Consider the following 114628-nt stretch of genomic DNA (forward strand, 5'->3'; position numbering starts at 1 on the left):
GCTCTGGTTCCGTTGCCGATCGATGTCACCGCGCTCCGCGCGCGTACCGACACCATCCCCGCACTCCTCCGCGACCTCGTCCCCACCACCAGGCGCCGCACTGCCGTCACCAGAGCGGATGCGACGTCTCTGCGGCGGCGATTCGCGCAGGCCGACCAGGCCGAGCAGGAGGCCCTCCTCAGGACGCTCGTCATGGAGCGGGCCGCCGCGCTCCTCGGTCACAGCAGCGCGGACGCACTCGACGCGGAACGGGACTTCCTGGAGGCGGGGTTCGACTCGCTCGGCGCGATGGAACTCCGCAACGCTCTGATGAAGGACACCGGACTGCGGCTCCCCCCGATGGTGGTCTTCGACAGCAAGAGCCCGGCAGAGCTCGCCCGGCTGCTGCGTGCGGACCTCCTGGCTGCAGGGCCCCTCGCGGCCGGCGAAGCGGGAGCGCCCGCGGAGGCCGACGGGGTGGTGCGCGGGGGCGTATCCCGTGAGGCCGAAGCCCCTTCGGCCGGCAGGCCGCCCGAGACGCTCCGCGACCTGTTCCATTCCGCCGTCGTCTCCGGCCGCGCGGACAAGGGGTTCGCGCTCCTCCAGGCAGCAGCCGACGTCCGGCCGGGCTTCGGCTCCGTGGACGAGATCGACCGGCTGCCCGTCGCAGTGCGGCTCGCGGACGCCTCCGAGGGCCCGCACCTCATCTGCCTCAGCACACCCATGGCCACCGGCGGCGTCCACCAACACGCGCGTCTGGTCTCCCACTTCGGAGGCAGGCACAAGATCTCCGCACTGCCCGTCCCCGGATTCCTGGCGGGCGAGAGCCTTCCCACGTCGTCCGACGCCGCAGTCCAGGCCCTCGCCCGGAGCGTGCTGGACACGGCGGACGGGAAACCGTTCGTCCTGCTCGGCTACTCGTCCGGCGGCACCCTCGCCTACGCCACCGCCGGATACCTGGAACGGGAATGCGGGGTGCGCCCGGCGGGCGTCGTCCTGCTGGACACGTTCAAGGTCCACGACGGCGGGAGCGACGGCGTCCCCCTCGACGGCCTCGCACTCGGCATGTTCGACAAGGAAGCGGTGTTCGGCCGGTTCGACAGCAGTCGGCTCTCCGCGATGGGCCGCTGGGTCGAACTGGTCCCGCAACTACCGCTCGCCCCGGTCGAGGCCCCGGTGCTCTTCGTCCAGTGCACCCAGTCCTTCGTGCCGCAGGGGGACGACACGTCACCCGACCTGGTCAGTGGTCGCGCAGAGCCGTGGGAGGCCACCCACACCCTGCGGACCGTACGCGCCAACCACTTCACCCTCGTCGAGGACCGCGCCCAGGAAACCGCGCACGTCATCGACGAGTGGCTGGCGTCGAAGGCGGCAGCGTCCGACGCCGTAGTGACTGCGTGACTGCGTGACTGCGCGGCCGCGTGATCGCGTTACCCACCGCTCCATCCGCGAGCAGCATGCGCAACGAAACGAAACGAATCGGAACGAGACGCAATGAAACGAGGCGAAGCGACGTGACCGTGGCACCCAGCGCCAAGGGGACCCTGCCGTTCGGCGAGCATGAGACGTGGTACCGGGTGACGGGCGACCTTCGCTCCGACCGGCCCACGCTCGTCGTCGTGCACGGCGGCCCGGGATCCACCCACGACTATCTGCAGAACCTCTCCGACCTGGCCGACGACGGCTGGTCCGTCGTGCACTACGACCAGATCGGGAACGGCGGATCGACCCATCTGCCCGACCGGGGAGCAGACTTCTGGACGGTCGACCTGTTCGCCGCCGAACTCGACAACCTGCTCACAGGTCTCGGGATCGCCGACAACTACGTACTGTTCGGACAGTCCTGGGGCGGCATGCTCATCACACACCATGCCGCGGCACGTCCGGTCGGCCTGCGCGGTTTGGTCATCGCCAACTCGCCCGCCTCCTATCCCCTCTGGCTCCAGGAGGCCAAGATCCTGCGGGACCAGCTCCCACCCGGTGTCAACGACACACTGCTCCGGCACGAGGCAGCCGGAACCACCGAGACGGACGAGTACCACGCGGCCATGCGCACCTTCTACGAGCGTCACGTATGCCGCCTCGCACCCTGGCCCCGTGACTACCTGGCGTCGTTCTACGAGGTGTACAACGACCCCACCGTCTACTACGCGATGAACGGCCCCAGTGAGTTCCATGTGAACGGCACGCTGCGTGACTGGTCGGTCATCGACCTCTGTCCCGACGTCGACGTGCCCACCCTGCTGATCTCCGGACGTCACGACGAGGCCACACCCGCGACGGTGCAACCGTTCCAGGACCTCATTCCAGGTGCACGCTGGGAGATTTTCGAGGAGTCCAGCCACCTGCCACACCTCGAGGAACCGGAACACTTCCGCCAGGTCATGCGGACGTTCCTCGACGAGGTGGACCCGCCCGTGGGGCAGCCGGCCTCCTCCGCCCCGTCCCACCGGCCGTAGGTCGCACGGAGTGCTGACAAGATGGTGTGCCGCTGCAAAAAGGATCCAGGTGTCACCCGCGGGGCAATGACATCCGGGACGGTAGCGGTCAAGTAGTCGCACGGCGCGTCCGGAGTGGTTGCACGAGGTCCGGACGGCCTTTCGCGGCAGGGATGTCCCGGACACGGGTCCGGGATTCGTTGAGAGGGCGGTTCCCATGGTCATCGGTCGTGTGGTGCGTTTCGACAGCGCGAAGGGTTATGGGTTCATCGCTCCCGACCGCGGTGGCGAGGACGTCTTCCTGCATGTGAACGACCTTCGTATTCCCGAGGCAGCTCTCAGGCCCGGCCTGATGGTCGAGTTCGAGATCGAGGAGGGCGACCGGGGTCTGAAGGCGTCCTCGGTGCAGCTCGCCGCGGGCAACGGAAACGGGTCGGCGGCGGTTACGGCGTCGGTCTTCCCGGGACGTTCCGAGTCCCCGGGCAGGCAGCTGGACGGCGACGACGTGTTGTGCGACGTGCTCAACTCGGAAGAGTACGTGCGGGACGTCACCGAAGTACTTCTGGAATCGGCACCCGGACTCACCGCGGAGCACATTCTTCAGGTACGCCAGGGACTGCTGCAGTTCGCCAAGAACCACGGATGGGTCGAGGGCTGAACCGGGCAGCGCTGCCGCACGCCGCGGCCCGGGGCGACGGACCCGGGCCGTGCGGGCTTCCCGGCTGTGACGAACGGCACCGGACCCGGCCCTGCCCGGCCCGGCGTTAGCGCCGGTTAACCTGCCTCCCATGACCGTAACCCTCGAAGTAAGCGGCGGCGTCGGCACGATCCGGCTGGACCGTCCGCCGATGAACGCCCTGGACATCGCCACCCAGGACCGACTGCGCGAGCTCGCCGAAGAGGCGTCCCGGCGCGACGACGTGCGTGCCGTGGTGCTCTACGGCGGCGAGAAGCTGTTCGCGGCCGGCGCGGACATCAAAGAGATGCAGGCGATGGACCACCCGGCGATGGTCGTCCGGTCCAAGGCGCTGCAGGACTCCTTCACCACGGTGGCCCGGATCCCCAAGCCGGTCGTCGCGGCCATCACCGGCTACGCGCTCGGCGGCGGCTGCGAGCTGGCGCTCTGCGCGGACTTCCGGATCGCAGGCGACAACGCCAAGCTGGGGCAGCCGGAGATCATGCTCGGGCTCATCCCGGGCGCGGGCGGCACTCAGCGCCTCGCCCGGCTGGTGGGCCCCTCCAAGGCGAAGGACCTGATCTTCACCGGCCGCCATGTCAAGGCCGAGGAGGCTTTGACCATGGGGCTGGTGGACCGCGTGGTGCCCGCCGCCGAGGTGTACGAACAGGCGCACGCCTGGGCCGCCAAGCTGGCGAAGGGCCCCGCGCTCGCGCTGCGCGCAGCCAAGGAGGCCGTCGATTCCGGTCTCGAGACGGACATCGACACCGGACTCACGATCGAGCGGACCTGGTTCGCCGGCCTCTTCGCCACCGAGGACCGGGAGCGCGGAATGCGCAGTTTTGTGGAGGAGGGCCCGGGCAAGGCCAAGTTCCTCTGACCGAACGCCAGTTGGGAACGGCCGAGCGTGCGTTCATCCGTGTGGGCGGATTAGCTGAGCCTTAAGGCAGCCTTAAGGCTCAGCTTCCCGCCTGTCGTGGCAAACCCGTTCGGACGGGGTATCCGTGCAGGTCGGCGCGGGTGTCGGGTGGAGCATTCTGCCAGTGGCATATGCCTGGAGCCCGCCTCCGGATGTCTGATTCCGGGTCAGGGATTCCCTGGGAACGGCCACGGAACGTCTTCTGTGCAGCCATGATGGTGTCCATGGCGGGCCTGGAGGGTGTGGAGCAGCCGCGACAGCGCAGCAGCGCGACAGCGGCACGGAGAGTGCCGGCCGTCGATGACGAACAAGCGTTCAAGGCGCTGGAGTTGTTCGGAAATCCGACGGAGGACGAAGTCCGGCTGCCATCCCGTCCGGAGTCGGCCGCGACCGCTCGCAGGCTCACCTCCTGCGTGGTGCTGCGGCAGTGGGCGCTTTCCCCGCAGACCGCCGAGCACGCGGTCCTGCTCGTGTCCGAACTCGTCGGGAACGCCGTGCGGCACACCGGTGCCCGGGTTTTCGGGCTGAGGATGATGCGGCGTCGCGGCTGGATCAGGATCGAGGTGCGCGACCCCTCGCGCGGGCTGCCGTGCCTGATGCCCGTTCGGGAGATGGACATCAGCGGCCGTGGGCTCTTCCTGGTCGACAAGCTCTCCGACCGGTGGGGTGTGGACCTGCTGCCGCGCGGCAAGACCACCTGGTTCGAGATGCGGATCTCCGACCGCTGACCCGGCGGGGGTCGCTGTTCACGGATGGGCAGGGGCCCCGGGCGGGAGGCCGCGTGTGCAAGGAGCCTCCCGGGTGAGGGGGGAACCCTGGACGCGCGGAGCCCCCCGGTGCGGGAGTCTCCGGACACAGGGGCCTCCGGACGCAGGAACGTTCGCACGCGCGGGAGCCCCCGGGCGTGCGAAGCCTCCGGATGCACAGAAGCCCCCGGATCGGCCGTGGTGCGGCGCTTCGGGGGCTTCTGTGTGGGGGCCGTGAAATGGGGGGTGAGTTCACGGCCGCTTTTGACGACCTGGCCCGGGTCAATGGGGGTCGTGTCCTCCGACTATGACAGGCGGGCGACTTCATCGCCAAAGCCGCGATATCTACATATCGCGACAAACGTGAACATTCTTTCAGTGAATCAAAGGTGGGATGGGTCACTCGCCTGGAAAATGGTGAGCGTGCGTGACGTTTGGCAGGTGATTCATTGACCGCCTGAGGGGCGGGTGTGCGCATCCGTGTGACCTTCGCCAGCCACTGTGGGTCAATTGTTATTTTCCTGACATATCGCCCTTAATGTTCTGCGCATGAACGCCCCCGACAGACCGGTGCCCCGCCGCAGCGCCCTGCGCGCAGGAGCCGGGGCAGCCCTCACGGCAGCCCTCGCCGCCGGTTGCGCGGACCCGGACGCCACCGGTGCACCGGCGAAGCCCCTCACCCAACCGGCACCGAGGAAGCAGGGCGCCACTACGGGCGCGCACGCCCCCGCCCCCGCGCCGCACCGTATCGCCGGGCAGCCCGTGCAGATCGACCACGGCCCCCGCGACCGGGCGCGCGTCGCCCTCACCTTTCACGGCCAGGGCGACCCGGCCGTCGCCCGGACCGTCCTGGGAGAGGTCGAGCGTGCCGGGGCGAGGGTCACCGTCCTTGCCGTGGGCAGCTGGCTGGACGAGCACCCCGAGATGGCCCGCCGGATCCTCGACGGCGGCCACGACCTCGGCAACCACACCCAGCACCACGTCGACATCTCGTCGATGGACGAGACGCGGGCGTACGCGGAGATCACCGGCTGTGCCCAGCGGCTGCGCCGGCTCACGGGCTCCATCGGCACCTGGTTCCGTCCCTCGCGCACCCGGTACGCCACCCCGCTCGTCCAGCGGCTCGCCGTCCGGGCCGGATACCCGCACGTCCTCTCGTACGACGTCGACTCCCTCGACTTCACCTCGCCCGGTGCCGCGGCCGTCACACGCAAGGTGGCCGGGGAGATCCGCAACGGGGCGGTGGTGAGCATGCACTTCGGCTATGCGGACACGGTCGCCGCACTGCCCCTCCTCCTCACCGAACTCGACCGCCGCCAACTGCGTGCGGTGACGACCACGGAGCTGCTGACCTGATGTCTCCCTCCACCACACGCACCGCGGCCCTGCTCGGGGGCGTCCTGCTCGCCGTACTCACCGGGTGCGGCACCACTCCCGCGGACAGGGGCGCGTCGGACGCCCCCACCGAGGCCGCCGCCCCGCCCGGCCGGCCCAAGCGCGTCACCCCGCCCGCGCCGCCGGGCCTGCCCGGGATGCCGCCGGTGCTCGACGCCAGGAACGTGTACGCGGCCGACGCCCCGGGAAAACTGTCGCCGGCCGTCAAGGGCTTCCCGTCCCGGGTGTACGTGCCCAACACCAACTCGGACACCGTCTCGGTCATCGACCCCGCCACGTACAAGGTCATCGAGACGATCCCCGTCGGGCGTCAGCCGCAGCACGTCGTCCCGTCGTGGGACCTGAAGACGCTCTGGGTCAACAACGACGTCGGCGACAGCCTCACCGCCATCGACCCGGCGACGGGGAAGGAGGGGAAGACGGTCGACGTCTCCGACCCGTACAACCTCTACTTCACGCCGAACGGCACCTACGCCATCGTGATGGCCTCGATGGACCGCGAACTGGTCTTCCGTGACGCGCACACCATGAAGACGGCCAAGACGGTCCCGGTGAGCTGCGCGGGAGTCAACCACGCCGACTTCTCCGCGGACGGCCGGTACTTCATCGTCTCCTGCGAGTTCTCCGGCGAACTGCTCAAGGTCGACACGGCGAAGATGAAGGTGGTCGGCCAGCAGAAACTCCCCTTCAAGGGCGCCATGCCGCAGGACGTGAAGCTGTCACCCGACGGCAGCACCTTCTACATCGCGGACATGATGGCCAACGGCATGTGGGTGCTGGACGGAGAGAAGTTCACCGAGCCGAAGCTGCTGCCCACCGGCAAGGGCTGCCACGGGCTCTACGTCAGCCGGGACGCCAAGGAGATGTACATCTCCAACCGCGGTGAGGGCTCGGTCTCCGTGTTCGACTTCGCACAGAAGAAGCTGGCGAAGAAGTGGCACCTGCCGAACGGTGGCAGTCCGGACATGGGCGGGGTCTCGGCGGACGGCAAGGTCCTGTGGCTGTCCGGTCGTTACAACGCCGAGGTGTACGCGATCGACACCACCAGCGGCAAGCAGCTGGCCCGTATCCCGGTGGGCAGCGGCCCCCACGGGCTCGCCGTCTACCCGCAGCCGGGCCGCTACTCGCTCGGCCACACCGGAGTCTTCCGCTGAGCCGGTACTGGCTCGGCTTCCTCCGCTGAGCCGCTCACGTACCGGGCGGCTCATCAGCCGCTCACCGGCCGCTCACCGCGTGGGCGGCCGGTGACTCACTCCGCGATCAGCAGGGCTTCCGAGCCCACCGGCCGGTATCCCGCCGCCTGGAACGTCCGCACACTGCGGGCGTTCCCCGGCGACTGCTGGGCCCACACCACCGCGTCCGGCACCAGATGACGGGCCGCCCGGGCCAGCCGCTCGCCGAGCCGTCGCCCGCGCGCTTCCTCCGCCACCTCGACCGAGGTCTCCCAGCGCCCCGCCACACCGCGGCCGAGGATCACCACACCGCCCCCGGTTCCCCACACCCGCACCTCGTCGCGGAACATCATCGCCCGTGCCACCCGGGGGTGTCCGGGGTCGTGGATCTCCCGCAGCTCCAGCTCCGGTGCGCCCGGCAACGAGGGTGCGACCGTGAGCAGGTCGGTCGTGTTCATGTGCCGGCCCGTGCGGGCCAGCAGGGCGCTCAGGAAGCGCGGACTCATGGTCGCGGCGAGCGGGTCGCCAGGGGTGGCGGCCAGTGTGTCGTGCACCCACCGCGGGTCCTCGTCGGTGAAGACCACCGAGTGCGCGGTGAACGCCAGCACCCCGGCATCCCGCGTGCTCGGCTGCCTCACCACGGTCGTGGAACCGTCCGGCGGCGGGAACCGCCCCTGCGCCGCGGCCTCCAGGATCTGTGCCAGTGCCTCGCTCATCGTGCCTTGCGCTCCCCGCTCGGTTCACCGGCCAACGGACGGTGACCGGCCCGTCCATGATCGACGACCGGCCGCCGCGAGGGCCATCCGTCGTGCCCGTTAATCTGACCTCCGTCAGACAGTCATACGAAGGGGCGGAAAAGTGGCGGACATCGAGTCGGCGCGCAAGGCATTCGAGCGGTTCGACCTGAACAGCGACGGGCTGATCTCGGCTGTCGAGTACAAGAGCGTCATGGCTCAGCTGGGTGACCCCTACGTCACCGAGACGGTCGCACAGGCCGTGATCAACTCCCACGACGCGAACGGGGACGGGCTGCTCACGTTCGACGAGTTCTGGGCCGCGCAGAACAAGGGCTGACGGCCGGGTCCCCCGGCCGGCGGGCCGGGGGCCGCGGGACCGCGCTGGGAGGTGGCGCTGGGGGGACGGCGCCGGGGGACGGGCGCCCCGCACCGCTCAGGAGCCGGCAGGAGCTACGGGCTCCGCCGTGCGGAAGGCCTCGTCCGGGGTGGCCACCGGACAGAACAGATCGTGCAGCCGGCCCACCCGCAGCAGGCGCAGGATCCGAGGGCAGCCGCAGACGAGCCAGAACCGCCCGTCGCGGTCCAGCACGCGCCGACGGGCCCGGCACAGCAGTGTCAGTCCCGAGCAGTCGAGGAAACTCACCTCCGTCAGGTCGACCACCAGCTGGGGTGAGCCGTCCGACGTCGCCCCGTCCAGGGCCGGTGCGATGAGCGCGGCGGTCGCGAGGTCGATCTCGTCGCGCAGCGCCACCACCGTGCGGCCGCCCCTGCGGTACACCCGGCCGCACGGCTCGGGCAGCGGGGCCGGTACGGAGGGTGCCGTGGGGGCCGACGTCTCGGTCATTGATGCCTTTCCTCGCAGCGCCGGGCCCGCAGGACGTGCCAGGAGCCCGCATGACAGCCGGTGGGGGACGGTCGGTGAGGTGACAGTCGGTGAACCTAACCCAAGGGTCCGGCAAGTAGCGACGCAGAAACGTTCGAGCTTTCTCCAATGCCTTCTTCCGGGTGAACGTCTGCTGTCGCCATGGACAGGGGCGGGCGATTCATGTGGTTGTCAGTCAGGGAGCGGGTGGCGGTGGCTCCGTCAGGTGTCCCCCAGCTGACCGCCGCCGTGTGCGGAGGACCGCGCTCGCCGTAGCCGTAGCCGTGGCCGCCCGTCGGCGCGCCTGCGGCTGCGGGCCGCATGCTCCGTCGGTCCGCCCGTCCGTCCGTACATCGGCCTGTCCGGTCGCCCGGTCGCCCGTCCGTCCGCCCGGTCCGGCTCGCGCCGTGATCAAGCGACGGCCCGTCGGAGCGGCCGCGAGCTCTGCTGCCGTACCGGCCGACGGACGGCCCGTGCTCCCCGGCATTCGCCTCGCGGGTGCGCGGGCCGCCTTTGCGCGCCGGTCAGTTGTAGCCGAATCCCGCGGGGAGCGGGGACGGCCGGAACAGGCGTGCGGGGACGGCTCCGGCCAGGAGCCGGTAGCCCATGGGGTTGAGGTGGAGGTGGTCGCCGACGTCCACCGAGGCGCGGAGCACGCGGGGGTTTTCCGGGTCCCGGACGGTCCGGTCGAAGTCGATCACCCCGTCGAAGCGGCCGCTGGTGCGGATCCAGGTGTTGACCGTCTGCCGTGCCCCCTCGCGGAAGCCGTCCGGGTCGTCGTACCCGGTGTTGCCGCCGATGGGGGTCAGCGTCGCTCCGTACACACGGATCCTCAGCGCGTGCGCCCGGGTGATGATCTGGTCGTACGCGGCGATGACCTCGTCCGCCGTCTGCTTCTGGGCGGCGGGTGTGGCGGGTGCCGTCCCGATGTCGTTGACGCCCTCGAAGACGATCAGCCGGTCGACACCGCTCTGGGACAGCACGTCGCGGTCCAGCCGGGCCGGTCCGTTCGGGCCCAGGCCGTCGTTGAGCAGGCGGTTCCCGCCGGCCGCCTGATTGACGACCGAGGTCCGTACCGTGCCCCCGCCGGCCGCCAGCCGCTGCTGGAGTACGTCCGGCCAGCGGTCGTTCCCGTTGGTGGTGGACCCACGGCCGTCGGTCAGCGAGTCGCCGAGCACGGCCGTCGCCGAGGTGGTGCCGCCGGACCACGCCTCGACGCCGCTGAGGAAGTACCAGTGGTCGGTGGTGGCGGCACCGGGAAGATCCGGGTCCTGGACGTGGTCCCCGGACCGGAGGTACGAGGTCGTACGGGAACCGGGGTGCGAGGTGATGGCGGTGGACGCCTGCCCGGTGGCCAGGTAGACCGTCGCCGTCAGGGTGGAGCCGGGTGCGAGGGGGAAGTCCAGAGGATCGGAGACGGCCTGCGAGCCGACGGGGACGTTCACCGAGGCGCTGCCCCCGAAGGTCACCGGGCGCGTGGTCCCTTCCTGGACGGCGCCCGTACCGGTGCGGCCGTCGAGCGGCAGCGCCACGGACACCTTGGTGAGCGGCAGCACCGCCCCGCCGAACGCGTTGGAGAACCGCAGTCGGATGTGGTCGCCGCCCGCCGAGACGTGGACGGTCTGGCGCAGCGTGGTGTCCGTCAGGACGGAGCCGTCCTGGGTGAACGGCGCCGGCGGCATGTTGGACGGCTCCGTCAGCTGCGGCATCGCCGTCCAGGCGGCGACCCAGTGCGCGTTCCGCTCCTTGGGCCCGGGTGCGTGATCCGCCCCCGCCGTCTCGCCGGCCCCGAGCGCCGGCGAGACGGCGGCGAGGAGTGCCCCGGTGGCGATCAGGCTGATGAGCGAGGATCTTCGGTTCATGGATGTGTTCCCTCTGTGCGGTGGGGAAACGGGGTGAAACGCAAAGCGTCCATGTGCGCGGACGGCATCCCCATCCATGCGCCCGCCGGATCACGCGGCAGGCCAGTCCTTCCGATAATTGCGGTCAATCATTCGAAATGTTTCGACCGGTCGAGGTGGTGAGAGTGTGAGGCGGGATCCTTCACAAGAGCGACGAACCGGTCCATTACCAAGCATTCGATGCTCTTAGCTGACATGGCGCGACGAACAGGGGCCTTTTCTGTCCGAAATGAAGGGCAACGCAGCATGGTTCGACGAGGTAGTGCAACGATGCGGGCGAAGAAGAGGTCTCTCGCGGATTCGAAGGAGCAGTAACAGTGACAGGGTCACGCGTGGTCAGCATGGGCCACTACCAACCCCCGAAGGTCCTGACGAACGACGATCTGGCCCAGCGGATCGAGACCAGCGACGAATGGATCCGCAGCCGCGTGGGCATCGAGACGCGGCATGTGGCCGGGCCCGACGAGACCGTTGACTTCATGGCCGCACAGGCGGGCAAGAACGCGCTGGACCGCGGTGGCGTCGCCCCCGACGACATCGACCTGGTCCTCGTGGCGACCTGCACCGCCATCGACCGCTCTCCCAACACCGCCGCCCGCGTCGCCGCCCAGCTGGGTATCCTCGGCGCGGCCACGCTGGACATCAACGTCGCCTGCTCGGGCTTCTCCCATGCGCTGGCCACCGCCGACCACACCATCCAGGCCGGCTCCGCGACCCGGGCCCTGGTGATCGGCTCCGAGAAGCTGAGCGACTTCACCGACTGGGACGACCGCACCACCTGCGTGCTGATCGGCGACGGTGCCGGCGCGGCCGTGGTCGAGGCGGCACCCGAGGCCCAGATCAGCCCCGTCGTGTGGGGGGCGGTACCGGAACTCAGCAACGCGGTGCGCATCGAAGGCGTATCCGGCACGTTCCAGCAGGAGGGGCAGTCGGTCTACCGCTGGGCCACCACCCAGCTTCCGGCCATCGCCCGCAGCGTCTGCGACAAGGCCGGGGTGGCACCGGAGGAACTCGGCGCGGTGGTGCTTCACCAGGCGAACCTCCGGATCATCGAGTCGTTCGTGAAGCGGCTCGGGGCCGGCAACGCGTACATCGCCCGCGATGTCGTCGAGTCCGGCAACACCTCGGCAGCCAGCATCCCGCTGGCCTTGTCCAAGGCACTGGAGCGGGGTGACATCCCCTCCGGCGCGCCGGCCCTGCTGTTCGGGTTCGGCGGTGGTCTGGCGTACGCGGGCCAGGTCATCCGCTGCCCCTGAGAGGCGGAGCCGACGTGACGTGAGCCCCGGCGTTCACCGGCCGAAGGCCGTGAGGGGCGGCGCTTCGCCGGCCGGAGGCCGCCCCCGGCGGCCCCACCGACGACCGGCGGTGCTGCCGTACTCGGCGGCATGCCCACCGCGCCCAGGACGTCGGCCGGCAGGTTCGCGGGGGCCGACCCGACGGTCCGCCCGACGTCCGGACGTCACAGGAGATGTACGAGGTACAGCTCGTCGGCGGGGGCGCCACGGCGGAGGCGCTGGAGAACCCGAACCTGCTGACCGCCGGTGCCCCGGGTCCCGACCGCGGACGTGGCTCGCGGCAAGGAGCCCTCGCGACGCGGTGCACGATGCCGGGACGCCGGTGCTTGCGGCGGATCGGGGCCGGGGTTTCACGGCACCGGCCGCGAGGTCGTCGGGCCCTGGGCCGTGTCCGCGAGGTCTCACCCGGCCCGCGGGCGGACGACGGTACCTCGCGGACACTCCCTAGCGCCCGTCGAGCGGCAGTTGAGCCGACGCGCCTAGCTTCCCGGTGTGAAGCCGAACCGTAGAGACCCCCTGGAAACCGGCGAGCACCGCCCGGGCGGTGCCCGGTGAACATCGTCGTGCTGGGCGCCAGTGGCTTCCTGGGCACGCACATCTGCCGGGCGCTGACAGAAGCGGGCGACCGGGTCATCACCCTCCCCGCCGGCTTCGACCTGGTGACGGCCGGGCCCGAAAGGATCGCGGCGTTCGCCGCGGAAGCCGACGCGGTCGTCAACGCCGCGGGCCGGGCCTGGAAGGCCGACGAGCCCCAGATGCACACCGGCAACGTCGAACTCCCACTCCGCGTCATACGCGGGCTGGCCCTGTTGGACCGGCGGCCCACCCTCGTACAGCTGGGCAGCAGCCATGAGTACGGACCCGGAACAAGCGGCGCGGGCACCCACGAGAGCACCGATCCCGCACCGGTCACGCCGTACGGACGTACCAAGCTTCTCGGCGCGCGGGCCGTCCTCGACGCGGCCCGGGACGGCGCGCAGCCCGGGGTGGTGCTGCGCATCGCGAACGTCTGCGGTCCCGGAACGCCCCCCGGCAGCCTGCTGGGTTCGGTGGCGGGCCGACTGGTGCGGCTCGCCGGCGAACCGGGCCCGGCCGGTGCCCCCGCGGAGCTGCGGCTGCCACCGCTGCACGCCTGGCGTGACTTCGTGGACGTACGCGATGTCGCCGACGCAGTCCTGTGCACCGTCCGGGCCGATGCCGCCGAGGTGGCGGGCCAGGTGATCAACATCGGCAGTGGCGCGGCCGTCCACACCCGGGACCTGGTCACCCGGCTGATCGCGGTCAGCGGGCTGCCCGTCCGGGTCGTCGAGGAGGCCCCGGCCGGCGGACAGTCGCGCGTCGACACGGAATGGCAGCAACTGGATGTCTCGCGCGCCGCCAAGGTGCTCGGCTGGGAGCCACGCCGCTCCCTCGACCAATCGCTGCGGGATCTGCTCGCGGCCGCATGACCACCCATCAGCACGGCAGGAAGGAAGCGGAGATGAGCGACCACAGGGCGCTGATGCTGGACGAGGTCCGCAAGTACCACCAGGAGCGGGAGGAGGGCGTTTCGGGCTTCGTGCCCGGCGTCACCGAGATCTGGCCGTCCGGCGCGGTGCTGGACGAGGAGGACCGGGTGGCGCTCGTCGAGGCCGCTCTGGAGATGCGGATCGCGGCCGGTCGCAGCTCACGCAAGTTCGAGTCGGCCTTCGCGCGCAAGCTCAAGCGCCGCAAGGCCCATCTCACCAATTCGGGGTCGTCGGCCAACCTGCTCGCCGTCTCCGCGTTGACCTCGCACCTGCTGGAGGACCGGCGGCTGCGGCCGGGCGACGAGATCATCACCGTGGCGGCGGGGTTCCCCACCACAGTGAACCCGATCCTGCAGAACGGCCTGGTCCCGGTCTTCGTCGACGTGGAGCTCGGCACGTACAACACCACCGCCGAGCGAGTGGCGCAGGCGATCGGCCCCAGGACCCGGGCGATCATCATCGCGCACGCACTCGGCAACCCCTTCGAGGTGGCCGAGATCGCCGAACTCGCCGCCGAGCACGAGCTGTTCCTCATCGAGGACAACTGCGACGCGGTCGGCTCCATGTACGACGGCAAACTCACCGGGACCTTCGGTGACTTCTCGACCGTCAGCTTCTACCCGGCCCACCACCTGACGATGGGCGAGGGCGGCTGTGTCCTCACCTCGAACCTGGCGCTGGCCCGGATCGTGGAGTCGCTGCGCGACTGGGGCCGGGACTGCTGGTGCGAGCCGGGCGAGAACGACAAGTGCCTCAAGCGCTTCCAGTACCAGATGGGTACGTTGCCGATGGGCTACGACCACAAGTACATCTTCTCCCACGTCGGGTACAACCTGAAGGCCACCGACATCCAGGCCGCCCTGGGACTAAGCCAGTTGACCAAGCTGGACGGATTCGTGGCGGCCCGCAAGCGCAACTGGCAGCGGCTGCGCGACGGGCTGCAGGACGTGCCGCACCTGGTGCTGCCCGAGGCGACGCCCCGCAGCGACCCGAGCTGGTTCGGATTCGTGCTGACCGTCGCCCCCGACGCCCCCTTCACCCGGGCGACACTGGTCGACTTCCTGGAGAGCCGCAAGATCGGCACCCGGCGGCTCTTCGCCGGGAACCTCACTCGCCACCCGGCCTACATCAACCAGCCGTACCGGGCCGTCGGCGACCTCACCAACAGCGACATCATCACCGAGCAGACCTTCTGGATCGGGGTCTATCCCGGCCTCACCGACGAGATGCTCGACTACGTCATCGCCTCGGTGAAGGAGTTCGTGCAGGCACGGGGCTGAGAAACCGCGGCAGGGCCCTCGGCCCGGCCGCGCCCACGCGAGAACAGCGGTCCGGCGCCCTGCCGGACCGCTTCGCCGGGTTCCGGACCGGACGGGTATCCCGTTCCGCGGACATCCGGGAGCGCCGCGCGGAGCGGCCGGCTGCGCCGGCAGTCCAGGGGGCGGCACATCGGATCGGCAGAGGCGCCGGTCCGATGTGCCGCCTGCTTGCGCGGACAGGATCCGTCGGGGCAGGAGGGGCAGGAGGGGCAGGAGGGGCAGGGCTCGCTCGGGCACGGCGCATCCCGGTGCCGCGCTCCCGCCCGACCGCCCCACCCACGTACGTCCGGACGGCCCGAACGGGTCGGGCACGGGTACCGAACGGGTCGGACACGGGTTCCGGTGGGGTAGGACACGGTTCCGGTGAAGTCGGGCCGACGCCCAAGCGCCGCACACGCCGCACACGCCGCAGGCGACAGTGGGGCCGCTCCGGAACCCGGCCGTCCCAAGCCGACGGGGTCGCCGGCGCCTCAACGCGCAACGGCGCAAGGGCTCAACGCGCAACGGCCCAACGGCTCTGTGCGTCAACACCTCAACGGCCCAACGGCCCAATGCCGCAACACCGCAACACCGCAACACCGCAACACCTCAACGCTCAACGCCTCGGCCCCCTGCGATGGTGCCGGTCCACCAAAAGCGCAACGGGGCGACAGACGCGAACGACGCGTCGAGGACGTGGTGCGCCCTCAACGCGTCGTTCGGTTCCTCCTTCAGTCGGCCTGCGGATACCAGGCGACCGGGAGGCGGCGCGGGCCGCGGATCAACGCGGTGTCCTCACGCCAGGGCACCTCGGCTACGGGTACAGCCAGGTGCAGTCGGGGAAACTCGCGCAGCAGTGTCGCGAGTGCGACCCGGATCTCCGTCCGGGCCAGTTGGGCGCCCAGGCAGAAGTGCGGGCCGAAGCCGAAGGCCAGGTGCGGATTGTGCTTCCGGTCGAGATCGAGGACATCCGGATCGGTGAACACCTCGCCGTCGAAGTTGGCCGAGACCATCGCGGGAAAGACCGCTTCCCCCTTGCACACGGTCACGTCGCCCAACGACACGTCCTCGGTGGCGACCCGGGGCAGGGACTCGCTGCCACCCAGGGGAACGAACCGCAGCAGTTCCTCAACCGCGGTGTCGAACCGTTCCGGATGTGCGGCCAGGTCCTCCCAGAGTCCGTCGACGAGCAGGGTGTGGACGAAGTTGGAGATCGAGTTGGCCGTGGTCTCGTGTCCCGCGGCCAGGATGGTCATCCCGAGGGTGACCAGCTCCTCCTCGGTCAGCCGACCCTCGTCCTCGTCGCGCGCGGCGATGAGTTCGGAGAGCAGGTCGTCCTGGGGCTCGGCGCGGTGGCGGGCGACGTGTTCGGCGAGGTAGGACATCAGCGCGGTGGCGGCGTCCTGGATGTCCTGGGCTGCGACGCCGGTACCGCTGAACATCAGTTCCGAGAACCGCTGGAAGAAGTGGCGGTCCGCGGCCGGCACGCCCAGCATCTCGCAGATCACGGTGATCGGGAGCGGCATCGTGAACGACTCGACGAGATCCACCGGGGAGCCGGCCGCCCGCATGCCCGCGACGAGTTCGTCGACGAGCTCCTCGATGCGGGGCCGCCACAGCTCCACATTCCGGCGCGAGAACGCCCCCGAGACCAGCTTGCGTATCCGGGCGTGCTCCGGCTGGTCCAGCGAGAGGATGTCACCGCCCGGATTCAGCCATTCCTTCGTTCGGGGGATGTCCGCCTGCACGGTCGCGGCCCGGGAGAACCGGGGGTCGCCGAGCACCGTCTTGACGTCGGCCTGCCGGGTCACCAGCCAGCCTTCACCACCGTACGGAAGTTCCACCCGCTGCACCGGGCACTTCGCCCGCAGGCCGGCGAACTCCGGCGGGACGTCCAGCCGGTGGCTGTCGGGGAAGGGGAACTTCATCACCTGGTCCGGATCGGTCACAGGAGCTCCTCGGTCAGTGGGGGGCGGTCAGGCCGGTACGGGGTCGGGGGCCGGTTTGCGGCGCGCGGAGCCGAACCGGCGCATGACCGGCCGTTCCACCGCGAGGAACATGGCGACACCGACGAGCTGGGTGATCACGAAGAGCACGACCACGATGAGGAGTCCCGTCCCCACGCCGAACTGCTTCCCGTCGCCGACCACGTGCCGGGTCAGCGCGAGCAGGGGGAAGTGCACCAGGTAGGCGGCGTACGAGGCGTTCCCCAGCAGCACCATGAACTTGTTGTCCAGCCAGCTCGGCTTGTCGTCCAGGTCGCGCACGGCGATGGCGGGGACGAACAGGCACAGACCGATGGTGAGCAGGCCGCTGGCGCGGAACGTCTCGGGCAGCTGGAACATCAGCCAGCACAGGCCTGCCGTGAAGAGTGCCGGCAGCCAGATGCTCATCCGGGGCCAGTTGCCGGTCTGGACGATGCGTGCGAGGAAGACACCGAGCAGGAACTCGGGCATCCGCGAGAGCGGGAAGAAGTCGGTGTAGTAGATCTGGTCCCACGACAGGCTCTGGCCCGGCGCGAGCGGTCCGTCCAGGAAGAAGTGCGTGAGGGTCGGGATGGCGACGATCACCGCGGCGCACAGGGCGAACCAGTGCCACAGGCGCTTGTCGGCGATGCGCAGGATCGGGCGTATCAGCAGCGGCAGCGCAAGGTAGAACACGATCTCGACTGAGACCGACCAGTTCACGCCATAGACGCTGAACACGTACGGCATCCGGGGAATCCAGTCCTGGACCAGGAACAGATTGGCGACCGCGGGGCCGGCCTCGGTCTGCTCCCAGGAGCCGATCATCGCCATCGGGCCCACGGCGAACAGCATCAGCAGGGTGGCCGCCCAGACGATCATGTGTCCGGGGTAGATCTTGACCACGCGCCGCCGCCAGAACCGGCCGATCGTGCTGCGCCACGGCTCACCCCAGGTGAGCACGAAACCGCTGAGCACGAAGAAGGTGGCCAGGGCGCCCGTCCCGTAGGGGAGTTGGGTACCGGCCTTGTTGATCGACTGGTCGGCGAAGAAGTACCCCGCGCCGAGGGCGTGGGTGATGAACACGGCGACGAACAGGATGGCGCGGTAGCCGGTCAGAGAGGGCAGCTGGCGGATCGGTGGAGACGCACTGGTCATGTTCCAGCTCCTGGAATGGGTTGGGGAGTCGGCGCCCGACGCCGGATCGGCCCGAAAGCTATGGGCGCCCGCTAGGGGCAGACTCGAGATCCGGCTCAACTCCCGCTCGACTCCGGTACGCCGGCAGGACGGACGTGCTCCAGCGCGTAAGTGCTCCCACGCCGTACGCCCCGCCGGGTCACGTTGCCCGCCCGGAGGGGCGGTGCTACGGTTTTCTCCGAGCCCCGTATGGGCCTACGCATGGAGGTAGCGGCTACTCAGCCATTACAGAGATCGGCATGGTCCGTCTCTCGCAGCTTGTCAATCCCTCACCTGGGATTGCTGCGCCCATCTTCACTGCGTAGGCGTGCGGGGTATTTCTGTGTCGATTTCCGGTTGCGTGGCCCGCCTTCTGTCGTCAATCGACTTCGGGAAGGTAGTGCATGAGCAAGGAACAGGCCGAGACCTGGGAAGCGCAGTCCGAGAGCTGGGCGGGCTTCGATGTCAATGAGTTCCAGCGACAGGTCATCGCCGAGTTTCGGGCGAACAACGGAAAGATGAGCGGGATGTTCGAGGGCTGGACATTGGCCGTGCTGACCACCGTCGGAGCCAGGACCGGCCAGCGCCGGGAGAGCATCCTGGGGTACCTCGAATTCGACGGAAAGGGGATTGTCGTCGCATCGTCGAACGGCGCCGACAAACACCCCGCGTGGTACCACAACATCCGCAAGAACCCGATTGTGACGGTGGAGACCGGCACGGACACCTATCAGGCGATCGCCGCCATTCCGCCCGGCGAGGAGCGGGACAAGCTCTTCGACCGGGTGATCGCCGAGGCGCCGGGTTACGCCGACCACCAGGCCAAGACGACCAGGGAGATCCCCGTCGTCGTCCTGAACAGGATCGGTCCCAAGCCCGGCGAGGAGCGGGTCAAGGGCATGGGGGACTGGATCGTCGAGGTGCACGACTGGCTGCGGGGAGAGCTGGAGACGCTCCGTAAGCAGGCGGACCAGCTGATCGACGGCAGCGCGGACAGGATCGAGCGGACGCCGCCGGACCTCGCCCAGCAGATGCGCACCCACTGTCTCAGCTTCTGCGGAGCGCTGAGCAGGCACCACGGTGGCGAGGACGCAGCCATGTTCCCGATGCTGGCCAAGCAGTTCCCGGCGCTCGCTCCGGCGCTCGGGCAGCTCGGCGAGGAGCACAAGGTGGTGGCGCGGCTGCAGGGCGACATCAAGCAGCTCGTCGACGGCTTCGTCCCCGGCGAGTCCGACCCGGTGCGGCTCCGTGCGGATCTGGAGCGGCTGGCCAACCAGCTCGAGTCCCACTTCAGGTACGAGGAGGAGACGATCGTGACGGCGCTCAACGCCACGGCCCCTGCTCCGAACTTCGGCTGATCGGCCACCCGCACCCCCCGGGCCGGATCCTTCCCCGGCCCCGGGGGTGCCGCTGTGTGTGGGGAAGGGGTGTGCCGCGGCCCGGGAATCCGGCTTCCGGGGTTCTCGATAGCAGGCGTTGAGTTGTCCTCAAGCGGAGGTTGCCAACCTGAGCGGAGGAAGATACTCGGCGTTCTCCTCGGGGGACCGCAAAGGCTCGCAGCGTGAGTTCTTCCCAGAATCAAGGAAGGAACTTTAATATGTCCTGTCGCGTCGTGATTACGGGAATCGGGGTGCGAGCGCCAGGGGCATCCGGAACAAAAGAGTTCTGGGACCTGTTGAGCTCTGGCCGCACCGCGACTCGTCGGATCAGCTTTTTCGATCCCTCCCCCTACCGGTCCCAAGTGGCCGGCGAATGTGACTTCGATCCCGAACTCGAAGGCCTGACCGCCCGGGAGATCCGGCGCATGGACAGGGTCGCGCAGTTCGCCGCGGTGTGCACCGACGACGCCGTCGCGGACAGCGGGCTCGTGCTGGACTCACTCGATCCGCACCGGGTCGGTGTCAGCCTCGGCAGCGCTGTGGCGGCATCCACCAGCCTGGACCGCGAATACCAGATCCTGTCCGATGCGGGCAAGCGCTGGAACGTGGACTCCGGGTATCTGTCACCGCACATGTTCGACTACCTCACTCCCGGTGTGATGCCGGCCGAGGTGGCGTGGAGGGTCGGGGCCGAAGGCCCGGTGGCGATGGTCTCCAACGGCTGCACGTCAGGGCTCGACGCGGTCGGCAACGCGGTCCAGACGATCCGCGAGGGTGCGGCCGACGTCATGATCGCCGGAGCTGCGGACACCCCGGTCACCCCGATCGTCGTGGCCTGCTTCGACGCGATCAAGGCCACCACCACGTACAACGACGACCCCGAGCACGCCTCCCGGCCGTTCGACGCGACCCGCAACGGCTTCGTACTCGCCGAGGGCTGCGCCATGTTCGTCCTGGAGAGCTACGAGCGGGCCACCGCCCGCGGGGCGCACATCTACGCCGAGGTCAGCGGCTACGCCACGCGCAGCAACGCGTACCACATGACCGGTCTGAAGAGGGACGGCCGCGAGATGGCCGAGGCCATCGGCGCGGTGCTCGACCAGTCGCGGACGAACCCCGACGCACTCGACTACATCAACGCCCACGGCTCGGGCACCAAGCAGAACGACTGGCACGAGACCGCCGCGTTGAAGCGCAGTCTCGGCGAGCACGCGTACGGGACACCGGTCAGCTCGATCAAGTCGATGGTCGGGCACTCGCTGGGCGCGATCGGGTCGATCGAGATCGCGGCGAGCCTGCTCGCGATCGAGAACAACGTGGTGCCCCCCACCGCGAACCTGCACCAGGCCGACCCGGACTGCGACCTCGACTACGTGCCGGTGGTCGCCCGTGAGCAGCGGGTGGACACCGTACTGAGCGTGGGCAGCGGGTTCGGCGGATTCCAGAGCGCGATACTGCTGAAGCAGCCGGGAGGAGCGGAATGACCACGGCTGTAGTGACCGGCCTCGGTGTGGTGGCCCCCAACGGGCTCGGCATCGAGGAGTACTGGAAGTCCACGCTGGACGGCCGCAGCGGCATCGCGGCGATCACCCGGTTCGACGCTTCCGAGTACGGATCCGAACTGGCAGGCCAGGTGACGGACTTCGAAGCCGCCTGGCCGATACCCGCCAAGCTGCGTCCGCAGACCGACGTCTCCACCCGGTTCGCACTCGCGGCCGCCGAGTGGGCGCTGTCCGACGCGGCCGTGGACCCGTCCGCCCTGGTCGACTACGACATGGGTGTGGTGACGGCCAACGCCTTCGGCGGCTTCGAGTTCACGCACCGGGAGCTCAACAAGCTGTGGTCCAAGGGCGGGCAGCATGTGAGCGTCTACGAGTCGTTCGCCTGGTTCTACGCCGTCAACACCGGCCAGATCTCGATCAGGCACGGGTTGCGCGGTCCCAGCAAGGCCCTGGTGGCCGAGCAGGCGGGCGGACTGGACGCGATCGGGCACGCCCGGCGCACCCTCCGGGAGGGGACCGGACTGGTCGTCACCGGAGGGGTGGACTCGGCCCTCGACCCGTGGGGCTGGGCGTCCCAGCTGTCCGGCGGACGGGTGAGCCCCACCGCCTACCGGCCGTTCGACGTGCAGGCGAACGGCTACCTGCCGGGTGAGGGCGGCGCGATCCTCGTGGTCGAGGACGTCGACGCGGCCCGCCGGCGCGGAGTCGGCCGGATCTACGGAGAGATCGCGGGGTACGCGAGGACCTTCGACCCGGCCCCCGGCTCCCCGCGCCCGCCGGGGCTGCGCCGGGCCGTCGAGCTGGCCCTGGCCGACGCGGGACTCGCACCGGGCGATGTCGACGTGGTCTTCGCCGACGCAGCCGGCGTTCCCGAGCTGGACCGGCAGGAGGCCGAGGCGATCTCCGCGGTCTTCGGTCCGTCCGGTGTGCCGGTGACCGCGCCCAAGACGCTGACCGGCCGGCTCTACTCGGGAGGCGGGCCGCTCGACGTGGTCGCGGCGCTGCTGTCCGTCCGGGACGGCGTGATCCCCGCTACGGCCGGCGTCGTCGACATTCCCGACGGCCACCCGATCGACCTGGTGCGCGGGGAACCGCGCTACGGGACCGTGTCGAACGCTCTCGTGCTGGCCCGTGGCAAGTGGGGCTTCAACTCGGCGATCGTCGTACGTGCCTTCAACGGCTGACACCCCCCTACTTCTAAGGAATTCACCTATGAGCGACACCATCACCGCTGACGATCTCCGCCGCATCCTGGCCACGTGCGCCGGGGCGATGGACGGCGGGAGCCTCGACGGGGACGCCCTCGACAAGGCCTTTGACGACCTGGGCTACGACTCGCTGGCCCTGATGGAGACCGCGTCCGCGATCGGCCTCGAGTTCGGAATCGTGATTCCCGACGACGAGCTCTTCGACCTGGAGACTCCGCGTGCGCTGCTCGATATGGCCAACGGCCTCGTCCGCACGGCCGGCTGAGCGATGCGGAGGCACACGCGACACACACTGACATCCTCCGCGCCCGCCGATGTGCTCTACAGCCTGGCCGCCGACGTGAGCCGATGGCCCGCCGTGTTCGCGCCGACCGTGTACGCACACCACTTCGAGCGTGCCGAGCGGTCCGAGCGGTTCCAGCTGTGGGCCGAGGTGGGCGGCGAGGTGAAGACCTGGGTCTCCCGGCGGGAGCTCCACGCGCACCGGCGCCGCATCCGCTTCGATCAGGAGCGGAGCGCGGCGCCCATCGCGAGCATGGGCGGGGAGTGGATCTTCGATCCGCTGCCCGGCGGGGGGACCGAGATCGTGCTGCTGCACGACTTCACGGCCGTGGGCGACGACCCCGCGACGGTGGACTGGATCAATGCCGCGCTGGACCGCAACAGTCCGGTGGAGCTGGCCGCGCTCGCCCGGGTCGCCGAGTTCGGCCACCCCGTCGAGGACGTGGTGTTCTCCTTCACCGACACCGTGACCTCGCAGGGCTCGGCCGCCGACGTCTACGACTTCGTGTACCGCTCGGACCTGTGGCCGCAGCGGCTGCCCCATGTGGGCCGGGTGGCTCTCACGGAGGAGGTGCCGGGCATCCAGCACATGGAGATGGACACCGTCACCCAGGACGGTTCCGCGCACACCACCCGGTCGATCCGGGTGTGTTCGCCCGGGGAGCGGATCGTCTACAAGCAACTCGTGCCGCCGAAACTGCTGCTCGGCCACAGCGGGCGGTGGGAGTTCACCGACACCCCGGACGGTGCGGTGGTCACCGCGCAGCACACGGTCGCCATCGACCCGGCCGCCGTCACCGAGGTTCTCGGCGGTTCGGCGACGCTCGCGGATGCCAAGGAGTACATCCGGGCGGCGCTCGGCAGGAACAGCCGCAGCACGCTGGCCCATGCCCAAGTCTCCGCGCCATGAGCGGGGTGGGCGCGGTGCGCGGTGTTCCGCGGGGCGGGTCGGTGGAGGACGGCTTCGCCGGGGTGGCGGAGGCGTTCGAGGCGAACTTCGCGTCGGGCGCGGAGGTGGGGGCGGCCGTTTGCGTCTACCACCGCGGCCGGCCGGTGGTGAACCTGTGGGGCGGCACCGCGAGTGAGGACGCCGACGACCTGTGGCGGCAGGGCACGGTGAGCATGCTCGCCTCGCCCACCAAGGCGCTGGTCACGGTGGCGGCGCTGCTGCTGGTGGAGCGGGGGCTCCTGGAACTGGACACTCCGGTCGCGGAGTACTGGCCCGAGTTCGCGGCGGGCGGCAAGGAGCGCATCACTCTCAGGATGGTGCTCAGCCACCGCTCCGGAGTGGTCTGCCTGGACCACGCCCCGATCACGAACGAGGACATGCGGGCCCACACCCCGATCGCCGAGGCGCTCGCCGCGGCGCGTCCGGAGTGGGAGCCGGACACCGCGCACGGCTACCACGCGATCACCTTCGGGTACCTGGTGAGTGAACTGGTGCGCCGCAGGACCGGGTTGACGGTGGGCCGCTTCTTCGCCCGCGAGATCGCCGGTCCGCTCGGGCTGGACAGTCACATCGGCCTGCCCGATCCGGACGCGGTCCACGTCGCCACCATGTTCCAGTCCAAGGCCGAGGACGTGATGTCGGGCGGCGATCCCGGTGACGCGGTTCCCATGCTGGTCGAACTCGGCAAGCCGGAATCGCTCACCTGCCGCGCGACGATCAGCAGTATGTCGCTGGATCCGGGATTCCTGGATCTCACGGTGGAGGACCCGTCCTACGGGGGCCTCAGCAGCGCCCGGTCGCTGGCCAGGCTGATGGCCCTGCTCATCGGAGAGGCCGAGGGGCCCCGCCTGATCGGCCCGGACCTCACAGCGGAGCTGAGCCGGGTGCACGCGAGCGGCCCGTGCCGCATCACGATGATGAACACGGCCTGGAGCCTGGGGTTCATGCGCGGCGACAGCCCCGTGTTCCCGGTCTCCGCCGGCCTGGGCACCGCCTTCGGCTTCGACGGTGCCAACGGCACCTTCACCTTCGCCGATCCGGCGGACGGGCTCTCGTTCGCCTATGTGCAGAACGCGGGCTCGCCCGGCCTGGGCAAGCTGGACGACCGGGCCCGAGGCCTGATCGAGGCCGTCCACCGCAGCGTGGGAGCACTCCGCTGACAGGAGCCCGCCCGGCTCACGGCGGCCTCGGGGCGAGTACGGCTCGGGGCCGCCGGTCACGCACAACCCATTCGACCTTCATGGAGGAATCATGCCTGGGAACAACCGGGTGGCACTCGTCACCGGCGCCACCAGTGGAATCGGCCTGGAGATCACCAGGCGGCTGGCCCGGGACGGGGGACGTGTCTACATCTGCGCCCGGAAGGCGGACGCGCTGGCGGCCACCGTCAAGTCGCTGCAGGGCGAAGGCCTGGACGTCGACGGCCAGGTCTGTGACGTGACCTCGTCCGAGGACATCCGCTCGTACGTGAGCTCCGCCACCGAGCGCTTCGGCCCCGTCGACATCCTGGTGAACAACGCGGGCCGCTCCGGCGGCGGAGTCACCCGGGACTTCCCGGACGACGAGTGGTTCGACGTGATCAACACCAACCTCAACAGCGTCTTCCTGATGACCAAGGAAGTCCTCAACCACGCGGGGATGCTGGAGAAGGGCAGCGGGCGGATCATCAACATCGCCTCCACCGGCGGAAAGCAGGGTGTCCTGCACGGTGCGCCCTACTCGGCGTCCAAGCACGGTGTGGTCGGGTTCACCAAGTCGCTCGGCCTCGAACTCGCCAAGACCGGCATCACCGTGAACGCGGTGTGCCCGGGCTTCGTGGAGACCCCGATGGCGGAGCGGGTGCGGGAGCACTACTCCGGTATCTGGGGTGTTCCGGTGGACGAGGTGCACGAGCGGGTGAGCGCCCGTGTGCCGATCGGCCGGTACGTGATGCCGGAGGAAGTCGCGGCGATGGTCGAGTACCTGGTCGGCGCCGGGGCCGCGGGAGTCACGGCGCAGGCACTCAACGTCTGTGGCGGGCTCGGCAACTACTGACTCCTCCCGGAGCCGGCGTCAGGCACGGCGGTGACGTCCATACCCCCAGCAGGCCGCAGCGAGTACTCGCTGCGGCCTGCTGGTTCTGTTGTTGTTGCCGTTGTTGTTGTTGTTGTTGTCGTTGTCGTTGTTGCTGTGGTGGTGGGCGCCTGCCCGGCGGAACGAATCCTGCGACGGAGCCGTGGCTCAGGAGGCTCAACGGCTCCGGTGGAACGCCTCGACGGCCAGGTCGAGATGGGCGGCGTCGCCCGTCCGGTAGGTCTCCACACCGGGACTGATCCGACGGCAGAGGCCCCCGAGGGCCTTGCCGGGACCCACCTCGACGAACCGCCCCACCCCCGCGGCCGTCAAGTACTGCACCGTGCCCGTCCAGTTGACCCGGCCGGTGAGCTGCCGGAGCAGGCAGGCACGGGCCGCGTCCCCGTCGGCCACCGGTTCGGCCGTGACGCTGGAGATCACCGGGATCACGGGGTCCCTGAACTCGACCTCCGCGAGTGCCGCGGCGAATTCCTGCTCGACGCTGCCGAGCAGCGTGCAGTGGGCCGCGCCGCCGATCTCCAGTACCACGACCCGGTTGGCGCCGGCGGCCTTCACCAGATCGAGGAGGACGTTGACCGCCTCCGTCTGACCGGAGATCACCACCTGGGTGAAGTCGTTGTGGTTGGCGACCTCCACGACCTGTCCGGACTCCGCGGCGGCCTTGGCGCACAGGGCCTCCATCACCGCCAGCTCCAGGCCGACCACGGCGGCCATCTTGCCCGGGATCCTCTCGGTGACCGACGCCATCAACTTCCCGCGGATGCTGACCAGTCGAAGGGCGTCGGTCCAGTCGAGGACGCCCGCGCAGACCATCGCCGTGAACTCGCCCAGGCTGTGGCCGGCGACGAAGTCGGGTACGACTCCGCGCTCCTCCAGTACCCGCAGGGCGGCAAGGCTGGTCAGCACCATCGCGGGCTGGGTGACCGTCATGTGCCTGAGTGTCTCGGCCGGTCCTGTGAAGCACAGGTGCGACAGCCCGAAGCCCAGCAGCTCGTCGGCGGGCCGGTAGTGGGTGTCCGCCAGCGTTGGCCAGCGTTTCAGCAGGTCGAGGCCCATGCCTACGCGCTGGGCGCCCTGGCCGGGGAAGACGAACGCGGTCCTGTCCATGGGGGAGAGGATCCGGGACCGGCCTACACGGCTGCTCGAGTCCCGCTGCAGCCTCGCGCGCGGCCCTTCTGCTCAAGCGGATCTCAGGTGGATTCTGCGACGGTGCACCCCGACACTCAGGAGGGCAGTATGCAGGGAATGACGACAACACGCCGCGGCTTCCTCGGCCTCGGCGCCGCGCTGGGCGGTGCGGTGGTGCTGGGGGCCGGGCAGGGCACGGCCCGGGCGGCGGACCTACGGTCCAGGGGGGCATGGCCCACCACGCTCGACCTGCCGGACGGATTCCACCCGGCGGACATCACCATCGGAAGGCAGCCCTACGCCTACTTCGCGTCCCTGCTCGGTGGTGCCGTCTGCCGCGTCAGCCTCGCGTCGGGGCAGAACGAGGTCATATACCCGGGGCTCGGAGACGGGTACATGGCCATCGGGATCCAGGTGGACGACCGCGGGCGGCTGTTCGTCGCGGGCGGCTGGGGGCGGACGATCACCGTCATCGACGCCGGCAGCGGTGCCGTGCTCAAGACGTACGACGTGGGCATCCCCCACTCCTGCGTCAACCACGTGACCGTCACGCCGGAGGGCGCGTGGTTCACCGACGCCTGCAACGGGCTCCTGTTCGGGCTCCCGTTCGGACCGGACGGCTCGCTGCCCGGTCAGGACGAGGTGCTGACCCTGAACCTGTCGGGGGAGTGGGTGCAGGGACCGCAGGACGTCATCACCTCGGCCGGTGTCGCGCCGACACCGGACGGCCGGGCGCTGCTGGTGGTCAACCAGTTCACCGACGGAGGGACCCTGTTCCGGATCGACCGGACCACCGGATCCGCCCGCCGGGTGCCGCTGGGCGACCTGAAGCTGCCGACCGCGAACGGGATCACCTTGCACGGCAGGACCCTGTACACGCCGCAGCAGACCGATCTCACGGCCGTCCGGCTCGACCGCACGGGGCACAACGGGTCCCCGGTCCTCAGGCTCACGGACCCGCGCTTCGACACACCCTGCGCGGCCGCCGTGTACGGGGAACGCCTCTACCTGGCGAACTCCCGCTTCCCGCTCCCCCCGACACCGACGACGAAGTACAACGCGGTGTCCATCCCGCTTCCGGTGTAGCGCCCGGCCCGCCGGGGCGTGCCGGTGCCACCGCGCCGGCACGCCCCGGCCCGCACGGACACCCTCAGAGGACAGGAGGAGAATCCCATGCCCGATGACGGCATACAGCTGATCGAGCTGGAGGACGGGTTCCACTGCTACACGAGCAGTGAGGCGGAGGCCCGGTTCATCCACCGCGAGATCTTCCAGGACGACACCTACGATCCGGACGGGCTGCCCGACGCCCCCGTGATCGTCGACGCCGGGGCCAACATCGGCCTGTTCACCCTGTTCGTCAAGCGCAGGTACCCGGCGGCCCGGGTCATCGCCTTCGAGCCCGTCCCGGACAACATCCGCGTCCTGAGGATGAACCTGCGGCTGCACGGCATCCACGACGTGACGGTCCACCCGGTCTGCCTGGGTGCTGAGCCGGCGGCCGCGGCGGACTTCACGTACTTCCGGCGCATGCCCGGCAACTCCACCCGCCATCCGGAAGGCCTTGCCCTCCAGAAGACCCTCATGGCCGAGCACATGGGCAAGGAGCAGGCCGAGGCCGCACTGGAGCCGACCGGGATCACCGTCCGGGTCGACCGCCTCTCCGACGTGCTGGCCGCCCGGCATCCCGGGATCGGCCCCATCGACCTGATGAAGATCGATGTCGAGGGAGCGGAGCTGGAGCTGCTCAGCGGCGTCGACGCGGCCGACTGGGCCAGGACCCGCGCCGTGATCATCGAGGTGAGCGGTCTCGACGGCGTACGCGCGTCGGTGGAGCGGACCCTGCGGGAGCGCGGGCTGACCGTCTCGGGCGCCCGCGCCCCGTTCATGTGGCCCGAGCTGGAGCTCTACAACGTGACGGCCAGGCGCTGAGGCTGCCGGGACGGGACGAGTGACTCGAGGCGCCGGACCGTGTCGTGCGGGCTCGGCGCCTCCAGCATGTCCCGGTGCAGCAGGTCGGTACCCTCCCGGAACGACGGTTCCGTGAGGACCCGGGTCAGCTGCTCACACAGGGTCCCGACGGTGAGTTCCTTCGGCTCGAGCAGCAGCCCGGCACCGCGGTCCGCCATGTGGCGTGCGGTGATCGCCTCGCCCCACATCGGCATGGGCGCGATCAGCTGCGGCACCCGGTGGGCCACGGCCGCCGCGAACGTGCCGCCGCCGCCGTGGTGGATCAGCGCACTGCACGTGGGCAGCATGTAGTTCAGCGGCACGTACTCGACCAGGCGGACGTTGTCGGGCACCTCGCGGACGGTGTCCAGATGCTTGGCGTGCAGAGTGGCGACCAGCTCGATGTCCAGCTCGGACAAGCCGGAGACGACCTCGGCGAACGTCACACCGGCCTCGCGGAACAACTGCCTGCCGCGCCCGCCTACCCCGAGGGTCAGCAGCACCCGGGGGCGCTCGGGCCGGTCGTGCATCCAGGGCTGCGGAGCCAGGTTCCCGTTGTAGGGGACCCGCCGGATCGGCTGGTACGTGAGATCCAGCGGCAGCCGCAGCGCGGCCGGCATCGGGTCGATCGTCCACTCGCCGAGCAGGAGGTCCTCCGTGAACTCGAGGCCGTGCGGCTCCAGCATCGGACTCATCAGGGCCGTCACCGGGTCCTCGTCGGTGCCCGCGCCGCGCTCGGTCAGCGCGGCGCGCGACTTCGCCCGCAGCCAGCCGATGTTGTCCTGGCCCCACAGGAAACGTGCCTGCCTGGCGCCGGTCACCTTGGCGGCGACGGCGGCCGCCACGCAGAAGGGGTCCCACAGCACCAGATCGGGACGCCACCGCTCGCAGAAGTCCACGAGGTCGTCCAGCATCGGTGTGAACCGGGAGAGCATGCCCGTGGTGCCACGCCACTGCTCGGCCCAGGTGTCGTCGTGGTCGGCGTCGAGAGCCATGAAGTCGGTGAGGGCCTCCAGCTTCTCGAAGTTGTCGTTCCACTCCATGACGTCCTTGAGCCGGCCGCCCGCGGGGACCGCGGCGAGACCGGCCTCCGTCACCAGGTCCACGGCGTCCGGATGGATCGCGACGCGGACCTCGTGCCCGGCGTTCTGCAACGCCCAGGCCAGCGGGACGATCGGGTGCACATGTGCCGTCGCCGGGAACACACTGAACAGGACACGCATCGGGGTTCTCCCAAAATCCGGGTAGGGGCGGTTTCGTACCACACTGGAGGCGCGTCCTCGATCCTGGCTCGAATAGCGATCGCGGTCCCTGACGGAGCGTTGTTAGGGCCCCGCTCGAGTGCGGCCTGCGCACCGCTGGAGTGCCCCGACTACCGCTGCCTGGGCGGTGATCGGTCTGGCAACATCGAGCGGACCCAGACCACCGAGTGAATGGATGTGTCATGCAGGTGCGCCAACTCGCCGTCCCGGGCAGCTTCGAATTCACTCCGCAGCACCACCGCGACCATCGCGGGGTCTTCGTCTCACCGATGGAGGAACCGGCGTTCGTGGAAGCGGTCGGCCACGGGTTCCACGTCGCCCAGACCAACCAGAGCCGGTCGGCCAAGGGCGTGCTGAGGGGAGTCCACTTCACCACCACGCCGCCGGGGCAGGCCAAGTACGTCCACTGCGTCAACGGGCGTGCGCTCGACGTCGTCGTGGACCTCCGGGTCGGCTCACCGACCTTCGGGGTCTGGGACACCGTCGAACTGGACACCGTCTCGTTCCGGTCGGTCTACCTTCCCGTGGGCGTCGGCCACGCCTTCCTCGCGCTGGAGGACGACACGGCGATCTCCTATCTCGTCTCCACGGGCTACCGGGCGGGCCTGGAACAGGCTGTGGACGCGTTCGACCCGAAGCTGGGCCTGCCGTGGCCCAAGGACACGGAGTTCATCGTGTCCGAGCGGGACACGGCCGCGCTCAGCCTCGACGAGGCGCTGGAGAAGGGCGTCCTCGCACGGTATGCCGACTGCCTGCCGGGTCCTTCCGCGGCGGCTTCCTGACCGCAGCGGAACATGCCGGAACGGCCGGCCCCGCTTCCCGGTGACGGGAGCGGGGCCGGCCGTTCGGCCTCTGCGCGGTCAGTGTGCCCGGCTGCCGCTGGGAGCACGTGGGAACAGAGGTGCGCAGGAGCGGCGCGCCGGTACGTACGCCGTGCGCGGCACCCGCACACGGCCGGTGCCCGGCCGCGTCGAGGACGCGCCGCCGGACGGGGTCAGGCGTGGCACGTGATCGGGCCTCCGTTGTAGTCGACCATCTCCTGGAAGATGACGCCCATCTCCTTGAGCATCGCCGCGACATCCGGCTCCTGGCCGAGCGCGGCGCCGCGCTCCTCGGCGTAGGCGCGGTGCAGGTTCGCCACCAGCCGCTCCGGCTCCAGGAGTTCGGTGAACGGCCCCGCCTCGGCGTCGCGCGCCGCCTCGTGGGGCGGGACGCCGGCCGCGACACCGGCCTTGGCCAGTTCCTGGACCCACCGCAGGTACGCCTCGCCGGTCTCGAGGATCTCGGGACCGCCGACCGGGCCGTGACCGCTCACCACCGTGACGGCACCCAGGCTGCGCATGTGCGCGACAGCCCGCAGGGAACCGGTGATCGAGCCCATGGGGAAGAAGGGAGTCGCTCCGGACATGACAATGTCGCCGGTGAAGAGGACCCGCCGTCCGGGTATCCACACGATGGTGTCGTTGCTCGAGTGGGCGGGCCCGGTGTGGATGAGTTCGGCCGTGAGGTCGCCCACGTGCAGGGTCATGCGGTCCTCGTACGTCGCTGTCGGCAGCGCGAGTTCGATGTGGCCCCACTCCACCTCCGGCCACAGGTCGGTGAGGTGCAGGCCGGCCTGGTGCATCTCGGCCCGGGCGAGCGCGTGCCCGTAGACCGTCGCCTCGGGGAACACGAAGTTACCGAAGCTGTGATCCCCGTGCGAGTGGGTGTTGATGACGGCGAACGGCGCACCGCGGCCGTCGCGGACCACGTGCTCGCGCAGCCTGAGGGCACGCGCCTCGGTGGCCGCGGTGTCCACCAGCGCCACCTTGTCGCCGGAGACGAGCACGCCCGCGTTGTTCACACACCACCCGCCGGGTGCCTGGACGTATGCGAAGACGCCGTCGGCCACCTCCTGCAGTACCGGCTCGCTCGTGGGTGTTGCTGCTGACGGCGGCATGGAAGAGCTCCTCGTCGTGTGGGTCGTCCTGGTCTTCACGTGGTGCGTCGTCATCAGGCGACACCGAACCCCTGGAGTGACAGGTCAGGGGCGTTCGCCAGTACTGCCCGGTGCAGATCCTGCAGTCGGCTGGAGGGTTCGACGCCGAGTTCGCTGCTCAGGGTCTGACGGAGATCCCGGAACGCCTGCAGTGCCCGCCACGGCGCTCCCGCCTTGTGGAGGCAGACCATGAGCATGGCGCAAAGTCGCTCATCCATCGGGTTCTGAGCGATCAGCACCCGTAGCTCGGGGATCAGCACGGCGTGCTTGCCGAGGCTCAGGTCGGCGAGGATCCGCTGCCCGTGCACGCGCATCCGGCCTTCTTCGAAGCCGATCGACTCCATGTGCAGCACGCGTCCGGCCGGCACGTCCATCAACGCGGGGCCGCGCCACTGATCGAGTGCCTCTTTCAGGCACTTTGCCGCGGTGGCGGCATCCCCGGACTCGAGTGCGAGATCACCCTTCACCGAGAGCCGCTCGAATTCCCGTACGTCGAACGCACAGGAGTCGATCATCAACTGGTACCCGTTGAAGTGGGTCACCAGGACGCTCTTGGCTCCTCCGGGGTAGTCCGAGGGCAGGGATTCCGTGATCAGCTTCCGCAGCTGAAGGATGTAGGTCTGAAGTGTCGTCGTGCTGCTCCGGGGAATCGAGTCCCCCCAGATCTCCTCCATCAGGGTCGAGATGGGCACGACGCGGCCGCAGCGCAGGGCCAGCAGGGCAAGAAGCTGCTTCGGCTTTCCTGCCGAAGGGACGATCGATACCCCACCGATTCGAACATCCAGCGGACCGAGAAGATTTATCTCGGCCGTCTGCACCCGCCGTGCCTCGACCAATTGCTTGGACGTATTGTTCTGGATAATTATCCTCATCCCCCTGTGAATTGTCCAGAAGTGCATTTTCAGGAAAGTCTACGAGTCTTTTTTGTGCCTCATTCTGCTTTGCGGAGCTGAATCTCTCCGGGAGAGCAGCCGAAAATCGCCATTGAATTTTGTGCGTATGAGGGGCGCAACGCTGCTACCCATGACGGGGTTCCGGTGGACCAGGGTGGCACTCGAGGTGCCGAGTGCACCGCTGCCACCGCTGAAGACTCCCTCACGCCTGGATTCGTTGCTGGTTATGCGCAGGTGTGGGGGGTCTCGGGCAGGTCAGGCCCTGTGCGCGCTCCAGGAGGTCACGTGGTTATCCGTGACCGCACTTCCCTATCGGTACCTCTTCCGTGGGTGGAGCGCCCTTGCTCATGGCTTGATCGACCGACTCAGTTTGCAGCCTGGCCCTGCGGCAGCGCAGGTGGATTTCCAGTCATGCCTGAGTGACGGGTTCCGGCTGGCGACGGCGCACACCCGGTTACATCGCGGCAACAAATGCGTCGGTGATGTGCGCGAGAGGTACGAAAGGTGACGTTTGCAGTGTGAAACGCTCTCTCCATCGAGGATATACCCGGACTCAAGTGGAGGTGTGGAGACTGACTTCGCGGTTAGGGCCGACGAGAGGAGCTCCGCAGTCATGGGAAGCGGTTTGAGAATGCTATTCGTGGCGGCGGGTAGCCCCGCGACCGTCTTCGCCCTCGTACCGCTGGCGACCGCGGCGCGTAACGCCGGGCATGACGTCTTCGTCGCGGCGACCGAGGAGATGACGCCGGTCGTCGTCGGGGCGGGGCTGCCGGCGGTGTCCCTGACCCGGCGGACGATGCGCGAATACATGTTCACCGGGGACGACGGCGCCCGGCTCACGCTGCCGGCCGACCCGGCGGAGCGGATGCGGTTCGGTGGTCACGGCTTCGGCCGGCTGGCATCGGACGGACTGGAGAACCTGCGGGCGCTGAGCGACGTGTGGCGGCCCGACATCGTCGTCGGAGGCACCCTGTCCTTCGCGGCGGGGCTTCTGGCCAGGCAGTTGGGTGTTCCCTGCGTACGGCACGCGTGGGACATGGGTGAGCCGCTGGAAATGGATCTCGGAGCGGCCGAACGGCTCGCGCCGGAGCTTTCCCGGCTCGGTCTCACCGAACTGCCCGAGCCCGATCTGTGGGTCCATATCTGCCCACCGAGTCTGCTCGCGCCCGGAGCGGCGGCCGGCGAGGTCATGCGGTTCGTGCCCACCGGCAGGCAGCGGCTGACGGAACCGTGGATGTACACCCGTCCGGCAAGGCCGCGCGTGTGTGTGACGGCGGGCAGCCGGGCCAGCCGTGAGCAGGATCTGGGCCTGCTCGACGGCCTGGTGGCGCAGGTGGGCAGCCTCGATGTGGAACTGGTGATCGCCGCACCGGACGAACTCGCCCCGGCGCTGACCGAGGGGCGGCCGCAGGTGCGCGCGGGCTGGCTTCCGCTGGGCACCGTGCTGCCCACCTGCGACGTGCTCGTGCACGCCGGCGGAGGTCAGACCGCGCTCACCGCCCTGCACGCCGGTGTGCCGCAGCTGGTCCTGCCGAACATGCCCAAACTGGTTCCGCACTCGCGTCGCCTGACCGAGTCCGGCGTCGCGCTCACGCTGCTGCCGGGCGAGGACGCCCCGGACGCCGTCGTGGGGGCCTGCCGTGAGCTGTTGTCCACGCCGGCGTACCGGGAGCGGTCGCAGGAGGTCGCCGCCGAGATGGCCGCGCTGCCCGGTCCGGCCGAGGTACTGGAAGTCATCGAGGATCTGCAGGCGGGCTGACCACCGGAAGGCCGACCCCAGGCGGACCGGCCCTGTTCACCCGGGCGGACCGGCCCGGGTGAACAGGGCCGGTCCGCCCGGCCGTTGGCCTCCGGCCGCCCCCCGTGGGCAGGACCTCCGGGCCCGCATGCCCGCAGTTCCGCCCGTGCCCGCCGGTAGTTCCGCCCGTGCCCCACCGCAGTTCCGCCCGCGCCCGGCACCCGGGCGCGGGCAGAACTGCGGTGGGAGGCCCGGGGCCCGTGCCCGGACCCCTCTCACCCGCGGGAGGTCCGCAGGACGGCGGCCAGGAGATCCGCCTGAGCCACGTACTCGGCGTGCGGCGCCTCACGTGTGCGTACCGCCGACACAAAGGCGGAGAGGGTGTTCGCGACCTGGTCGTCCGGCGGCAGCTGGACGGTCCGCGTGCCCGACGCGGTCTCCAGCGTGACCGCCGGCGTGTGGTCCGCGGGCGGAGTGAAGGCACGGTCCACGACGACCCGGCCGGTGCTGCCGGTCAGCTCGTAGCGGGAGCGGTAGGCGTGCTCCATCCCGAACGACAGATGTGCGGTGACACCGTCGGCGCGGCGCAGCAGCACGGCACCGGAGGTGTCGACCTGCCGCCCGGGAGGACGCTCGAGCGCGGCGCCCCGTACCTCCAGGGCGCCGCCGAGGAAGTGCATCGCCGCCCGCACGGGGTACACACCGACGTCGTACAGACTTCCGCCGCCGAGCTCGGCCCGGTACCGGATGTCCTCGCCCGGCAGGGCGGGAATGGTGAAACTCGAATGGAACGAGCGGAGATCACCGATCGCCCCGTCCGCCACGAGCCGCCGCACCGCCGCGTGCTGGGAGTGATGGACGAACATGACGTTCTCCATCAGAGTCAGCCCTCGCGTCCGCGCCGTTGCCGTCAGGCTGCGCGTGCGCGCGGGGTCCGTGGTCAGCGGCTTCTCCGCGAGCACGTGCTTGCCGGCGGCGAGGGCCGTCCCGGTCCAGTGTTCGTGGAGCGCCGCGGGCAACGGTATGTACACGGCCTCCACGTCGTCGAGCGCCACCAGCTCTCCGTAGCCGGTGACCGGGCGGCAGCCGAACTGCCGGGCGGTGTCGGCGGCCTTGGCGGCATCCCGGCTGGCGACGGCCACGATCTCGATGCCGGGATGGGCCAGCATGGCGGGCAGCATCCGGCGCCGGGCGATCGCGGCACAGCCGATGACTCCGATTCGCAACATCGAGGGCACTCCACGATTGGGTGGGGGACGGGCGGGTCCGTGAACGATGGCCGACCCGTCTCGACCGCGGCTCAAGCATCGGCGGAACGCGCTCCGCCCCGATCGGCGGTGACGTGACCGGCCCCTTTGGTCCGGTGGGGCGGCACGCGGAGGGGCCGGGGCCCGCGGGCGGTACGGGGGCCGGCCGCCAAAAGTACGCACTTCGACCGGACCGGCACCGTCTCCACCGCCCGCGGGGCGGCGCCCTCGTGGTCAGTCGCGGACGCCGGACCGGTCCAGAGCCGTCATGGCCTGCTCCAGGATCGCGAGCCGCCCGTCCAGGTCCGTCGCCACCGCCGAGATCATGACGCTCAACGTGGTCACACCCACGTCGGCGTACTCCCGCAGGCGTTCGGCGATCCGGCCGACGGGACCGACGAGTGCCGTCCGGTCGATGAAGTCCCGGGGCACGGCCTTGGCCGCACGGGCCCGGTCCCCTGCCCGGACGGCGCTGCTGACCTCGGCGGCCTCGTCCGCGAAGCCCAGCCGCGCCGCCAGCGAACAGTAGAAGTTCCGCTCGGCCGTTCCGATGCCCATGAGGTGCGCGTAGTGGTCGCGCAACAGGTCGATGCACGCGTCGGTGTCCTCGCCGATCGACGTGGCAAGGGCCGGTACGGTCTCGAAACCGCTCATGGTCAGGCCGACCGACTCGCGGCCCTGCCTGATGTGTTCGACGGACTGTGCGACGTGCTCAGGCGCGGCGAACACACCGATCCATCCGTCGGCGATCTCGCCCGCCAGCCGCAGGTTCTTCGGCCCCACCGCTCCCAGATAGACCGGGACGGGGGAGTGCGCGGGCTCGGTGATCACGTGCAGGGGCGCGCCGCCCGAGCCGGAGTAGGGCAGCCGGTAGTGCTCCCCCTGGTACCGCACCGGCTCGCCGGAGAGAGCCATCCGCACGATCTCCACGTACTCGCGGGTTCTGGCCAGGGGCTGCCCGAAGGGAACGCCGTACCAGCCGTCCGACACGTCGGGGTTGGAGACGCCCAGGCCGAGCCGGAACCTGCCGTTCGACAGGGAGTTCAGCGTGGCCGCGGTCAGTGCGGCCAGAGCCGGGGTACGGGCGGGAATCTGCATGACCCCGGAGGCAAGGCCGATACGTTCGGTGCGCCCCGCGACGAGACCCAGCACACTGGGCGCGTCCGAGCGGTATCCCTCGGGTGCGAAGGCGACGTCGTAGCCGAGCCGTTCGGCCGTGACGGCGAGTTCCGCCGCGCCTTGGTAGGTGAGGTTCACGCCAAGTTTCATCACTGCCCCTTTGTGAGCGTCGAGGGTGCTGGTCGTGCTCAGATCAGGAGGTGGGCGCCGCCGTCGGCCAGGACCACCTGGCCCGTCGAGTACCGCGCCCGGTGCAGGCCGACGACCAGCTCGGCGACGTCGTCGGTGGTGCCGACCCGGCGCAGGGGAGTGGTGGCCTCGACCCGTTCACGGATCTCGGTGAAGTCCTTCGTCCACGCGGTGTCGATCAGCCCGGGGGCGACCGCGTTGACCCTGACGGCCGGTCCGGCCGACGCCGCGAGCAGCCGGGTCATGTGGTCGACGGCCGCCTTGCTGACCGCGTACGGGATGGAACTGCCCGCCGGCCTGGTCCCCGCCACGGAGGAGATGTTGACCACGTGTCCGTCGGCGGACCTGCGCAGGTGCGGCATGGCCGCGACGGTCGTCTGCCAGGTTCCGATGACGTTGAGGCCGAGGATCTCCCGCCAGACGTCACCCGTCGCCGCCTCCAGGTCGGTGTGGGGGATGGGATGGGTGACGCCGGCGTTGTTGACGAGCAGGTCCAGCTGCCCGTATTCGGCGATGACCGCGTCCGTCAGGGCTCGGGCCTGGTCCTCGTCGGAGACGTCGGCCTGGACGAACCTCGCGTCCGGCAGCGAATCGGCGAGCTCCTTGCCCGCCTCCACGCTCCGCACCGCGTTGACGACGACCGCCATGCCCTCGGCGGACAGCCGGCGGGCGATGGCTGCGCCGATCCCGGACGACGATCCGGTCACCAGGGCGACCTGCTTACGGCTCATGTGTGGGTCCTCTCTGTGTGGTCGGCGGTGCCCGGGGCTCAGAAAAGCTGGTCGTGGCCGACCTTGCGGGAACGGTTGCGCAGCTTGCCGTCCTCGAAGACCAGTACGTCGTTCACGAAGCAACTGGGCCCGACGAGAGGCTCCTTGATGCCGGGACGCGTGGTGAGGACCAGGGCGTAGAAGGAGGCGTCGATGGCGCCGTCCGGGCGATCGGTCAGATTGATCATGTTGAACCAGTGGCGTCGCTGCACCGGGTCGCCGTCGAACCGGGTGTTGAACGACCTCAGTTCGGCGATGATGCCGGCCGTCGTGCGCGCGGCGGGCATATTGGGTGTGTGCTGGAACTCGCCGTCGGCGGTGAAGGTCGCCGCGTACTCCTCGAACCTTCCGGAGTCGAGGAGTTGCACCTGCCTCGCGTAGAACTGCAGTACTGCGGCGTAGGTGTCGGTGAAGGTGGTGTTCACGACAGTCGTCATCGCGGGTTCCTCCGGTGAGTGGATCGGTGCGGGACGAGCCGCGCCGCGGAACGGCGCAGGGCCCGCCGCGGGGCAGGCGCAGGGCGCCCGGCGGGGGCATCGTCCGTGTCGGAGGAGTCTGTGGCTGCCGCCTAGAGCCCGGCTCGAAAGGCCGGTGAGCCGTGGTCCGGCCCGGTCGGCTCCAGCGGCGTTCTAGCTGTCCGCGATCCGTGGTGTCCAGGATCGGCCCGGAGTCGAGCCGAGGAGGCCATGCAGATGACTGACCAGTCTCCGCCCGGATCAGGGGTGGCACGAGCCGCGCAGGACGTCGCGTCCCTCGCGGCTCTCCGGGCCGACCAGGCCGAAGAGGACAGGCAGTTGAGCGCGGATGTGGTGCGGGCGATGGTCGCGGCGGGGTTCGCCCGCCACTTCGTGCCGGCCGGCCACGGCGGCAGCGCCGGCACCTTCGGGGAACTGTCCGCCGCGATCACCGTCGTCGGCGCCCGGTGCGCGGCGGCGGCCTGGTCCGCCTCACTGATGGCGAACCTGGCCAGGATGGCTGCCTACCTCCCGGAGGAAGGGCGCAAGGAGGTCTGGAAGGACGGGCCCGACACGCTGGTCGTCGGCGGTGTCTCCCCCGTCGGGAGGGCGCACGCGGAGGGCGACGGATGGCGGTTGTCGGGGAAGTGGTCCTACATCAGCGTCGTCGACCACTCCGACTGGGCGCTCGTGGCCGGCGTGGTGCCGACCGGCGCGGGCTACGAACCGAGGCTCTTCGCCCTGCCCCGCGAGGTCTACACCGTCGAGAAGACGTGGTCCGACATCGGGATGCGGGCCACCGGGAGCAACACCCTGGTCGCCGAGGACGTGTACGTACCGGCCACGCTGAGTTTTCCGGTCAGGGACCTGCTCGAAAGCGGTGGCGCCGAGCCCGTCTCCCCGTGCCATGCCGTGCCGCTGCCGGCGGTGAACGGACTCTCGTTCTGTCTGCCGATTCTCGGCGCCGCCGAGGGGGCGCTGGAATACTGGTCGGACTACGCCGCGCAGAAGATCCGCGCATGGTCGCCCGCCAGGCCCGGCCCCGGCCCCGGCCGTGGGTTCTACGAGGAGGTGCTGGCCCGGTGCTCCGGCGAGATCGACGCCGCACGGCTGCTGCTGGAGCGGGTGGCCTGGGTCGCCGACAAGGGGCCGGGGATCACCGCAGTGGAAACGGCCCGCAACCAGCGGGACTGCGCTCTCGCGGCGGATCTCCTGGTGGGTGCCGTGAACCGGTTGTTCAGGGCCTCGGGAACCGCCGGGCACAGCGACGAGCAGCCGCTCCAGCGGATCTGGCGCGACGTCAACTCGGCGGCGGGGCATGTGGTGCTGCAGTTCGGCCCGTGTGCGACCGCCTACGCCGATCGGGCACTCGGCCTGAGCGCCGGTGGCCACCAGAGCCAGTCGGCACGCAAGTAGACGCGACACTCGAAAGGACAGCCGTATGAGTGCGGAAGAGAACGGAGAGACCGGGGACGCCGGACAGGAGTCTCCGCGTGAGGAGTTCGACGCCGGGGCGTTCCAGCGCGGCGTCATCGCGGAGTTCCGGGCGAACGAGGGGAAGGTCGGTGGGATGTTCGAAGGAGCGCATCTGCTCCTGCTGACCACCACCGGCGCCAGGAGCGGCGAGCCGCGGACCAACCCGCTGGGGAAGGTCGAGGTCGAGGGCAGGACGGTCGTCGTCGGATCGATGTTCGGCGCACCCAAGCACCCCGACTGGTTCCACAACATCAGGAAGAACCCGAAGGTCACGGTCGAGGTCGGCACCGAGACCTACGAGGCGGTCGCCACCGTTCCGCAGGGCCCGGAGCGCGACCGGCTCTTCGAGAAGGTCGTCGAAGTCGCTCCGGGGTACGCGGAGTACCAGGCCAAGACCACCCGGGTGATTCCGGTCGTGGTCCTGGAACGGGTCGGCCACGGCGGCGCTCCCGAAGGCGCCTGAGACACCACCTCCTCATGCGGGTGAGCCAGGGCAGATCTGCCCTGGCTCACCCGCATGAGCTGCGGCCGGTATGCCCGAGGCCGGTATGCCCGCGGCTGTCATGAGCTGCGGCCGGCAGAGGACACAGGTGGCCGGCGCCCCGGCCACCGCGACGGCCGCTTCCGGCCGGACGCAGCCGGGATCAGGAACGTGATCAGGAAGCGGCCCCCGCGGGGCCCTCCCCGGTCTGCAGGGGGCCGCCCTCGCGCTGCCACCGGGTGATACCGCCCTCCAGCGGGCGGGCCGGGATCTCGTGGCTGCGCAGCAGACGGACCAGATCGGGGGAGAGCACGCAGTACGGGCCCTGGCAGTAGGCGATGACCTCCACGCCCCTCGGGATGCTGTCCATCTTCTGTCTCAGCTCCGCGGCGGGCAACGAGATCGCGCTGGGCACATGACCTCTGGCGTAGTCCTCCGACGAGCGGACATCGATGATCAGTATCCTCGGATCGTCGATGTGCGCCCGCAGTTCCTCGGCCGTGACCGGCCGGAGCTCGGAGCTGTTGCCCAGCAGCTCGTCGATGGCCAGTCGGAGATCGGCGAGCCGGACCTCCGCACAGGTCTGCAGAGAACCGAGCAGACGTGACACATCGGGCCCGGCGAGCCGGTAGATGATCCGGTTGCCCTCCCGCCTGGTGGTGACCAGGTTCGCACCACGCAGCTGCTGGAGCTGGGCCGAGGTGTTCTTCAGACCGACGCCGGAGGCGGTGACGAGGCCCTCCACGTCGCTCTCGCCGTTCTCGAGCAGATCGAGCAGGCGCAGCCGTACCGGACTGGCCAGCGCCTTCCCGATCCGAGCGAGCTGTGTGTAGACCTCGGTCTCGATGAACTCTCCCATGGGACCATTCTCGCTTCCAAGGCCGTCGCTTCTACGCCTGCTGTGACCGGGGGCCCGAGAGCCCCGGCTTCTGCGGTTCGGCCGGCCCGGCGGGCGACGGCGCGTCAGGCCGGACCGCCCGCTCGGGAAGCCGGGGTTCGAGGCGGATCAGAGTGAGCGCCGAACCGGCGACCCCGAGGGCGAGCAGCAGCCACATACCCGTCGGGGACAGCGTGAGCAGCGCGGTCAGCGCGGCGGGTGCGAGCGCTGTCGGGACCGCCCAGGACAGCTGGTAGACCGCGAGGTGCCGGCCGCGGGTGGCTTCCGGGGCGGCGCTCGCCACCAGCGCCGACGTGGTCGCCCCGTGCATCAGCTCGCCCAGGGTGAACAGCAGCGTGGCCGCGAAGACGCCGATCAGTACGGGGGTCCTGGCCGATACGAGACCCAGCGCGGCGAACGACAGGAAGGCCGCGCAGAACACCATCCCGCCGAGAGCGGCGACACGGGTGCGACGGTAGCGGGTGAGCAACCGGGTCACCGGGATCTGCAGCAGCGCGATGCCCACGGTGTTGGTGGCGTAGAGCACGCCGACCAGTGAATCCGGTGTGTTCAGTTCCTGCGTGATGTACACCGGCAGGCTCACCGAGAGCACCATGTAGCCGAAGGCGGTCGGCACGTTCAGGGCGGTGAGCAGGAGGAACGGCCGGTTGTTGGCGACCAGCCGGTAGCCCCGCTTCGCCCGTGCGGGCAGCACGGCGTCCGCGGACCGCGCCTGCGGGATGGACCGGATGAGTGCGGCGGCGGCCAGATAGGCGGCGGACGTGCTCAGCACGATCGCCTGGAAGGCGGCGCCGAAGCCGAGGGCGAGCACACCGCCCGCGACCAGACCGCCGACGCCCAGACCCGCGTTCCGCAGGCTGCGCTGGGCGGCGAGGAGCTTGTCCCGCGCGGTGCCCTGCACGATCTCCGCGATGAAGGACTGGATCGACGGCGAGAACGACACGTCGCCGAACGCCACCACGGCCACCACCACGAACATCGGTCCGGCCGAGTCCACCAGCGGATACGTCGCGAAGCCCGCGGCGCGCAGCACGTATCCGCCCACCACGACCGCGCGGGCGCCGTACCGGTCGATCAGGATGCCGGTGAGGGGGTTGCCGACCAGGCCGAGCAGTGCGGCGGCCGTCATGACGGTGCCGACCTGGGTGAGCGACATACCGGTGACGTGGTGGAAGTACAGCAGCGACAGCGGCAGGTACATGCCGCTGCCGGTCGCGTCGATCACCATGCCGAGCATGTAGCGCGTCTGTATCGAGAGCTTCCTCAAGGCGCCACCGTGATCTCGGTCTGGGCCTCGAAGCGCGCACCCAGCTCCCGGAGTCTGCGCTCGCACTCCGTGCGTGTGGGGGCGGACGCGACGGCGCAGGTGAGGAAGTCCGAGGAACCCGAGGCGGGCGGGATCACCTGGCCGGCCTCGCCGTAGAGCCAGAAGTGCTCCACCCAGGGCTCGTCAGGGACGGCCGGCACGGAGCGGAGGAGCCCAGGCCGCTTCATCATCAGCACCTGGCCCGCCATGGACTGCGGCCGCGGCCGCACCCCGCCCCGCAGGCTCTGCTCCAGCAGGGGCAGCGGCAGCCCGAGGGTGGCTCGGGCCGCGTACGCGCCGAGGTTGAAGCCGAACATGGTGTGGAAGACCTCGCGGACCTTGGCGCCCCCCGGCCGGCAGGCGATCTCGCACAGCACGAGCCGGTCGTCCGGGGTGTGGAAGATCTCCGCGTGGAACCCGAAGTCCTGCATTCTGCCGCCGGGTTCGCGCAGGGCGGCCAGGACCCGGTTGGTCAGCGTCAGCAGCCGCTCGGTGAGCGGATCGTCCGGGTCCAGGGTCAGATCGATACGGGCGCCCGGGTCCGATCCGTAGGAGGCCAGGTCGTACTGGTACTGCGAGGGCCAGGCCAGCACGGTCCGCCCCTGGGCCACGAGCCCGTCGACATGGCACATACGGCCCGGGACGAACGACTCGAGGATCAGGTCGTCACGCGGGGCGCCGGCCAGCACCCGGGCGGTGTGGGCGCGCAGTTCCTCCCGGTCCCGCAGGATGCGCAGGCCGATGGCGTTGTAGCCCGCCCGGTCCTTGAGGACCAGCGGGAAGCCGTGGAGGTCGGCGAAGTCGAGCGCTTCCCGGGCGTTCTGCGGCACCGTGTACCGGGCGACCTCGACTCCCGCCTTCTCGAGGCGCTCCTTCATCAGGGCCTTGTCCCGGAAGGGCTGAACCTCTGCGGTCCAGGCCCCGGCCAGTCCCAGGGCCTCACGCAGCCAGGCCGCGATGGTCACGTCGCCCTCGTGGAACGCGAGGACGTGCCGGACGCCGAATTCGTCCGCGAGCTTGAGCGCCCTGCCACGCACCTGCTCCTCGTCCTCGAAGTCGTCGAGCATCTCCAGGTGGGTGAAGCCGTGGTTCCCGGTGGGGACCGGCTCGCCGGACATCGTCAGCCGGTCGCGGGCGGCCAGCACGACGACGGCGCCCGTGTAGTCACTCAGCCAGCTCTGATAGGGGAAGGGCTCGAACGGGTTGCGGTGCAGGATCAGCAGGCTCATGCCGCGTCTCCCGAGCCCTGCGTGAGGGCCTCGCGGCCGGCGACGCGGGCGCGGGTACTGCCGCCGCCGTCGCGGGCGATCCGGATGTCGAGGGTGTCGCGGATGAGCTCCGCGCCGCGCAGGATCGCGCTTGTCGTGTCCGGGCCGGTGACCGCCACCAGGCCGATCCGGTCCCAGTTGTCCTTGAGATCACGCACGGCGTCGCCGGGTCCGGCGTTGAGCCGCACGTCGAGGACGTCGGGTTGCCTCCGGGCCTCCTCGACACCTGAGACCGACTCGACCCGCCCCGCCTCGCCGACGAGGAACCGGGTGCTGGCACCGGCGTGGGCCTCGAGCCGGTCCGGCAGTTCAGGCACCAGGCCGAAGGGCCAGCCGAGAGCGTGGGTGACCAGGTCGATGCCGTACGCGCCCCGCACCAGATCGGTGATGGCGTCACCGGCGATGCGGTTGTGACTCTCGATGATCGCGGGCCCCCGCGCGCCGATCCGTACCTCGGTGTGGCAGACCCCGTCCCTGATGCCCACCAGGTCGAGGAAGCCGCTGACGCACGCGCGCACCTGCTGGGCGGCGGCCGGGTCGAGGCGGGCGGGCACGGCGTGCCCGAGTTCGGCGAAGTGCCGGGGGTCGACGAACTTCTCGGTGATCGCCACGATGACGTGTCGGCCCGCGAAGCTGAAGGATTCGACGCTGAACTCGGGGCCGTCGACGTACTCCTCCATCAGGAAGTCCTGAAGGACGAACAGGGTCGAGATCCGGTCGGTGCGTGTGCCGCGCAGCCGTTCCACCTCGGTCCAGACGCGGTCGGCGTCCTCGGGGGCTGCCACCCGGAAGACACCCAGGCTGGCGGTGCCGTCGGTCGGCTTGACCACGAACGGGTACCCGTGGCGTCCGGCGAAGACGTCGAGGTCCTCCCGCTTGACCAGGGGGGCCGCCGCCAGAGCCGCCGGGTCGAGTCCGGCAAGGTGCAGGCGCATGGCCCACTTGTCGCGGATACGGTTCGCCACCTCGAAGCCGGTGCCACCGAGGCCGAACAGGTCGTTGACCCGCCCGGCGTTCTCCAGCCCCGCTTCGGTGAGGGAGAGCGCGGCGGCGAAGCCCGGTGACGCCTTCAGCTCCTCGGCGACGGGCCGGACCTCGGACCAGTCGGTGTAGTCGAGGACCCGGGTGTGGTCCGAGAGTCGTTCCTGTTCGGCACTGAGCTTGCTGGGGTGCTGCAGCAGTAAGACGTGGAGGCCCAGTTGCCTGGCCTTCTGCACGGTCTCGTCGTTGGCGCCTACAAGCATCAGTGTGGTGTCCGGATTCAAGCGGTCCGTTCCTTTCCTGCGGGTGATGTGTGGCCGGGCGGGACTTTCGGAGCACGTCCCTGGGGCCTTTCGGCCGTGTCGTCCCCCGGAACACCGGCGAAGACGCTGAGATAGCGCTCGCCCGTGTCGGGGAGGATGGTCACGATGGTCCTGCCCGCGTTCTCCGGCAGCCGGGCGGTGCGCAGGGCGGCGTGTACCGCCGCGCCTGAGGAGACTCCGGCGAGTATGCCCAGGCGCCGGGTGAGCCACCTGGCCGTTTCCATGGCCTCGTCGTCGGAGACGGTCAGTACCTCGTCGATGAGATCGAGATCGGTGGTCTCGGCGACGAAACCGCCGGTCAGTCCGGGGATGGCATGCGTACCTGCGTAGCCCTTGGACAGCACGGGGGAGCTCTCCGGCTCCACCGCGACGGCCTTGAGCCCAGGATTGTGCTTCTTGAGGAAGCCGGCCGTGCCGCAGAGCGTGCCGCCGGTGCCGATGCCGCAGACCAGGATGTCGACACGGCCCTCGGTGTCGGCCCAGATCTCCGGGCCCGTGGTCTCGTAGTGGGCGCGGACGTTGTCGGAGTTCTCGTGCTGTCTGGCGTACCAGGAGTCCGGGGTCGCACGGTGCAGTTCATCGGCCCGGTCGATGGCGCCCTGGAAACGGAGCTCGTGGGGCGTCAGCACCACCTCGGCGCCCAACGCCTTGAGCAGGTTGATCCGTTCGGTTGTCGCGCTGTCCGGGAGCACGATCACGCAGCGGTATCCGCGAGCCCCCGAGAGGGCGGCCAGCGCGATCCCGGTGTTGCCGGACGTCGCCTCGATCACGGTGCCGCCGGGCCGTAACAGCCCGGACGCTTCGGCGCTTTCGAGCATCCACAGCGCGGCCCGGTCCTTGACGCTGGCCAGCGGATTGGCCGACTCCAGCTTGGCCAGCACCCGTGTGCCCTCCGCCGCCCCGGTGACGGGCAGGGCGAGCAGCGGCGTGTTCCCGATCAGTTCGTCGATGCGGTTCGCGATACGGGGCCGGACACCGGCCAGTACCAGAGGCGATGATTCGGGCATCCGGGGCTCTCCTCCGTCGTCCTTGGCGGTGCGGGCCGCGGTCACCAGGAGCCCGCCGATGCGTTGCGGCGCAGGAGCTCGATGGCGCCCTGCGGGGTGTGGCGGGACGGTGTCGGGGCGGAGCCCTGCGCGTGGACCCTGGCCTTGGCCGGTACGTCCTTGACGACGAGCGTCCGGGCTCCGATGACGGCGCCGGCCTCGACGGTCACCGGGCCGAGCACCGTGGCGCCCGCACCCAGCACCACGCCGTCCCCGATGACGGGGTGGCGCCGCTCTCCCTCGGCCCTGTTGTTGTCGTGCCACCAGCCGACCGCGCCGAGGGTGACCTGGTGGTAGATCGTCACGTCGTCACCCACCCGCGCGGTCTCACCGATGACCACGGCCGCGCCGTGGTCGATGAACACCCTGCGGCCGAGCTCCGCGCCGGGGTGGATCTCCGTGCCGGTGACCGCGCGGACGAGGACCATCAGCGCTCGCGCGGTCACCCGGTGTCCTCGCCGGTGCAGCCGGTGGGTGATCCGATGGGTCCAGACGGCGGGCAGCGCGGGGTGGAGGACGGCCTCCGCACGTGTGCGGACCGAGGGGTCCCGCTCGATGACGGTACGCAGATCCTCGCTCAGCGTCCCCAGGAGCATCCGTGAGCGACTCACGCGCCGACCTCCGAGTCTGTAATTCTAGTGATCTTTAGATTAGTAGAACGAATGTGACTCCGCAAGAGATCTCCGTCCAGGTCCGTCACCTGACGTCCCGCTCGGCTTCCCGCGGGATGCCGGCCATCGTGTCCTGGTCGAAGTTGACCGCGCTGCACCAGCGGCCCGGTGCCAGGAGCAGCCAGATGTTGCTGACGATCGTTCCCTCGATGACCTCGTCGCCGTACGCCCATCCGACAGCCCGGTGACTCACCTGGCTGTCGGGGAGGAGCAGTTCGAGGACGGGGCTGTCCAGCGACGGGCCGGAGCGGACGTTGGCGTCCCGCCAGATCGGTCCGGCCGTGAAGGCGTCTGCGGTCTGCTGTTCTTCGGACATCGTTCCTCCTGTGGATGGGATGAAAGGGGCGAGCGGTGGATCAGCCGCGGCTTCCCGCGAGGCGCTGCCGGGCCGAGGCGGTGGCGTTCACGAAAGCCATGGAGAGCACCTGGGAGATCATCACGGCCATCCGGTCGCGCGACTGCCGCTGCTCGGAGGTCATGCCGTCCGTCGGCGCGGCCCCGTCGTCGGCCCAGTCGCGCGCGGTCACCCCGAGGGGCGTCGGCCAGGCACGCAGGGCGTGGCCGATCGTGCGCAGGGTGGTCAGCGTGGACGCCATGCCCTGCGCCCCCGCGCCGACCGCGACGCAGCCGACCGGCACTCCCTCCAGGAACGCCCGGGGCGCGACCAGGTCGTTGGCGTAGTCCAACGCGTTCTTCAGGAGTCCGGAGACCGTGCCGTGATAGGTGGGCGAGACGAGCACGAGTCCGTCCGCGCGGCCCAGCGCGCGCACGAACCCGCCGATCTCTCCGTCCTCTCCGTCCTGTTCGGACAGACCGGGACGGTAGAACGGGAACTGCAGCTCGGCCCCGGTGAACACCCGGGCCTCGGCCCCCTGTTGCGCACACTGCCGGGCGCACCAGCGTGCCACCCGGTCAGAGGTCGAGTTCACCCTCAGCGATCCGCTGACAAGCACTATGTTCGGTGTGTCCACTGCTGCGAGAACCTCCGTCGATGTCATACGCCGGCCGCGTCGGCGTCCGGCCGGTGGACCGGAGTCCCCGGCCCTCGGTCCGTTTCTGCGGGAGGACCGGCCGTGTCCGGCCGCCAGTCGACGACGTCGAGCGTGGCGGCGTCCTTGCTGCCCCGCTGCCTCATGGCGCCGTCGCGCGCCTGCGCGTGCTCCCGGCTCGCGCCCTGGTCGAGAGCCCCCTGCCGACGCGAGTGGAGGACGATCCGGGTCGTACGTCCGACGCGCCGTGCCTGATAGCGCAGGAGCGCCTCGCCCGGATCGGCGCACTCCCGCAGCGACTGCGCGAGCACGACCGCGTCCTCGATCGCCGTGTTCGCGCCCTGGCCCATCGCGGGCGCCATCGGGTGCGCGGCGTCGCCGAGCAGGGTCACCCGGCCGTCCACCCAGCGGGACACCGGGTCGCGGTCGTGGATGTCCGTCACCGACAGGTCCGCGGGGTCCGCGGTACGGATCATCTTCACGACCGGCTCGTGCCAGCCGGCGATGCGGTCGAGCAGCGCCGCCAGCGCGCCCTGCTGCCCCATCGCGGGCCAGACACCCGGCGGGGAGGTGATCTTGGCCGTCCAGTAAAGGGTCTCCCCGTCGGCCGGGGCGACGAAGATCTGCACGCCCAGCCCGTTGGCGACGAACGCCTGGGGGTGAAGTTCGGAGCCGATGGCCCGGCCCCGGACCGAGGTGTAGCCCAGGTACCGGGGCGGACCGTCCCGCAGCATCGTTGCCCGGATCACGGAGTTGAGTCCGTCGGCGGCCACCAGCACGTCGCCGTCCAGGGCGGTGCCGTCGGACAGGTCCACCGACACCCGGCCGCCGTCCTGCGAGTACCCCTCGACGGCCGCGCCGAGGCGGATGTGAGCCCCGGCGGCGGCCGCTTCCCGCAGCAGCAGGTTCTGCAGCGCCGACCGCAGGATGGGCACCTGCGGCAGGCCGAGGCGCCGGCCCATCTCACCGATCTGTTCCCGGGCCAGGACCCGGCCGGCCGAGTCCATCAGCACGCGCACGTCCTCGGGGCCCACCACGTGTCCGGCGGCGCGGATCCCGCTGCCCAGCCGGGGGCTGATGGCGTCGGCCGCCGCGATGCCGTTCTGGTAGAGCAGCAGACCGGAACCGACGTCACCGATGTGTGCCGCGCGCTCGAGCACGGTGACCCCGAACCCCGAGGACGCCAGGGCGGCCGCCGCCGCCAGGCCGCCGATCCCGCCGCCCGCCACGACCACGTGGCTGCCGCCGCTCACTGGATCCACCGCCCCTCGTACGAGCCGAACGTGCCGCTGCCGGCATCCCAGACGACCTGGCCGCGCCGCATGGTCCGCGTCACCCGGCCGGTCATCGTCCAGCCCTCGTACGCCGACCAGCCGCACTTGGACCGCATGGTCCGCGCCGAGAGCATCCAGGTGTCGTCCGGAGCGAAGAACACCAGGTCGGCGTCGGCGCCGGGCGCGATCCGCCCCTTGTCGCGCAGACCGAAGAGTTCGGCGGGACGCGTCGACATATGGCGGACCAGCCGCTCGACGGCGACGTCGGGATGCTCGTCCGGCAGCCGTCTGCGCATGCCCGTCCACACCGCGACCGCGAGTTCCTGCACGCCGGGCAGCCCCGGTGGCGAGTCCTGGACCGACCGGGTCTTCTCCTCGATCGTGTGGGGTGCGTGGTCACTGCCGATCGTGTCGGCCTGACCCGACGCCAGTGCCTCCCACAGCCGGTCCTGGTCGCTCTGCTGGCGGATCGACGGCGACAGCCGCGTACGGGCGCCCAGGCGAAGGGTGTCGGTGTCGGTGAACGACAGATGGTGCCCCGTCACCTCGAAGGTGACGGGCAGCCCGGCGGCGCGGGCGGCGCACACCAGATCCGCCTCCTCCCGGCTGGAGAGATGCAGTATGTGCGCCGCGGTGCCGTGGCGGCGGACCAGCTCGATGACCTTCGCCACAGCCGAGATCCCCCCGCTGCGCGGGCGGCGCGCCTCGTAGTCCAGATAACTGCCGGGGGCGCCCCACCACTCGTCGAGCAGGGCGAACAGTTCGCCGTCCTCGGCGTGCAGCACCAGACGCACCCCGCCCTCCGCCGCGGCGATGAAGGCCTTCTCCAGCTGCGCCGGGTCGCGGAACACGGTGGGAGCCGTGTGGTGCCCGGCCATGAAGATCTTCGCGCTGGTCGCGACGGCGGGCTCCAATCCGGCCAGCGTCTCGGGACGGGCGGGGTCCGCTCCGATGTGGAAGCGGTGGTCGACCAGGGAATGGCCCGCGATCAGCGCGGCCTTCTCCCGTACCGCCTCGGCGGTCAGCGCCGGCGGACTTGTGTTGGGCATGTCCAGCACCGTGGTCACCCCACCCGCCACGGCCGCCCTGCTGCCGTGCTCCCAGTCCTCCTTGTACGTCAGGCCCGGGGTACGGAAGTGCACGTGGGAATCGATGAGACCGGGCAGGACGTAGCAGTCACCCGCGTCGGTGGCGGGCACCCCGGGGGGTGGCGCGACACCGGGGTCCAGGACGTCGAGGACACGCCCCTCCCTGATCAGCACCGTGCCCGCGCGGACCCCGGTCGGGGTCACGAGCCTGCCGGCGGTGACGGCCAGATCGGCGGAGCTCAGTCTGACCATGTCGAAGCCACCAGCTCTCGGCAGAGTGCGTTGGCCGGCCCCATCAGGGACACGGCCCGTGCGTCGGCCAGCAGCCGGTTGAGGCCCGACGCGACCGTGTACCCGGCCGATCCGAGCATTCCGGCCGCCTCCAGACAGACCTCCTCGGCCACGACGGACGCGTGCAGCTTGCTGTGCAGCGTGGTCGTACCGGGGTCGGCCGAGGACCGGGCACCCGCCCGCTCGACCACCGCCCGTGCCGACTCGATCCGCGTCGCCATGGAGACCAGCCGGTCCCTGACGACGGGCTGCGCCAACTGGCCGCGGCGCCGCAGGTGTTCGACCAGCAGCTCCAGCGCGGCCTGCGAGGCGCCGACGGCGACGGCGCCCAGGGACGCCCCCGACTCCCGCACTCCGGCGATGATCTGCGCCGCACGGCCTTCGGGGCCCAGCCGGTCCGTCTCGGCGACGACACACTCGTGCATCGAGACGAACCCGGTCGCCGACCCGCGCATCCCGATGAGGTCCAGGCTCAGATCGGGGGCCAGCCCCGGATTGCCCGCGTCGACGAGGAAGAAGGTCTGTCCGGCCGCGCCGTAACCGCTGCCGGGATCCTCGGGCCGCTCACCCGTGCGCACCAGGACGAGGTAGACATCGGCGACGGACGCGGCGGTGGTGAAGGACTTCGCCCCGTTGAGGACCCAGTCCCCGTCGGGCAGGCGGACGGCGGTACTGCTGAGGTCGCGCTTCGCCGCGCCTGCGCCCTGCTCGCTCCACGCGGACGCGGCGAGGCAGGTGCCGTCGGCCAGCCGCGGCAGGAGGTCCCGCTTCTGTGCGGGCGAGCCCCATTCGGTGATCCGGGAGCTCACCGCGAAGTGCTGGAACGTCACGATGGCCAGGGACGGGTTCAGCTGCGCGAGCCGCTCGACGACCCGGTTGACGTCGGTCGCGTCGCCCCCGGCCCCGCCGTGTTCGCGGGGAACGGCGGTGGCCAGCAGACCTGACCCGCGGAGCTCCGCCAGTGCCTCGTGGTCGGGTTGCCCGGTGACGGCGGTCCGGTCGGCCGACTGCCGTAATCGCGCGGCGAGTCCGGGTTCGATGACGGTATCGGGCCGGACCTCTTGGATGTCGTGGACGGTGACAGGCATGTTCGGCGAACTCCTCACAACGTGGCTGGTGCCGGCGGATCGAGCGACAACGGCCCCTGGAACGTCACCCGCTTGTGGTCGACGGAGGCCCAGCTCAGCGCGGCCACCCCGTCGGTGGTCTGGACCGCCGCGGTCACCGCGGTGCGGCCGCCGGGCGTGATGATCTCCAGGCCGTCCGGGCAGCCCAGTTCCTGCGCCACCTGCCACGGCACCGTGCCGGGGATCTGCACGGCGGAGCCGAGACACACCGCACCGGTCAGCGCGATGGTCGGATGCCACGACGGCACCGAGATCGCCCGTGCGGCGATCCGGCCCTCGTCGACCGGCAGCAGGGCGGCGATCTTGGGGAACGCCCCGCCGGCGGGCCAGCCCAGATGGCGCGTCACCGCGGCACGGATGCGGGTGAGGGTCCCGAAGAGCGCCTCGCCGCCGGCGAAGAGCGCCTCGGGATCCTTGACGCCCACCGTCCGCGCGTCGAGGAACGCGTACGCGTTGCCCGACGACACGAGCGACACCTGCGGCAACTCGCCGTCGACCGCGACGGTGGTCCGCGGCTCGCCGGTGATCAGCAGGTCCGTCACCGGGATCGCCTCGGGAGGGACGAAGTGGACGGTGAACCGCGCCGTGTCACGGTCGACGGCGTCGACCTCGCACACCACGCTGTCACCGTTGTTGAGGACCTTCACCCGCACCCTGGAACCCACGGAGAGCCGCGGGAGCATCCCCACCCGCTCGGCGACGACGGCCGAGGACAGGATCGAGTGCCCGCACGACCCCCGCAGGTCGAACGAGTGCACTGCGTCCGGCAGCGCCTGTACGAAGCGGTACTCGAGGTCGAACATGGGGTGCCGGGACGGACGCACCAGCGCGATCTTGAGCACCTGCTCGTTGCCGGTCGCCGCCAGGCGGCGCCGGACGCCGGCCAGGTATTCCAACAGGGAGCCGTCGTCCCGCGGAACGGCGTCCGCGTCGAGGACCAGCGTCGGGCAGGGGCTGCCGGCCGCGTACGCGAGATGCGCGATCACGAGGCGGCCCCCGCGGCGACCAGTCCGGCGGACCCCTGGAACTGGTCCTGCCACACCTCGTACGTCATCAGCGCCCAGATGGTCAGCGCGGTGGTGTCGTCGGGCCGCGCCTCCTGCGTCCTGAAGAGGGCGTCGACGGCGTGTGGGTCGAGCCGGCCGGCGGGGCGCAGCCGACTGGTGGCGAGGGTGTCCCGCGCCATCTCCCACAGCGGTGATCCGGGAGTCAGCATGGCCGTCACGGGAAGCGTGAACGGCTGCTTCACCCGCTGGTGCACCGAGTCGGGGACCAGGCCGGCAGCCGCACCGTAGAGCGTCCGCTTGACCTTGCCGCCGCCGATCCGGAGCCGGTCGGGCAGCGCCCGGCCCAGCGAGGTGACGCTGGGCTGGCAGAAGGGCAGCCGCGACTCGACGGAGTGCGCCATGCTGAGGTGGTCCACCCTGCGCAGGTGGTAGGCGGGCAGCCGGTGGGCCAGTTCGAAGTCGGTGATGCGTTTCAGCACCGTGCCTTCGCCGTGGCGCAGCAGGTCGAGGGCGGCGGCGGGGATCGGCGGGACGTCCTGGACGAGCAGCCGGTAGTCGTCGGTGTAGAGGGAGTGCCGCCGTGCGGCCGGGACGACGGCCAGCGCGTCGAGGTAGCGCTCGTACCACGGTCCGGCCGGTGCGGACTCGTGTGCCGCGTGCATCCGCGCGTAGCCACCGAACACCTCGTCCGCGGCGTCCCCCGTGAGCGCCACCTTGAACCCGGCTTCGCGCACCGCGGCGAACAACGCGTAGGTGCTCACGGTGATCGGGTCGGCGTTGGGCTGCCCGAGGTGCCAGACCACGTCCTCGACCAGGTCGGGCAGCGTCGCAGGGTCCAGTTCGACCTGGTGGTAGACGGCGTGGGCGTGCTCCGCGGCCTGCCGGGCGAAGTGCCGCTCCTCGAACGGCCAGGTGCCCCGGTAGGCGATGTTGAACGAGTGCACGGGTCCGCGTTCGGCGGCCAGGGCAGTCACCAGGCTGGAGTCGAGCCCGCCCGAGGTGATCACGGCGACCGGGACGTCCGCCACCAGGAGCCGTCCGACCTCCGTGCGCAGGGTGTCGCGCACCAGCGCGGCGGCCTTCTCCGCGTCGTCGGGCACCTGCGCGGCGGCGTGCGGGCGGTGGACCTGCTCGGGTGCCTCGCCCAGCGTGCACCGCAGTGTGGTCGCGGCCGGCAGGACCTTGATCTCCTGGAACATGGTCTGCTCGCCGAACGGCGTCTTGCTCGCCAGATACGCGTCGAGTCCCGGGTCCCAGACGTCCGTTCCGAGCCCGTCGAAACCCAGCAGTGCCGGGATCTCCGAGGAGAAGCGCAGCGACCTGTCCACCGCGTCCCACCGGTAGTAGAGCGGCTTCATCCCCATGTGGTCGGTCACCAGCAGCAGTTTCGGCCGGTCGCGCAGGTCCAGCAGGGCGATGGCGTACATGCCGTCGAGGTGGTCGGTGAACTTCTCCCCGTACTCCTCGTACAGGGCCGGGATGATCGCTCCGTCGCAGCGGTCGGCGAACGTGTGGCCGAGCTTCCTCAGCCGGTCCCGCAGGGCGTCGTGGTTGTAGATCTCCCCGTTGAACACGGCCGAGATCCGTCCCGCGATCTCGTACGGCTGTATGCCGCCGTCGAGGTCGATGACCGCGAGCCTGTTACTGCCAAGGCCCCAGCCGGGAGCCCGTGACAACCCGGTGCGGTCCGGTCCCCCGTGCCGCTGCAGTGCCCCGACCCTCTTCATCTCGTTCGGTGACGCAACGGCGTTGAAGTAGCCGTAGATGCGGCACATGCGCTTCCTCCTTCAGGACCGCGGTGCGGACGGCGGCCTGGTCAGATGGTCCGGATCCTCCGAGGCCAGGGACAGATAGCGCTCCCCGGTGTCGGGGAAGACGGTCACGATCGTCGACCCGGCCCAGCGCTCACGGCGGCTCAGCACGCGGCAGACGTGTGCCGCGGCGCCCGAGGAGACGCCGGTGAGCAGGCCGGTGGCCAGCGTGATCTCCCGGCGCGTGGTGGCAGCCGCCCGGTCCGGCACGGTGACGACCTCGTCGATGACACCGAGGTCGGTGATGTCCGAGACGTAGCCCGCCCCGATACCGGGGATCCCGTGCGGTCCGGCCTCCCCGCCGGACAGGACCGCCGAGCGTTCGGGCTCGACCGCGACCACGTGCACGTTCCCGCGCTCCTTGAGGTAGCGGGCCACCCCGGTGAGCGTTCCGCCGGTTCCGACCCCGCACACGAAGACGTCGGCACGCCCGGCGCACGCCTCCCAGATCTCCGGCCCGGTCGTCTCGTAGTGCGCGAGGACGTTGGCCGGGTTGCGGTCCTGGTGGGGCAGCCAGGAGCCAGGGGTCTCCCGGTGCAGTTCCTCGGCGAACTCCCAGGCGGGGAGCAGCCCTTCCTCGTGCGGCACCAGGATGGTCTCCGCGCCGAGTTCGCGCAGGATCCGGCGCCGTTCCGCGGTCGCGTTGTCCGGCATGACGATGACGCAGCGATGGCCGCGCGCCGCGCACATCGCCGCGAGGGAGATGCCGGTGCTGCCCGACGAGCACTCGATCACCGTGCCGCCGCGGGCGGGCAGCAGGCCCGTCCGCTCCGCCTCGCGCAGCATGAACAGGACCGCCCGGTCCTTCACGTTGAACAGCGGGTTGAACATCTCCAGCTTGGCCAGCAGCCGGACCCCGTCGGGGACTCCGGGCAGCTGAATCTCCATCGTCGGCGTGCGGCCCACCAGCTCCTCCAGGGAGCGGACCGGTCGTGCGAGGGATTCCGTCATCACGGTTCACGGACCGGTGCCGAGTGGGGAGCGGCCGCTCCCGTGCCGGTGGCCGCCGCCAGATGGGAGGCCGCCACCTCCTGCAGGTGGGTGATGTCGCTCGACACCGTGGCGAAGGTGAACCCCTCGGCCAGCCGGCGGGCCGCCGTGGCGCCGTCCAGGCAGTGGATCCCGCAGGCGATGCCCGCTTCGGCCGCGGCTTCCACGATGTCCGTCAGCGCCTGTTCCAGGCGGTCCTGCACCGCCGGGTCACCGAAGTACGTGGCCCCGAGCGCGACGGACAGGTCCGCCGGGCCGACGTACACCGCGTCCAGCCGCGGGGTGGCGCAGATCGCGGCCAGGTCCTTCAGGGCGCCGGCGGTCTCGATCATCACGATGCAGGCCACCGCGTCGTCCAGCTCCCCGGGAACGGAGCCGAGCCGGAGCTCCGCGCGCACGGGGCCCCCCAGGCTGCGGGTGCCCACGGGCCAGTGACGGCAGGCGCGGGCGACGACCGCGGCCTCCGCGGCCGTCTCGACCATGGGCACGATCACCGCGCGCGCACCCGAGTCCAGGGCCGCCCCGATGGCGATCGGGTCGACCGAGGGGACACGGATGACCCCCGCCGAACGCCCCATGGCGTCCACGGCGAGCATCGCGGACTGCCAGCCCTGCTGGTGAAGGACACCGTGCTGGCCGTCGACGCCGATGTAGTCGTAGCCGACGCCTGCGATGCGTTCGGTACCGACCGGGTTGTCGCACGCGATCCAGTAGCCGACGAGTCTCTCCCGGTTGCGCAGCCGAGCCACGAACGCGCCCGGATCCTGCCTCCCGGGGCTCACTGGTCCTCCTCGAGTGCGTAGCTGCTCCTGCCGTCCAGGCCCACCGGGGTGTCACCGGTGACCGAGACGCGGTTCAGCACCCGCTTGTGGCTGCCGTAGTCGTTGACCGCGAAGTGCTGGGTGTTGCGGTTGTCGAAAATCAGCACGTCGCCCGGCCGCCAGGTCCACCGCGCCACGTTCTCCGGCCGGTGCACGTAGGACTGGAGTACGTCGATGATCGGGCGGGACTCGCGCAGTGTCAGGCCCGTCAGCCGCTGGGCGAAGCCGCCGAGGAACAGCGACGGCTCACCGGACTCCGGGTGCACCCGCACCACCGGGTGCGCGGTCTCGAACCGCTTGGCGAGGAACGCCTTGCGCGTCGCCTCACCGCGGTCGGTGCCGAGCCGGGGCTGCTCGGCGTGGTTGGTGTGGACGGCCCACAGCCTGTCGGCGATCTCCCTCAGCTCCGACGGGAGTTGCTTGTACGCCGCCTCACCGTTGGCGACCATGGTGTCGCCCCCGTAGGGCGGCAGGACGACGCTGCGCAACGTCGTCCCCATGGACGGAGTCGGTGTGAAGCTGATGTCGGTGTGCCAGTGGTCCGCGCGCTGGTCCTCGCCGTCGACCGCGATCACCTGGGGCTTGCCGTCCAGGGTGCGCATCATCGGGTGCTTCTGCGTGAGCGGTCCGAACCGGCCGGCGAAGGCCAGCTGGTCCTCGTCGGTGATCTTCTGGTCCCGGAAGAAGAGCACCTTGTGCTCGAGAAGGCCCTGTCGGACCTGGGAGAAGACCGGACCGGAAAGCTCACTGCTCAGATCGACGCCGATCACCTCGGCGCCGATATGGCCACCGATCCTACGGATTTCTATGGACATTCTTGGTTCCCTTCATCGACAGCGGATCGAAGAAGAACAGGTACGGCCGGCGCCTGTCGTTCGGTTCATGCCGGGCTCGCGGGTCCGGCATGAACCGAACGACAGCCCTTAGGCGCCGAACTGGACCGGGTCGAACTTTCCGACACTGCGGTAGACGGCCTCGATGAGCCGTCGGGGCCGGTCGTCCAGGCTTCCCATCACGGGGGAGCCGGCATTCTGCATATAGCCGAAGGCGATGTCGTACTCGGGGTCGGCGAAGATGTACGACCCGGTTGCCGCGCTGAGGCCGAAAGCGGTGTCGAGGCCGGCCGAGGCCGGGAACACCGGATGATCGGGCACCTGGAACCCCAGGCCCCAGTTGCACTGCGTGAGCGTCACCAGGCAGTGGCCCTCGGAGTGCGGCCGGGTCAGCTCCGCCAGGGTGGCGGGGCTGAGCAGCCGGATGCCGTCGACCTCACCGATCAGCGAGGCCATGAAGCGGGCGAGCGAAGGCGCGCTGGCCCGTGCGCCGTAGGACGGGTCCTCGGCCACCAGTTCGACCACGCCGCCGTCCAGTGCCAGGCTGCCCATCATCGAGCGGTAGGTGAGCGAGGCGGTGTCGATGAATGAGGCCAGGTCGATGTCGTCGCCCGCGAACAGAGCCTCGGCCTTGGACTGGAACATGGTGGCGACGTGGACCGCGTCCGGATCGGGCACGCCGATGTAACAGTCCAGCCCGAGCGGACCGGCGATCTCGCGGGCGAAGAAGCGGCCGACCGTCAACCCGGTCCTGCGGCGCACCAGTTCACTCACCAGGTACCCGAAGGTGATGCCGTGGTAGCCGTGCGCGGTGTCCGGCTCCCACTCCGGACGCGCCGCGGCGAGCGCCTCGGCGATCGGGGTGTGGGCCCGCATGGCCTCGTTCGTGATCGGGGCGTGGTCCAGGCAGACCACTCCGGAGCGGTGGCTGAGCACCATCCTGAGAGTGATGCGCTCCTTGCCGCCCGCCGCGAACTCGGGCCAGTACTCCGCGACCGGAGTGTCCAGTTCCAGGAGTCCCCGCTCCACCAGCAGCAGCGCCGCCACCGTGACCAGCGCCTTGGTGGGCGAGGCGAGCAGGCCGAGGGTCTCGGGCCGCCACAGGTCGTCGGCGTCCTCGCTCGCGGTGCCGGCCCACAGGTTCACCACCGGCCGGCCGCGGTGGTAGACGCATACGCCGGCCCCCACCTCCGTGCCCGACGCGAAGTTCGCCTCGAACGCCTTCGCCACCTCGGCGAAGCCGTCCTCCACCGACCCGTTCCGCGGAATATCACTCACAGCGCCCACCCTTCGTACTCACGTCGGATCAAACCTTGACGATAGTTTCACCACTCGTGTTCCACTCGAATTCCGGTAATGCGACGCTCGGGCCGGAACGGGATGTCGTACAGGAGGGGAAAGTGATCAACGGCCGTGTTCCACGGCGCTTCCGACGGGCTCGGGTCATGGCGGTTCATCAGATGGCGGAGCTTCGCTGGGGGCGCACTCGAATAACGATGGTGAATTCCTCTACTGTGTATTGAGCGATGAATTCTCCGGGATCGGGCGAACCATTTACCGACGGTTCTGTGGCAGCATCCCGAATATGAAAATCCTCTTTCCTGCCGCGCCCGGCTATGGGCTGCTGCTGCCGGTCGTGCCATTGGTGTGGGCCGCACGGGCCGCCGGGCACGAGGTCCTCCTCGCCACCACCGCCTATGTCACAGGGGCCGCTGCGGAGTCCGGACTCCCGACCGTCAACGTCTTTCCGCACCGAGATGTCGGCGCGGACCTGCTGCTCGCACAGAGCGGCGAGGTCCCCCCGCCCGCCGACGGCGAGCCTGACCTGCTGCCGCCGGGCTACTGGGAGGCAGCCCGTGACATGAAGCCCTTCGACCTCTTCACGCTCGCCATGACCGAGGGCACCATCGAGGCGGGCCGCAGCTTCGGGGCCGACCTCGTGGTGTACCCCTCCGACCATGCGGCCGGCCTGCTGGCCGCGGCCGCGCTGGGAGTTCCGGCGCTGGAGGTCGGCAACCGCGTCTCCTGGTCGATGCGCGACCAGGGCATCAAGGAGAGCGGTGCGCAGAACCACCGCACCGGCGTCATCGACGAGGACTCGCCGGTCATCGCCGGGCTGCGGGAACGGCTGGGTATCGGCGACCGCCGGCCCCGGCTGGTCGCGCGTATCGATCCGCGGCCCCCGAGTCTCGGCGGGCTGGAGCAGGACGAGCCCGACGCCGAAGGCGGAAGCCCTTGGTGGCCGATGCGCTATGTCCCCTACAACGGCGGCTCCGTCGTGCCCGAGTGGGTGCTGAAGCCGAGTGAGCGGCCGAGGATCTGCCTGACCCTGGGCACGGTCATCCCGCTGCTGTCCGACGGCAGCGGACTCCTGCTGCTGATCAAGGCGCTGAGCGAACTGGACGTCGAGATCGTCCTCGCCGACCACTCGACGGACTTCGAGGCGCTCGGTGAACTGCCCGACAACGTACGCCTGGCCGGGTACCTTCCGCTGTCGGCCTTCCTCGGCACGTGCTCACTGATCGTGCACCACGGCGGCTCGGGCACCACCGCCGCCGCGCTGCACAGCGGAACTCCGCAGCTGGTGCTGCCCGACGGCGCCGACCAGCCCCTGGTGGCGCAGCGGGTCGTCGACTGCAAGGCCGGCCTGTCCATGCCGCTCGGCGAGGCCGACCCGGTCACCGTGCGGGAAATGGCCGACCGTCTGCTCACCGATCCCGCCTATGCCGAGGCGGCGGCCGCGGTGAGCGCGGAGATGGCGGCCCAGCCCAGCCCCGCGGCCGTGATCGACCGACTCGTGCGGGAGCTGCAGTCCCGGTAGCGGCCCGGCTTTCGAACTGTCCTTGGGAGCCCCAATTGTTTTCTGGAATAGCCGACTTCACCAGCTGGTTCACCGCCCGGTGCGAGGCGAACGAGTACCGCGTGTCCCAGGTCCCGCTCGACCGGCTCGACGGCTGGCACATCGAGCCGGGGACCGGGAACCTGGTGCACCGCAGCGGGCGCTTCTTCTCCGTCGAGGGCCTGGACATCAGGAACTCGGGCCGTGAGGTCGACGCCTGGCAGCAACCGATCATCGTGCAACCCGAATACGGGATCCTCGGGTGCCTCGTCAAGCAGTTCGACGGCGTCCCGCACTTCCTGCTGCAGGCCAAGATGGAACCGGGCAACATCAACCTCGTCCAGCTCTCGCCCACCGTGCAGGCGACGAAGAGCAACTACACACAGGTGCACGGCGGCAAGGCCGTTCCGTACCTGGAGTGGTTCGTCAACCCTCGCAGGGGACGGGTCCTCCACGACGCGCTCCAGTCCGAGCAGGCGTCCTGGTTCCTGGGCAAGCGCAACCGCAACATGATCGTCGAGGTGGAGGAGGACATCGACCTGCTCGACGACTTCTGCTGGCTCAGCGTCGCCCAGATCGGCGAACTGCTCGCGGTCGACAACCTGGTGAACATGGACACCCGGACCGTCCTCTCGGGTGCGGCCCCGTTCCGGCTGACCGGTTCCAAGCGCCGGGGGGACACGTTCCGCAACGCGCTGGCCCGTTCCTGGCAGCCGGACTCGGGGAGCCACCGCGAAACGGCGGAGCTGCTGAGCTGGTTCACCGAGGCCAAGTGCCGGGCCACCCTGACCCGTGAGCGCATCCCGCTGTCGAAGGTGCACTCGTGGTCGCTGTCCGACGGCGTCATCACCCACGACGAGGGCAAGCACTTCAGCGTCGTCGGCGTCGATGTCGCCGCCAGCAACCGCGAGGTCGCCAGCTGGTCCCAGGTGATGCTCAAGCCCCGCAGCGAAGGGGTGATCGCCTTCGTGGCCAAACGGGTGGAGGGCGTGATGCACCTGCTGGTGCAGGCCCGGGTCGAGACGGGGGCCGGCGACGTGATCGAGATGGCGCCGACGGTCCACTGCCAGCCGGGCAACTACGGGTCGCCCCCCGGCGCCGGAAGGCCGCGGTTCCTGGACGAGGTTCTCACCGCACCGCCCGGGAACGTCCGCTTCGAGGCGCTCCACTCCGAGGAGGGCGGCCGGTTCTACCACGCGCAGAACCGCTATCTCCTGGTCGAGGCGGACGACAGCTTCCCGGTCGACGTCCCGGACAACTACACCTGGATGACGCTGCGTCAGCTGATGGAGTTCGTGCGCTACGGCAACCACCTCAACGTGGAGGCCCGCAGCCTGCTGACCTTCCTGGGCTTCGCCGACCTCGACGCACCGACCCTGAGCAACGCCGCCTGAGGGCTGTCCCGTAGTCCCTGACGGGCGTACGACGGCAGGTAGGCACCTCGCCGCGTTGCCGGAGCGCCCGAATACATCCAGCATGCGGACGATCCTCCGGCCCCAGGCCATTCCACGCGACCGGCCCCGACTCGTCCGAGTCGGGGCCGGTCGCGCGCGTGCGGGGTGCCGGGCGCGGTGATCCGCGAAGATCCGGCCGGCGGCGCCCAGGGAGCACAGGGATCCCGCCGCGCCGGACCCGGTGCCGCGGCAGGCGCAGGGCGGTGCACCTGCCTGGCGAACGCACCGAGCCCGGTCCAGGAGGACCGGGCTCGGTGCATGGGGGAGAAGGGTCCCGGCCAGGGGCCGGGTTCGGCCGCGAGGACGGGCGGAGGCCGGCCGTCAGACCGGGCGCGGAGGAAGGCCGCCCTCCCCGCCGCCCTCCCCGCCGGCCGTCAGGCCTGGCGCAGGGGCCGGCCTTCCTTGCCGCCGGCCCGGCCTCCGGCAGCCGCCCGGCGCACCTCGGGCAGCGCCTCGGCCAGTGCCTCCCGCCACGGCCTGATCGGTTCGATCCCCGCCGTGCGCCACCGGCCGTGGCTCAGCACGCTGTACGCGGGCCGGGGCGCGGGCCGCGGGAAGACATCGGTGGAGGTGGGGCGTATGCGTTCGGGGTCCGCGCCGAGAAGGGTGAAGATCTGCCGGGCGTACTCGAACCAGGTCGTCTCTCCCGTACTGGTGCCGTGATACACACCGGGCGGGGCGGTCCCGTCGAGTGCACCGCGTCCGAGGGCGACCAGCCGGTCGGCGAGGTCCCTCGTCCAGGTGGGCTGCCCCCGCTGGTCGTCGACCACGTCGAGGGTGTCCCGCGCCTGCTCCAGGTGGATCATCGACCGTACGAAACTGGGCCCGTTCGCCCCGTACAGCCAGCCGGTCCGCACCACGTATCCGGTGTCCGGCAGGGTCTCCAGCACACCCTGCTCGCCCGCCAGCTTGGTGCGCCCGTACACGCTCCGGGGCGCGGTGGGCGCGTCCTCCCGGTACGGCGCTCCGGCGTCCCCCGCGAAGACGTAGTCCGTGGAGACCTGGATCAGCACCGTGCCCGTCGCGGCACACGCCTCGGCCACCTGGCGGGCGCCCGTGCCGTTGACCGCGAGAGCCGCGGCGGGCTGCGCCTCCGCGTCGTCGACCGCTGTCCAGGCCGCGCAGTTGACCACCACGGCCGGGCGGTGGTCCTTGAGGAGGAACCGTACGGAGTCGGCTTCGGTGACGTCCAGGGTGGAGCGGCCCAGGCCGAAGGCGGGGACGCCGGCCGCCGCGAGCTGTCGCAGGACGTCACGGGCGAGCATTCCGCCCGCCCCCGTCACCAGCCACGGGTTCACAGCGCGGCCCGCTCCTTCAGGGGCTCCCACCAGTCGCGGTGGTCGCGGTACCACCGGACCGTCTCCGCCAGTCCCTCCCGGAAGTCCTTCCGGGGCGCGTAGCCCAGCTCGTCCCGGATCTTCGAGCAGTCGACCGAGTACCGGCGGTCGTGGCCCTTTCGGTCCTCGACATGGACGACGCCGGAGTCCCAGTCGGCGCCGCACTCGGCGAGGAGCATCTCCGCCAGCTCCTTGTTGGACAGCTCGGTGCCGCCACCGATGTTGTAGATCTCGCCGGCGCGGCCCCGGGTGCGGACGAGTTCGATGCCCTGGACGTGGTCGTCGACGTGCAGCCAGTCCCGGACGTTGCCGCCGTCGCCGTACAGCGGGATCTTCCCGCCGTCCAGCAGCTCCGTGACGACGAGCGGGATGAACTTCTCGGGGAAGTGGTGGGGGCCGTAGTTGTTGGAGCAGCGGGTCACCCGCACGTCCAGTCCGTGCGTCCGGTGGTAGGACAGCGCGATGAGATCGCTGGACGCCTTCGCGGACGCGTAGGGGGAGTTGGGCCGCAGCGGGTCCGTCTCCGGCCAGGAGCCCTCGTCGATCGACCCGTACACCTCGTCCGTGGAGATGTGCACGAACGTCTCGACGCCGGCCTGGCGCGCGGCGTCCACCAGGGTGTGCGTGCCCAGGACATTGGTCCGTACGAACTCGGCTCCTCCGTCGATCGACCGGTCCACGTGCGACTCCGCCGCGAAGTGCACCACCTGGTCGTGTCCGGCCATCAGCCGCGCGACGAGCTCGCCGTCGCAGATGTCGCCCTGCACGAACGTGAATCCGGGATGCGCGCGCACGGCGTCCAGGTTGGCGGGATTCCCCGCGTAGGTGAGTCGGTCCAGTACCGTCACGGACACATCGCCGGGCCCTTCGGGGCCCAGCAGCGTCCGGACGTAGTGGGAACCGATGAAACCGGCACCGCCGGTGACCAGCACACGCTTCGTCATGACGAGATCTGCACCTTGCTGTGGTCACCGAGCACGAACCGGTGGGCGGACGGGTTGCGGGGGGCCGGGGTCACCTGCACGTCCCGGCCGATGAGGGAGGCCTCGACACGGCGAACACCGGTCAGCGCGGAGTTCTGCAGGATGATCGTGTACTCGACCTCGCTGTCCGAGATGTGGCAGCCCTCGGAGATGGAGGTGAACGGCCCGACGTACGAGTCGGTGATCACGGCGTCGGCTCCGATGATCGCGGGCCCGACGACACGGCTGCCGGTGATCCGGGCGCCCTTCTCGATGCGCACCCGGCCGATGATCTCGCTGTCGGCGTCGACCGTGCCCAGCACGTCGGGGACGACGGTCTCCAGTACCGAGCGGTTGACCTCCAGCATGTCGGTGACGTTGCCGGTGTCCTTCCAGTACCCCGAGATCGTGGTCGAGCGCACGTCCCGGCCCTCGTCGATCAGCCACTGGATCGCGTGGGTGATCTCCAGTTCGCCGCGCCACGACGGCTTGATGGCCAGAACGGCGTCGTGGATGGCGGGTGTGAACAGGTAGACGCCCACCAGGGCGAGATCGCTCTTGGGATGTTCGGGCTTCTCCACCAGTGCGGACACCCGGCCCTCCGCGTCCAGTTCGGCCACTCCGAACGCCGACGGGTCGAGCACGGGGGTCAGCAGGATGTGCGCGTCGGGGCGCTCGGTGCGGAAGCTGTCCACCAGTTCGGTGACGCCGCCGACGATGAAGTTGTCGCCGAGGTACATCACGAAGTCGTCGTCGCCCAGGAATTCACGGGCCACGCGTACCGCGTGCGCCAGCCCCAGCGGCGCGTCCTGGCGGATGTAGGTGACCTCGAGGCCGAACGCGGAACCGTCCCCCACGGCCTTGCGGATCTCGTCGGCGGTGTCCCCGACGACGACGCCCACCTCGGTGATGCCGGCATCGGCGATCGCCTCGAGCCCGTAGAAGAGGACGGGCTTGTTGGCCACAGGAACCAACTGTTTCGCCGAAGTATGGGTGATCGGTCGAAGTCGGGTCCCAGCCCCGCCCGACAGCACGAGTGCCTTCACGTAGCCAGCCTCCACAGCAGATGACTCCAGTCTCTTTCCGCTCGTAGCGTGGAGGCCACAGCTGCAGGAAAGGTGGAGTCGCGGTGGAGAGCCGCTGTCCCGGGAGGCGCCGGGATGTCCGGCGCCCGCCCGTGCGGAGGGCCCTGGGGCGGGGTGAGGAAGGCCCTGACAGCGCCGAAGGCGTGAACGCGCCGGGCAGGGCCGGCCCTCAGCACTCGATGATGTTCACCGCGAGCCCGCCCCGCGCCGTCTCCTTGTACTTGACGGACATGTCGGCGCCCGTCTCCTTCATGGTCTTGATGACCTTGTCCAGGGAGACCTTGTGGATGCCGTCGCCGCGCAGCGCCATCTTCGCCGCGGTGACGGCCTTCACCGCCGCCATGCCGTTGCGCTCGATGCACGGGATCTGGACGAGCCCGCCGACGGGGTCGCAGGTCAGGCCGAGGTTGTGCTCCATGCCGATCTCGGCGGCGTTCTCGACCTGCTCGGGGGTGCCGCCCAGTACCTCGGCGAGGGCGCCCGCGGCCATGGAGCAGGCGGAGCCGACCTCGCCCTGGCAGCCGACCTCGGCGCCGGAGATGGAGGCGTTCTCCTTGAACAGCATGCCGATGGCGCCGGCTGCCAGCAGGAAGCGGACGATGCTGTCGTCCTTCTCCGCCTCGGTGGCGCCGCCGGCCGCGAAGTTCATGTAGTAGTGCAGCACCGCCGGGATGATGCCGGCCGCTCCGTTGGTCGGCGCGGTGACGACGCGGCCGCCCGCGGCGTTCTCCTCGTTGACCGCCATCGCGTAGAGGGTGATCCACTCCATCGCGTGGGTCTGCGGGTCGCCCTCGGCGCGCAGCTGGCGCGCGGTGTTCGCCGCGCGGCGGCGGACCTTGAGGCCACCGGGCAGGATGCCCTCGCGGGCCATGCCGCGGGACACGCACGCCTGCATGGCGCGCCAGATGTCAAGCAGCCCGGAGCGGATCTCGTCCTCGGTGCGCCAGGCGCGCTCGTTCTCCAGCATCAGGGAGGAGATCGACAGGCCGGTGTCGCGGGCGAGGCGCAGCAGCTCGTCGCCGGTGCGGAAGGGGTGCTTGAGGACCGTGTCGTCGAGGACGATCCGGTCCTCGCCGACGGCGTCCTCGTCGACGACGAAGCCGCCGCCGACCGAGTAGTACGTCTTCTCGAGGAGCAGGGTGTCCTCGTGGTCGTACGCGAAGACCGTCATGCCGTTGGCGTGGTACGGCAGTGCCTTGCGGCGGTGCAGGATCAGCTGCTTGTCGGCGTCGAAGGCGATCTCGTGCATGCCGAGGAGGTTGAGCCGGCCGGTGGCGCGGATCGCTTCGACCCGGTCGTCCGCCGTTTCGACGTCGACGGTGCGGGGGGACTCGCCCTCCAGGCCGAGCAGGACGGCCTTGGGGGTGCCGTGGCCGTGGCCGGTGGCGCCGAGGGAGCCGAAGAGTTCGGCGCGTATCGAGACGGTGTGGGCCAGCAGGCCCTCGTTCTTGAGCCGGCGCGCGAACATACGGGCGGCGCGCATGGGGCCGACCGTATGGGAGCTGGACGGGCCGATGCCGATCGAGAACAGGTCGAAGACCGAGATGGCCACGGGGGGACTCCTAAGGGTTGGTAGACGCCTTTGTCTGCCGGGTGGTGCGGTACGGGCGGGGGTGGGCCCGAAGAGCGGGGACAAGGGATGGGGCACCGCGCTCACTGTTCAGTGTGCGCGGTGCCCCTCCCCAACGTGCAAATACGCCGGTCCGGACTACTTCAGACCGGAGTACAGCGGGAACTTCTCGGCGAGCGCGACGACGCGGGCCTTCAGGTCGTCCGCGTCGTAGGACGGCTTGAGGGCGGACGCGATGATCTCGGCGACCTCGGTGAAGTCCTCCGCCTGGAAACCGCGGGTGGCGAGCGCCGGCGTGCCGATCCGCAGACCCGAGGTGACCATGGGCGGCCGCGGGTCGTTGGGGATGGCGTTCCGGTTGACCGTGATGCCCAGCTCGTGCAGCCGGTCCTCGGCCTGCTGGCCGTCCAGCTCGGAGTTGCGCAGGTCCACCAGGACCAGGTGCACGTCCGTGCCGCCGGACAGGACGGAGACGCCGACCTCGGTGACGTCCGGCTGCACCAGACGCTCGGCGAGGATGCGGGCGCCGTCCAGGGTGCGCTGCTGGCGCTCCTTGAACTCCTCGGTCGCGGCGACCTTGAACGAGACCGCCTTGGCCGCGATCACGTGCTCCAGCGGACCACCCTGCTGACCGGGGAAGACCGCCGAGTTGATCTTCTTGGCGAGCTCCTGCGTCGACAGGATCACACCGCCGCGCGGACCGCCGAGGGTCTTGTGCGTGGTGGTCGTGACGACATGGGCGTGCGGCACCGGGTTGGGGTGCAGACCCGCGGCGACGAGACCGGCGAAGTGCGCCATGTCGACCATCAGGTACGCGCCGACCTCGTCCGCGATGCGGCGGAAGGCGGCGAAGTCCAGCCGGCGGGGGTACGCGGACCAGCCGGCCACGATCAGCTTCGGCTTGGACTCCTTGGCGAGGCGCTCGACCTCGGCCATGTCCACGACACCGGTCTCGTCCACGTGGTACGGGATCACGTTGTAGAGCTTGCCGGAGAAGTTGATCTTCATGCCGTGGGTCAGGTGCCCGCCGTGCGCCAGGCTCAGGCCCATGATCGTGTCGCCCGGCTTCAGCAGCGCGAACATCGCGGCGGCGTTGGCCTGCGCACCGGAGTGCGGCTGTACGTTCGCGGCCTCGGCGCCGAAGAGCGCCTTGATGCGGTCGATCGCGATCTGCTCGACCACGTCGACGTGCTCACAGCCGCCGTAGTAGCGGCGGCCGGGGTAGCCCTCGGCGTACTTGTTGGTCAGGACGGAGCCCTGGGCCTCCATGACCGCGACGGGAGCGAAGTTCTCCGAGGCGATCATTTCGAGGGTGGACTGCTGACGGTGGAGCTCGGCGTCGACAGCGGCGGCGACGTCCGGGTCCAGCTCGTGGAGGGAGGAGTTGAGAAGCGACATCAGGTGGTCCCTTGGGTCTCAGTTACCGGAGAACGCGGTGTACTCGTCGGCGGAGAGCAGGTCCTTCGGCTCCTCCGCGATACGTACCTTGAACAGCCAGCCGCCTTCGAACGGGGCGGAGTTCACCAGCGACGGGTCGTCCACGACGTCCTGGTTCGCGGCCGTGACCTCGCCGGTCACCGGCGAGTACAGGTCGCTGACCGACTTGGTCGACTCCAGCTCGCCGCAGGTCTCGCCCGCGGTCACCGTGTCACCGACCTCGGGGAGCTGGGCGTACACGACGTCACCGAGCGCGTTGGCCGCGTACTCCGTGATGCCGATCGTGGCCACACCGTCCTCGACGGCCGACAGCCACTCGTGCTCCTTGCTGTACCGCAGCTGCTGGGGGTTGCTCATGACCTGAATTCTCCTGTACGCGGGGGAGTGCTGATGAACGATGGTCTTACGGTGTGAGACAGGACTGCGTCACGTGCGCAGTGCCGGATCCGCCGTCGGTTCTACTTCTGCCGCTTGTAGAACGGCAGGGCCACGACCTCGTACGGCTCGTGGCTGCCCCGGATGTCCACCCCGACGCCCGTGGTGCTGGGCGTGGCGTGTGCGGCGTCGACGTACGCCATGGCGATCGGCTTGCCGAGTGTGGGCGAGGGCGCGCCCGAGGTGACCTCGCCGATCACCCCGCCCTCCGCGACGACGGAGAACCCGGCGCGCGGCACCCGGCGGCCCTCGGCCACCAGGCCGACGAGCTTGCGGGGCGGGGCGGTCTCGGCGCGCTCGGCGGCGGCCTCCAGGGCCTTGCGGCCGACGAAGTCGCCCTCCTTCTCGAACTTCACGACCCGGCCGAGACCGGCGTCGAACGGCGTGAGCGCCGTGGTCAGCTCGTGTCCGTACAGCGGCATGCCCGCCTCCAGGCGCAGCGTGTCGCGGCAGGAGAGCCCGCACGGGATCAGGCCGCGGGAGGCGCCCGCCTCGGTGAGGGCCCGCCACAGCTGCTCGGCGTGCTCGGGGGCGACGAAGAGCTCGAAGCCGTCCTCGCCGGTGTAGCCGGTACGGGCGATCAGCGCGGGGACCCCGGCGACCGTGCCGGGCAGCCCGGCGTAGTACTTCAGACCGTCCAGGTCGGCGTCGGTGACGGCCGCGAGGATGGCGGGGGACTCGGGGCCCTGGACCGCGAGCAGCGCGTACGCGTCGCGGTCGTCGCGCACCTCGGCGTCGAAGCCGTCGGCGCGGGCGGTCAGCGCGTCCAGCACGATCTGGGCGTTGCCGGCGTTGGCGACCACCATGTACTCGGTCTCGCCCAGCCGGTAGACGATCAGGTCGTCGAGGATGCCGCCGTCCTCGGCGCAGATCATCGTGTAGCGGGCGCGGCCCACGGAGACGGTGCCGATGTTGCCGACGAGCGCGAAGTTCAGCAGCGCCACGGCCTCGGGGCCGGTGACGGTGATCTCGCCCATGTGGGAGAGGTCGAAGAGGCCGGCCTTCGTGCGCACGGCGTTGTGCTCGTCGCGCTCACTGGCGTACCGCAGGGGCATGTCCCAGCCCGCGAAGTCGGTCATGGTCGCGCCCAGCGAACGGTGCAGGGCATCGAGGGCGGTGAGACGGGGGGCGGTGCTCATGGTTGAAGGCTCCCAGGGCATGACGACGAGGACGATCCCTCCCCATCTGTCATCGGAACCTGAGAGGTTCGCCGAGAGACCCCGCAGGGGTTCGGCTTGCACCTTGGGTGGAGCCGCAGGGCGACTCGCTTTTCAGATCTGCCTCATCCACGCGGTACGGGGCCTGAGAGATTCAAGGGAGGATCTTGCTCCTTCGGCGCCCGGCACGGTGGCCGGGACTCTCCCGCGCGGATTCGAGCGGCCTGTATGCAGTTGAGGGGGCCATCATCGCACGCATTGCGGGAGAGTGGGGGGCCGGTACCGATGCCGGTCTCCTGCAGGATCCGGCGGGTCGGACGGTTGTGCCGCATTACCTTTTCTTTACACTTCTTGGGCAGGTGTGGGTAGCCGACAGGGGGAGGGCGATGACGTTGCAGCGGTACGCGACGACCGCGGGGGTCGCGCACGGCGCACTGCCCGCGCAGCCGGGTGCGCCGGCCAGGGAGGCGCTGGGCCCGCACGCACCTGTCGTACGGGACCTGCGGGAGCGGGGCGGGCGCAGCCCGCGCGGCCTGCACTTCGCCGCGGGCGACGTGGTGGTGGTCTCCGGACTGCCCGGCAGCGGTAAATCGACACTCATCGCACGGGCCGTCTCGGCGCACGCCGTCGACTCCCAGAACACCAGGGACCGCTGGGCGGCCCTGATGCCCCGCTTACTCCCGTACGCCCTCTACCGTCCGCTCGTCCGCGTCGCCCACTACTGGGGCCTGTGGCGGGTGCTGCGCTCCGGCGCCTCCCTGGTCGTCCACGACTGCGGAACCCAGGCCTGGGTGCGCGGCTGGCTGGCCCGTGATGCCCGGCGCCGCGGCCGCATCCTGCACCTCGTACTGCTCGACGTCACCCCGCGGACCGCGAGGGAGGGGCAGCGCGAGCGCGGCCGAGGAGTCTCCGGGTACGCGTTCGCCCGGCACCGCAGGGCCGTGGGGCGACTGCTGCGGGACACCGAGGCGGGCCTGCTGCCGCTGGGGTGCGCCTCGGCGGTGCTGCTGGACCGGGAGGCGGCGGGGCTGCTGACGAGGATCACGTTCGCAGACGCACAGGGTGAGGCCGGGCATCCCGCGTCCCGAACCGTGGAACCCGGCGCGACAGGCGGGCCGTAGCCCCGCTCGCTGCCGGCCCGGCAGCTCGAAGCGGGAGCGCCGGAGAACCCGACAGCCTGTCACGAAAGATCGACGCTAATCTCTTGCTGCACGACATGGGGTGAGAGAGGAAGACAGTGGACATTCCGGCACCGGCCCGGACCCATCCGCAGGGCGGATGGCCGGCCAACGAGCTCGAAGAAGTGCTGAGCGCCTCGCTCGGCAGCCCGGAAGCGGGCGGCAGGCTGGTGGAGGTGCTCGGCCGCAGCCACCTGTGGGTGCCCCTGCCCAGCGGCGGCTCGCCGGACGCCACCGACCTCGATCTGCCGACGCTGGACATCGAGGGCGCGCCGTACGTACCCGTGTTCAGCTCCGAACAGCAGTTCCTCGCCTGCGTGGGCGCCCATGTGTCGTTCACCGTGGCCCCCGCCCGCGAGTTCGCCCGGGGTCTTCCCCCGCAGCTCGGCATCGCGGTGAACCCCGGCGGCGCGGTCGGCATGCCGCTGCCGCCGCCCGCCGTCGCCGAGGTCTGCCGGGCCGGACGCACCGCGCTCGACGGACCGTCCAGCGGCGGCCGGGTCCGGCTGTACGAGCCGGACTGGCAGGAGGACCCCGTCGACTTCCTCTCCGCCGCGGCCGGCGAGTTCGAGGCGAGCGGCGTCGTGCTCAGCGCCCGGCGCGCCCTGGCCAGCATCGAGGGCGGCGACCCCGTCCTCTTCGTCGGCATCGAGTTCTCCACCTGGGACGGAGCCGGGCGCAACGCCCCCATGGACGCCCTGGGCCGGGCGCTGGGGCGCGTCGAGGTGCCGTGGCCCGTCAACCTGGTGCTGCTCGACGTGGCCCAGGACCCGGTCGCCGACTGGATGCGGGCGCGGGTGCGGCCCTTCTATCAGCGCCCCGCCGAGTAGCGGTGAGGCAAGGGGGCCGTCGCCGCGGGCCGACGGCTCCGGCCCCGGGAGTCAAGTCGGTGTCAGGGCCGCCGCATAAGCTGGTTTGATGGCTGGTGCCTCGGCACCGCGCCGCCCCGAGAGCCCCGGGAGCGGCAGGCCGACACAGTGGATCGAAGAGGGGCGGGACCCAGGGTGAGTGCGTCAGGCACCGCGGCGGCCGGGCAGGTCGAGCACATGCTGCGCCAAGTGACCCCCGGGCGCTACGACGCGTACGAGGCACTCCTCCAGGCCCTCGCGGCCGACCGGATCTGGATGCTCCTCTGGCACGGCCGGGCCGGCTCGCCCGACGCCCAGTACGGCAACATGGAGATCGACGGCCTCGGCTACGCCCCCTGTGTCACCTCCGCCCAGGAGCTCTCCGCCAGCGGCTGGAACCGGGACCACGAGGTCGTGAGCGGCCGCGACATCGCCCGAGCCCTGTTCCCCGACCGCTGGGGCATCTGGCTGAACCCGCACGCGCCGGGCGGCGGCGTGGGCATCCCCTGGCTGGACCTGCGCCGGATCGCCACCGGCCTCGACCGGATGCCCGCAGGACCGCTGCGGATCAGCGACCCCGCCATCGAGATCCCGCAGTTCTACGCCCAGCTCACGCAGAACGCCCATCACACCCCCGCCATCCGGTCGTTGCGCCGCGCCTGGGTGCAGCCCGCGATCGGTGTCCCGTACCTCGCCATCGGGCTCGATCTGTACGACACGAGCGGGCCGTCCGTGGACGCCGTGCGGTCGATGATGCAGCAGTCCATCGGCACGGTTCCGGAGGGGCTCCCGGTCTCCACGGTCGCGATGGCCGACGAGTACGACCCGGTCGCGATGTGGCTGCGCGCCAACTCCCGTCCGTTCTACGACAGGGAGCCGCACGCCCCGGCCGGCCGCGGTGCCGTCGTCGCTCCCGGTTACGGCTACCCGCAGGCCCCCGGCCCCGCTCCGCGCGCCTACTAGGCCCGCCCAAGTCCGGCTCCAGGAACGGACAAACAGCTCCCTGTCGGACAAGACGTCCGACGCGGTCACCCAAATAGCCATGCAATGGCGTTACTTGGGTGGCATGTCCGTTCTGGCGGATTAGTAGCCAAGTAGTCCGCTCACTCGATCATGCTGTCCGGATAACGGAAGCTCACTGACCGCATCACGTTTGAGCAAACATTCCCCGTCAGGTCTGGCGGGTGATCACAAAGTGGTTGAAGACTCCACGCAGCAGGTGCTCCATGCCCTCCGTGCCCCACTCTCGAGCAGGGCCCGTCCGGCAGCGCGCCCTTGCGTAATCAAGGTCATGTAGAAGCCGCTACAGCGGCGGTCACGGGCCGGCCACCGCCGGCCGAGAGGGGTCTCCAGCGCAATGACGGCACCTATCGAGACCACCAGGGCGGATTCACAGCCCGAAGCGGTACTGGAAGGCGCAGGCCGCAAGGAGATCGAAGGGCGCTCGCTCGGCCGCATCGCCTGGACCCGCTTCAAGCGGGACAAGGCGGCGATGGCCGGTGGCATCGTTGTCGTGCTGCTGATCCTCACCGCGGTGCTGTCCAAGCCGCTCCAGTCGCTCCTGGGGCTCGACCCCAACGCGTTCAACCAGAGCCTGGTCGACCCGCTCATGCTGGCGCCCAAGGGCGACTTCGGCGGGATGAGCCTGGACCACCCGCTCGGTGTCGAGCCGCAGACCGGCCGCGACATCCTCGCGCGCATCCTCGAAGGCTCCTGGGTCTCTCTCGTGGTCGCCGTCGGCTCCACGCTGCTGTCCGTCGTCATCGGTGTCGTCATGGGCGTCGTGGCAGGGTTCTACGGCGGCTGGGTGGACAGCTTCATCAGCCGGCTGATGGACACCTTCCTCGCCTTCCCGCTGCTGCTCTTCGCGATCTCCATCTCCGCCTCCCTGCAGGGCAACGCCTTCGGGATGGAAGGGCTCACGCTGCGGATCGCGGTCCTGATCTTCGTGATCGGCTTCTTCAGCTGGCCCTACATCGGCCGCATCGTCCGCGCGCAGACCCTGTCGCTCCGTGAGCGCGAGTTCGTCGAGGCCGCCAGGTCGCTGGGCGCCCGCGGCCCGTTCATCCTCTTCCGCGAGCTGCTGCCCAACCTGATCGCGCCGATCCTCGTGTACGCGACGCTGCTGATCCCCACGAACATCCTCTTCGAGGCGGCCCTGTCCTTCCTCGGCGTGGGTATCGCGCCGCCGCAGGCGTCCTGGGGCGGCATGCTCACGCAGGCGGTCGACCTCTACGAGGTGGACCCGATGTTCATGGTCATCCCCGGCATGGCGATCTTCGTCACCGTGCTGGCCTTCAATCTGCTGGGGGACGGGCTGCGTGACGCACTCGACCCTCGTGGCAAGTAAACGCGGCAGTGCCGCACAGGACTAGCGAGGGGGCTTTCCTCACCATGCAGAACAGAAAGACAGCAGTGGCCATAGCCGTGGCCGTAGCGGTGTCGCTCGGCGCTTCGGCGTGCAGTGGCAGCGACTCCGACAGCGGCGGCAAGAGCGGCGGCGGCAGCGCCAAGGCGGACGCGGGCCTGACGGGCATCGTCAACGCGACCGACAAGAAGGGGGGGACGGTCACGTACGAGCACACCAGTGGCCCGGACTCCCTGGACCCCGGCAACACGTACTACGGCTGGGTGCAGAACTTCGCCCGCCTGTACGCCCGTTCGCTGGTGACCTTCAAGCCGGCCGCCGGCAAGGAGGGCCTCGAGGTCGTTCCCGACCTGGCCACCGGCCTCGGCAAGGCCAGCGCGGACGCGAAGACCTGGACGTACACGCTCCGCAAGGGCGTGAAGTTCGAGGACGGCACCGAGATCACCTCGAAGGACGTCAAGTACGCCGTCGAGCGTTCCAACTTCGCGCCGGAGGCCCTGTCCAACGGCCCGACGTACTTCAAGGCCTACCTCGAGGGCGGCGACAAGTACAAGGGTCCGTACAAGGACAAGTCCGCCGCGGGCCTCAAGTCCATCGAGACCCCGGACGACTCCACGATCGTCTTCCACCTGAACAAGCCGTTCGCGGACATGGACTACCTCGCCGCCTTCTCGCAGACGGCGCCGATCCAGCAGAAGGCCGACACGGGCGCCAGCTACGTCCAGAAGATGGTCTCCTCGGGTCCGTACAAGTTCTCGGCGTACGACGAGAGCAAGGGCGCGACCCTGGTCCGCAACCCGGAGTGGGACGCCAAGACGGACCCGATCCGCAAGGCGCTGCCGGACAAGATCGAGCTGAAGTTCAACGTCAACCCCACCACGGTCGACGACCACCTGCTCAACGACGTCACCACCGCGGACATCGCGGGCACGGGTCTGCAGTCCAAGACCCAGCCCAAGGTCCTGGTCAAGGCGGCGGAGAAGGCGAAGACGGACAACCCGTACGCCGGCGCCCTGCAGTACCTGGCGCTGAACGTCAACGTGAAGCCGTTCGACAACGCCGAGTGCCGCAAGGCCGTCCAGTACGCCGTCGACAAGCAGAGCATGATCGACTCGATCGGTGGCTCGGTCAAGGGCGACCCGGCGAGCACGGTCATCCCCCCGAGCGTCGCCGGCTACAAGAAGTTCGACCTGTACCCGAGCGAGGGCAGCAAGGGCGACGTCGTCAAGGCCAAGGAGCACCTGGCCAAGTGCGGTCACCCCGAAGGCTTCAAGACCACGCTGACCGCGCGTTCCGACCGTCCTGACGAGGTCACCGCCGCCACGCAGCTCCAGGGCAGCCTGAAGGCCATCGGCATCACCGCCGAGATCAAGCAGTTCCCGGCGGACAAGTACTTCACCGACTTCGCGGGTGTCCCGAACTGGGTCCACAAGAACAACGCGGGCATGATGATGATGGCCTGGGGCGCCGACTGGCCGACCGGCTTCGGCTTCCTCGACCAGATCGTGAACGGATCGGCCATCAAGCCGTCCGGCGGCACGAACCTGATGGAGCTCAACGACAAGGGGATCAACGAACTCCTCGTCAAGGGCATCGGCACCGTCGACACCACGGCGCGCAACGCGACGTGGGGCGAGGTCGACCAGAAGGTCATGGAGAACGCCTCGGTCGTTCCGCTCTTCTACCGCAAGAACCTGCTCTACCGCCCGGACTCCGCGGCGAACGTCACCGTCACCAACGCGTACCTCGGCATGTACGACTACGTGCTCATGACGTCCACCAAGTAGCACCTGTTCATCAAAAGCATCCCCTGAAAGGCAGGTGAAGGCGCCGGGCCGGCGGGCGTACCCCGTCCGCCCGCCCGGCGCCGCACGGCTGTGGCTGCGTACATCATCCGACGCGTATTCGCCGCGGTGTTGCTGCTGCTGGTGGTCAGCGCAGTCACGTTCGCGATCTTCTTCCTGGTGCCCCGTCTCGGCGGGCAGACCCTCGACTCCATGGCTGCCCAGTACGTCGGGAAGAGTCCTGACCCCGACGTCATCGCCGCGGTCAAGAAGAACCTGGGACTCGACCAGCCCCTCTATCTCCAGTACTGGCACTTCGTCAAGGGAATCGTCGTCGGCGCCGAGTACCAGTTCGGACCCGACCCCGTCACCTGCAACGCCCCCTGCTTCGGGTACTCGTTCAAGACCCACACCGAGATCTGGCCGCAGCTTGTCGACCGTGTCCCGGTCACGCTCTCGCTGGCCGTCGGTGCCGCTGTCATCTGGGTCGTCTCCGGTGTCGCGATCGGTGTCGTCTCCGCGCTGAAGCGGGGCTCGTTCTTCGACCGCCTCTCCATGGGCGTCGCCCTCGCCGGTGTCTCGCTGCCGATGTTCTTCACCGGTCTGGTGGTCCTGGCGCTCTTCGGGAACGGGGAGTACGTACCGTTCACCGAGGACCCGGTGGCATGGGCGAGCAGTCTGGTCCTGCCGTGGTGCACACTCGCCCTGCTCTACTCCGCGCTCTACGCCCGGCTCACCCGGGCCGGGATGCTGGAGACGATGGGTGAGGACTACATCAGAACCGCGCGCGCCAAGGGCCTCAAGGAACGCAACGTGGTCGTCAAGCACGGCCTGCGCTCCGCGCTCACCCCGCTGGTCACGATCTTCGGTATGGACTTCGCGCTGCTGTTGGGCGGCGCGGTCATCACCGAAAGAGTCTTCTCCTTCCAGGGCCTGGGTGCCTTCGCCATCCAGGGCGTGACCACCGCCGACCTGCCCAAGGTGATGGGCGTGACCCTGGTCGCCGCCTTCTTCATCGTCATCTGCAACCTGCTGGTGGACCTCGTGTACGCCGCGATCGACCCCCGGGTGAGGCTCTCATGAGCGGCGCAACCAAGAAGGACTCCCAGGCTGCGGACGCCGTCCCGGCTCCGCGCTCCGGCGACGACCACGCCTTCCTCTCCGTACGCAACCTCAGCGTCCACTTCGACACCGACGACGGCCTGGTCAAGTCCGTCGACGGCGTCAGCTTCGACCTGGAGGCGGGTCAGACCCTCGGCATCGTGGGTGAGTCCGGCTCCGGCAAGTCCGTGACCTCGCTGGGGATCATGGGCCTGCACACCTCGGAGCGTGCCCGGATCGGCGGCGAGATCTGGCTGGACGGCGAGGAGCTCATCGGCTCGGGCCCCGAGCGCGTACGGAAGCTGCGCGGCCAGAAGATGGCCATGATCTTCCAGGACCCCCTCTCCGCCCTGCACCCGTACTACAGCATCGGCGCGCAGATCGTGGAGGCCCACCGGGTCCACAACAAGGTCGACAAGAAGGCCGCCAAGAAGCGCGCCGTCGAGATGCTCGACCGCGTCGGCATTCCCGAGCCGCACCGCCGGTACGACGACTACCCGCACCAGTTCTCCGGCGGTATGCGCCAGCGCGCGATGATCGCGATGGCCCTGGTCAACAACCCGCAGCTGCTCATCGCCGACGAGCCGACGACCGCCCTCGACGTCACCGTCCAGGCGCAGATCCTCGACCTCATCCGCGACCTGCAGAAGGAGTTCGGCTCCGCGGTCGTCATGATCACCCACGACCTCGGTGTCGTCGCCGAGATCGCGGACAACCTGCTCGTGATGTACGCGGGACGGTGCATCGAGCGCGGCACCGCCGAGAAGGTGTTCTACGAGCCGCAGCACCCCTACACCTGGGGCCTGCTCGGCTCGATGCCGCGCATCGACCGGGAGCAGACCGAGCGGCTCATCCCGGTCAAGGGTTCGCCGCCCAGTCTCATCAACGTCCCGTCGGGCTGCGCCTTCCACCCGCGCTGCCCGTACGCCGACGTCCCGCCCGACAACATCACCCGCACCGAGCGTCCGGAGCTGCAGCAGGTCAGCGACGGGCACTACTCCGCGTGCCATATGTCGCGCGAGCAGCGCGAACGGATCTGGACCGAAGAGATTGCGCCGAAGCTGTGACTGAGCTGAACAAGAAGACTCCCGCGCCCGCCGCGGCCGGGTCGGACGGGTCCGGTCCCGAGCCGCTCCTCAAGGTCGACGGCCTGGTCAAGCACTTCCCGATCACCAAGGGAATCCTGAAGCGCAAGGTCGGCGCGGTCCAGGCCGTGGACGGGCTCACCTTCGACGTGCGCCCCGGGGAGACCCTGGGCGTCGTCGGCGAGTCGGGCTGCGGCAAGTCGACCATGGGCCGGCTGGTGACCCGGCTCCTGGAGCCGACCGGCGGCAAGGTCGAGTTCCAGGGGCGCGACATCACCCACATGTCCGCGGGGCGGCTCCGGCCGATGCGCCGCGACATCCAGATGATCTTCCAGGACCCGTACGGCTCGCTGAATCCGCGCCACACGGTCGGCGGGATCGTCGGCACCCCCTTCCGGCTCCAGGGCGTCAAGCCCGAGGACGGGGTGAAGGCGGAGGTCCAGCGGCTGCTGGAGCTGGTGGGGCTCAACCCCGAGCACTACAACCGCTACCCGCACGAGTTCTCCGGCGGCCAGCGCCAGCGCATCGGCATCGCGCGGGCGCTCGCGCTCAAGCCGAAGCTGGTCGTCGCGGACGAGCCGGTCTCGGCGCTGGACGTGTCGATCCAGGCACAGGTGGTGAACCTGCTGGACGACCTCCAGGACGAGCTCGGGCTCACCTACATGATCATCGCGCACGACCTGTCGGTGATCCGCCACGTCTCGGACCGGATCGCGGTCATGTACCTCGGCAAGATCGTCGAACTCGCGGACCGCAAGTCGCTGTACGAGGCGCCGATGCACCCGTACACGAAGGCGCTGATGTCCGCGGTGCCCGTGCCGGATCCCCGTCGGCGCGGTGCCAAGAGCGACCGCATCCTGCTCAAGGGCGATGTGCCGTCGCCGATCTCGCCGCCGACCGGATGCCGGTTCCACACTCGGTGCTGGAAGGCGACCAAGGTCTGCGGGACGACCGAGCCGCCGCTGCTCCAGCTGAAGACCGGGCACCAGGTGGCCTGCCACCACCCCGAGAACGCCGAGGACTTGGCGCCGGGCGACGCTCCGCTCGTCACGGACGTCATCACGGTCAAGTCGACAGCCGCGGCGGTGCCGGCCACGGAGGCCGACGAGCCGGCGGAGGCGGTCGCGCCGGAAGCGCCGGAAGCGGCGGAAGCCCCTGAGGTGTCCGCCCAGGCTGCACCCGACGGCGACGGCGAACGCGACGACGAGGGTTCCGCCGCGACACCATCGGAGCCCTCCGGGGCCTCGGAGGACAGCCCCAAGGAGTAGTACCGGCACAATTGCCCGGTGCTCAACGAACTGTTCACGCCCTCCGTCCAGCATGCGCTCGACATCGTCGGGATCTTCGTCTTCGCGATCTCCGGCGCTCTGCTCGCCGTACGCAAGAACTTCGATGTCTTCGGCATCGCGGTGCTCGCCGAGGTGACCGCGCTGGGCGGGGGGCTGTTCCGTGACCTGATCATCGGCGCGGTGCCGCCCGCCGCCTTCACGGACCTCGGGTACTTCACCACCCCGCTGCTCGCCGCGGGCCTGGTCTTCTTCCTGCACCCGCAGGTCGAAAGGATCCAGCTGGGCGTCAACGTCTTCGACGCGGCCGGCCTCGGGCTCTTCTGCGTCACGGGGACGGTGAAGGCGTACGACTACGGCCTCGGGCTGACGGCGTCGGCGGCGCTCGGTCTGGCCACCGCGGTCGGCGGCGGTGTGCTGCGCGACGTCCTGGCCAACGAGGTTCCGTCGCTGCTGCGCTGGGACCGCGACCTGTACGCGGTGCCCGCCATCGTCGGGGCGACCATGATCGTGCTCTGCATCCGCTTCGACGCGCTCAACGCCTTCACCAGCGGCTGCGCGGTGCTCACGGCGTTCGTGCTGCGGCTGCTGGCACTGCGCTACCACTGGCGCGCCCCGCGTGCCTACAACCGGCGCTCGGCGACGCCGGACGAGGGCTGACTCATTGCCGGTGGGTCCCAGCCGGCCCTCCGCCTCACTCGCGGCATCGGGGCCTGCTGCCGGTTGGCTGCGGGCTCACCGGTTGCCGCGCACCGGAGGGCGGAGCCGCAGGCATTCGTCAGACACCCCCTACGGCTTCCCTCGGGTGGTGGCGGCGCAGGTTGGCGGCGAGGACGCGGTCGAGCGTGCGGTCGGACAGCATCGGGCCCAAGCGCATGATCAGAGCGGCATCCCGGCCGGCGGTGTAGCGGGTGCGCGGCCGACGCGTCGTCACGGCCTTCGCGATGACCCGGGCGGCGGCGTCGGCAGTCAGGCCCGAAGCGGTGCCCGAGGCCATCAACTTGTTGTTCGCCCGGATCAGGCTGCCGTAGCGCTCGTCCTGCTCCGGAGTCATCCGGGCAGCCAGCCGGTTCGCCGTCTCGACCCCGCGGGCGGCCATCTTCGTACGGACGCCACCGGGCTCGACCACGACCACCTGTACGCCCAGCGGAGCGACCTCCCGGCGGAGCGAGTCGCTGACCGCCTCCAGGGCGAACTTCGCTCCGGCGTAAGCGCCATAGGTGGCCATGGCGAACTTGCCGCCGACCGAACTGATGTTGATCACACGGCCCTTGCTGCGCAGCAGTGCGGGAAGGAGCGCCTGAGTGACGGCGATGTGGCCGAACAGGTTGACTTCGAACACCTGCCGCCACTGCTCCATCGGCAGCGCTTCGACCGGGGCGTTCACCTGGACGCCTGCGTTGTTGACGAGCGCGTGCAGCGCGCGCGGGTCGTCGGCGACCCGCGTGGCGAGAGCCTCCACCTGCTCGGTCTCGGTGATGTCGAGGATGACCGGTTCGATGCCTGCCGACCGGATGGCGTCGGCGTCACGGTCGCGTCGGACACCCGCCAGGACGTGGAACCCCTGACGAGCCAGTTCCCGGGCGGTTGACGCGCCCATGCCCGTGGAGGCTCCGGTGACGACGATCAGTTTCTGAGTTTCAGGTGACACTGTCATCTTGGTTACGCTATCAGTACGGATGACGCTGTCAACTGTATGGTGGAGGTCATGGTCACTCGTGCGGAATCCGCCGCTCTCACCCGCCGCGCTCTGCTCGACGCGGCCGCCGACCTCCTCGACCTGGGCGGCCCCGAAGCCGTCACCCTGCGCGAGGTGGGCGCGCGGGCAGGTGTGTCGCGAGGAGCGCCGTACCGGCACTTCACGGGCAAGGGCAGCCTGCTGGCCGCCGTCGCGACCGAGCGGTGGGAGCGGATCGCCGACCAGGTCCACGCGCTGCGGACCGATCCGGCCCTGTCGCCCTCCGACAAGCTGTGCGGCGCTCTCCGTGCCCTCATCGGCGTCGGCCGGGACCAGCCGGATCTGTACCGGCTCTTGTTCGGGAACCGTGGACGCCACCCCGAAGAACCCGGTGAAGGAGTCGATCGCGTCCGGCGCCGGCTGTGCGGACCGGCGGACGACCCGGCCGCAGGCCGCGTCCGCGCGGCCGGACGCTTCCAGGACGAGTTCCTGGTCATCGTCACCGACCTCGTCGGGGAGCGGAACGCGCGGCACTACGGTGCCCTGCTGCTCGCCGGCGCCCACGGCGTCGCGGAAATGGAGCTCGGCGGTCACCTCGGCGCGGACGGATTGCGCACCACCCCCGACGAACTCGTCGACACCCTCGTCGGCATGGTCGCGGACGCCGGTGAAACGGCACGGCAGGCACCCGCTCCCCTCGATGGCGGACGCCCTGCGTGAGGAGGGAAGGGACCCGAGGTGGGCTGATGCCCACTTTCCCGGCGCGCTCGACTTCTCGTCCCACATGTCGGGCGCGCGCCTGTCATCTCACCGACTCGAAAAAGCTACCGCTCAGTAATGCAATCGGTGTAGCGTGCACGCCATGGCACAGGTAGCAGAGCAGGCGGCACCGACCGCGCAGGCGACCATCGGGGACAGCGAGTTCGACCGGGACACCGCCGTCACCCTCCGCGAGGAAGGCGTCTACGACGCAGAACTCTCCGCGGGCTGGACGATCATCCACGCGGTCAACGGCGGCTATCTGCTGGCCATGCTCGGCCGCGCACTCGGTGAGGCCCTGCCGCACCCGGACCCCTTCTCGGTCTCGGCGCACTACCTCACCGCATCCGTCCCCGGCCCCGCCGTGATCCGCACCCAGACCGTCCGCACCGGACGCACCCTCTCCACCGGCCAGGCCTCCCTCTTCCAGTACGCCGACGACGGCACCGAGGTCGAGCGCATCCGGGTCATCGCCACCTACGGCGACCTGGACGCACTGACCGACGACGTCCGTACGTCGGCCGAGCCGCCGGCCATCCCGCCCCGGGAGCACTGCCTGGGCCCGAGCGACGGCCCGGCCCCCATCCCCGGCAGCTCCGCGATCACCGAGCGGCTCGACATCAAGCTCGACCCGGCGACGATCGGCTGGGCCATCGGGCAGCCCTCCGGCAAGGGCGAGATGCGCGGCTGGTTCGGGCTCGCGGACGGCCGGGACGCCGACCCGCTCTCGCTGCTCCTCACCGTCGACGCCCTGCCGCCGACCTCGTTCGAGCTCGGACTCAAGGGCTGGACCCCGACCATCGAGCTCACCACCCACATCCGCTGCCGCCCCGCCCCCGGCCCGCTCCGCGTCTCCATCACCACCCGCAACCTCGCGGGCGGCTTCCTGGAGGAGGACGCGGACGTCTGGGACAGCGCGGACCGGCTGGTCGCCCAGTCCCGCCAGCTCGCCCGCGCACCGCGCAGCTGACGGCCCGCAGCTGACGGCTCGCAGTTGAAGCCGCACGCCGACGGGGGCCGGTGTGCGGCTGATCCTCCCGCGCCGGCCGGGTCCGGGGGATGCTGGTGCGGTGAAATCCGACCGGCTGCTCTCGATCCTGCTGCTGCTCCGGACCCGCCGTCTGGTGCCCGCCACCGAGCTGGCCGAGCGCCTCGACGTCTCCGTACGCACCATCTACCGGGACGTCGAGGCGCTCTCCGCATCCGGCGTCCCCGTCTACGCGGAACGCGGCCGCCACGGGGGTATCGTCCTGCTGCCGGGGTACCGCACCGACGTCACCGGGCTGACCGCCGACGAGTCGCGCGCCCTGTTCGTCCTGGCCTCGGACGGCGTCCACGCCGCGCTCGGGCTCGACGACGCGATCGGCTCCGCCCTGCGCAAGGTGATGGCGGCGCTGCCCGCCCCGCACCGGCCCGCCGCCGAGCTGACCAGCCGCCGGATCCTCGTCGACCCGGTGCGCTGGATGAGCGGACCGCGCGCCGCTGTCGACATCGCCGACCTGCACGACGCCGTGTTCGCCGACCGGCGGCTACGGCTGCGCTACCGGCACAGCGGTACGAGGGCGGCCCGCACCTACACCGTCGACCCGTACGGTCTGGTGGTGAAGGCGGGCGTCTGGTACCTGGTCGCCGACCGCGAGGGGGAGCCCCGGCTCTTCCGCGCGGACCGGGTGCGGGGGGCTGCCCTCACCGAGGACCCTGTCGTGCGCAGGCCCGGTGCGGAGCTGGCGCAGGTCTGGGAGGAGCTGCGCCGTCAGGTCGAGGAGCGGCCGGGGGAGGTGACCCTGCGGGTGCGGGTGCACCGCTCCCGGCTGGACCTGTTCCTGCGGCTGAACGCGGGCGTGCTCGCGGGGGAGCCGAAGCCCGAGGGCGGTGGTGCGTGGCTACGGGCCGAACTCGCCGTGGAGTCGGTGGAGTGGGCGCGCTCCCTGCTCTCCTTCGGCCCGAACGTCGAGGTGCTGGCGCCCCCCGAGGCCCGCGCGGTGCTCGCCGCGCACGCGGCCGCGGTCATGGCGCTGTACGGAGGTCCGGGGCCGGGGCGGCCCGCAGGAAGCGGGTGAGCGCGGCGGTCAGCTCCGCCGGTGCGTCCTCCTGCACGAGATGCCCGGCCCCTTCGATGATCCGCAGCTCGCTCCCGGGGACGAGAGCGGCCAGTTCATGGCCGCGGGCCACCGGGATCCAGGTGTCATCGGCGCCCCAGCAGATCAGCACCGGCAGGGCGAGCTCCCCGTACCGGTGCTGGATCTCGTCCGTGAACCGCTGGTCGTTCTGGCTGATCTGCCGGTAGAAGGCCGGTTGCCCCGCCTCGGTGCACCAGGGGGCGACGAGCCGGTCCAGGACCGCCGGGGAGAGCCCGGGGCCGCTGGCGGAGCTCACGTACTCCCGCACCAGCGCCCGGTGCAGTGCGGGCGTCAACTGCTCGAAGACGTCCGGGTGTCCGCCGAGCAGCCGGTACGTGGGTGAGCCCCAGGGCGCCAGTGCCACCGGGTCGACCAGGGCGAGGCGGCGGTAGCGCGCACCGTGCAGCAGATGGGCGCGCAGGGCGACGCAGCCGCCGAAGTCATGGGCGACCAGAGCCGGTTCGGTGAGCTCCCAGTGGCCGAGGAGCTCGGTGAGGACCCAGGCCTGGGAGCCGAGCGAGACGTCCTGGCCCTCGAACTGCGCGGAGTCGCCGTACCCGGGAAGGTCCCAGACGAACACCCGGTGGTCCTGGGCCAGCGCCCGGGCCACGCCGCGCCAGACGTACGAGGAGAACGGCGTGCCGTGCACCAGCACGACGGGCGGCGCCGCGGCCCGGCCCAGGGCGGCCCAGCGGACCTCCCCGGCGGAGCTGCGGAACGTACGGTCCAGGACCCAGGCGTCGTCGCTCATGCACGGCAGCCTAAGTGCTGTCCCGTAGTCCCTGGCGGGCGCGCGACGACAGCTACGGCTCCGCGCCGCGTTGTCGGAACGTCCGAATACATCCGGTATGCGGACGCTCCTCCGCCTTGCGATGCACCGCATCCGACGCCGCGCGCCGATCCACCACGGATTACGGGACAGCCCTTGGGGCCGGCATCCTCAGGGTGCGGCGTCCGGCGCGGGTCCGTCCAGCCAGTGCAGGCGGCCGAGGGTGACCAGCCGCAGGCGGCGCGAGGCGACGCGGGCCACCCGTTCGTCACCGTCCGGGCCGGCGTCCAGCATGGCCGACGCGGTGATCACCATGTGGTCGACGTAGAGGCCGCCCAGCATCAGCAGATCCTCCTCGTTCCAGCCGCGCGACTCGGGCTCGTCCGCGAGCGCCGCCGCCACCTCCTCCGCGAACCGCCGCAGTTGGGCGGCGATGGCCTCGCGGACCGGACCGACCCCGCCGTGCTGCTCGCGGGCGATGAAGCGGAAGTGGGCGGGCTGTTCCCGGACATGGCGCGCTATCAGATCGACGCTGCGGTCCAGCCGGACCTCGCTGTCGCCGGTCTCGGCCAGGATCGCGCCGATCATTCCGTGGAGGCTGCCCAGGGTCTGCTCGACCAGAGCCACCCCGAGCGCGGCGATGTCGTCGAAGTGCCGGTAGAAGGCCGTGGGCGTGACTCCCACGGCACGCGTCACCTCGCGCAGGCCCAGGCTGCTCAGGCTCTGGTGCTCCAGCAGCCCGAGGGCGGCGTCCAGCAGGGCCTGACGTGTCTTCAGCTTCTGGGCCTGGCGGATACCGGCGGTGTGACTCATGCCATTCAGTAAACAACCGTTCTCCGGGGCGGGGAAGTCGGACGCGGGTCTAGACTGACAAGTCAGTGAACAGTCGTACTCTCAATCATGGAAAGGCTGACCATGATCGTCCTCGTCGCCGCCCTGCTCCTGCTGGGGATCGTGCTGGGAGCGGTGGTCCAGATTCCGCTTCCCCTTTCCCTCGCGCTCGGCGCCCTGATCGGCTGCTGGCTCCTGGCCTTCGCCGTACGGGAGCGGACGGGCCCACGCCGCCGCTCCCGGTGACCGCCCGGCCGTCCGGCGCAGCGCATCCAGATCCGAAGGAGTCCGCACGATGACACTCACCGCTTTCACCCGCCGCTCCGAGGCCGCCGCCCCTTCCGCCGGCTACACCTCCGCCCGGGCTGCTCCGTCGTCCCCGACCGTCCGGTCGTCGACGACCGTCCCGGTCAAGCGCTCTGCCCGGGACGCCGACGGTCTGGCCGTCGCGTCCTTCGTGCTCGGTCTCCTCGGTCTCCTGGTGATGAATCTGGTGCTCGGCCCGATGGCCGTCGTCATGGCGATCGTCGCGCTGGCACGCTCCACCACCCGTCGCGGCCGTGCCCTGCTCGGGCTCGCGCTCGGCGTCGCCGACCTGGCGGTCCTCGCCTTCGTCGTCACCGGAAACGGTGTCGTCGCCTGGAGCTTCGGCGGCTGACGGAGCACGGATCCCGACGCTCGCCCCCACCGGATCGGGCTCCGGACCGGGCGGGCCGGGCCACGCATTTCGCGGTGCGCGGGCACCGGGACACCATGCGCTCGCCGTACGCCCCGCCGCGGGCTCGTAGAATCGAGTCCACCATGGCTTACCTCGACCACGCCGCGACCACGCCGATGCTGCCGGAGGCGATCGCGGCGATGACCGCGCAGCTCGCCGTCACCGGCAACGCGTCCTCACTCCACGCCGCCGGGCGCCGGGCCCGCCGTACCGTCGAGGAGTCCAGAGAGACCCTCGCCGACGCCCTCGGCGCCCGCCCCAGCGAGGTGGTCTTCACCTCCGGTGGTACCGAGTCGGACAACCTCGCGGTGAAGGGCCTTTACTGGGCCCGCCGCGACGCCGACCCCCGCCGTACCCGGATCCTGGCCAGCCCCGTCGAGCACCACGCGGTGCTGGACGCCGTCGACTGGCTCGCCGAGCACGAGGGCGCGACCGTCGAGTACCTCCCCGTCGACCGTCACGGCCGCGTCCATCCCGACGTGCTGCGCGAGGCGCTGGTCCGTAACCCCGACGACATCGCGATGATCACCGTGATGTGGGCGAACAACGAGATCGGCACCGTCATGCCGGTCCGTGAACTGGCCGAGGTCGCCCGCGAGTTCGACGTCCCCATGCACGCCGACGCGGTCCAGGCCTTCGGACAGCTCGAAGTCGACTTCGCCCGCTCCGGGCTCGCCGCGATGACCGTGAGCGCGCACAAGATCGGCGGCCCGTTCGGAGTCGGCGCGCTGCTGCTGGGCCGCGAGTACACGCCCGTACCCGTGCTGCACGGCGGAGGACAGGAGCGCCATGTGCGCTCCGGGACCCTGGACGTGCCCGGAGTCGCCGCGTTCGCCGTCGCGGGACGGCTCGCGGCCGACGGGCGCGAGGACTTCGTCCGGGAGATCGGCGGGCTCCGCGACGAGCTGGCCGCGGCCGTCCTGGCCCAGGTCCCGGATGCCGTCCTCGGCGGCGACCCGGCCCCCGGCGGCCGCCTGCCGGCCAACGCGCACTTCACCTTCCCCGGCTGCGAGGGCGACTCGCTCCTCCTGCTGCTGGACGCCCAGGGCATCGAATGCTCCACCGGCTCCGCCTGCACGGCCGGGATCGCCCAGCCCAGCCACGTCCTGCTGGCCACCGGCACCGATCCGGACCTGGCCCGTGGCACCCTGCGCTTCTCGCTGGGCCACACGTCGACCAAGCAGGACGTCGAGGCCGTGGCGCGGGCGATCGGCCCGGCGGTGAAGCGGGCGAGGACGGCGGGGCTCAGCTGACGGTCACGGCGGGGCCCGGCCGATGGACCCGGCAGGGACGGCGGGGCCGTCGCGCCCTGGTCCCGGCCCTGGTTCCGGTTTCCGGATCTGGTTCCGGCCCCGCCCCCGGCCTCAGTACCTGTTTCTGATCCCCGGTTCTGAGTAGCCTTGGGTTCTACGCTGGCGTGGTGTCCGAGGGCACCGGGCGGGCCGGGGAGAGGAACTGTCGGGCTTGTGGCGAACGGTTGAGGCCGGGGGCCCGGCCTGACGCCTTGTTCTGTTCCTCGGCATGTCGTGCCAGGCAGTGGCGTACGGACCGGCGGTTGCGCAAGCGCCTGGCGGCCGTGCAGGGCGGTGTGGGCGAGGTCGAGTGTCCCGAGTGCGGGGCCCGGTGGATCGCCGGCGTCAACCGGAGGTCGACGGCGTTGTACTGCGGGACGCGGTGCAAGGTGAGGGCCTGGAGGCGCCGGAAGGAAACGTTCGGCGAACGGTCACAGTAACCGCATCGCGAACGCATCCTGAGTCCAACTTTGGTCGCCAATCGGTCTTTTGCGGTCGTTCGTTGTGATCAGTGGATTTGCGGTCTGGCTCTCGGTGATGAGCGGGTCGTGTCCACGTCACGGACTTGAGCTCCGTGCCCCGGCCCGCATGGGTGGTGAACGCCATGCCGGAGGAGATCGACAAGGTCGGAAACGTCAGTCAGCAGCGCTACGAGCAGATCGTGGCAGAGCTGCGGGAAGTGGTCGAACAGCAGACCCAGGGTCAGTTCACGATCGGGGACCGCGCGCTGGAAATCGAACCGATGCGTGTTCCCGACGACGGCCGGGAAGCCTTGCCGGGACGGGACCTGTTCACCGTCCGCCAGGCCCTGACCCGGCTCGCCGAGGACATCGGGCTCAAGCGCACTACGGTGGAGAACGCGCGGTGGACTGCGTCGCGGTGGCCGAAGGAACACCGCCAGGCGGGGGCCTCGTTCACCGTTCACCGGGTCCTGGGCAGCATTCCTGACGAGGAAGAGCGGTTCGCCGCGATCAAACAGCCGCCCGAGGGCAAGAAGCGGTGGGCGGTCGACGACGCCAACCGGCGGGTGGGGCGGCAGGTCGAGCACCCCATTTCGCCGCAGGAGAAGGTCACCGCGATCCACACCCTGGCCCAGGACGAAGAGGTCGCCGCGACGGTGACCACCGACTTCCTGCGGCGGCCGGCGGTTGCCGCCCAGGTCAAGCCGGAGGACAGGGTCCGGGTGGTGGAGGAGTTCACCCGCGACGACAGCGTGGCCGCCCAGGTGACCACCGGTCTGCTGCGGCGCCCGGACGTCGCGTTCAAGGCGATGAGCGACGACACCGCCCGCCACCAGGTCAATCACGCCCAGGTCGAGCGGGGACGGCAGGCCCGCGAACACTTCGAGGACACCAGCCCCGTCGCCCCGGCGGTCCGCAACATCGACCGGACGGTGGAGTTCCTGGACCTGGTCACCGCCTGCCACTCCTTCGTGGCCGCGGCCGGCCGGGCCGTCCCGGGCCTGCGGGACCGCACCCTGGGCGAGGACGAGCGCACGATCGTGCACGAGAACGTCGCCAAGGTGAGGGCGACGCTGGACTGGATCGAGACCGCGGTCGACACGGGCAAGGTCGACATGGACGGCGAACTCGCCCGCATGTTGCGGGGAGAGTAGTCGTGCCCCGCTCCTCACGGCGCCGGGGCGACGCCGCCAAGCAGCATGCTGACACCTTGCGGTTCGTGTTGTTCGAGGCCCGGCCCGCCGGGCTGTTGTTCCACCAGCTGACCCGCGCCTCCGGACTGTCTCCCAGCCAGGTCAGGGCCGGTCTGGCCTGCCTACGCGACATCATCGCGGAGAACGGCTGGCCTCCGCTGATCTGGACGAGAGCCGACGGCTACCAGCTCGGCGCCGAACCGGCCGCGCTCCAGGCATACGAACGGGCCGTGCTCACCGGGAAACTCACCGAGTTCCGCCGGTTCCTCACCGGCACCGTCGCACCACACGCCGCCGCCCACCCGGGCGACAAGTGGGTCAGAAGCACATCATCGCCCAGCTCAACTCCATCGAATCCACCCTCGACCTCGTCATCTCGGCCTGACCGCCACGAGCGGTCCGCCCGGCTTCGACCGGCCTGACCGCCACGAGCGGTCCGCCCGGCTTCGACCGGGCGGACCGCTCACCAATGAATGGAGGGAAGGCCGCCGCCATGCGTCAGCGCCGCTATCCCTCCGACACCACCCACGCCGAATGGGCACTGATAGAACCGCTGTTACTTGAGCCTGCCTGCGAGACCCGGGCCGGGGGCCGGCCGGAGAAACATCCCCGACGCGAGATAGTCGACGCGATCCGCTACGTCGTGGACACCGGCTGCAAATGGAGGGCTCTACCTGCGGATTTCCCGCCCTGGCGCACGGTTTGGGGCTTCATGGCACGCTGGGCCGCCGCCGGCGTGATCGGACAGATTCGCGACCACCTGTCAGGCCGGATTCGCCGCAAGATGGGCAAAGGCCCCCGGGCGGTCGCGACCGTGATCGACTCTCAGAGTGTCAGGGCCGCCGAGACTGTTGGCAGGGATTCGCGCGGCTATGACGCGGGCAAAAGGATCAACGGACGCAAACGGCATCTGGTGGTCGACACCCGCGGCCTGCCCCTGCTGGTCATGGTCACCCCGGCCTCGCTCACCGACCGCGACGCAGCCAAGGAACTCCTCTTCCGCCTCCGCCTGATGCATCCCGAGATCACCATCGTCTGGGCGGACTCCGCCTACGCCGGAAAGCTCGTGACCTGGGCAAAGAAGTACCTCAGCCTCACGATCAAGACCGTGAGCCGCCCCAAGGACGTCTCCGGGTTCATCGTGCTGCCCCGCCGCTGGGTCGTCGAACGCACCTGGGCCTGGATGATGCATGCCCGCCGACATGCGCGGGACTACGAACGGCTCGTCCAGCACTCCGAAACCTTGATCACTTGGGCGGCCATCACCCTCATGACCAGGCGTCTCACCCGAAGCAGCCGGACGAGGAAGTAGGGCGCTGACCAGCCGAACTGTCAGCGCATCTCCCGTCGAGGAAAGAAGCGCCGCCGCAGTCGATCACCGACTTCACCTACGACGATCACCAGCACAGCACTCGCCGCACACCGCCGCGAAGTCCGTCGCGTGGCTCGAGCAGAACCAGCTCACACTCTGCCCTGGCCACTGTCGCGGCGGCGGCGGTACAGCGCATGCAGGCTAAGGACAACCATCGCACCGGCTATCACGGGCCACCACAAGGAAATACCGTGCTGTGCCAGCGCTATGCCCTTTATCAGCAGCGTGGCCGAGACCAGGACGCCGAGCCATCCCATCGCGATGTCGACCGGACCGCCATTCCTGAGCAGATTCTGCATACTTTGCCTACCTCTACGCTGTGGCTGGCTCTGGTCACGAGTTGTGACGGCAATTGTGCATGGGTTTGGGAGGCGCCCAGACTCACGGTCAGGCGATGTTCACGAGTTTTGAAGTCGCTGGGGTCCTTGCCTGGGCGGCCCCCACATGCGGTGCTGGACGTGTGCCGCCGGACGGCACTCGGCTCGGGCTGCAGGATGAGGCGATGGCCCACGAACTGGTCAGCGTGTTGCCTCACGATGGCGTCCCGCTCCGCGGCCGACCAGGGTGAAGACGGCCAAGGCGACCGTTGCCGCGGCCCCCGTGGCCAGCGCGTCCGCAACGTACCGGCCCAGACCCGGACGCAGGACGTCGACGAGAGCGAACAGCACGACAGGCCCCGCGAGGCCCGCCGCGACCGCGGCCGGCCAAAAGCGGTGGCGCGCCCAGAACCACTGGACGAGCCCCATGCCGATGAGGGGCGCAACGGACAGTTGCGGCTCGTCGAGGGCGGCGAGCACGCCGTATCCCAGGCCGCTGACCGCCCAGCAGGCAACGGCCACGAGTGCTGCCTCACTCCAGGGGACAGCCCGGTTCACGCCTGCCGCCCCTCATTCATGGCCCGGGCCCTACGGCGCTCCCATCGCCGGGACAGGAACGCCGCCAGGATCGAGCTGATCACGAGCGGTCCGGCAACCCGGCGGATCGCGTCCGCCGGCCAGCCCGGCTCCCCGCCGGCCATCAGGGTCACCGACTGGACGGCGAGGGAGATCCCCAGCAGCACACCGAGCCCCCCGGCGCGGACCGCCCACACAGGTCCCTGGATCGGCTCCGGTGGCTGGCGCGGTCGGAGCACGTCCACGGATCTGCTGAACACCTCTGTCACAGTCCCGAGCACCTTCGTCTTCCTCTCGCCTCCGGCGGGCCCAGAACGCCACGCCCCCGGCTCATCATGATGACCGCCCGGACGCGGCCCCTCACTTGCCGGGTACGGCAGACGACCTGCGTAATTGCTTTCCGGTACCCGGCAATGTGGGCACCTGACGTCACTTCGCGTGAACATCCAAGGGTGTCAAGATCACCAACCGCTGTCCAAACCGGCGGATAAACGCTGCTGCTTGGAGTGAACGAAGCCACTGTGGCACCACACGATCACGGTCCGCGCGAGTGTAGCCATCACGCGTCTCACGCCAACACCTGGGCCGAGGTTGAGAAACAGGTACTCAGGGTTTCGCCGCCCGGACCAGCTTCATGTAGCGGTCCCAGTCCCAGCCCTTTCCCGGGTCCGTGTGGTCGGCCCCCGGCACCTCCACGTGCCCGATGATGTGCTCGCGGTCCACCGGTATGTCGTACCTCGCGCATATCGCCGCGGTGAGCCGGGCGGACGCCCCGTACATCGCGGCTGTGAAGCCCTGCGGGCGCTCCACGAAGCCCTCGTGCTCGATGCCCACGCTGCGTTCGTTGTAGGAGCGGTTGCCCGCGTGGAACGCCACGTCCAGCTCGCGGATCATCTGCGTCACATGGCCGTCCTTGCGCACCACGTAGTGCGCAGCGGCCTTGTGCCCCGGGTCCTGGAAGACCCGGACCGCGCTGCTGAAGCTGCCCTGTGTGACATGGATGACCACGCGGTCGATGTCGTAGTCGTCGGGGCGGTCCGCGCGCCGCCAGTTCGCCTCGGAGGCTGCCGTCCAGGTGGCCCGTGCGTAATCCAGCTCACCCGGTTTACGCGGCTTCTCCACCCCGGGCAGCCGCCACCAGGCCCGCTTCAGCTGTTCCCGGGCCAGCGCCGCCGTACCCGCTGCGGTGACGACGCCGCCGATCAGCACCGCGCGCCGGCTGATCCCGCTGCCGGTCCCCGATCCTGCGGGGCCCTTGGCGCCCGCCGTCCCCTTGCTCCCCATGTGAGCGACAACGCTTATCCGCGAGCATTCGGTTCCCGCCGACCCGTACCCTGGTGGAGCTATGACTCAGACTTCCCAGCGCCCCCTCCGCGTGCTCGCCGCCATGTCGGGCGGTGTCGACTCCGCCGTCGCGGCCGCCCGCGCCGCCGAGGCGGGCCACGACGTGACCGGCGTGCACCTCGCGCTCTCGGCCAACCCGCAGTCCTTCCGGACCGGCGCCCGGGGCTGTTGCACCATCGAGGACTCCCGCGACGCCCGCCGTGCCGCGGACGTCATCGGCATCCCGTTCTACGTCTGGGACCTGGCGGAACGCTTCCGCGAGGACGTCGTGGAGGACTTCGTCGCCGAGTACGAGGCGGGGCGCACGCCCAACCCGTGCCTGCGCTGCAACGAGAAGATCAAGTTCGCGGCCCTGCTCGACAAGGCCCTGGCGCTCGGCTTCGACGCGGTCTGCACCGGCCACTACGCCACCGTGGTCCTCGGCGAGGACGGCAGCCGCGAGCTGCACCGTGCCTCCGACATGGCCAAGGACCAGAGCTACGTCCTCGGCGTCCTGGACGAGCGCCAGCTTGCCCACGCGATGTTCCCGCTCGGCGACACCCTCACCACCAAGGACGAGATCCGCGCCGAGGCCGAGCGCCGGGGCCTCGCGGTGGCCAAGAAGCCCGACAGCCACGACATCTGCTTCATCGCCGACGGCGACACCCAGGGCTTCCTCGCGGACCGCCTCGGCGGCACGGCGGAGGGCGACATCCTCGACGAGTCCGGTACGAAGCTCGGCACCCACGAGGGCGCCTTCGGCTTCACCATCGGCCAGCGCAAGGGCCTGCGCATCGGCCACCCGGCCGCCGACGGCAAGCCGCGCTACGTGCTGGACATCTCCCCGGTGAACAACACGGTGACCGTCGGCCCCGTCGAGGCCCTCGACGTCACCGCCCTCACCGCGATCAGGCCCCGCTGGTGCGGCACGCCGCCGTCCGGCCCCGGCACGTACACCGCCCAGCTCCGCGCCCACGGCGGCGAGACCGAGGTGACCGCCGAACTGCTCGACGGGACGCTCCACGTCGCGTTCACCGAGCCGGTACGGGGCGTGGCCCCCGGCCAGGCGGTCGTGCTGTACGACGACACGCGCGTGGTCGGCTCGGCGACGATCGCCACGACGGTGCGCAGGGAGACGGCGGCGGCCGTCTCCGACTGACGACGCGGCCGGTACGGCCCTGGGGGCACGTCCCGGGTGCCGTCATGGACCGCACCCGGGACCGGCCTCAGGCGCCCCGCGCGGGAACGCCCGACCCCTGTACGGGCGCAGCCGCGCGGGGTGCTCCGGCCCCCCGGCCCGCCCGCGTGTGCTCAGGACGCCTGACCGCCGTGCACGCCCTCGTTCAGGACGCCTGGCGTACGTGCGCGTCCCGGGTGAAGAAGTCCGCCAGCACCGGAGCGATCGCCTGCGGTGCCAGCTCCCGGGCCTGTCCCGTCAGCGTGCGGTGACGGCCCCGGGGGAGGGCGTCCGCCAGCAGACGGGTCGATGTCCTGGCGGTGGCCGGGCTGAAGCCGCCGCAGACCACCAGGGTCCGCGCCGTCACCGACGCGAACCGTTCCGCGGGAACCGCGCCGGTGCCCAGCACCGCGTCGTCGTACGCCAGGGTGTGTGCCACGGATTCCAGGGTCCGCCACAGCGGCGCCCTCCGCATCCTGGCGACCATGTCGGCCGCGACCCCCGTCACGGACAGAAACAGTTCCACCGCCCCTCCCCGGTCCCCGGCGGACAGCAGCCGGTGCAGCCGGGCCGTGCAGCCCGCCTTGAACAGCAGGCCCGGTGCACCCGGGGTGTACGGCGGCTCGTACACCGCGAGCCGGGCGGCAGGGAGCCCGGCGGCCTGCGCCTCCAGGGCCAGCGCACCGCCGGCCCCGACACCGAACACCGAGGGCCGGCCGCCGACCGCCTGCGCGATCGCGGCCAGGTCCTCGATCTCGCGCTCCACCGCGTACGGCGAACTGTCCCCGCTGGCGCCCCGGCCGCGCCGGTCGTACGTGACGACCTCGAAGCGCGGGGCGAGGAGGCGGGCCAGCGGAGCCTCGGTCGCCGCGGTGCCCAGCGCGCCGTTCACCAGAATCAGCGGCGGTCCTTCGCCCCGGCGGCGGTACGCGATCAGGGTGCCGTCGCGGGAGAGAGTCTTGTCCATGTGGAGATGGACTGCGGGGCTTCGGGAAACTCATCGCTTTCCGCGAGAACTTTTTGGATTCCCTCTTCTTCGCAGCTCGGAAAGGGTGTTGACGGCGTGCCGGGCTGTCAGGCCGCCAACGTCTCGGTGTCGTAGAAGCAGAAGTGGTCCTTGATCTCGGCCACTTCGTCCTTCGGCTCCGGGTACGCCCAGACGAGGTCGGCCGCCTCCGGGCGGGACCAGTAGGAGGCATCTCCCTTGAACGGGCAGTGGGTTCGGGTGTCCGATGCCGTGAGCAGTTCGGTGCGGACGTCCTCGGGCGGCAGGTAGTAGCGGACCGGACAGCCCGTCTCGCGCAGCACGAGCGGGCGCCGGCTCTCGGCGAGCAGCACTCCGTCACGGACCACGCGCACATGCTCGGTGGAGGGTTCGACGGTGATCAGGTGTCCTCGGGTGGCAGTCATGTATTCCTCAGCCGCGCGGCCCCCGGGTTTCTTCCCCGGATCCCGCCCTCCCGGTGCCCGGCTCGGGCGGACGGCACACAGGGGCTGCGTCGCACGTGCCGGTCTGCCTTACCGTGGCAGCCATGAAGATCTGCGTTTTCCTCTCAGCCGCCGACCTCGACGACCGCTACACCGTGCCCGCCCGCGAATTCGCCGAACTGATCGGCCGCGGCGGGCACACCCTGGTCTGGGGCGGCTCGGAGAGCGGGCTGATGAAGGTCGTCGCCGACGGCGTGCAGGAAGCGGGCGGGAAGCTGGTCGGGGTGTCGGTGGACTTCCTGGCCGCGAAGGCGCGGACCAACGCGGACGAGATGGTGATCGCGGGCGACCTCGCCGAGCGCAAGGCACTGCTCCTGGACAAGTCCGACGCGATCGTGATCATGGTGGGCGGCACCGGCACGCTCGACGAGGCCACCGAGATCCTGGAGCTCAAGAAGCACGGCAAGCACACCAAGCCGGTCGTCCTGCTCAACACGGCGGGGTTCTACGACGGTCTGCGCCAGCAGTTCCAGCGCATGGAGGACGAGGGCTTCCTCCCGCTCCCGCTGACCGACCTGGTGTTCTTCGCGAAGGACGGGGTCGGCGCCCTGGCCTACCTGGAGGAGACCTCCGGCCTGCAGTGACGTGCGGGCGGCGAGGCGGCGGGTGCGACGATGGGGGCATGTCCACTCACCTCATCACCGGTGCCGGTTCCGGCATCGGCGCAGCCGTCGCCCGTCGTCTCACGGAGCGCGGGGACGAGCTCGTCCTCCTGGCCCGGGACGCGGGCCGTGCCAAGGAGCTGGCCGCTCTCCACCCCGGCGCCCGCACGATCGTCGGCGACCTGTCGAACCCGGACCGGCTCTCCTGGGCCTTCGGCCAGCAGTCGATGCCGGAGCGGCTGGACTCGCTGCTGCACATCGCGGGCGTCGTGGAGCTCGGCCGGGTCGGCGAACTCACCCCCAAGGCCTGGCACTTCCAGCTCAACGCCAACCTCGTCGCCCCGGCCGAGCTCACCCGCCTCCTCCTCCCGCAGCTGCGCGTCGCCCAGGGCCACGTCCTCTTCGTCAACTCCGGTGCCGGGCTTGCCGCCCACGCCGAATGGAGTGCCTACGCCGCCAGCAAGCACGGCCTGAAGGCGCTCGCCGACTCGCTGCGCCACGAGGAGCACGAGAACGGGGTGCGGGTGACGTCCGTGTACCCGGGCCGAACAGCCAGCCCCATGCAGGCCAAGGTCCACCAGCAGGAGGGCAAGGAGTACGACGCCGCGCGCTGGATCGACCCGGAGTCCGTCGCCACCACGATCCTGATGGCGCTCGACCTGCCCCGCGACGCCGAGGTCAACGACCTCACGGTGCGCCCCGGCCGCTGACGGCCCGGGCGGCGAGACGGTGCGCCGCGGCCGCGCTGACGGCTCGGGCGGGATCGGCTCGCTCCCGGTGCGCCCGGCCGCTGACGGCCCGGGCGGCGAGACGGTGCGCCGCGGCCGCGCTGACGGCTCGGGCGGGATCGGCTCGCTCCCGGTGCGCCCGGCCGCTGACGGCTCGGGCGCCGGACCGCCGTAGGCTTCGCGCGTGAGCGAGAAGAGCAAGTTCAGCGGGTGCCCGGCCACCGGAATCGGTTCGATGCCCGGAGGGGACGCCCGGGAGGCGGCGAAGACCGTCACCGGCTCCTTCGGGGACGGGCAGGGCGTGCCGTATCTGGCGGAACTGCCCGCGCGCGGTCCCGGCGCGGACATGATCGGGCGGACCATCGGGCTGCTCGTCGAGATGTACGGACACGTCGAGCCGAGCGGCTGGCGCATCGGCGACCGGCCGGGACGCGACACCCGACGGGCCCGGTCCTGGCTCGGCGAGGACCTCGACGCACTGGAGGAGTTCACCCAGGGGTACGAGGGCCCGCTCAAGGTGCAGGCCGTCGGGCCGTGGACGCTGGCAGCCGCGCTGGAGCGCCGGAGCGGCGAGGCCGTGCTCGGCGACCCCGGCGCCTGCCGCGACCTTGCCGGCTCGCTCGCGGAGGGCCTGCGCAACCACCTCGCCGAGGTGCGGCGCCGGATGCCCGGCGCACGCGTGATCCTCCAGCTCGACGAACCGTCGCTGACCGGGGTCCTGCTGGGGAGGATCAGGACGGCGAGCGGCTACCGCACCTACCGGGCCGTGGACCGCCAGATCGTGGAGGACACGCTGCGCGAGGTGCTGGGAGTGGCCGGCGAGGCCGCCACGGTCGTGCACACCTGCGCCCCCGACGTGCCGTTCGCCCTGCTGCGCCGGGCCGGGACCGACGGGATCTCGTTCGATTTCTCCCTGCTCACCGAGCGTGAGGAGGATGCGATCGGGGAAGCTGTCGAGGGCGGAACCCAGCTGTTCCTCGGAGTGGTGCCGGGCACGGACCCGGCCTCGGGCGGATTGTCGGACCCGGGCGGTAGCGTCATGGGTGTCAGGACGCTGTGGCGCAGGCTGGGGCTGAATCCGGGGACTCTGACCGAGTCCGTGGCGATCACTCCCTCGTGCGGTCTCGCGGGTGCGTCGCCCGCGTACGCCCGTGCCGCGCTCGCCCACTGCGCCCGGGCCGCGAAATCGCTCGCAGACAACCCTGAGTAACGGGGTACTGGGTAACGGGAGGACGGGACGATGGCCGGCGAACAGCAGACGTCACTGCCAGGTGAACAGGAGACGGCGGTGCCGGCCCAGGCACGGGAGCGGCACGCGCTCCTCGCCGAGCAGATCGAGGAGCACCGCTTCCGCTATTACGTGAACGACCAGCCGGTCGTCAGCGACGCGGAGTTCGACCGGCTGATGCGTGAGCTGGAGGCCCTGGAGGACGAGTACCCGCAGCTGCGCACGCCCGACTCGCCGACCCAGAAGGTCGCGGGGCCCTACCGGACGGAATTCACCTCCGTCGCCCACCGCGAGCGGATGCTCTCCCTGGACAACGCCTTCGACGACGAGGAGCTGGCCGCCTGGGGCGAGCGAGTCGCCCGGGACGTGGGCGCCACCGGCTACCACTTCCTGTGCGAGCTCAAGATCGACGGCCTCGCGGTCAACCTCACGTACGAGCACGGCCTGCTGACCCGTGCCGCGACCCGCGGCGACGGCCGCACCGGCGAGGACATCACGCCCAACGTCCGCACGATCGCGGAGATCCCGCACCGGCTGAAGGGCGACCGGGTCCCGGAGCTGGTCGAGATCCGCGGCGAGGTCTTCTTCCCGATGGAGGGATTCGAGGAGCTGAACGCCCGGCTGGTGGAGGCCGACGACAAACCCTTCGCCAACCCGCGGAACGCGGCGGCCGGTTCGCTGCGCCAGAAGGACCCCAAGGTCACCGCCACCCGGCCGCTGCACATGGTCGTCCACGGCATCGGCGCCCGCGAGGGCTTCGACATCGACTGTCTCTCGCACGCCTACGAGCTGCTCCACGAGTGGGGTCTGCCCACCGCGAAGTACAACAAGGTGGTGGACTCCCTCGCCGGAGTACGGGAGTTCATCGCCCACTTCGGCGAGCACCGGCACTCCGTGGAGCACGAGATCGACGGCGTCGTCGTCAAGCTCGACGAGATCCCGCTGCAGGGAAGGCTCGGCTCCACCTCCCGCGCACCGCGCTGGGCGATCGCCTGGAAGTACGCGCCGGAGGAGGTCAACACCAGGCTCGTCAACATCCGTGTCGGTGTCGGCCGTACCGGACGCGTCACCCCGTACGCCCAGGTCGAACCGGTCGAGGTGGCGGGCTCCGAGGTCGAGTTCGCGACCCTGCACAACCAGAACGTGGTCCGTGCGAAGGGCGTCCTGATCGGCGACACCGTCGTGCTCCGCAAGGCCGGCGACGTGATCCCGGAGATCCTCGGCCCGGTCGTCGACCTTCGCGACGGCACCGAGCGGGCTTTCGTCATGCCGACCCACTGCCCCGAGTGCGGGACGGAGCTGCGGCCGATGAAGGAGGCGGACATCGACGTCCGCTGTCCCAACGCCCGCTCCTGCCCGGCGCAGCTGCGGGAGCGGGTCGCCTATCTGGCGGGCCGCAAGTGCCTGGACATCGACCACTTCGGATACGTCGCCGCCGCGGCCCTGACCCGGCCGCTGGAGCCCGCCGATCCGCCGCTCCGGGACGAGGGCGATCTCTTCGGGCTGACCGTCGAGCAGCTGCTGCCCATTCGCGCCTACGTCCTCGACATGGACAGCGGACTGCCCAAACGGGACCCGAAGACGGGTGAGGAGAAGATCGCGACGGTCTTCGCCAACCAGCAGGGAGAGCCGAAGAAGAACGCCCTCGCCATGCTGGACGCCATCGCCGAGGCGAAGGAGGCCCCGCTGGCCCGGATCCTCACCGGGCTCTCCATCCGCCACGTCGGGCCGGTCGCCGCCCAGGAGCTGGCCCGCCAGTTCCGGTCCATCGACCGGATCGACGAGGCCACCGAGCAGGAGCTGTCCGACGCCGACGGGGTCGGGCCGATCATCGCCGCCTCGGTCAAGCAGTGGTTCGCCGAGGAGTGGCACCGCGAGATCCTGCGCAAGTGGCGGGAGGCCGGGGTCCGGATGGAGGACGAGGGCGCCGGCGAGGAGGAGGGGCCGAGGCCGCTCGAAGGGCTGACCGTCGTCGTGACCGGCACCCTGACCGGGCACACCAGGGACGGTGCGAAGGAGGCACTCCAGAGCCGTGGGGCGAAGGTCACCGGTTCCGTCTCGAAGAAGACGTCCTTCGTGGTGGTCGGTGACAACCCCGGATCGAAGTATGACAAGGCGATGCAGCTGAAGGTGCCCGTGCTCGACGAGGACGGCTTCGCGGTGCTGCTCGAACAGGGGCCCGACGCGGCGCGCGAGGCCGCGGTTCCGGTCGAGGAGCAGTAAGGGAGCGGACGGGGAGCGGACGGGGAGTGTGAGTGTGCCGGAGTGTGAGGGCGGGGTGGCGCACCGTCGGATTCACCCGATCGGCGCATAGCAGATGCTGACGGGTGGTCGGTTCGCATTCGGGCAAGAGCTGTAGACCGCTGCCCCTGGACGCCTTCGGCGGCCTACTGTTGGGAGATGCGCCTGCGGTACCCGGCCACCGCGTGGACGGGGCGCGGTGACACGGAACGGAACCATCGGGTGACATCGGCACCGCCGGCTGTGAGAGGGACGGAATGAAACCGACCGAGAACGCCGCACCGGTGTCGCGGCTGCAAGGTTTCGTCGGCCTCATGCCCAAAGTGGGTGCCGTCGTCGTGGCCCTCGCCACGGTCCAGCTCGCGACCGGTTTCTACCGGACCGTGAGCGGCGGGCACGCCCTCTTCCCGGACGGGCGCGCAGGCTGGTCCCTCGCCGTACTCACGGGGATAGTCGTCGGTCACCTGGTCGCGCTCGGCCGCGACCGCTGGTGGGGCGGTACCGGCTCAGGCGCCGCCCTCACCCTCGCCGTGCTGCTCCTCTACGGCTGGGTGCCCGCGGGCCTGGTCAGTCTGGTCGTGGTCGTGCTCGTCGGTGTGGCCCGGCGGCACCGCTGGTGGCAGGGGCTGCTGCACGGGGCGGTGGACATCCTGGGCGTGGGCGCGGCGGCGCTGGTCCTGGCCGCGTTCGGCGAGGTGCAGACCGTCGAATCGCCCTGGCGGCCACTCGACTGGGGCATCGACGCCGTCCCGGAAGTCCTGCTCGCGGCCTCCACGTACCTCCTCATCACCCGGGTTCTGCTGTGGTACGCCCGGTCCCCGCAGAGCGGCGGGCTGCCGACGGTGGCCCGCACCGCGCTGCTGAGGCAGGGGCTCGTCGCCGTCGCCCTCCTCGGCATCGCACCGCTGATCTGCGTCGTCGCGATGGCCATGCCCGTCCTGCTGCCCCTCTTCGCGGTCCCTCTGATCGCGCTCGACTCCACGCTCTGGATCGCCCGTGCCAGGGCCGAGGAGCAGCTGCGGGACCCGCTGACCGGACTGCCGAACAGACAGTGGCTGCTGGAGCGGACCTGGACGGCACTGGAGGAGGCCGAGAGCCTCGGCAGCCGGGTCGGCCTCGTCCTGATCGACCTCGACCGCTTCCGGGCGGTCAACGACACCCTCGGCCATCTCGCCGGGGACCGGCTGCTGCTGCAGATAGCGGACCGGCTGCGGCTCGCCCTGCCGCGCGGCGCGGAGGCGGCCAGGCTCGGCGGCGACGAGTTCGCCGTCCTGCTGCCGGCCGCGGACTCCACCACCAGTGCCCAGCGCGTCGCCCGCCATCTGGTGGCCGAGCTCTCCTCGCCACTGGACCTCGACGGACTCACGCTGGTGCTGGAGGCCAGCGCCGGCGTCGCCGTCTACCCCGACCACGCGCTGGACGCGGAGGGGCTGCTCCGCCGTGCGGACGTGGCGATGTACCAGGCCAAGCGCGACCGGACGGGCGTGGAGGTGTACGAGTCGAAGCGCGACAGCAACACCCCGGATCGGCTCGGCCTCCTCGGTGATCTGCGGCGCGCGCTGGACGCCGGTGAGGTGGAGCTGCACTACCAGCCGAAGGTCCGGTTCGACGGTCAGGTGGCCGGCCTGGAGGCGCTGGTGCGCTGGGTGCATCCGGAGCGGGGGAGGGTCCCCCCGGACGAGTTCATCGCCATAGCCGAGTCGTCGGGGCTGATGCCGCTCCTCACGGAGTACGTCCTGGAGACGGCGCTGGCCCAGGTCGCCCGGTGGCGGGCGCAGGGACTGCTCGTCCCGGTCGCGGTCAACGTGTCCCCGCGCGATGTGCACACCCCCGGATTCGCGGGCAGCGTCGCGGCCCGGCTGGCCCGGCACGGTGTCCCGCCGGGTGCCCTGCAGCTGGAGATAACGGAACACGTGCTGCTGGAGGATCCGCAGCGGGCCGCGGACACCCTCGCAGGACTGACCGGACACGGCGTGAAGATGTCCCTGGACGACTTCGGTACGGGGTACTCCTCGCTGGTCCACCTGCGGCGGCTGCCGGTCAGCGAGCTCAAGATCGACCGGTCGTTCGTGGCCCGGCTCGCCATCGACCACGAGGACGCGGAGATCGTCCGCTGCACGATCGATCTGGCGCACTCGCTCGGTCTGGTGGTCGTCGCCGAGGGTGTCGAGGACGACGAGACGTGGGAGCGGCTGCGGGACCTGGGCTGCGACGCGGTCCAGGGGTGGCTGGTAGCGGCCGCGATGCCTCCGCAGGAGACGACCGCGTGGCTGCGGGCGCGCGGCGAGCACGGATGGCGGCGGCCGGCGGAGCTGGCGGCGGCGGCCGCAGCGGCAGCCGCGGCAGCGAGTGTGGCCGCCGCGGCGACGCCCGAGCTGGAGCAGCGCCCGTCCGGACGGGCGGTCGAATCGCGGCCCGCGCCGACGTAGCGCGGGGGCGGGGCATCTGGGCGCGGCGCTGCCGAGGCGGCCGGAGGCGCCCGGTGGCTGCTTTGTCGTCACGTGCTGGTTGGGCTCGGCGGGTGCTGACGGCTGCTTTGTCGTCACGTGGCGGGTGGGCTCGGCAGGCGCTGACGGCTGCTTTGTCGTCACGTGCTGGTTGGGCTCGGCGGGTGCTGACGGCCGCTATGTCCTCACGTGGCGGGTGGGCTTGGCAGGTGCCGACGGCCGCTTTGTCCTCAAGCGCCGGGCGGGACTTCCATGGGTGGCCGTGGCCGGTGCGGGCGACCCCATAAGATTGGGCCAAAACCACACACCAACCCCTGAGGATCGCTGCATGCCTGGCATCACGCGCGAGGAGGTCGCCCACCTCGCCCGGCTGGCGCGTCTGGAGCTGAAGGGCGAAGAGCTCGATCACTTCGCCGGTCAGCTCGACGACATCATCGGCGCGGTCGCCCGCGTCTCCGAGGTCGCCGACCAAGACGTACCGCCGACCTCCCACCCGCTGCCGCTGACGAACGTCATGCGGGCGGACGAGGTCCGTCCGTCGCTCACCCCCGCGCAGGCGCTCTCCGGCGCCCCGGCCCAGGAGCAGCAGCGTTTCAAGGTGCCGCAGATCCTGGGGGAGGACTAAAAGTCATGACGGACATCAGCACCATCATCAAGCTCACCGCCGCCGAGATCGCCGCGAAGATCGCTTCGGGTGAGCTCACGGCCGTCGAGGTCACCGAGGCCCACCTGGCCCGGATCGAGGCCGTCGACGAGAAGGTCCACGCCTTCCTGCACATCGACCGCGAGGGCGCGCTCGCGCAGGCCCGCGCCGTCGACGCCAAGAAGGCGGCAGGCGAGAAGCTCGGCCCGCTGGCCGGCGTCCCGCTCGCGCTGAAGGACATCTTCACCACCGAGGACATGCCGACCACCGTCGGCTCGAAGATCCTCGAAGGCTGGGTCCCCCCGTACGACGCGACCGTCACCAAGCGGCTGAAGGCCGCCGACGTCGTGATTCTCGGCAAGACCAACATGGACGAGTTCGCCATGGGGTCCTCCACCGAGAACAGCGCCTACGGCCCCACCGGCAACCCGTGGGACCTCACCCGCATCCCGGGCGGCTCCGGCGGCGGTTCGTCGGCCGCCCTCGCGTCCTTCGAGGCCCCGCTCGCCATCGGTACGGACACGGGCGGCTCCATCCGCCAGCCCGCAGCCGTCACCGGCACCGTCGGCGTCAAGCCCACCTACGGCGGCGTCTCCCGCTACGGCATGGTGGCCTTCTCCTCCTCCCTCGACCAGGGCGGGCCCTGCGCCCGTACGGTCCTGGACGCGGCCCTGCTGCACGAGGCCATCGCCGGGCACGACCCGCTGGACTCGACCTCCATCGACGCCCCGGTCCCGCCGGTCGTCGAGGCCGCGCGCAACGGCTCGGTACAGGGCATGCGCGTCGGTGTCGTGAAGCAGTTCTCGGGCGAGGGCTACCAGGCCGGTGTCGTCCAGCGCTTCAACGAGTCGGTCGAGCTGCTGAAGTCGCTCGGCGCCACGATCGTCGAGCTGGACTGCCCGTCCTTCGACCTCGGCCTCTCGGCGTACTACCTGATTGCGCCGTCCGAGTGCTCCTCCAACCTCGCCCGCTTCGACGCCATGCGTTACGGCCTGCGGGTCGGCGACGACGGTACGAGGTCCGCCGAGGACGTCACCGCGCTCACCCGCGAGGCGGGCTTCGGCGACGAGGTCAAGCGCCGCATCATCCTCGGTACGTACGCGCTGAGCTCCGGCTACTACGACGCGTACTACGGCTCGGCGCAGAAGGTCCGCACGCTGATCAAGCGGGACTTCGAGAAGGCCTTCGAGCAGGTGGACGTCATCGTCTCCCCGACGACGCCCACCACCGCCTTCCCGATCGGCGAGCGCGCCGACGACCCGATGGCGATGTACCTCGCGGACCTGTGCACCATTCCGACCAACCTGGCCGGCAACGCCGCCATGTCGCTGCCCTGCGGCCTGGCGCCGGAGGACGGCCTTCCCGTCGGGCTGCAGATCATCGCCCCCGCCATGAAGGACGACCGGCTGTACAAGGTCGGAGCCGCCGTCGAGGCCGCATTCGTGGAAAAGTGGGGACACCCGCTGCTTGAGGAGGCTCCGTCGCTATGAGCGCAATGGCTAAGAAGGCCAAGAACTTCAAGAAGTCCAAGACCGGCGCGTACGTGTCCATGGGCACCACCGCCTTCGGCGCGCTCAGCGTGTTCAAGCAGGTGAAGATGGCCCGCCAGGAAAACGACACACTGCGGCTGATCGACGCCGCCGTATCCGCCGCCGCGATCGTGACCGGACTCGCGATCCTCTATCGCGAGCTCAAGCGTCTCGGCGACGACGACGTCCTGCTGGGCTGAGAGGGAAAGTTTCAGTGACTGTCATTGACCTGGAGTCGTACGAGGACGCCCTCGCGAAGTACGACCCCGTCATGGGCCTCGAAGTCCATGTCGAGCTCGGCACCAAGACCAAGATGTTCTGCGGCTGCTCCACCGAGCTCAAGCAGGACGCCAACTCGCAGACCTGCCCGGTCTGCCTCGGGCTGCCCGGCGCGCTGCCGGTCGTGAACGAGATCGGCGTCGAGTCCGCCATCAAGATCGGCCTCGCGCTGAACTGCGAGATCGCCGAGTGGTGCCGCTTCGCCCGGAAGAACTACTTCTATCCGGACATGCCGAAGAACTTCCAGACCTCGCAGTACGACGAGCCGATCGCCTTCGAAGGCTATCTGGACGTCCAGCTGGAGGACGGGGAGATCTTCCGGGTGCAGATCGAGCGCGCCCACATGGAGGAGGACACCGGCAAGTCGACGCACGTCGGCGGTGCCACCGGCCGTATCCACGGCGCGTCCCACTCCCTGCTCGACTACAACCGCGCGGGCATCCCGCTCATCGAGATCGTCACCAAGCCGATCGAGGGAGCGGGCGCACGCGCCCCCGAGGTCGCCAAGGCGTACGTCGCCGAGCTCCGCGAGCTCATCAAGGCGCTCGGCGTCTCGGAGGCCCGCATGGAGATGGGCCAGATGCGCTGCGACGTGAACCTGTCGCTGCGCCCGCACGGCCGCGAGGCGTTCGGTACGCGCTCCGAGACGAAGAACGTGAACTCGCTGCGTTCCGTCGAGCGCGCCGCCCGCTTCGAGATCCAGCGCCACGCCGCGGTGCTGAACTCGGGCGGCACGATCGTGCAGGAGACCCGGCACTTCCACGAGGAGGACGGCTCCACCACGGCCGGCCGCATCAAGGACAACGCCGAGGACTACCGCTACTTCCCCGAGCCCGACCTGGTGCCGGTAGCCCCGGCCCGCGAGTGGGTCGAGGAGCTCCGCAAGGGGCTTCCCGAGCTGCCGCGGCTGCGCCGCGCCCGGCTCAAGGAGGAGTGGGGTGTCTCCGAGCACGACATGCAGTCCATCCTCAACGCGGGCGCGGTCGACCTGATCGTGGCCACGACCGAGGCGGGCGCCCCGTCGGACCAGGCCCGCAAGTGGTGGATGGGCGAGCTCGCCCGTAACGCCAACGAGACCGGCCGCGGTCTCGACGAGCTGGGTGTCACGCCCGCGCAGGTCGCCAGGGTCGCCGAGCTCGTCGCCTCCGGCGATCTCAACGACAAGCTGGCCCGTCAGGTCCTGGAGGGTGTCCTCGCGGGCGAGGGCGACCCCGACACCGTCGTCGAGAAGCGCGGCCTGAAGGTCGTCTCCGACGAGGGCGCGCTGTCCACCGCCGTGGACGAGGCCATCGCGGGCAACGCCGCCATCGCGGACAAGATCCGCGGCGGCAAGGTGGCGGCCGCCGGTGCGCTCGTCGGCGCCGTCATGAAGGCCACCCGTGGCCAGGCGGACGCGGCCCGGGTGCGCGAGCTGATCCTGGAGAAGCTCGGCGTCGAGGGCTGAGGTTTTCTCGTACGACCCCGAAGGGGCGGTGCATCCGGTTTCTCCACCGGGTGCGCCGCCCCTTCGCCGATTCCGGTTCTCCGGCCCGGCCGCACGCTCCTCGGCTTCTGCGGAGCGCCCGTTGAGCGCCGTCCGCCGCGCCGCCCGGGCGCAGCCGTCAGCGCTTCAGCATGGGGGTGCCGAGGGCGAGGTTCGCGCCGTCGCAGTTCTCGTCGATGCCGATGCGCAGGCGCAGCGCGTTCTTCACCTTCAGGGACAGCTTCTGGGGTTTGCCCAGCTCCAGGGTGCCCACCCACAGGGTCGTGTCGTCGACCTTGATGGTCAGCCGGCCGGATTCGTAGTTCGAGCCGTCGTCGACCCCTGCTGTCAGCTCGAACGTCGTCCAGGCCCGGCCGAGGTCGAACTCCATGTACGGCTTCGTGTCGCAGTCCGGTGTGGCCACGAAGGCATCGTTGTGCACCTGCGTGTTGAGCTTCGCGGAACCCACCGAGAACGACTGGGGCTCGGCCACCGTGCTCATCGTGGTCAGTGAGACCTGTGAGACGTCTTCCACGGAGCCGGGCGTCGACGCCTCCGGCGACGTGGACGAAAGGTCGTCGTCCTCGGTGCCGGGCTCCGCGACGGGTGTGTCGGACGGGACGTCGGGGGTTTCCTGCTCGGTCGCCGAAGGGGTGGGTGTGAGGGACGTCCGGGTGTTGGTGGCGCCCGCTTTCCTGTCGCCCTGGTCGTTGTTGTCCTGCAGCGCCAGCACGCCCCACGCACCCAGCCCGGCGCAGACCATCGCGGCCACCACCGGCAGTGCGATCTTCAGCAGTCGGCGCTTCTTCTTGGGCGCGGGCGGCGGGGTGTGCAGGGTCCGGTGGGGGAGGTCCGGTCCGGAGGAGAGGCCCGGAGAAGCGAAGGCCGCGGTCGCGGGATCGGGGTTCACCGTCGAGGGCAGCGACACCCCCGGATCGGACGAGGCCGTGATCGGCGGCGGGAAGACGGACTTAGGACTGTCCGCCGGTGTGGGCGGCGGTGTGCGGGGCGCCGGAGGGGGAGTGACGACCGGACTTCCCGGCGGCGGAAGAAGCGGCGGAGGGGGCACGACCGCGGGAGCGGCAGCCGGTGGTGTGTCCCGCACGGACTCCCCGGCCGGTGCCGCCCCCTTCACCGCGTCGCGTGCCGAGGAACCGGTGACCGTCGTCGACACCACGGCCGAGCGGACGTCCTTCACCCACGCGGACAGGCTCTCCGGCCGTCCGTCCGGTTCGGCCGAGCAGACGGACAGGATGCGCTCGCAGCGCTCCGGAGTCGCGGCCGCCACCTGGGGGAGCGCGCGCAGAGCGGCACGCAGCTGCTCGGGGGTGCTGGGCGGGGCCTGGCCGCTGAGCAGGAAGTAGGCGATCGCGCCGAACGCGTACCGGTCGGTGTTCGGCGTCCGCTTGCCCTCGAAGACCTCGGGGGCCGCGTAGCCGGGGGTGAACCACACCTCCGCCGTCTGGTGGTCCGCGGTCAGCTTGCTCAGCCCGAAGTCGACGAGCGTGGCCTGGCCGTGCGCGTCGACCATCACGTTGCCGGGGGACAGGTCGCCGTGGACGACGGTGCGCCCGGACGGCGTCGCGCGGCCCGAGTGCAGCCAGTCCAGCACGTCCGCGAGCTGTTCGAGCGTCCGCAGCACCTCGCGGCGCTCCGCGTGGCTCGCCAGGGTCCGCTCCGCGCGCCAGTCCCGCAGATCGAGACCGTCCACATGGTTCATGACCAGGACCAGGGCCCGCCCGGCAGCGGTCGAGGCGTCCCCGGCCCCGTGGATCGGCGGTCCCTCGAAGTGCTCGCGTACGCCGACGACACCGGGACGGTTCACGAACCGCAACAGCTCCGCCTGCTCCTGCCACTTCGTGCTGAGCCGATGGAACTGCTCGATGGTGATCGTGGTCTTCGAGTCGAGGACCTTCACGACCACCGTCTCGGGCGCTCCGTCCAGCTCTATCTCCGCCCGGTAGAGGACGGCCTCGCCGCCCCGTCCGATGGAATTGAGCAGGCGGTATCTGTCCGGAGTGGAATCCGGTCCGATGTGGTGCGTCGCACTGTTCAACTGATCCCCCCAGGGACGGTAATTGACGGTTCATAAGATAGCTGGATCCGTGCGGCCCCGGTCAACGCGAACAAGAGCCTGGTCCCCGGGCGGGGGCGCTCCCGGCAGGGGAGCCCGGGCCGGCGCGGGCCGCGTGACCGCTGTCGCGCCGGGTGGGCGCCCCCGCCCGACAGTGGTGCTCATGTCGCCCATATGTGGATCCGGCCACTGTGAGTAAGGCCACGAAACGGGCAAATGATCTCAGTTGGCTGTCAGAGTGACGGCACTCAAGGTCATGCGTTCTCACGCGGACGGTTCCGCCGAACCACGTCGAGACCACGAACCCGCAGGGAGTACGTCCCTTGGCTGCCATCGCCCGCTGGTGCGTCACGCACCGCCTCCTCGCCGTCCTCATCTGGCTGCTCGCCCTCGGCGGCACAGCGGCCGCGGCGGGGTTCGCGGGTTCCGCCTACTCCAACGACTACGAGGCACCCGGCACAGAGTCGGGGCGGGCGGCCGAGCTGCTGAAGAACGGATTCACGGATCTCGGCGGCGACACCGACACCATCGTCTGGCACACCGACGACTCCACCGTGCGGGCCGCGGACGTCACCCAGAAGATGACCGCCACCCTGCACGCCGTCGAGCGGCTGCCGGGCGTGGGAGCCGTCGGCGGGCCCTACACGGATCCCGGCTCCGGGCAGATCAGCGCGGACGGGCACACCGCCTACGCCACCGTCACCTTCGACCGGCAGGCGGACGACGTACCGGTCGATCAGGCCCGGGCCGTCGTCGACACCGCGAAGGCCGCTGCGGGCGAGCACCTCCAGGTAGAGCTGGGCGGCTCCGCCATAGCCCTCACCGAGGCGCCGGCCGCCCACCTCAGCGAGGCCGTCGGGGTGGTCGTCGCCGCCGTCGTGCTCTTCCTCGCCTTCGGCTCGCTCGCCGCCAGCATGCTGCCCATCGCCACCGCCCTCGTCTCGGTCGGCACGGCGTACGCCGGCATCGTGCTGCTCGGACACGTGATGACCGTCGCCGACTTCGCACCCATGCTGGGCATGCTGGTGGGGCTCGGCGTAGGCATCGACTACGCGCTCTTCATCGTCACCCGGCACCGCAGAGGGCTGCGGCGCGGCATGACCGTACCCGAGGCGGCGCAGCACGCGGTCACGACGACCGGCCGGGCCGTCGTCTTCGCCGGCGCCACCGTCTGCATCGCGCTGCTCGGCATGCTGATCCTGCGGCTGAGCTTCCTCAACGGCGTCGCCATCGCGGCCTCGCTCACCGTCGTGCTGACCGTCGCGGCCTCCGTGACGCTGCTGCCCGCGCTGCTGTCCCTCATCGGCATGCGGGCACTGAGCCGGCGCGAGCGCAGGCGGCTGGCCGAGCACGGCCCGCAGCCGGAGCCGCCCACGGGCTTCGCCGCCCGCTGGTCCGCCTTCGTGGAACGGCACCCCAAGCTGCTCGGGGCTCTCGCCGCCGTCGTGATGCTGGTGCTCGCCCTTCCCACGTTCTCGCTCCACCTGGGCAGCTCCGACCAGGGCAACAACGCGAAGTCCTCGACCACCCGACAGGCGTACGACCTGCTTGCCGACGGCTTCGGCCCCGGCGTCAACGGCCCGCTGACCGTCGCCGCGCACCTGGACGGCGCCGACGACCGGCTCGCCATGGACACCCTGCCCGCGACGCTGCGCACCACCGACGGGGTCGCATGGGCCTACCCGGTGACGTACAACTCCAGCGGCGACACCGCGTACGTCACCGTCGTCCCGGACTCGGCGCCGCAGTCCCGGCAGACCAGCGAGCTCGTGGACCGGCTGCGGAGCGACGTCCTGCCGAAGGCGTCCGAGAACACCTCGCTCCAGGCCCACGTGGGCGGTGTGACGGCCAGCTACGACGACTTCGCGCAGATCATCATCGGCAAGCTGCCGCTCTTCATCGGCGTCGTCGTCGGACTCGGCTGCCTGCTCCTGCTGATGGCGTTCAGGTCGGTCGGCATCCCGTTGAAGGCGGCGGTGATGAACGTGGCGGCGGTGGCCTCCTCGTTCGGTGTCGTCGTCGCGATCTTCCAGTGGGGCTGGGGGAGCGAACTGCTCGGCCTCGGCAGCGCGGGGCCCATCGAACCCTTCCTGCCGGTGATCATGGTGTCCGTGCTCTTCGGCCTCTCGATGGACTACCAGGTTTTCCTGGTCGGCCGGATGTACGAGGAGTGGCTGGAGACCGGCGACAACCGGCGGGCGGTGAGGGTCGGTCTCGCCGAGACGAGCAGGGTGATCAACTCGGCCGCCGTGATCATGATCTCGGTCTTCCTCGCCTTCGTGCTCAGCGGGGACCGCGTCATCGCGATGTTCGGCATCGCCCTCGCCGCTGCCGTGGCCCTGGACGCCTTCGTCCTGCGCACCCTGCTGGTCCCCGCCCTGATGCACCTGCTGGGCGGCGCGAACTGGTGGCTGCCCGGCTGGCTGGACCGACGGCTGCCGCGCATCAGCATCGAGCCGCCCGACTGCGGGGCGTCGCGGGCGGAAGCCCCGGATGCGTACGCGAGCGCGAGCGCGAGCGAGGACGACGCGGTCGCGGCTACCGCTCAGCGCGTGCACTGACCGTGGGAGCCGTCCCGAGCGAAGTCTGACCACGAGCAGTACGAAGCGGCCGCGCCCCGGTGGGTGCGGGCGCTTCGTACTGCTACGGGCTGTCCCGCAATTCCTGGTGGGCGCGCGACGACAGTAACGGCACCCCGGCAGGTTCTGCTGGCCGACAAGTCTTCTACGGATATCCAGGACGTAAAACCAGGCGACAGCGTTCTTGCGGCTTATCCGGAAACTGGTGAGACCGTCCCGCGTGAGGTCACGCGTCTCATCATTACCGAGGACGATAAGCACTTCAACGAGCTGACCATCCAGACCAAGGATGGTCCGAAAAGCCTGACGGTTACTTATGAACACCCTTTCTGGGTCCCCATTCTCGGGGCCTGGGTCGAAGCAGGAAACCTGACCGCTGGTACGGATCTGCGGACTCCGGACGGGACCACCGTCTCTGTCACGGCCAACCGTGCCTACTCGAAGCACGCCCGTACGTACAACCTGACGGTCGACGACCTCCACACGTACTATGTAATCGCGGGCGAGACGCCGGTGCTCGTTCACAACAGCGGAGCAGGCCCGGACCCAACCTCCTTCTCGAACTTGATACCGACAGACACGCCGGAATGGTTCAAGCCGATTGCTCCCGGCACCGTGCTGTCTCGCTCTGGAAACTATGCATACGTAGTGACCGGAGGTGGTGAACTCGTTATCGGGAAGCGAACGGCTGGCCATGTGAGCCTCGCTCAGGGGCGGGATGTGCTGGCTGCTGGCGAGTTCAAAACCAAGGGTGGCGAAGTCGTGTTCCTCGACAATAAATCTGGCCATTATCAGCCTTACGGGGCTAACGCTCAAAAGGCGGCAGTGGATGCCTTTGAAAGGAATGGGCTCGGCGCTGGTGGAAAATACATCGAAGCATGGCGACCAAGCTGCTGATCCGGTCGCGGAGCTCAGGCGGGCAGTCCAAGGGGTTCTCGCTACGGCGGAGGACACTTATGGCGCCGAAGCGCTTGAGTCGGGCTTGGAGCGTACGCTCGCGATTCTGCAGAGGAACCCTGATTTCCGGGGGCAATTCGAGAGTCAACTGATTGCGTTGATCGACTCGCCAGAGGAAGGCGTTGTCGAGGTAGTTTCTTTCCTAATGCACGTGCTGCGTTGGGAAGCTGTCCGAGAGGCGGTTGAAGAAAGGGTCAATCACCCCAGGGGGAATGTTAGCAGCATTCGTCTTTACGAGGCGATGCTGGATTCCTTCTCTGACTTCTGGCGTGATCGTGATCTCTATGCGAGATTCGCCGAGTCGTGAGGCCGTAGATCTTTAGCGCGCTTCCAGGGTGGTTGCGAGTGCAAAACAGAAGCCCCGTCAGGTGAGTCCTGGCGGGGCTTCTGGGGTAGTTGACGGCAGTAGTTGACGGCAGTAGTTGACGGCAACGTCAGCGGACGGTGGCTCCGGCGAGGGGTGGTTCGTCGCTGTCGAGACCGCGGGTGATCTCCGCAGGGTTGCGGAGGGCGTGGCCGAGGAGGTTGATGGCGTCGCGTTGGAGGCGGAGCCGGACGTGGGCGTAGACGGTGGCGGTGACGCCGATGTGGGCGTGGCCCAACAGCTCCTTGATCACGACGAGTTCCACTCCTTGCTCCAGGAGGAGAGTGGCCGCCGAGTGGCGGAGGTCGTGGAACCGGATGCGGCGGAGTCTGGCCTAGCGGAGCAGGAGGGGTCCCTCGCCGGCCGGTCACCGGAGGCGTACCAGGAACCCCCGGGGGCCGCCAAGGCCGAGCGCACGCGTCACGAGGTGAGCCTTGGCGGCCCCCGGGGAACCCTGGCACGGCGAAGCTGCCCGACCGACGAGGGACCCCTCCCACTCAGGCCCGGACGCTGCTGGATGCATCGGTGCCGGCCGTGGGGCGGCGCCATCGTGCCGTGGTGGACCAAGAGTGTTCAGGACGCCAGCAGCTCGGCGACTTCGGGTACATCTCGAAAGGCCCGCAGGCGGGCCAGCACGATCCGCGTGCGCTCTGCTGTCCGTTCACTGCCGCTCTGCCCAAGAGCGAGCATCCGGCTCGTTGTCTCGGCGGCGGCCTCGGGCTCGTTGGCGTCGGCGTAGGCCACAGCCAGCCACGAAAGGTACAGCGCCAACTCCCGGGCATGGCTGGCGTCGTAGCGTCCGAGTACATCCGTCAGTAGCGGTACGGCGCGCAGTGGGCGCCGCAGCTCGGTGTAGACGCGGGCCTCCATGACCTGCAATTCCCCGGCGTCCATCCAGTACAGGTACGACGGCGATGCGGTGCCGGCCGAGTCTTCGGCCAGGGCCTCGGCCGCTTCTCCCAGGGCGGTCATCGCCGGGCGGTCCTGCCCGGCCCGGGTATGCGCCCAGGCCACACGGTCCAGGTATAGCGCGCGAGCCTTCGGGGGTGCGTCCGTTCCGGCGTCCTCCAGCGCGGCGTGGGCCAGCCCGACCGCGTCGGCAGTGTGCCCGGTGTTGCTCCACTGGTAGGCCAGCGAGCCCGCCACGTTCCCCAACAACACGCCGTCCCCGGCGGCCTGCGCGGCGCTCATGCCGAGCCGGTAGATGCGCTCCGCCTCGGCATGTTCCCCGGCGTCGGAAGCGACCCACCCGGCAATCTGTGCCAACTCCCCAATCGCCCGCAGCAGTTCACGGCCGACCTCTTCGGTATGCGCACCCTCGCGGTAGAGCTTCACCGCCGCCCGCAGTTCACGCAGCGCGGGGCCGATCAGGTCCTTGCCGTACACCACGTCGTCGGCCAGACGCAGCCCATGGACCCGCTGGGCCAGGTCGACCACTTGTCCAGCCCCGATCCGGCGGCCTGTACGGGCGCGCAGTGGGGACAACGGGTCGCCCTCGGGTAGGAAGTCGGCCACGGACCGTACATATGGTGCGGACTCGACAGGCGCAACGGCCTTCGCCGCCTCCAGCATCTCGCGCGGAACCTGAAGCACCCGCGCGAGGAACGGCAGCCACTCGCGCGGGGACCGCGTCCCGATCTCCCAGCGGGACACGTCATTTCGCGTCGGAGGAACGCGCCCAGGCGCAGCCTCAGCCAGCGCCTCGGCGAGCCGCCGCTGACTCCACCCACGCGCCAGACGCAGCCGCCTGACCAGTTCCCCGACCGTCTCCCGCACCAGGCCAGCTTGGCAGACAGCTAGGCAGACACGCTGGCTACTCCCAAAGGTCCACGCCAGCGAGATGGTGATCAGTACGCCCGAGTCGAGCCGAAGAGAGGGAATCACGATGGCCGAGCGATTGACACAGTGGCCCGGAGGTCTCACGGCGCAAGGGCCGCGCCTGCTGCCGTGGACCACCGAGGGCGGGCACCCCTGCTACCTGAGCACCGACGGCCAGGGCTACCTCGCAGGTCTCGCCGACAGCATCGAAGCCGTATAGCTGGGCATGGGCGAAGACCTGCTGGCGTACGCCCGAGACACCACGGCCCCCGGCGCGAAGACCTTGTCGGCGACCGAATACCGCTGGCTGGTCCGCCGGTTGACCGAAGCCCTCTCCGACGCGCTCAGGGTCGCCGACTCACGCGGGCAACGCCTCCCCGACCCGGAAGAGGCGACCGAAGATGCCTGACTCCACGAACACCGACGCACCGTCCCGCAACGCCACACGAGGACGCTACCGATTCCGCGAGTACCACGTGACCACCGTCCCCGACCCCCTGGCACTGCCCGGCCACGAAGCGGTCTGCGTCACCGGCGAGGAACACAACTGCGGTGCCGCCTCCGGCACCCTGCACACCCCCGACGAGCTGACCCGCTGGATCGCCGCACACTGCGCGCAGACTGGCCACGAACTGTTCGAGCAGACCACCCGCATCCTTCTCCGTGCCGAGCCCGGCGCGTGGCAGTAACGTCTCCTGCGCTGAGGCCACTTCAGCGGCGGTGCGAACGCGCGGGCCGCACCGCCTGACGGCAGTAGCGACGGCAACACCCACGGATTCCCCCGCACAACTACGGACACCAGCGGAAC

At 70.2% G+C, this 114628-nt stretch carries 106 protein-coding genes, 2 pseudogenes and 1 riboswitch; of the genes and pseudogenes, 59 read left to right on the forward strand and 49 right to left on the reverse strand.

Annotation, left to right across the window (positions count from 1 at the left end):
- The 7 genes from ABT025_RS07385 to ABT025_RS07415 form a co-directional block, all read left to right on the forward strand.
- The coding region (locus tag ABT025_RS07385) for a thioesterase domain-containing protein (protein ID WP_350990877.1) at nt 1-1380 on the forward strand (1380 nt) is incomplete at its 5' end.
- 113 nt (nt 1381-1493) lie between these two features.
- Nucleotides 1494-2438, forward strand: a complete 945-nt coding sequence (locus tag ABT025_RS07390; protein ID WP_350990879.1) for a proline iminopeptidase-family hydrolase — start codon at nt 1494-1496, stop codon at nt 2436-2438.
- A 196-nt stretch (nt 2439-2634) separates the two neighbouring features.
- Entirely contained in the window at nt 2635-3075 is a 441-nt protein-coding gene (locus tag ABT025_RS07395) for a cold-shock protein (RefSeq protein ID WP_350990881.1), read from the forward strand.
- 130 nt (nt 3076-3205) lie between these two features.
- On the forward strand, nt 3206-3973 hold the full coding sequence (locus tag ABT025_RS07400) for an enoyl-CoA hydratase/isomerase family protein (RefSeq protein WP_350990883.1): 768 nt from the start codon (nt 3206-3208) through the stop codon (nt 3971-3973).
- A gap of 251 nt (nt 3974-4224) precedes the next feature.
- Nucleotides 4225-4740 carry an ATP-binding protein gene (locus ABT025_RS07405; protein WP_350990885.1) on the forward strand — a complete coding sequence of 172 codons (516 nt, stop codon included), beginning with the start codon at nt 4225-4227 and terminating at the stop codon, nt 4738-4740.
- Nucleotides 4741-5307: 567 nt separating this feature from the next.
- Nucleotides 5308-6114: a polysaccharide deacetylase family protein gene (locus tag ABT025_RS07410; protein WP_350990887.1), complete on the forward strand. Its 807-nt coding sequence runs from the start codon at nt 5308-5310 to the stop codon at nt 6112-6114.
- Nucleotides 6114-7307 (forward strand): YncE family protein, encoded by a 1194-nt coding sequence (locus ABT025_RS07415; RefSeq protein ID WP_350990889.1) that lies wholly within the window; start codon nt 6114-6116, stop codon nt 7305-7307. Before ABT025_RS07410 ends, ABT025_RS07415 begins: the two co-directional genes overlap by 1 nt.
- Nucleotides 7308-7402: 95 nt before the next feature.
- Here ABT025_RS07415 and ABT025_RS07420 read toward each other — a convergent pair whose 3' ends face one another.
- Nucleotides 7403-8041: a GNAT family N-acetyltransferase gene (locus ABT025_RS07420; protein WP_350990893.1), complete on the reverse strand. Its 639-nt coding sequence runs from the start codon at nt 8039-8041 to the stop codon at nt 7403-7405.
- A 142-nt stretch (nt 8042-8183) separates the two neighbouring features.
- On the opposite strand from ABT025_RS07420, the gene ABT025_RS07425 reads away from it, so the two are divergent.
- Nucleotides 8184-8399 carry an EF-hand domain-containing protein gene (locus ABT025_RS07425; protein WP_326738861.1) on the forward strand — a complete coding sequence of 72 codons (216 nt, stop codon included), beginning with the start codon at nt 8184-8186 and terminating at the stop codon, nt 8397-8399.
- Between the two features lie 96 nt (nt 8400-8495).
- Here the strand turns inward: ABT025_RS07425 and ABT025_RS07430 are convergent, their stop codons facing one another.
- Both ABT025_RS07430 and ABT025_RS07435 read right to left on the reverse strand, forming a co-directional pair.
- Nucleotides 8496-8906 carry an STAS domain-containing protein gene (locus ABT025_RS07430; protein ID WP_350990895.1) on the reverse strand — a complete coding sequence of 137 codons (411 nt, stop codon included), beginning with the start codon at nt 8904-8906 and terminating at the stop codon, nt 8496-8498.
- A gap of 542 nt (nt 8907-9448) precedes the next feature.
- Entirely contained in the window at nt 9449-10786 is a 1338-nt protein-coding gene (locus ABT025_RS07435; protein ID WP_350990897.1) for an SGNH/GDSL hydrolase family protein, read from the reverse strand.
- Between the two features lie 356 nt (nt 10787-11142).
- Between ABT025_RS07435 and ABT025_RS07440 the strand changes: the two genes are divergently transcribed.
- The 3 genes from ABT025_RS07440 to rfbH all read left to right on the forward strand — a co-directional run bounded on the left by ABT025_RS07440 (nt 11143) and on the right by rfbH (nt 14908).
- Complete coding sequence (locus tag ABT025_RS07440; RefSeq protein ID WP_350990899.1) at nt 11143-12081, forward strand: beta-ketoacyl-ACP synthase III; 939 nt, start codon at nt 11143-11145, stop codon at nt 12079-12081.
- Between the two features lie 590 nt (nt 12082-12671).
- Nucleotides 12672-13568, forward strand: a complete 897-nt coding sequence (locus tag ABT025_RS07445; protein ID WP_350990901.1) for an NAD-dependent epimerase/dehydratase family protein — start codon at nt 12672-12674, stop codon at nt 13566-13568.
- Between the two features lie 32 nt (nt 13569-13600).
- A complete protein-coding gene (gene rfbH / locus ABT025_RS07450) occupies nt 13601-14908 on the forward strand; it encodes a lipopolysaccharide biosynthesis protein RfbH (protein WP_350990903.1) in 1308 nt (435 codons plus the stop codon).
- 749 nt (nt 14909-15657) lie between these two features.
- Here rfbH and ABT025_RS07455 read toward each other — a convergent pair.
- Nucleotides 15658-16875, reverse strand: coding sequence for a cytochrome P450 (locus ABT025_RS07455; RefSeq protein ID WP_350990905.1), 1218 nt, complete (start codon nt 16873-16875; stop codon nt 15658-15660).
- Nucleotides 16876-16902: 27 nt separating this feature from the next.
- The gene (locus ABT025_RS07460) at nt 16903-18048 is read right to left on the reverse strand and encodes an acyltransferase family protein (RefSeq protein WP_350990907.1); all 1146 of its coding nucleotides are present in this window, start codon (nt 18046-18048) and stop codon (nt 16903-16905) included.
- Between the two features lie 422 nt (nt 18049-18470).
- Between ABT025_RS07460 and ABT025_RS07465 the strand changes: the two genes are divergently transcribed.
- The 7 genes from ABT025_RS07465 (at nt 18471) to fabG (ending at nt 25420) form a co-directional block, all read left to right on the forward strand.
- Complete coding sequence (locus ABT025_RS07465; protein WP_350990909.1) at nt 18471-19424, forward strand: nitroreductase/quinone reductase family protein; 954 nt, start codon at nt 18471-18473, stop codon at nt 19422-19424.
- A gap of 239 nt (nt 19425-19663) precedes the next feature.
- A complete protein-coding gene (locus tag ABT025_RS07470; RefSeq protein ID WP_350990911.1) occupies nt 19664-20929 on the forward strand; it encodes a beta-ketoacyl-[acyl-carrier-protein] synthase family protein in 1266 nt (421 codons plus the stop codon).
- A complete protein-coding gene (locus ABT025_RS07475; protein WP_350990913.1) occupies nt 20926-22131 on the forward strand; it encodes a ketosynthase chain-length factor in 1206 nt (401 codons plus the stop codon). Before ABT025_RS07470 ends, ABT025_RS07475 begins: the two co-directional genes overlap by 4 nt.
- A gap of 28 nt (nt 22132-22159) precedes the next feature.
- On the forward strand, nt 22160-22420 hold the full coding sequence (locus tag ABT025_RS07480; protein WP_350990915.1) for an acyl carrier protein: 261 nt from the start codon (nt 22160-22162) through the stop codon (nt 22418-22420).
- 3 nt (nt 22421-22423) lie between these two features.
- Entirely contained in the window at nt 22424-23347 is a 924-nt protein-coding gene (locus tag ABT025_RS07485) for an aromatase/cyclase (protein ID WP_350990917.1), read from the forward strand.
- A complete protein-coding gene (locus ABT025_RS07490; protein ID WP_350990919.1) occupies nt 23344-24546 on the forward strand; it encodes a serine hydrolase domain-containing protein in 1203 nt (400 codons plus the stop codon). Before ABT025_RS07485 ends, ABT025_RS07490 begins: the two co-directional genes overlap by 4 nt.
- A gap of 88 nt (nt 24547-24634) precedes the next feature.
- Entirely contained in the window at nt 24635-25420 is a 786-nt protein-coding gene (fabG, locus tag ABT025_RS07495) for a 3-oxoacyl-ACP reductase FabG (RefSeq protein WP_350991176.1), read from the forward strand.
- A 195-nt stretch (nt 25421-25615) separates the two neighbouring features.
- Here fabG and fabD read toward each other — a convergent pair whose 3' ends face one another.
- A complete protein-coding gene (gene fabD, locus ABT025_RS07500) occupies nt 25616-26566 on the reverse strand; it encodes an ACP S-malonyltransferase (RefSeq protein WP_350990921.1) in 951 nt (316 codons plus the stop codon).
- 138 nt (nt 26567-26704) lie between these two features.
- Between fabD and ABT025_RS07505 the strand changes: the two genes are divergently transcribed.
- Together ABT025_RS07505 and ABT025_RS07510 are read left to right on the forward strand one after the other, a co-directional pair.
- Entirely contained in the window at nt 26705-27673 is a 969-nt protein-coding gene (locus ABT025_RS07505; RefSeq protein WP_350990923.1) for an NHL repeat-containing protein, read from the forward strand.
- An 87-nt stretch (nt 27674-27760) separates the two neighbouring features.
- Nucleotides 27761-28519: an FkbM family methyltransferase gene (locus ABT025_RS07510; protein ID WP_350990925.1), complete on the forward strand. Its 759-nt coding sequence runs from the start codon at nt 27761-27763 to the stop codon at nt 28517-28519.
- On the opposite strand, the gene ABT025_RS07515 is transcribed toward ABT025_RS07510, so the two are convergent.
- Complete coding sequence (locus ABT025_RS07515; protein ID WP_350990927.1) at nt 28495-29760, reverse strand: nucleotide disphospho-sugar-binding domain-containing protein; 1266 nt, start codon at nt 29758-29760, stop codon at nt 28495-28497. The genes ABT025_RS07510 and ABT025_RS07515 overlap by 25 nt on opposite strands.
- Before the next feature lie 221 nt (nt 29761-29981).
- On the opposite strand from ABT025_RS07515, the gene ABT025_RS07520 reads away from it, so the two are divergent.
- Nucleotides 29982-30581, forward strand: coding sequence for a dTDP-4-dehydrorhamnose 3,5-epimerase family protein (locus ABT025_RS07520; RefSeq protein ID WP_350990929.1), 600 nt, complete (start codon nt 29982-29984; stop codon nt 30579-30581).
- A gap of 212 nt (nt 30582-30793) precedes the next feature.
- Here ABT025_RS07520 and ABT025_RS07525 read toward each other — a convergent pair whose 3' ends face one another.
- Both ABT025_RS07525 and ABT025_RS07530 read right to left on the reverse strand, forming a co-directional pair.
- Nucleotides 30794-31738 (reverse strand): MBL fold metallo-hydrolase, encoded by a 945-nt coding sequence (locus ABT025_RS07525; RefSeq protein WP_350990931.1) that lies wholly within the window; start codon nt 31736-31738, stop codon nt 30794-30796.
- Nucleotides 31739-31791: 53 nt separating this feature from the next.
- Nucleotides 31792-32676 carry an AfsR/SARP family transcriptional regulator gene (locus tag ABT025_RS07530; protein ID WP_350990933.1) on the reverse strand — a complete coding sequence of 295 codons (885 nt, stop codon included), beginning with the start codon at nt 32674-32676 and terminating at the stop codon, nt 31792-31794.
- A gap of 625 nt (nt 32677-33301) precedes the next feature.
- Between ABT025_RS07530 and ABT025_RS07535 the strand changes: the two genes are divergently transcribed.
- Nucleotides 33302-34429 carry a glycosyltransferase gene (locus tag ABT025_RS07535; RefSeq protein WP_350991178.1) on the forward strand — a complete coding sequence of 376 codons (1128 nt, stop codon included), beginning with the start codon at nt 33302-33304 and terminating at the stop codon, nt 34427-34429.
- A gap of 254 nt (nt 34430-34683) precedes the next feature.
- Here ABT025_RS07535 and ABT025_RS07540 read toward each other — a convergent pair whose 3' ends face one another.
- The 4 genes from ABT025_RS07540 to ABT025_RS07555 form a co-directional block, all read right to left on the reverse strand.
- The gene (locus tag ABT025_RS07540; protein ID WP_350990935.1) at nt 34684-35637 is read right to left on the reverse strand and encodes a Gfo/Idh/MocA family protein; all 954 of its coding nucleotides are present in this window, start codon (nt 35635-35637) and stop codon (nt 34684-34686) included.
- Nucleotides 35638-35889: 252 nt separating this feature from the next.
- Nucleotides 35890-36924, reverse strand: a complete 1035-nt coding sequence (locus ABT025_RS07545) for an LLM class flavin-dependent oxidoreductase (RefSeq protein ID WP_350990937.1) — start codon at nt 36922-36924, stop codon at nt 35890-35892.
- A 38-nt stretch (nt 36925-36962) separates the two neighbouring features.
- Nucleotides 36963-37694 carry an SDR family NAD(P)-dependent oxidoreductase gene (locus ABT025_RS07550; protein ID WP_350990939.1) on the reverse strand — a complete coding sequence of 244 codons (732 nt, stop codon included), beginning with the start codon at nt 37692-37694 and terminating at the stop codon, nt 36963-36965.
- A 38-nt stretch (nt 37695-37732) separates the two neighbouring features.
- The gene (locus tag ABT025_RS07555; protein WP_350990941.1) at nt 37733-38170 is read right to left on the reverse strand and encodes a nuclear transport factor 2 family protein; all 438 of its coding nucleotides are present in this window, start codon (nt 38168-38170) and stop codon (nt 37733-37735) included.
- Nucleotides 38171-38425: 255 nt separating this feature from the next.
- Here ABT025_RS07555 and ABT025_RS07560 point away from each other — a divergent pair, with 255 nt between their 5' ends.
- Both ABT025_RS07560 and ABT025_RS07565 read left to right on the forward strand, forming a co-directional pair.
- Complete coding sequence (locus tag ABT025_RS07560; protein WP_350990943.1) at nt 38426-39604, forward strand: acyl-CoA dehydrogenase family protein; 1179 nt, start codon at nt 38426-38428, stop codon at nt 39602-39604.
- 25 nt (nt 39605-39629) lie between these two features.
- A complete protein-coding gene (locus ABT025_RS07565) occupies nt 39630-40127 on the forward strand; it encodes a nitroreductase family deazaflavin-dependent oxidoreductase (protein WP_350990945.1) in 498 nt (165 codons plus the stop codon).
- 193 nt (nt 40128-40320) lie between these two features.
- On the opposite strand, the gene ABT025_RS07570 is transcribed toward ABT025_RS07565, so the two are convergent.
- From ABT025_RS07570 to ABT025_RS07650, 17 genes are all read right to left on the reverse strand, one after another.
- Complete coding sequence (locus ABT025_RS07570; protein WP_350990947.1) at nt 40321-41004, reverse strand: ArsR/SmtB family transcription factor; 684 nt, start codon at nt 41002-41004, stop codon at nt 40321-40323.
- A gap of 31 nt (nt 41005-41035) precedes the next feature.
- Entirely contained in the window at nt 41036-42310 is a 1275-nt protein-coding gene (locus ABT025_RS07575) for an MFS transporter (protein ID WP_350990949.1), read from the reverse strand.
- Nucleotides 42307-43578, reverse strand: a complete 1272-nt coding sequence (locus tag ABT025_RS07580; RefSeq protein ID WP_350990951.1) for an ATP-binding protein — start codon at nt 43576-43578, stop codon at nt 42307-42309. Before ABT025_RS07580 ends, ABT025_RS07575 begins: the two co-directional genes overlap by 4 nt.
- Nucleotides 43575-44882 (reverse strand): ATP-grasp domain-containing protein, encoded by a 1308-nt coding sequence (locus ABT025_RS07585; RefSeq protein WP_350990953.1) that lies wholly within the window; start codon nt 44880-44882, stop codon nt 43575-43577. Before ABT025_RS07585 ends, ABT025_RS07580 begins: the two co-directional genes overlap by 4 nt.
- Nucleotides 44879-45928, reverse strand: a complete 1050-nt coding sequence (cysK, locus tag ABT025_RS07590; protein ID WP_350990955.1) for a cysteine synthase A — start codon at nt 45926-45928, stop codon at nt 44879-44881. Before cysK ends, ABT025_RS07585 begins: the two co-directional genes overlap by 4 nt.
- Before the next feature lie 41 nt (nt 45929-45969).
- Nucleotides 45970-46578 (reverse strand): serine O-acetyltransferase EpsC, encoded by a 609-nt coding sequence (gene epsC, locus ABT025_RS07595; RefSeq protein ID WP_502971899.1) that lies wholly within the window; start codon nt 46576-46578, stop codon nt 45970-45972.
- Between the two features lie 85 nt (nt 46579-46663).
- Nucleotides 46664-46954, reverse strand: a complete 291-nt coding sequence (locus ABT025_RS07600; protein WP_350990957.1) for a hypothetical protein — start codon at nt 46952-46954, stop codon at nt 46664-46666.
- Between the two features lie 40 nt (nt 46955-46994).
- Nucleotides 46995-47567, reverse strand: a complete 573-nt coding sequence (locus tag ABT025_RS07605) for an NADPH-dependent FMN reductase (protein ID WP_502971900.1) — start codon at nt 47565-47567, stop codon at nt 46995-46997.
- A 65-nt stretch (nt 47568-47632) separates the two neighbouring features.
- Nucleotides 47633-48880, reverse strand: coding sequence for an FAD-dependent monooxygenase (locus tag ABT025_RS07610; protein ID WP_350990961.1), 1248 nt, complete (start codon nt 48878-48880; stop codon nt 47633-47635).
- Nucleotides 48877-50241 carry a dihydroorotase gene (locus ABT025_RS07615; protein ID WP_350990963.1) on the reverse strand — a complete coding sequence of 455 codons (1365 nt, stop codon included), beginning with the start codon at nt 50239-50241 and terminating at the stop codon, nt 48877-48879. The genes ABT025_RS07610 and ABT025_RS07615 overlap by 4 nt, the downstream gene beginning before the upstream one ends.
- A complete protein-coding gene (locus tag ABT025_RS07620; RefSeq protein WP_350990965.1) occupies nt 50229-51368 on the reverse strand; it encodes an acyl-CoA dehydrogenase family protein in 1140 nt (379 codons plus the stop codon). The genes ABT025_RS07615 and ABT025_RS07620 overlap by 13 nt, the downstream gene beginning before the upstream one ends.
- A 14-nt stretch (nt 51369-51382) precedes the next feature.
- The gene (locus ABT025_RS07625; protein ID WP_350990967.1) at nt 51383-52393 is read right to left on the reverse strand and encodes a PrpF domain-containing protein; all 1011 of its coding nucleotides are present in this window, start codon (nt 52391-52393) and stop codon (nt 51383-51385) included.
- Nucleotides 52390-54189, reverse strand: a complete 1800-nt coding sequence (gene asnB / locus ABT025_RS07630) for an asparagine synthase (glutamine-hydrolyzing) (RefSeq protein ID WP_350990969.1) — start codon at nt 54187-54189, stop codon at nt 52390-52392. The genes ABT025_RS07625 and asnB overlap by 4 nt, the downstream gene beginning before the upstream one ends.
- A 12-nt stretch (nt 54190-54201) precedes the next feature.
- Nucleotides 54202-55176: a PLP-dependent cysteine synthase family protein gene (locus ABT025_RS07635; RefSeq protein WP_350990971.1), complete on the reverse strand. Its 975-nt coding sequence runs from the start codon at nt 55174-55176 to the stop codon at nt 54202-54204.
- Entirely contained in the window at nt 55176-55997 is an 822-nt protein-coding gene (locus tag ABT025_RS07640; protein WP_350990973.1) for an HpcH/HpaI aldolase family protein, read from the reverse strand. Before ABT025_RS07640 ends, ABT025_RS07635 begins: the two co-directional genes overlap by 1 nt.
- On the reverse strand, nt 55994-56851 hold the full coding sequence (locus ABT025_RS07645; RefSeq protein WP_350990975.1) for a TauD/TfdA dioxygenase family protein: 858 nt from the start codon (nt 56849-56851) through the stop codon (nt 55994-55996). Before ABT025_RS07645 ends, ABT025_RS07640 begins: the two co-directional genes overlap by 4 nt.
- Nucleotides 56852-56959: 108 nt before the next feature.
- Nucleotides 56960-58147 carry a serine hydrolase domain-containing protein gene (locus ABT025_RS07650; RefSeq protein ID WP_350990977.1) on the reverse strand — a complete coding sequence of 396 codons (1188 nt, stop codon included), beginning with the start codon at nt 58145-58147 and terminating at the stop codon, nt 56960-56962.
- Between the two features lie 307 nt (nt 58148-58454).
- Here ABT025_RS07650 and ABT025_RS07655 point away from each other — a divergent pair, with 307 nt between their 5' ends.
- Both ABT025_RS07655 and ABT025_RS07660 read left to right on the forward strand, forming a co-directional pair.
- Nucleotides 58455-59690: a nucleotide disphospho-sugar-binding domain-containing protein gene (locus tag ABT025_RS07655; RefSeq protein WP_350990979.1), complete on the forward strand. Its 1236-nt coding sequence runs from the start codon at nt 58455-58457 to the stop codon at nt 59688-59690.
- A gap of 35 nt (nt 59691-59725) precedes the next feature.
- The gene (locus ABT025_RS07660) at nt 59726-61102 is read left to right on the forward strand and encodes an NDP-hexose 2,3-dehydratase family protein (protein ID WP_350990981.1); all 1377 of its coding nucleotides are present in this window, start codon (nt 59726-59728) and stop codon (nt 61100-61102) included.
- A gap of 434 nt (nt 61103-61536) precedes the next feature.
- Here ABT025_RS07660 and rfbD read toward each other — a convergent pair whose 3' ends face one another.
- The 7 genes from rfbD to gcvT all read right to left on the reverse strand — a co-directional run bounded on the left by rfbD (nt 61537) and on the right by gcvT (nt 69127).
- Nucleotides 61537-62460, reverse strand: coding sequence for a dTDP-4-dehydrorhamnose reductase (gene rfbD, locus ABT025_RS07665; protein WP_350990983.1), 924 nt, complete (start codon nt 62458-62460; stop codon nt 61537-61539).
- Nucleotides 62457-63443, reverse strand: coding sequence for a dTDP-glucose 4,6-dehydratase (gene rfbB, locus ABT025_RS07670; protein ID WP_350990985.1), 987 nt, complete (start codon nt 63441-63443; stop codon nt 62457-62459). The genes rfbD and rfbB overlap by 4 nt, the downstream gene beginning before the upstream one ends.
- Nucleotides 63440-64507, reverse strand: coding sequence for a glucose-1-phosphate thymidylyltransferase (locus tag ABT025_RS07675; protein ID WP_350990987.1), 1068 nt, complete (start codon nt 64505-64507; stop codon nt 63440-63442). The genes rfbB and ABT025_RS07675 overlap by 4 nt, the downstream gene beginning before the upstream one ends.
- Nucleotides 64508-64715: 208 nt before the next feature.
- On the reverse strand, nt 64716-66098 hold the full coding sequence (locus ABT025_RS07680; RefSeq protein WP_350990989.1) for an L-serine ammonia-lyase: 1383 nt from the start codon (nt 66096-66098) through the stop codon (nt 64716-64718).
- Nucleotides 66099-66254: 156 nt separating this feature from the next.
- The gene (gene glyA / locus ABT025_RS07685) at nt 66255-67514 is read right to left on the reverse strand and encodes a serine hydroxymethyltransferase (protein WP_350990991.1); all 1260 of its coding nucleotides are present in this window, start codon (nt 67512-67514) and stop codon (nt 66255-66257) included.
- 18 nt (nt 67515-67532) lie between these two features.
- Nucleotides 67533-67910: a glycine cleavage system protein GcvH gene (gene gcvH, locus ABT025_RS07690; protein ID WP_350990993.1), complete on the reverse strand. Its 378-nt coding sequence runs from the start codon at nt 67908-67910 to the stop codon at nt 67533-67535.
- A gap of 101 nt (nt 67911-68011) precedes the next feature.
- Nucleotides 68012-69127 carry a glycine cleavage system aminomethyltransferase GcvT gene (gcvT, locus tag ABT025_RS07695; protein WP_350990995.1) on the reverse strand — a complete coding sequence of 372 codons (1116 nt, stop codon included), beginning with the start codon at nt 69125-69127 and terminating at the stop codon, nt 68012-68014.
- Nucleotides 69128-69269: 142 nt separating this feature from the next.
- A riboswitch (glycine riboswitch) is annotated at nt 69270-69363 on the reverse strand.
- Nucleotides 69364-69531: 168 nt separating this feature from the next.
- Between gcvT and ABT025_RS07700 the strand changes: the two genes are divergently transcribed.
- From ABT025_RS07700 to ABT025_RS07740, 9 genes are all read left to right on the forward strand, one after another.
- Nucleotides 69532-70266 carry an AAA family ATPase gene (locus ABT025_RS07700; RefSeq protein ID WP_350990997.1) on the forward strand — a complete coding sequence of 245 codons (735 nt, stop codon included), beginning with the start codon at nt 69532-69534 and terminating at the stop codon, nt 70264-70266.
- A gap of 116 nt (nt 70267-70382) precedes the next feature.
- Nucleotides 70383-71153 carry an enhanced serine sensitivity protein SseB gene (locus ABT025_RS07705; RefSeq protein ID WP_350990999.1) on the forward strand — a complete coding sequence of 257 codons (771 nt, stop codon included), beginning with the start codon at nt 70383-70385 and terminating at the stop codon, nt 71151-71153.
- A gap of 174 nt (nt 71154-71327) precedes the next feature.
- Nucleotides 71328-72134, forward strand: coding sequence for an enhanced serine sensitivity protein SseB C-terminal domain-containing protein (locus ABT025_RS07710; protein ID WP_350991001.1), 807 nt, complete (start codon nt 71328-71330; stop codon nt 72132-72134).
- Between the two features lie 394 nt (nt 72135-72528).
- Complete coding sequence (locus ABT025_RS07715; protein ID WP_350991005.1) at nt 72529-73521, forward strand: ABC transporter permease; 993 nt, start codon at nt 72529-72531, stop codon at nt 73519-73521.
- 44 nt (nt 73522-73565) lie between these two features.
- Nucleotides 73566-75326, forward strand: a complete 1761-nt coding sequence (locus ABT025_RS07720; protein WP_350991007.1) for an ABC transporter substrate-binding protein — start codon at nt 73566-73568, stop codon at nt 75324-75326.
- A 90-nt stretch (nt 75327-75416) separates the two neighbouring features.
- Nucleotides 75417-76406, forward strand: a complete 990-nt coding sequence (locus tag ABT025_RS07725; protein WP_350991009.1) for an ABC transporter permease — start codon at nt 75417-75419, stop codon at nt 76404-76406.
- Complete coding sequence (locus ABT025_RS07730) at nt 76403-77491, forward strand: ABC transporter ATP-binding protein (protein ID WP_350991013.1); 1089 nt, start codon at nt 76403-76405, stop codon at nt 77489-77491. The genes ABT025_RS07725 and ABT025_RS07730 overlap by 4 nt, the downstream gene beginning before the upstream one ends.
- Nucleotides 77488-78777 carry an ABC transporter ATP-binding protein gene (locus ABT025_RS07735; protein ID WP_350991015.1) on the forward strand — a complete coding sequence of 430 codons (1290 nt, stop codon included), beginning with the start codon at nt 77488-77490 and terminating at the stop codon, nt 78775-78777. The genes ABT025_RS07730 and ABT025_RS07735 overlap by 4 nt, the downstream gene beginning before the upstream one ends.
- An 18-nt stretch (nt 78778-78795) precedes the next feature.
- On the forward strand, nt 78796-79455 hold the full coding sequence (locus ABT025_RS07740; RefSeq protein WP_350991017.1) for a trimeric intracellular cation channel family protein: 660 nt from the start codon (nt 78796-78798) through the stop codon (nt 79453-79455).
- A gap of 118 nt (nt 79456-79573) precedes the next feature.
- Here ABT025_RS07740 and ABT025_RS07745 read toward each other — a convergent pair whose 3' ends face one another.
- Nucleotides 79574-80452: an SDR family oxidoreductase gene (locus ABT025_RS07745; RefSeq protein ID WP_350991019.1), complete on the reverse strand. Its 879-nt coding sequence runs from the start codon at nt 80450-80452 to the stop codon at nt 79574-79576.
- A gap of 51 nt (nt 80453-80503) precedes the next feature.
- Between ABT025_RS07745 and ABT025_RS07750 the strand changes: the two genes are divergently transcribed.
- The 3 genes from ABT025_RS07750 (at nt 80504) to ABT025_RS07760 (ending at nt 83292) form a co-directional block, all read left to right on the forward strand.
- Nucleotides 80504-81193 (forward strand): TetR/AcrR family transcriptional regulator, encoded by a 690-nt coding sequence (locus ABT025_RS07750; protein WP_350991021.1) that lies wholly within the window; start codon nt 80504-80506, stop codon nt 81191-81193.
- 142 nt (nt 81194-81335) lie between these two features.
- Entirely contained in the window at nt 81336-82202 is an 867-nt protein-coding gene (locus ABT025_RS07755) for a thioesterase family protein (RefSeq protein WP_350991023.1), read from the forward strand.
- A 100-nt stretch (nt 82203-82302) separates the two neighbouring features.
- Nucleotides 82303-83292: a helix-turn-helix transcriptional regulator gene (locus tag ABT025_RS07760; protein WP_350991025.1), complete on the forward strand. Its 990-nt coding sequence runs from the start codon at nt 82303-82305 to the stop codon at nt 83290-83292.
- Here the strand turns inward: ABT025_RS07760 and ABT025_RS07765 are convergent.
- Together ABT025_RS07765 and ABT025_RS07770 are read right to left on the reverse strand one after the other, a co-directional pair.
- Nucleotides 83240-84103, reverse strand: coding sequence for an alpha/beta fold hydrolase (locus tag ABT025_RS07765; protein WP_350991027.1), 864 nt, complete (start codon nt 84101-84103; stop codon nt 83240-83242). The genes ABT025_RS07760 and ABT025_RS07765 overlap by 53 nt on opposite strands.
- A gap of 189 nt (nt 84104-84292) precedes the next feature.
- A complete protein-coding gene (locus tag ABT025_RS07770) occupies nt 84293-84934 on the reverse strand; it encodes a TetR family transcriptional regulator (protein ID WP_350991029.1) in 642 nt (213 codons plus the stop codon).
- A gap of 87 nt (nt 84935-85021) precedes the next feature.
- Between ABT025_RS07770 and ABT025_RS07775 the strand changes: the two genes are divergently transcribed.
- The 6 genes and pseudogenes from ABT025_RS07775 to ABT025_RS07800 all read left to right on the forward strand — a co-directional run bounded on the left by ABT025_RS07775 (nt 85022) and on the right by ABT025_RS07800 (nt 89928).
- On the forward strand, nt 85022-85198 hold the full coding sequence (locus ABT025_RS07775) for a hypothetical protein (RefSeq protein WP_350991188.1): 177 nt from the start codon (nt 85022-85024) through the stop codon (nt 85196-85198).
- A 49-nt stretch (nt 85199-85247) separates the two neighbouring features.
- On the forward strand, nt 85248-85610 hold the full coding sequence (locus tag ABT025_RS07780) for a DUF4190 domain-containing protein (RefSeq protein WP_350991031.1): 363 nt from the start codon (nt 85248-85250) through the stop codon (nt 85608-85610).
- Nucleotides 85611-85753: 143 nt separating this feature from the next.
- The gene (locus ABT025_RS07785) at nt 85754-86923 is read left to right on the forward strand and encodes a cysteine desulfurase family protein (RefSeq protein WP_350991033.1); all 1170 of its coding nucleotides are present in this window, start codon (nt 85754-85756) and stop codon (nt 86921-86923) included.
- A 643-nt stretch (nt 86924-87566) separates the two neighbouring features.
- Complete coding sequence (locus tag ABT025_RS07790) at nt 87567-88577, forward strand: DUF6192 family protein (RefSeq protein ID WP_350991035.1); 1011 nt, start codon at nt 87567-87569, stop codon at nt 88575-88577.
- 2 nt (nt 88578-88579) lie between these two features.
- Nucleotides 88580-89001 (forward strand): annotated as a pseudogene (locus tag ABT025_RS07795) (RacP protein).
- A 108-nt stretch (nt 89002-89109) separates the two neighbouring features.
- Nucleotides 89110-89928 carry an IS5 family transposase gene (locus ABT025_RS07800; protein ID WP_350991037.1) on the forward strand — a complete coding sequence of 273 codons (819 nt, stop codon included), beginning with the start codon at nt 89110-89112 and terminating at the stop codon, nt 89926-89928.
- A gap of 149 nt (nt 89929-90077) precedes the next feature.
- On the opposite strand, the gene ABT025_RS07805 is transcribed toward ABT025_RS07800, so the two are convergent.
- From ABT025_RS07805 to ABT025_RS07820, 4 genes are all read right to left on the reverse strand, one after another.
- Nucleotides 90078-90287 carry a hypothetical protein gene (locus tag ABT025_RS07805; protein ID WP_350991039.1) on the reverse strand — a complete coding sequence of 70 codons (210 nt, stop codon included), beginning with the start codon at nt 90285-90287 and terminating at the stop codon, nt 90078-90080.
- A gap of 219 nt (nt 90288-90506) precedes the next feature.
- A complete protein-coding gene (locus ABT025_RS07810) occupies nt 90507-90863 on the reverse strand; it encodes a hypothetical protein (RefSeq protein WP_350991041.1) in 357 nt (118 codons plus the stop codon).
- Entirely contained in the window at nt 90860-91141 is a 282-nt protein-coding gene (locus tag ABT025_RS07815) for a hypothetical protein (protein WP_350991043.1), read from the reverse strand. The genes ABT025_RS07810 and ABT025_RS07815 overlap by 4 nt, the downstream gene beginning before the upstream one ends.
- Before the next feature lie 346 nt (nt 91142-91487).
- On the reverse strand, nt 91488-92165 hold the full coding sequence (locus ABT025_RS07820; RefSeq protein ID WP_350991045.1) for an N-acetylmuramoyl-L-alanine amidase: 678 nt from the start codon (nt 92163-92165) through the stop codon (nt 91488-91490).
- Between the two features lie 61 nt (nt 92166-92226).
- On the opposite strand from ABT025_RS07820, the gene mnmA reads away from it, so the two are divergent.
- The gene (gene mnmA / locus ABT025_RS07825; protein ID WP_350991047.1) at nt 92227-93363 is read left to right on the forward strand and encodes a tRNA 2-thiouridine(34) synthase MnmA; all 1137 of its coding nucleotides are present in this window, start codon (nt 92227-92229) and stop codon (nt 93361-93363) included.
- Nucleotides 93364-93547: 184 nt separating this feature from the next.
- Here mnmA and ABT025_RS07830 read toward each other — a convergent pair whose 3' ends face one another.
- Together ABT025_RS07830 and ABT025_RS07835 are read right to left on the reverse strand one after the other, a co-directional pair.
- Nucleotides 93548-94348, reverse strand: coding sequence for an alpha/beta fold hydrolase (locus ABT025_RS07830; RefSeq protein ID WP_350991049.1), 801 nt, complete (start codon nt 94346-94348; stop codon nt 93548-93550).
- 107 nt (nt 94349-94455) lie between these two features.
- Nucleotides 94456-94791, reverse strand: coding sequence for a DUF427 domain-containing protein (locus tag ABT025_RS07835; RefSeq protein WP_350991051.1), 336 nt, complete (start codon nt 94789-94791; stop codon nt 94456-94458).
- Nucleotides 94792-94913: 122 nt separating this feature from the next.
- Here ABT025_RS07835 and ABT025_RS07840 point away from each other — a divergent pair, with 122 nt between their 5' ends.
- The 9 genes from ABT025_RS07840 to gatB all read left to right on the forward strand — a co-directional run bounded on the left by ABT025_RS07840 (nt 94914) and on the right by gatB (nt 106010).
- Nucleotides 94914-95453 carry an LOG family protein gene (locus tag ABT025_RS07840; RefSeq protein ID WP_350991053.1) on the forward strand — a complete coding sequence of 180 codons (540 nt, stop codon included), beginning with the start codon at nt 94914-94916 and terminating at the stop codon, nt 95451-95453.
- A 38-nt stretch (nt 95454-95491) separates the two neighbouring features.
- A complete protein-coding gene (locus tag ABT025_RS07845) occupies nt 95492-96181 on the forward strand; it encodes an SDR family oxidoreductase (RefSeq protein WP_350991055.1) in 690 nt (229 codons plus the stop codon).
- Between the two features lie 202 nt (nt 96182-96383).
- Nucleotides 96384-97409 carry a methionine synthase gene (locus ABT025_RS07850; RefSeq protein WP_350991057.1) on the forward strand — a complete coding sequence of 342 codons (1026 nt, stop codon included), beginning with the start codon at nt 96384-96386 and terminating at the stop codon, nt 97407-97409.
- A 30-nt stretch (nt 97410-97439) separates the two neighbouring features.
- Nucleotides 97440-99650 carry an NAD-dependent DNA ligase LigA gene (gene ligA / locus ABT025_RS07855; RefSeq protein ID WP_350991059.1) on the forward strand — a complete coding sequence of 737 codons (2211 nt, stop codon included), beginning with the start codon at nt 97440-97442 and terminating at the stop codon, nt 99648-99650.
- A gap of 275 nt (nt 99651-99925) precedes the next feature.
- Entirely contained in the window at nt 99926-102097 is a 2172-nt protein-coding gene (locus tag ABT025_RS07860; protein ID WP_502971901.1) for a putative bifunctional diguanylate cyclase/phosphodiesterase, read from the forward strand.
- A 346-nt stretch (nt 102098-102443) separates the two neighbouring features.
- Nucleotides 102444-102740 carry an Asp-tRNA(Asn)/Glu-tRNA(Gln) amidotransferase subunit GatC gene (gatC, locus tag ABT025_RS07865; RefSeq protein WP_003966094.1) on the forward strand — a complete coding sequence of 99 codons (297 nt, stop codon included), beginning with the start codon at nt 102444-102446 and terminating at the stop codon, nt 102738-102740.
- Nucleotides 102741-102745: 5 nt separating this feature from the next.
- Entirely contained in the window at nt 102746-104248 is a 1503-nt protein-coding gene (gene gatA, locus ABT025_RS07870; RefSeq protein WP_350991063.1) for an Asp-tRNA(Asn)/Glu-tRNA(Gln) amidotransferase subunit GatA, read from the forward strand.
- A complete protein-coding gene (locus ABT025_RS07875) occupies nt 104245-104487 on the forward strand; it encodes a hypothetical protein (protein WP_350991065.1) in 243 nt (80 codons plus the stop codon). The genes gatA and ABT025_RS07875 overlap by 4 nt, the downstream gene beginning before the upstream one ends.
- Before the next feature lie 14 nt (nt 104488-104501).
- Nucleotides 104502-106010 carry an Asp-tRNA(Asn)/Glu-tRNA(Gln) amidotransferase subunit GatB gene (gene gatB, locus ABT025_RS07880; protein ID WP_350991067.1) on the forward strand — a complete coding sequence of 503 codons (1509 nt, stop codon included), beginning with the start codon at nt 104502-104504 and terminating at the stop codon, nt 106008-106010.
- A gap of 157 nt (nt 106011-106167) precedes the next feature.
- On the opposite strand, the gene ABT025_RS07885 is transcribed toward gatB, so the two are convergent.
- Nucleotides 106168-108084, reverse strand: a complete 1917-nt coding sequence (locus ABT025_RS07885; RefSeq protein WP_350991069.1) for a protein kinase domain-containing protein — start codon at nt 108082-108084, stop codon at nt 106168-106170.
- A 341-nt stretch (nt 108085-108425) separates the two neighbouring features.
- Here ABT025_RS07885 and ABT025_RS07890 point away from each other — a divergent pair, with 341 nt between their 5' ends.
- The gene (locus ABT025_RS07890) at nt 108426-110663 is read left to right on the forward strand and encodes an MMPL family transporter (protein WP_350991071.1); all 2238 of its coding nucleotides are present in this window, start codon (nt 108426-108428) and stop codon (nt 110661-110663) included.
- A 63-nt stretch (nt 110664-110726) separates the two neighbouring features.
- A complete protein-coding gene (locus ABT025_RS07895; RefSeq protein WP_502971902.1) occupies nt 110727-111578 on the forward strand; it encodes a polymorphic toxin-type HINT domain-containing protein in 852 nt (283 codons plus the stop codon).
- Nucleotides 111579-112072: 494 nt separating this feature from the next.
- On the opposite strand, the pseudogene ABT025_RS07900 reads toward ABT025_RS07895, so the two are convergent.
- Both ABT025_RS07900 and ABT025_RS07905 read right to left on the reverse strand, forming a co-directional pair.
- A pseudogene (locus tag ABT025_RS07900) lies at nt 112073-112336 on the reverse strand (tyrosine-type recombinase/integrase); the annotation flags it as partial.
- A gap of 239 nt (nt 112337-112575) precedes the next feature.
- Entirely contained in the window at nt 112576-113778 is a 1203-nt protein-coding gene (locus ABT025_RS07905; protein ID WP_350991073.1) for an NsdA family TPR-like regulatory protein, read from the reverse strand.
- A gap of 109 nt (nt 113779-113887) precedes the next feature.
- Between ABT025_RS07905 and ABT025_RS39460 the strand changes: the two genes are divergently transcribed.
- From ABT025_RS39460 to ABT025_RS07915, 3 genes are read left to right on the forward strand one after another with little or no spacing between them, the layout of a single operon-like run.
- Complete coding sequence (locus ABT025_RS39460) at nt 113888-114040, forward strand: hypothetical protein (protein WP_502971903.1); 153 nt, start codon at nt 113888-113890, stop codon at nt 114038-114040.
- A gap of 6 nt (nt 114041-114046) precedes the next feature.
- Nucleotides 114047-114229, forward strand: coding sequence for a hypothetical protein (locus ABT025_RS39465; protein WP_502971904.1), 183 nt, complete (start codon nt 114047-114049; stop codon nt 114227-114229).
- A complete protein-coding gene (locus ABT025_RS07915) occupies nt 114222-114509 on the forward strand; it encodes a DUF7848 domain-containing protein (RefSeq protein ID WP_350991075.1) in 288 nt (95 codons plus the stop codon). Before ABT025_RS39465 ends, ABT025_RS07915 begins: the two co-directional genes overlap by 8 nt.
- Nucleotides 114510-114628: the final 119 nt, after the last annotated feature.

This window comes from Streptomyces sp. NPDC002809 (assembly GCF_040295435.1).
In the GTDB taxonomy this organism is placed as follows: Bacteria; Actinomycetota; Actinomycetes; order Streptomycetales; family Streptomycetaceae; genus Streptomyces.

Coding starts and splice junctions, on each gene's coding strand:
- ABT025_RS07540 (WP_350990935.1), bottom strand. CDS start 35,637: ATGTTGCGAATCGGAGTCATCGGCTGTGCCGCGATCGCCCGGCGCCGG.
- ABT025_RS07775 (WP_350991188.1), top strand. CDS start 85,022: ATGGAAAGGCTGACCATGATCGTCCTCGTCGCCGCCCTGCTCCTGCTG.
- ABT025_RS07460 (WP_350990907.1), bottom strand. CDS start 18,048: ATGACCAGTGCGTCTCCACCGATCCGCCAGCTGCCCTCTCTGACCGGC.
- ABT025_RS07485 (WP_350990917.1), top strand. CDS start 22,424: ATGCGGAGGCACACGCGACACACACTGACATCCTCCGCGCCCGCCGAT.
- ABT025_RS07720 (WP_350991007.1), top strand. CDS start 73,566: ATGCAGAACAGAAAGACAGCAGTGGCCATAGCCGTGGCCGTAGCGGTG.
- ABT025_RS07730 (WP_350991013.1), top strand. CDS start 76,403: ATGAGCGGCGCAACCAAGAAGGACTCCCAGGCTGCGGACGCCGTCCCG.
- rfbH (WP_350990903.1), top strand. CDS start 13,601: ATGAGCGACCACAGGGCGCTGATGCTGGACGAGGTCCGCAAGTACCAC.
- cysK (WP_350990955.1), bottom strand. CDS start 45,928: ATGCCCGAATCATCGCCTCTGGTACTGGCCGGTGTCCGGCCCCGTATC.
- ABT025_RS07635 (WP_350990971.1), bottom strand. CDS start 55,176: ATGACGGAATCCCTCGCACGACCGGTCCGCTCCCTGGAGGAGCTGGTG.
- ABT025_RS07530 (WP_350990933.1), bottom strand. CDS start 32,676: ATGCACTTCTGGACAATTCACAGGGGGATGAGGATAATTATCCAGAAC.
- ABT025_RS39465 (WP_502971904.1), top strand. CDS start 114,047: ATGGGCGAAGACCTGCTGGCGTACGCCCGAGACACCACGGCCCCCGGC.
- ABT025_RS07420 (WP_350990893.1), bottom strand. CDS start 8,041: ATGAGCGAGGCACTGGCACAGATCCTGGAGGCCGCGGCGCAGGGGCGG.
- ABT025_RS07405 (WP_350990885.1), top strand. CDS start 4,225: ATGATGGTGTCCATGGCGGGCCTGGAGGGTGTGGAGCAGCCGCGACAG.
- ABT025_RS07845 (WP_350991055.1), top strand. CDS start 95,492: ATGTCCACTCACCTCATCACCGGTGCCGGTTCCGGCATCGGCGCAGCC.
- ABT025_RS07580 (WP_350990951.1), bottom strand. CDS start 43,578: ATGAGCCTGCTGATCCTGCACCGCAACCCGTTCGAGCCCTTCCCCTAT.
- ABT025_RS07600 (WP_350990957.1), bottom strand. CDS start 46,954: ATGTCCGAAGAACAGCAGACCGCAGACGCCTTCACGGCCGGACCGATC.
- ABT025_RS07790 (WP_350991035.1), top strand. CDS start 87,567: ATGCCGGAGGAGATCGACAAGGTCGGAAACGTCAGTCAGCAGCGCTAC.
- ABT025_RS07645 (WP_350990975.1), bottom strand. CDS start 56,851: ATGTCCATAGAAATCCGTAGGATCGGTGGCCATATCGGCGCCGAGGTG.
- ABT025_RS07915 (WP_350991075.1), top strand. CDS start 114,222: ATGCCTGACTCCACGAACACCGACGCACCGTCCCGCAACGCCACACGA.
- ABT025_RS07515 (WP_350990927.1), bottom strand. CDS start 29,760: ATGCGTGTCCTGTTCAGTGTGTTCCCGGCGACGGCACATGTGCACCCG.
- ABT025_RS07415 (WP_350990889.1), top strand. CDS start 6,114: ATGTCTCCCTCCACCACACGCACCGCGGCCCTGCTCGGGGGCGTCCTG.
- ABT025_RS07770 (WP_350991029.1), bottom strand. CDS start 84,934: ATGAGTCACACCGCCGGTATCCGCCAGGCCCAGAAGCTGAAGACACGT.
- ABT025_RS07430 (WP_350990895.1), bottom strand. CDS start 8,906: ATGACCGAGACGTCGGCCCCCACGGCACCCTCCGTACCGGCCCCGCTG.
- ABT025_RS07875 (WP_350991065.1), top strand. CDS start 104,245: ATGAGCGCAATGGCTAAGAAGGCCAAGAACTTCAAGAAGTCCAAGACC.
- ABT025_RS07395 (WP_350990881.1), top strand. CDS start 2,635: ATGGTCATCGGTCGTGTGGTGCGTTTCGACAGCGCGAAGGGTTATGGG.
- ABT025_RS07435 (WP_350990897.1), bottom strand. CDS start 10,786: ATGAACCGAAGATCCTCGCTCATCAGCCTGATCGCCACCGGGGCACTC.
- ABT025_RS07470 (WP_350990911.1), top strand. CDS start 19,664: ATGTCCTGTCGCGTCGTGATTACGGGAATCGGGGTGCGAGCGCCAGGG.
- ABT025_RS07745 (WP_350991019.1), bottom strand. CDS start 80,452: ATGACAGTGTCACCTGAAACTCAGAAACTGATCGTCGTCACCGGAGCC.
- ABT025_RS07550 (WP_350990939.1), bottom strand. CDS start 37,694: ATGAGCCGTAAGCAGGTCGCCCTGGTGACCGGATCGTCGTCCGGGATC.
- gatC (WP_003966094.1), top strand. CDS start 102,444: ATGCCTGGCATCACGCGCGAGGAGGTCGCCCACCTCGCCCGGCTGGCG.
- ABT025_RS07750 (WP_350991021.1), top strand. CDS start 80,504: ATGGTCACTCGTGCGGAATCCGCCGCTCTCACCCGCCGCGCTCTGCTC.
- ABT025_RS07620 (WP_350990965.1), bottom strand. CDS start 51,368: ATGCCTGTCACCGTCCACGACATCCAAGAGGTCCGGCCCGATACCGTC.
- ABT025_RS07505 (WP_350990923.1), top strand. CDS start 26,705: ATGACGACAACACGCCGCGGCTTCCTCGGCCTCGGCGCCGCGCTGGGC.
- glyA (WP_350990991.1), bottom strand. CDS start 67,514: ATGTCGCTTCTCAACTCCTCCCTCCACGAGCTGGACCCGGACGTCGCC.
- ABT025_RS07715 (WP_350991005.1), top strand. CDS start 72,529: ATGACGGCACCTATCGAGACCACCAGGGCGGATTCACAGCCCGAAGCG.
- asnB (WP_350990969.1), bottom strand. CDS start 54,189: ATGTGCCGCATCTACGGCTACTTCAACGCCGTTGCGTCACCGAACGAG.
- ABT025_RS07400 (WP_350990883.1), top strand. CDS start 3,206: ATGACCGTAACCCTCGAAGTAAGCGGCGGCGTCGGCACGATCCGGCTG.
- ABT025_RS07780 (WP_350991031.1), top strand. CDS start 85,248: ATGACACTCACCGCTTTCACCCGCCGCTCCGAGGCCGCCGCCCCTTCC.
- rfbB (WP_350990985.1), bottom strand. CDS start 63,443: ATGACGAAGCGTGTGCTGGTCACCGGCGGTGCCGGTTTCATCGGTTCC.
- ABT025_RS07655 (WP_350990979.1), top strand. CDS start 58,455: ATGAAAATCCTCTTTCCTGCCGCGCCCGGCTATGGGCTGCTGCTGCCG.
- ABT025_RS07490 (WP_350990919.1), top strand. CDS start 23,344: ATGAGCGGGGTGGGCGCGGTGCGCGGTGTTCCGCGGGGCGGGTCGGTG.
- ABT025_RS07520 (WP_350990929.1), top strand. CDS start 29,982: ATGCAGGTGCGCCAACTCGCCGTCCCGGGCAGCTTCGAATTCACTCCG.
- ABT025_RS07555 (WP_350990941.1), bottom strand. CDS start 38,170: ATGACGACTGTCGTGAACACCACCTTCACCGACACCTACGCCGCAGTA.
- ABT025_RS07785 (WP_350991033.1), top strand. CDS start 85,754: ATGGCTTACCTCGACCACGCCGCGACCACGCCGATGCTGCCGGAGGCG.
- ABT025_RS07465 (WP_350990909.1), top strand. CDS start 18,471: ATGAGCAAGGAACAGGCCGAGACCTGGGAAGCGCAGTCCGAGAGCTGG.
- mnmA (WP_350991047.1), top strand. CDS start 92,227: ATGACTCAGACTTCCCAGCGCCCCCTCCGCGTGCTCGCCGCCATGTCG.
- ABT025_RS07510 (WP_350990925.1), top strand. CDS start 27,761: ATGCCCGATGACGGCATACAGCTGATCGAGCTGGAGGACGGGTTCCAC.
- ABT025_RS07475 (WP_350990913.1), top strand. CDS start 20,926: ATGACCACGGCTGTAGTGACCGGCCTCGGTGTGGTGGCCCCCAACGGG.
- gcvT (WP_350990995.1), bottom strand. CDS start 69,127: ATGAGCACCGCCCCCCGTCTCACCGCCCTCGATGCCCTGCACCGTTCG.
- fabD (WP_350990921.1), bottom strand. CDS start 26,566: ATGGACAGGACCGCGTTCGTCTTCCCCGGCCAGGGCGCCCAGCGCGTA.
- ABT025_RS07805 (WP_350991039.1), bottom strand. CDS start 90,287: ATGCAGAATCTGCTCAGGAATGGCGGTCCGGTCGACATCGCGATGGGA.
- ABT025_RS07535 (WP_350991178.1), top strand. CDS start 33,302: ATGCTATTCGTGGCGGCGGGTAGCCCCGCGACCGTCTTCGCCCTCGTA.
- ABT025_RS07835 (WP_350991051.1), bottom strand. CDS start 94,791: ATGACTGCCACCCGAGGACACCTGATCACCGTCGAACCCTCCACCGAG.
- ABT025_RS07765 (WP_350991027.1), bottom strand. CDS start 84,103: ATGAGCGACGACGCCTGGGTCCTGGACCGTACGTTCCGCAGCTCCGCC.
- ABT025_RS07560 (WP_350990943.1), top strand. CDS start 38,426: ATGACTGACCAGTCTCCGCCCGGATCAGGGGTGGCACGAGCCGCGCAG.
- ligA (WP_350991059.1), top strand. CDS start 97,440: ATGGCCGGCGAACAGCAGACGTCACTGCCAGGTGAACAGGAGACGGCG.
- ABT025_RS07480 (WP_350990915.1), top strand. CDS start 22,160: ATGAGCGACACCATCACCGCTGACGATCTCCGCCGCATCCTGGCCACG.
- gcvH (WP_350990993.1), bottom strand. CDS start 67,910: ATGAGCAACCCCCAGCAGCTGCGGTACAGCAAGGAGCACGAGTGGCTG.
- ABT025_RS07860 (WP_502971901.1), top strand. CDS start 99,926: ATGAAACCGACCGAGAACGCCGCACCGGTGTCGCGGCTGCAAGGTTTC.
- gatA (WP_350991063.1), top strand. CDS start 102,746: ATGACGGACATCAGCACCATCATCAAGCTCACCGCCGCCGAGATCGCC.
- ABT025_RS07820 (WP_350991045.1), bottom strand. CDS start 92,165: ATGGGGAGCAAGGGGACGGCGGGCGCCAAGGGCCCCGCAGGATCGGGG.
- ABT025_RS07565 (WP_350990945.1), top strand. CDS start 39,630: ATGAGTGCGGAAGAGAACGGAGAGACCGGGGACGCCGGACAGGAGTCT.
- ABT025_RS07840 (WP_350991053.1), top strand. CDS start 94,914: ATGAAGATCTGCGTTTTCCTCTCAGCCGCCGACCTCGACGACCGCTAC.
- ABT025_RS07410 (WP_350990887.1), top strand. CDS start 5,308: ATGAACGCCCCCGACAGACCGGTGCCCCGCCGCAGCGCCCTGCGCGCA.
- ABT025_RS07545 (WP_350990937.1), bottom strand. CDS start 36,924: ATGAAACTTGGCGTGAACCTCACCTACCAAGGCGCGGCGGAACTCGCC.
- ABT025_RS07570 (WP_350990947.1), bottom strand. CDS start 41,004: ATGGGAGAGTTCATCGAGACCGAGGTCTACACACAGCTCGCTCGGATC.
- ABT025_RS07830 (WP_350991049.1), bottom strand. CDS start 94,348: ATGGACAAGACTCTCTCCCGCGACGGCACCCTGATCGCGTACCGCCGC.
- ABT025_RS39460 (WP_502971903.1), top strand. CDS start 113,888: ATGGCCGAGCGATTGACACAGTGGCCCGGAGGTCTCACGGCGCAAGGG.
- ABT025_RS07755 (WP_350991023.1), top strand. CDS start 81,336: ATGGCACAGGTAGCAGAGCAGGCGGCACCGACCGCGCAGGCGACCATC.
- ABT025_RS07525 (WP_350990931.1), bottom strand. CDS start 31,738: ATGCCGCCGTCAGCAGCAACACCCACGAGCGAGCCGGTACTGCAGGAG.
- ABT025_RS07800 (WP_350991037.1), top strand. CDS start 89,110: ATGCGTCAGCGCCGCTATCCCTCCGACACCACCCACGCCGAATGGGCA.
- ABT025_RS07700 (WP_350990997.1), top strand. CDS start 69,532: ATGACGTTGCAGCGGTACGCGACGACCGCGGGGGTCGCGCACGGCGCA.
- ABT025_RS07615 (WP_350990963.1), bottom strand. CDS start 50,241: ATGGTCAGACTGAGCTCCGCCGATCTGGCCGTCACCGCCGGCAGGCTC.